Here is a 111,280-nt window from a genome sequence, read left to right on the forward strand (position 1 = left end):
GGGGGGGGGGGGGGGGGGGGGGGGGGGGGGGGGGGGGGGGGGGGCCGCCCCGGGGGGGGGGGGGGGGGCGGGGGGCCCCGGGGCCCCCCCCCCCCCGGGGGGGGGGGGCCCCCACGGGCCAGGGGTCAGGAGGGGGCCGGCAGCGTCACAGGGCGCTGCACTGACCGCCCTTCGGACCGCTCACGGTGTTGCCCTGGCCGCCGTTGCCGGGGGCCGGGGTGTTGCCGGCGCAGTCCAGCGGACCGCGCACCGTGCTGCCGGCGACCGCGGTGCCGCCGGTGTTGAGCGCCAGGTGGGCCGGGCCCTCGACGGTCGACCAGAGCAGGGCGACCTGCCCGGTGGAGCCGCTCACCGAGACCGGGCCGGACACCTGGCTGTCGGTCAGCACGAAGGCCGCCGCGCCGCGGGCCGAGACCGGGCCCTTGAAGGTCGTGCCGTGGGCGACCAGCGCCGCGCCCGGCTGGACCAGCACCGGGCCGGTGACCGTGGCGCCGTCCAGGCAGGTGACGCCGGAGGTGACGGCGAGCTTCTTCTGCGGGCCGCGCAGCGTGGTGGTGCACGCCGGGACGGAGCCGACGGTGAGCGCCCGCTCCGCCGTCACGCCGCCGACGGTGACGGTGAGCGTCGCGCTGCCCGGGCGCAGGCCGGTGAGGGTGCGGGTGGCCGGGTCGTACGCGGCGACGGCGCCGCGCGGAGCCTTGGCCGCCGGTCCGATGTGCACGCCCTGCCCGCCCCACCGGGCGGTGACCGGCCAGGCGACCGGCACGGTGCGCTCGCCGTCCTGGGTGAAGGTGGCGTCGACCGGCGCGGAGTCCAGCAGCCCGAGCGTCGCGGGCGCGGTCAGCTGCACCGCGTCGGCGCGGGCCCGCACCTCGGCGCGCAGCCAGGCCGAGGCGTCGTCCGGCACCGCGTACGGGTCGGTGACCTTGCCGGCCGCCGGGTTGATGCCGAGCATCGTCCAGCCGGTGAAGCCGCCGCGGTCCGGCTCGGCGGCCGGGCCCTTGCCGGAGTTGCCGTTGATCAGGTACGGGACGCCGTCGACGCTGCTCGCGTGGAAGGCCCCGACGTGGCCGCTGACCATGGCGGCGGACTTGCCGCCCGCGCGGAAGCCGGCCAGCCACTGCTCGACCAGGGCGGCCTCCTTGCGGTCGCCGAGCCGGCTGCCCTGGTCGGGCAGCGGGTCGCGGGTCGGGTGGTGGTCGAACAGCAGCAGGCCGGTGACGGACGGGTCCGCGGCGGCCTCGTCCAGGGTGGTGCGCAGCTTGGCGATCTGGTCGAAGCCACTGGCCCGGAAGGAGCCGAGCGCGCTGTTCAGGGTGATGAAGCGGGTGCCCTTGACGTCGAACACCTCGCTGGTCGCGCCGAACGCGGCCGTGAAGTTGTCGATGGTGCCGGGGCCCATCACCTCGTGGTTGCCGGGCACGTAGTGCCAGGGGATGCTGCGCCCGGTGAGCTGGTCGAACTCGTCCAGCACCGTGCGGGCGAGGGCGAAGTCGGCCGGGCTCGCCTCGTCGACCAGGTCGCCGGCGATGACCAGCAGGTCGGGCTTGGCGGCGGCGATGTCGCGCAGCGTGCGGCGGGCGGCCTGCACGATGTCGCTCTCCGGGGCGCGGGCGATGAACTGGGCGTCCGACATCACCGCGACCCGCAGCGGCCTGCCGTCGACGGTGCCGTGGGTGAGCACCACCGGGTCGGTGACCTTCGGGCGCACCGGCAGTTCGACGTCCGGTGCCACCTTGGCCCGCAGGTCGGCCAGGGTGAGCGCACCGGTGTAGGAGCGGGCGGCGCTGGTCTCCATCAGCCGGAAGCGCTGGAAGGTCAGCGGGTACTGCACACCGGCCGGGATCGGGAACTCGACCTTCTGCCAGCCGGTCCAGGTGACCATCGGCGCGTCCAGGTTGGCGGTGACGCCCGCGGCGGTCCGGTACTGGATGCGCGGCCAGGCGCCGTGGCCGTCGCCCTCGATCCACATCGTGAGCGAGCGCGGCTGGCCGGGCAGCACGATGCCTTCGGGGGCGATGGCGTACTGCCCGCGGGTGCCGGTCGACTGGGTGAAGTCGTAGCTCAGGCGCAGGCCCTTGCCGCCGTCGTGGCCGGGGGCCGGGGCGACGCCGCCGCCGGGCGCGCGGTCGTTGCCGGACTTCCAGGCGGCCGCGTCGGAGAAGTCGGCGAACGGCTTCTCGGCCAGGCCGACGGTGACGGCGACGGCGCTCTCCAGACCGCCCACGGTCAGCTTGAGGGTGGCGGAGGTGCCGTCGGCGAGCGCCTTGAGGGCGATCGAGCCGTCGTCGGCGGCGGAGGTCTCGACCACCCCCGCGCCGCCGGTGACGGTGATGTCCGCGGCCTCGACCGGGGCGGCGTGGCCCTGGGCGTCGTAGCCGGTGACGGCGATCTTCGCGGTGGCGCCGGCGCTCTCCAGGCCGATCGGGTCGGTGCCGGCGGTGATCCGCACCGGCGCGCCGAGCACGGTCAGCGGCAGGGTGGCGGTCTCGGCGCCGTCGGCCGCGGCGGTGACGGCGGCCGCTCCGGAGGTGCGGCCGGTGACGACGGCCCCGGTGCCCCGGCCGGACACCTCGACGGCGCCGGAGCCGCCGTTCCCGGCGGCCGCCCAGCGGACCGCCGGGGTGCTGCCGGTCACCGGGCCGAAGGTCTCGTCGTGCGGCAGCGCGCGGACCGTGCGGTGCAGGCCGGGGAAGACCCGGCTCGCGGTGTCCACACCCTCCGCCGGGCGCACCCGGAAGCCCTTGACCCGGCCGGACCCCGGTGCGGAGAACAGGCCGAGCCCGTTGGCGACGGCGCGCTCCCCGCCGTTGTCGGACGGGCTGCTGACGGTGCCGGCCCGGGCGGCGCCGGGCAGCCGGGCGGCCATCGCGGCCGAGCCGCCGCCGTCCATGTTGAGCGCGTTGCGCGCCCCCAGGTCGCGCATCAGCATCGCGAGGTCGGGCAGGCTGATGCCGGGGCTGTCGGCCTGCCGGCCGTCGATCGTGACCAGGTACATCCGCTTGTTGTCGGCGGAGAAGCCGACGGCGGTGCGGGCGTTGAGCTCGTTGCCGTCGTTCTCGCCGGGCCGCATGGCGACGCCGTCGCGGACCAGCACCTGGTAGCCGCCGACCGCCACCGCGACCTCGCCGAAGGAGGCGCGCGGCCGGTAGCCGGTGGACACCTGGTCGCCGGGCTTGAGGTCGCGCAGCGCGCGGGCGCCGGCCTCCCGGCCGACCAGCACGGTGACGCCCTCGGGCACCGCTGCGCCCAGGTGGTCGCGGACGGCGGTGACCCGGCCGTCGCGCAGTTCGACCTCGGTGACCTCGGCCGAGCCGCCGGCCACCTTGGCGCGCGAGGCGGGGCCCCAGGCGGGGGTGAACAGGCCGACGCCGTCGGCGGGCAGGCCGTAGGTGTTGACGCCGTTGAGGGTCAGCTCGCGGCCGCCGGGCAGGGCGGCGTGGCCCTCCAGGAACACCTCGGCCATCCGGGCCAGGCCGTCGGCGCCGACGGTCACGGCCTGGTTCCAGCCCTCGATGGGAGCGTGGACCAGACCGCCCTCGCGCGAGACGCCGACGCCGAGCGGCGCCTCCGAGGCGTTCATGTCGAAGTAGTCGCCGTTGATGGCGGCGACCGCGCCGGCGCCCCGGGCCATGTCGGTGACGGTCTGGCGGGTCGTCACCTGGCCGGAGGAGAGGTAGTCGACGCTCAGGCCTTCGGTGGCGAGGTCGGCGACCAGGACCTTGCCGCGGATCCAGCCGGTCTTCCCGAGCCGGTCGAAGTCGGTCATGGTCAGCCCCGGGGCGATCGGGGTGACCTCGCGCCGGGTGACGACGGACTCGCCGGGGCGGTCGAGCACGAGACCGGGGTCGGCGGCGGTGCCGCCGGCGCCGGGTGCGCCGGGTGCGCCGGGCGCGGCCCAGGCGGTGGCGGGGGCGAGGGCGGGCAGTCCGGCGGCGACGAGCGCGCAGAGCGCGACCGCCGCGGCGGAGCGCCGGCGGCGGCGCGGGGCGGGCGGGGTGACGGGGGCGGTCGTCGTGGGGGTGACGGGCGGTGACATCGGTGGTTCAGCTCCTCGTACTGCGACGGGACGTGCGTGCCGCCGGTGCGAGCGCAGGACGCGGTCGGCGGCATGGGGCGCCGCGGAACGGCGCGGCCCGGGTGCATGATCACCAGGCCGACGGCAGTCAATCGTCCACGAAAGACCGTCACACCACGTGATGGTGAACCGTCCTGTGCGGCCGTGCGAACAAAAGCCCCATCTGTCGCGGGAACATGACACAACGACCGGTCCCGGCAAGGGCGATGGGGATCGCGATTTCCCGTCCTGCTGCGGAACGCGGAATGCGGAATGCGGAATGCGGAACGCGGGACGCTCCGGGGGCGCACAGTGGAGCCCGCACGACCCGGTCCACCTCAACGCGCCCCATCGGAGGGGAACGCCATGAGCATCCGCACCGCGGCCGCGGCCTCGCCGCCACCGCCGCCACCACTGTCCTCGCCGTCCCGGTCCTCGCCGCCGTCCCGGCCCCGGCCGCGTCCGCGTCGTCAACCAGGTGGTCCACGGACCCACCCGCTCAGGCGGGGTCCGGTCCTACGCCTACGCCTACGGCAGCGACGTCGGCTCGGCCTTCCGCGGCGGCTGCTCGCTGATCCGACCGCCGGGGGCGCCGTCCGCGTTCAGGGCGCGCTCCATCCGCTCGGCGAGCGTCGGCCACGGGCGGCAGTCGACCACCGGCAGGGCGTGCCGGCGGGCCCCGGCGGCGAGCCAGTGCGAGTACCGGGCGCTGACCTCGGCGCGGTCCGTCTGCAGGCCGTCCTCCGGCTCGCGGGCCGCGTAGTTGGCGGCGATCCGGTCGGCGTCGCCCTCGTGCAGGAAGACCGCCCGGACCTCCCGCCCCGCCGCCCGCCCCAGTGCGACCGCCCGGGCGCAGGCGGCCGGGGTGAGGTAGTCGCCCTCGACGACGGCGGGGACCGGAACGGTCAGCCGGTTGCGCACCACACCGATCAGCGCCGGCTCCAGTGCCTCGGCGGTGGCGATCTGGAGCTCCAGCACGCGCCCGGGCGTCCGCTCCCGCGCCGGGGCGGCGCCGTCGGTGAAGTGGTGCAGCCCCGGGTGCTGCGCGGGGGTGGTCAGCTCCTGGACGGCGGCGACCACGTCGTCGAACTCGACGACGAAGGCGCCGGTCCCGGCCGCGAGGCGGGCGGCGGCCAGGCTCTTGCCGACGCCGGAGGCGCCGCCGATGAGGAGGAGGTCCCAGGTCCGATTCGTCATCCGGCGACGCTATCGCGGGGGATCCGGTCGGATCATCCGGATTTCGCCGAGGGACCCTGCGCGTGGTCCAGGCGCTGCTGCCAGGTCGTCAGCAGGCCCTCCAGCACGGCCGCCTCCTCGGGGCTGAGCAGGCCCAGCAACCGGTGCTCGTTGCGCATGTGGGCGGTGAAGGCCTCGTCGAACAGCCGGCGGCCCGCCTCGGTGAGGGCGACCACCCGGCCGCGCCCGTCCGCCTCGCTGCGCCGGCGGGTGACCAGGCCCGCCCGCTCCAGCCGGTCGATCCGCTTGGTCATCGCCCCGGTGGTGACCATGGTGCGGGCCGCCAGCTCGCCGGGGGCCCGCTCGAAGGGCGCGCCCGCCCGGCGCAGCGCGGCCAGCACGTCGAACTCGCCCTCGCCCAGCCCGTAGCGCCCGTAGACCAGGCAGAGCTCCTCGGTGAGCCGGCCGGCCAGCCGGTGCAGCCGGCCGATCACCGCCTGGGGCGAGACGTCGAGGTCGGGCCGCTCGCGGCGCCACTCGGCCTGGATGAGGGCGACGTGGTCGGGGGGCGGATCCGTCGGGTTCCGGCCGCCGCGGTCGTGGTCCGTGCTGCTGTGCTCCGGGCCGCCGCCGTGCACCGTGTCGCTGCGTTCCATGCCGCCATCGTAGCCCGGTAGCTTCCTGGGAAGTTATATTGTCTTCCATGGAAGCCAGTTTTCGGTGGATCCTGCTGACCGCCGTGGCACCCGTGGCCTGGGGCGCCAACTACTACGTCACCCGCGAGTTCCTCCCGGCCGGCCGGCCGCTCTGGGGCGCCGCCCTGCGGGCCCTGCCCGCCGGCCTGCTCCTGCTGGCACTGCGTCCGCGCCGGCCGCGCGGAGCCTGGTGGTGGCGCTCGGCGCTGCTCGGGCTGCTCAACACCGCGGGATTCTTCGTCCTGCTCTACATCGCCTCGCAGTCGCTGGCCACCAGCGTGGCCGCCACGGTGATGGCGGCCTCGCCGCTCGCCATGCTGCTGCTCGCCTGGATGCTGACCGCCACCCGCCCCGCCCGGGCCCACCTGCTCGGCGCACTGGTGGGCCTGGGCGGGGTCGGGCTGATGCTGCTGACCCGGGCCGAACCGGTCAGCCCGCCCGGCCTGGCCGCCTCGGCGGCGGCGATGCTCGTCTCCTCGCTCGGCTACGTGCTCGCCGGCCGCTGGCGGGACGGCGCGGACGTGCTCGCCACCACCGCCTGGCAGCTGGTGGCCGGCGGCCTGGTGCTGCTGCCCCTGGCCGCCGCCGTCGAGGGCCCGCCCGCGGCGCCCACCGGGCGGGAGCTGCTCGCCTTCGGCTATGTCGCGGTGGTGGCGACCGCGCTGGCCTTCACGGCCTGGTTCGCCGGTCTGCGGCGCCTGCCGCCCGGGACGGTCGGCCTGGTCGGGCTGCTCAATCCGCTGACCGGCGTCCTGCTGGGCACCGCGCTGGCAGGCGAGGGCCTCGGCCCGCCGCAGGTCGCGGGCCTGCTGCTGGTCCTGGCCGGTGTCGCCCTCGGCCGGCCCGCCCGGCCCGGCCGGGGCGCCGCCGGGGAGGGGGCGGCGGGGGCGGCGGGGGATGCGGGGGCGGTGGGGGCCCGGGTGCGGAGGGCCGTTGCGATGCCGTCCCGGCGGAGGTGAGGCCGGCCGTTCACGCCCGGCCGCCGCGGACCAGCCGGGCGACGGTGTCGGCCACCTCGTCGACCTCGTCCTCGGTGTTGTAGTAGTGCGGCGACAGCCGCAGGCACCAGGCGACGTCCTTGTCCTCGAAGTCGAACTGCGCGTACTCGCGGAAGTTCAGCGAGGAGTTGACGCCCCGGGCGTCCAGGGCCGCCTTGAACGGCTCCGCCTGCCACCCCGCCACCGTCAGGGTCACCAGCGCGGCGGGCGCCGGGCCGCCGTCGAGCAGGCGCACCCCGGGCAGCCCGTCGAGCCGCTCGCGCAGCCGGGCGGCGAGCGCCGGGGTCCGCCGCGCGACCGCGGCCGGGCCGACCCGCAGCGCGTAGCGCACGGCGGCCGCGCAGCCGAGCAGCGTGGCGTACGAGAACTCCCACTCCTCGAAGCGGGCCGCCGTGCCGACCGGCCGGTACTCCCCGGGAGCCGTCCAGCGTGCGCCGTGCAGGTCGATGAACAGCGGCTCGTAGCCGGCCCGCAGCGCCCGCTCGGACACGTACAGGAAGCCCGAACCCCGGGGCCCGCGCAGGAACTTGCGGCCCGTCGCGGTGAGCAGGTCGCAGCCGATCTCCTCGACGTCGACCTCCAGCTGGCCCACCGACTGGCAGGCGTCGACCAGGTAGAGCAGGTCGAGTTCGCGGCAGTGCCGGCCGATCTCGGCGACCGGCTGCACCAGGCCCGAGCTGGTGGGGACGTGGGTGGCGGCCACCAGTCGGGGCCGTTCGGAGCGCATCAGGGCCGCCATCGCCGCGACGTCGACGCCGCTGCCGTCGGGGTGGTCCGGGGCGTGCACCACCCGCACGCCGAAGCGCCGGCGCAGCGAGAGGAAGGCGATCTGGTTGGAGGCGTAGTCGTTGCGGGTGGTGAGGACGGTGTCGCCGGGCCGGAAGTCGATCGCGGAGAGCGCCTTGGCGTAGGCGTGGGTGGCGCTGCCGGCGAAGGCGATGGTGCCCGGGGCGGCGTTGAGCAGCCGGGCCACGGCGGTGTGGAAGCCGGCGACCTCGGCGGCGCGGGCGTCGGCGGCCTCGTACCCGCCGGTGGTGGCCTCCAGGTGCAGGTGGTCGGTCATCGCCTGGAGCACCGGACGGGTCATCAGGCCGGCGCCCGCGTTGTTGAAGTGGATGACGGACTCGCAGCCCGGAGTGTCGGCGCGCAGTGCGGCGATGTCCAACGGGCTTGAGGGCGTGGCGGGTTCGGGCAGCAGTGGTTCGGCGTTCGCGGCGGGGCCGCTGGTGTCGTTTCCCATGTCTGACGGTAACAGTGCGGGCGGTTCGCCGACGATCCTCCGCCGTGGACCGGCCGGGGCGGAAGGGGGCGGCCGGCGCGGGGCGGCCGGGGCGGATGGCCGGGGCGGATGGCCGGGTGGGCCGGGTGGGGAAAACCGGATGACCCGGGCACGGGCGGGTTCCTACACTCGGCACCCAGAGGCGCGCCGCCCGGTTCCGGTGGCGGCGCGCGCCGTGACGAGCCGAGGGAGGACCGGTCGTGCGCCACCGCACCGCTGCCGTCGTCCCCTCGTCCCGGTTCGAGGTGATCCTGGTGTCCTCGCCCCTCCGGTGCCCGCTGCGCGGCCGGCACCGGGTGCGTGCGACGACCTGACGACCGGCCGGAGAGCAGAGCTCTCCGGCGGACGCGCCCTCGTCGCCGCGATCGCGCTGCCCTCTTCTTCCCGAGAGCTTCGAAAGGCACCGGGCCATGCGCAGCACCGACCTCCGTACCACCATCGCCGCCGTCCGCAACCTGGGCATCCTTGCCCACGTGGACGCGGGCAAGACCACCGTCACCGAGCGGATCCTCTACCTGACCGGCGAGACCCACCGGCGCGGCGAGGTCCACGAGGGCACCACCGTCACCGACTGTCACCCGCAGGAGCGCGAACGGGGCATCACCATCTCCGCGGCGGCGGTCAGCTGCGCCTGGGGCGGTTACCGGATCAACCTCGTCGACACCCCGGGCCACGTCGACTTCGCCGACGAGGTCGAGCGCTCGCTGCGGGTGCTGGACGGGGCCGTCGCGGTGTTCGACGCCGTCGCGGGCGTGGAGCCGCAGAGCGAGAGCGTCTGGCGCCAGGCCGACCGGCACGGCGTGCCGCGGATCGCGTTCGTCAACAAGCTGGACCGGGCCGGCGCCGACCTGGACGCCACCGTCGCCTCCATCCGCGAGCGGCTGCACCCGGCCCCGCTGGCCGTCCAGCTGCCCATCGGCCGGGAGTCCGGCTTCACCGGCGTGGTCGACCTGCTGACGATGCGTGCCCTGACCTGGGACGACGGCCCCGGCGGCGACGACCTCCGGCAGGGGCCGGTGCCGGACGGCCTCCGGGCGGAGGCCGGGCGGCGGCGCGCGCTGCTGGAGGAGACGGTGGCCGGGCTCCACCCGGCCGCCCTGGAGGAGTTCGTCGAACACTCGGCGCTCTCCACCGCGACCCTGGCCGCCGCCCTGCGGGACCTCACCCGCAGCGGCGAGGCCGTGGTGGTGCTGTGCGGCTCGGCCTACCGCAACCGCGGGATCGAGCCGCTGCTGGACGCCGTCACCGCCTACCTGCCGTCGCCGCTGGACGTTCCGGCGGTGCGCGGCGCCGGGCGGGCCGGGGAGGAGGAGCGGGCCGCCGACCCCGACGGGCCGCTCGCCGCACTGGTGTTCCGCGTCAACGTCACCGCCTCCGGCCGGCTGACCTGTCTGCGCCTGTACGCGGGCACGCTGCGCAAGGGGGACACCGTGCTGGACGCCGGTACCGGCCGCACCGAGAGGATCGCCCGGATCATGCGGGTGCAGGCCGACCACGTCGAGATGGAGACGGCCGTCGCCGGCGACATCGTCGCGGTGGCGGGCGTCAAGGCCGCCCGCACCGGCGCGACGCTCTGCGCGCCCGGCGCGCCGCTGGTCCTGGAGCCGGCCGTGACGGCGGCGCCGGTGGTGACGGTGGCGGTCGAGGCACGCCGGTCGGCCGACACCGAGCGGCTGGCCCTGGCGCTCGCCCGGCTCGCCGAGGAGGATCCGTCGCTGGTCGTCCGCACCGACCCGGAGACCGGACAGCGGGTGCTGTCCGGGCTGGGCGAACTGCACCTGGAGGTGGCGGTGGAGCGGATCCGCCGCTCCCTCGGCTGCGAGGTGACCGTCGGGCGTCCGCAGGTCGCCCACCGGGAGACCGTGCGGGGCGGGGTCACCGGCCACGTCCACCGGCACGTCAAACAGGACGGCGGCGCCGGCCAGTTCGCCCACGTGGTGCTCGACGTGGCGCCGCTGGACGGTCCGGCCGGGCAGGAGGAGGGGGAGGGTTTCGCGTTCGCGTCCACCGTCACCGGCGGGCGGGTGCCGAAGGAGTACGTCCAGGCGGTCGAGGCGGGCTGCCGGGACGCGCTCGCCGAGGGCCCGCTGGGCGGCCACCCGGTCACCGGCCTGCGGGTCGTCCTGACCGACGGCGCCACCCACCCGAAGGACTCCTCGGAGCTCGCGTTCCGCACCGCCGGGCGGCTGGCGCTGCGCGAGGCCCTGCGGGCCTGCCGGATGGTGCTGCTGGAGCCCGTCGCCGAGGTGACGGTGACCGTGCCGCAGGAGGCGGTGGGCGGCGTGCTCGGTGACCTCGCCGCGCGCCGGGGCCGGGTCCAGGGCTCGGCCCCGCGCGGCGGGACGGCGGTGGTGACGGCGGTCGTGCCGGTCGCCGAGCTGTTCGGCTACGCGACGGCCCTGCGCAGCCGCACCCGGGGCCGGGGCACGTTCACCACCCGCCCGGCCGGGTACGCCCCGGCACCGGCCGGCGCCGCCCACTAGCGAGCGGCGGGCCAGGCCGGCGGGTCCACCCCGAGGTGGCCCGCCGGCCGACGGCTCAGCCGTGCCGGCGGGCCAGGCCGGGGTAGTCGAGCACCAGGCCGTGCCGGTCGAGGAGCAGATCGCTGAGGAAGCCGCCGGACTCGTACCGGACCCTCGCGGCCGCACCGGCGCCCTCGTCCTCCCCGGCCGGCCCCAGATGGGTGTACCTCTGGCGCGACGGGTGCACCGTCAGGTCGGGCACCCGGACCCACGCCATCAGGAAGTCGTGCCGTCCCGGCTCCCGGTGGAGCCGGTGACGGAGCACCGGCATGGCGTTGGTCAGCGGGGAGAGCCCGAGGTCGCAGTCGAGGGCCCCGTCGAGCTCCGGCCGGTGGCGGCCGTCGACGGTCCAGCGCCCGTCGTCGTTCAGCAGCTCCAGCTCCCGGGTGCCCTCCGCCGAGCAGGCCCGGACTGCGAGCCGCCGGGTGGTCCAGGCCGGGCCGGTGTCGAGCTCGTAGTCGAGCCAGTACGGCGCGGGCACCAGGCCGGCCACGCGCCCGCGGGCGCTCAGGCTGCCGTCGCCGAGTTCGATCCAGGCGGTCTCGACGCCCCGGCTCTCCGAGACCTCCCAGGTGGGGACCAGATGCGTGATCATGGCCGCCACCGTAGCCGCCGGCCCGCCGGTGACCCCGGAGCAGGCCCGCCTCGCGCGCCGTCCGGGGCGACGGGTGGATCGGCCGCCGCCCCGGCCCACGGCGGCCCGCGACGGCGGACACCCGAGCCCCCGTCACCGGCGCGGTCCCGTCCGCCATGCTGTCGCTGCGCCCTTCCACCCCGGGCCGCCGCCCCGCGGTGCGGTGCCGGCGCCGCTGCGGATGGGCGCTCGCGGGTGCTTCCGTTCGCGGTGATCCCTCTCGCCGGCGGGGCGGTGGCAGGGCCCCGGTCGTTCGGTCCAGCACTCGGGGTGCCGGGCTGGGTCCTGTTGTCGGTCGGCGCGCCGGGGTGGCGGCTGTGGCGGGGGTCGCCGGGGGCGCTGTGTTCGTGGTGGGCGGGCCGTCGGTCGGGCGCTCGTGGGTGCTTCGGTTCGCGGCGTTCCGCCCCGCCGCGCGGGGCGGTGGCAGGGGCCGGGTTCGACGTGGGGTGACAGGGTCGCCACGGCCGGTCACGGGGTCGGCCGGCTCGCCGGAAGACGCCCGCTGACCTGCGCGTCCCTGGTCGGCGCCGGCGTGTGGAGCGGCTACCGTGGCCGGGCGGCCGGGACCGGCCGCCCGGGGCCGCGGGCGCCGGTGGCACACGACGGACGGACCGGCATGCAGTTCGACGACCAGGGCGACCTCGACACCTCGCAGGTGGACGACCGGCGCGGCATCCCCGGGGGGAAGGTCGCCATCGGCGGTGGGGCGGCCGGTCTGGTCGCCGTGCTGATCGCGGTGCTCTTCGGCGTCGACCCGAGCATCCTCGGGCTCTCCGACGGCGGCGGGTCGAACGCCGGGGCCGACCGCTCGACCAGCGCGGGGGAGGTCGAGCAGGCCTGCAAGAAGGGCGCCGACGCCAACCGCCGCCAGGACTGCCGGATCGTCGCCGTCACCAACAGCCTCCAGGACTACTGGCGCGGCCAGCTGCCGCGCTCCGGCGTCGCCTACCGGCCCGCCGAGACGGTCCTGTTCACCGGCCGGGTCTCCACCGCCTGCGGCGCGGCGAGCTCCGCCGTCGGCCCGTTCTACTGCTCCGGCGACCGGCGTGCCTACTTCGACCTCGGCTTCTTCGACGAGCTGTCCACCCGTTTCGGCGCGCGCGGCGGTCCGTTCGCCGAGGCGTACGTCGTCGCCCACGAGTACGGCCACCACATCCAGAACCTGACCGGCGCGATGCAGAAGGTCGGGCAGGACCGACAGGGCCGGGACAGCGCCTCGGTGAAGCTGGAGCTCCAGGCCGACTGCTACGCCGGGGTCTGGGCCCACCACGCCACCACCACCCCGCAGGCCTCCACCGGCCGGCCCCTGATCAGCACCCTCACCGACCAGGACATCGCCCAGGGCCTGGACGCCGCGGCGGCCGTCGGCGACGACCGGATCCAGAAGCAGGCCACCGGCCGGATCGACCCGGACACCTGGACCCACGGCTCCTCCGAGCAGCGCAGGACGTGGTTCACCACCGGCTACCGCACCGGCGATCCGGCCCGCTGCGACACCTTCGCCGCACAGCGCTGACCCCCGGGGCCGGGCCCGCCCCGGCCCCCTGTCATCCGTCAGGGACCGCCGCGGGCGGCGCCTTCCTACGCTGCTGAGCACCGGCCGGACGCAGGCCGGACCAGCACCTGAAGGAGCACCACCATGCGCAAGATCCTGCACGCCGCCGCCGCGCTCGCCCTCGCGGCCGCCGCGGCCACCACGATGGGGACCTCCGGCGCCCGGGCCGCCGACGGCTCCTGGGACGGCTGCCCGTACGGGGCGGTCTGCATCTACCCCCGGGATGCCGACACCAGCCGGCCGCCGACCGATGTCTTCTGGAGCTACGGCGCCCACAACCTCCGCAACCAGTACGGCTCGCACTGGGTGCTCAACAACCAGTCCGGCGGCGCGCACGCCCACCTGTGCACCGGCTCCAACGGCACCGGCTGCGGCGAGGACCTCGCCCCCCAGACGGGTGTCTACGCCGACCTGACGCCGATCAACTCCATCACCCTCGACCGCCCCTGACCGGCTGATCCACCGATCCGCCGAGGGCCCGCCGGTCCTCGGCCCGGGCCGTCCGCCGCGGGGTCCTCCGGGGGGAGGACTCCGCAGCGGACGGCCGCGTCCGCAGCGCGGGGGACACGCCGCGCCGTGCCCGGTGACCGTCACCGGGCGCGAGCCGCGCAGGGCGCGGAAGCGGGGGAGCGGGTCGGGCCCCGGCCCGGCCGGCGCCCCTCGGGCGAGGACGGCGAACAGGGCGCCGAGGGGGACGGCGAACAGGGCGCCGAGCGGGTCGGCGAACAGGGTGGCGAGGCGCCGGCGGAGGACGAGGCGCCGGCGGAGCGCAGGCGGCCGGGGGCCGATCGGGGCGGTGGTGATGATGCGTACGGTCATGCCGTCGATCCTGGCCCGTGGACCGGTCGTGGTCGATCCAGTGGACACCCGTCTTTCCCTGGGCGCCGGAGCTACCCCTGACCGGGCGTCAGCTGCAGGAACGTCCCCCGTCCGGGTGACACCGGAGCGGGGCCGACCTTCCGCCCCGGGGGGTGTCAGTAGCCCACGGTGAAGCGGGTGCGGCGGTGGGCGGGCCGTTCCGCCTCGTCGAGGAGGGCGACGGCGAAGTCCTCCATGGAGATCGCCGAGGTGCCGTCCGGACCGGTGACGAGCTCGTCGAGGCCCAGCCGGTAGCGGCCGGTCCGCTCGCCCGGTTCGAGCAGGGCGGCCGGGCTGAGGTAGGTCCAGTCGACCTCGGCGTCCGCGCGGCAGAGGGCGAGCTGCTCGCCGCAGGCGTCGGCGATCGGGCGCAGGGCGGCGGGGAAGCCGGGGGAGTCCGCGAGGGTCACACCGTTCCCGCCGGGCAGGACGAGGCTGCCGGCGCCGCCGACGACCAGCAGCCGCACGCCGGTTCCGGCCAGGCCCGCCAGCACGCCCTTGGTTGCGGTGGCCAGTTCGTCCTCGCGGCCGGGGGCCGGCCGGGTGGCGGTGACCAGCAGGTCCTGCCCGGCGGCGAGGCGGCGGACGTCGGCGGGGTCGCGGGCGTCACCGGTGGCGGTTCCGACCGTCGCCGGGAACCGGTGCGGGCGGGAGGGGGCGCGCAGGACGGCGGTGACCCGGTGGCCGCGGGCGGCGGCCTCGGCCACGACCCGGCTGCCGACGTTGCCGCTCGCGCCGAACACGGTGATGCGCATGGGGGTTCTCCTGACGGTGGATCGGAAGGGGGAGTGGACTGCCGGGGGCCGGGCGGCCGGACCGGTCAGGCGTTCTGGCGGGTGCGGGCGTCGGCGGGGCCGGCGGCGGGTGACGCGGTGACCACCTTCGACGGGGTGCGCGCCCGCTGGGTCTGCGCGGCGACCAGCGAGCCGAGCACGATCAGCGCACCGAGCGCCTGGACGGGCGCGAGGTCCTGGCCGAGGACGAGCCAGCCGAGGGCGGTGGCGACCACCGGGCTGAGCAGGCCGAGGAAGGTGACCGAGGTGGGCGGCAGGGCGCGGATGCCGCGGAACCAGAGCGCGTACGCGACGGCCGCGCCGATCAGGCTCAGATAGCCGTAGCCGAGCAGGTTGGCGCCGGTGAGGTGGGACGGCGGCGGCCCCTCGACCAGCAGGGCGACCGGCAGGAGCAGCAGTCCGCCCGCGGTGAGCTGCCAGCCGGTGGTGGCGAGCAGCGGGGCCGGCGAGGTCCAGCGCTTGGAGAGGACGACACCGGTCGCCATCACCACCGCGCCGCCGAGCGCGGCGGCGATGCCGAGGGCGTCCAGCTGGGCGTCGGCGCGCAGGACGAGCAGGCTGACGCCGGCCACGCCGGCGATGCCGGAGAGGAGGGTGCGCAGGGAGAGGCGGTCGCCGAGCAGGGCGGCCGAGAGGCCGGCGGCGATCAGCGGCTGGACGGCGCCGACGGTGGCGGCGACCCCGCCCGGCAGGCGGTAGGCGGCGACGAACAGCAGGGCGAAGAAGACGCCGATGTTGAGCGCGCCGAGGACGAGCGAGCGCCACCACCAGCTTCCCTTCGGCAGGCGGCGGGTGAACGCGATGAGGAGCAGTCCGGCGGGCAGGGCGCGCAGGACCCCGGCGAGCAGCGGGCGCCCGGGCGGCAGCAGCTCGGTGGTGACCAGGTAGGTCGAGCCCCAGAGGGCGGGGGCGAGGGCGGTGATCAGCACGAGGGCGAGTCGATTCCTTAGCACTAAGCCAATGTATCTCAGTGCTAAGGAATCTGGACAGGGGGTGGGGCGGTGGATGCTGTGAGGTACCTCACCGCTAAGGAATCGTTTAGGGTGGAGTCATGGCAGAACGCGAAGATCATGTGGACCGGGTGGTCCGGCAGTGGGGCGCGGAGCGTCCGGACCTCGACGTCTCCCCCATGGAGGTGCTCGGCCGCCTCAAGCGGCTGACCCGGCTGGTCGACGCCGAGCTGAAGGAGACCTTCGCCCGGCACGACCTCGACTTCGCCTCCTTCGACGTCCTCGCCACCCTGCGCCGCAGCGGACCGCCCTACCGCCTCACCCCGACCGGCCTGATGCGCTCCGCGATGGTCACCTCCGGGGCGATCAGCCAGCGCCTCGACCGGCTGGAGGCGCGCGGCCTGGTCACCCGCACCCCCAGCGGCTCCGACGGCCGCAGCCGCGACGTCGCCCTCACCGACGAGGGGTACGCCCTGATGGACCGCGCCCTGCCCGACCACCTCGCCACCGAGGAGCGCATCCTGGCCGGGCTGGACGAAGCCCGGACCGCTGCGTTCATCGACGCCCTGCGCGTGGTGCTCCGCACCCTCGGGGACGACTCGGAGTAGCGCGGGCGGCCGGGGGGCGGGCCGCTCAGGGGTTGACCGCGACGGCCTTGAAGAAGGTGTAGTGGAAGGTCCCGCCCGGCTCCGCCGTGCGGCGAAGCTCGGCGACACCGCGGTCGAACTCCTCGGCCGTGGTGAGTCCGGCCGCGACCGCGTCCGCCCGCACCGCCTCGACCATCGCGATGAAGGTGCGCCGGGTGAAGCTCTCGACCAGCGCCGGGCGGGCGCCGTCCGCCGACACCGTGCGCAGGCCCACCGCGACGTCCCGGAAGCCGGCGTCGCCGAGCAGCGGGTACAGCCGCCGGCCGATCAGGGCGTCGCCGCCGCCGTCCGCCTGGAGCCGGACCAGGTGGTCGACGACCCGCTGCGCGGCCCGGCCGAGCGGATGGAAACAGGCCGTGCCGTGGTCGCCCTCGATCACCGTCAGGGTGCCGCCGGGGCGCAGCACCCGGCGCAGCGCGGCCAGCGCCGCCGCCGGATCGGCGAGGTGCTCCAGGACGAAGCAGACGAACACGTGGTCGAAGGAGTCGTCGGGGAAGGGCAGCCGGTGCAGATCGCCGTGGTGCCAGCGGACGTCAGCGCCGGGCGCGTGCGCGGCGACCCGGGCGCGCGCCTTCGCGAGCGAGTCCGCCGAGATGTCGGCGGCCGTCAGCAGCACGCCCGGGCTGGAGTCCAGCAGGTGCACCGTCTGCGCGCCGACGCCGCACCCGGCCTCCAGGACCCGGCTGCCGGGCGGGTAGGCGGTGCCGGTGTGGACGAGGCCGGCCAGCGTGTCGGCCTGGTCGCCGAGGCGCCGGGCCTCGGTGGGGGAGTAGCCGTGGACATAGCCGTGGCCGAGGCCGGTCCCGGCGCGGACTGCGGTGGGCTGCGGGGTGCTCGTGGTCATGACGCCCACCCTCCCGGCACAATGGACCGGTGCACAGGTCCAATGGGCGGCCGATCGGCAGGTCCACAACCGGAGGCGCCGACTTCCTCCAGCTCGACCCGGGCGAGGCCCCCGTCGGCGGACTCGCCGACTGGCTGGCCCGGCGGCTCCGGCAGGCGATCACCGACGGACGGCTGCCGGCCGGCAGCCGGCTGCCCGCGACCCGGCTGCTCGCCGCCGACCTGCGGGTCTCGCGCGGCGTGATCACCGACGCCTACCGCCGCCTCGCCGAGGAGGGCCGGGTCGCCGGCCGGGGGAGGGGCGGCACCGTCGTGGTCGACCCGCTCGCGCCGCCCCCCGTCCCCGCCCGGGCGCGACCGGCCGCCCCCGTGCGCCCGCCGGTGTCCCCGTCCGCGCGCCCGTCCGCCCGCCCGCCCGCGCCCCCGGCCGGGACACCGCCCCGGTCGCCCTTCGCCGGCACACCCGTCCCGGCCACCTTCGACGCCCTGCGCGCCGCCCCCGCCGCGATCGACCTCTCGCCCGGCGTCCCGGACCTCGCCGCCTTCCCCCGCGCCGCCTGGCTGCGCGCCGAACGCGCCGTCCTCCACGACCTCGCCGCCCGGGACTTCGGCTACGGCGACCCGCGCGGAACCCCCGCGCTGCGCCGCGCCGTCGCCGACTGGCTCGGCCGCAACCGGGGCATCCGCGCCGACCCCGGGGACGTCCTCGTGGTGGCCGGAGCCGCCCAGGCACTCGCCCTGGCCGGCGAGGTGCTCCGCGCGGACGGCCTGGACGTCGTCGCCGTCGAGGACCCGGGCTCGCTCGGCACCCGCCAGCACCTCGGCCACCGGATCACCGCCACCCCGCCGGTCCCCGTGGACGCCGAGGGCATCCGGGTCGACGCGCTGCGCGCCACCGGCGCCCGCGCCGTCCTGCTCACCCCCGCCCACCAGTTCCCCACCGGCGTCGTCCTCGGCGGCGCCCGGCGGCGCGAACTGCTCCAGTGGGCGGCCGAGGGCGGGCTCGTCATCGAGGACGACTACGACGCCGAGCACCGCTACGACCGCCCGCCGGTGCCCGCGCTGCGCGGCGTCCTGCCCGAACAGGTCCTCTACCTCGGCAGCGTCTCCAAGCTCCTCGCCCCCGCCCTGCGCACCGGCTGGATGCTCGCCCCCGCCCGCTACCGGGAGTTCCTGGCCGACGCCAAACGGCTCGACGACCTCGGCAACGCCGCGCTGCCGCAGCTCGTCCTCGCCCGGCTGATGGACTCCGGCGCACTGGAGCGCCACCTGCGGCTGCTGCGCCCGCGCCACCGGCGCCGCCGCGACGCGATGACCGCCGCCGTCGCCGCCCACCTGCCCGGTGCCGTCGTGCACGGCGCGGCCGCCGGGCTGCACCTCATGGTCACCTTCCCGGCCGGTCTGACCTGCACGGACACCGAGCTCGCCGAGGCGGCGCTCGCCCATGGGGTGAAGGTCCAGCCGTTGTCCTGGCACGCCCGGCTGCCGCACCCGCCCGGGCTCGTCCTCGGCTACGCGGCCGGCGCGCCCGGTGAGATCGAGGAGGGCGTCGCCGTCCTCGGACGGCTGCTCCGGGAGGCGGGGGGAGCGCTTCCGGGGTGAGGCTGCTGGTGTCACCCGCGCGCCACCCGCGTGATCCGGGAGGGGCCCTTCGCCCCGGCCGGGTGACCGCCGGCCCGACGGCCGGACCCGTCGACCCCACCGCACCCGCCCCGCCGTCGCGGGCGGGCGCCCCGGGGCTCCCCGGGCGCCGCTTCCCGGACCGCCCGGACCCCGACCGACCGAGGGAGGCCGGATGCCGATGTCCCGCCGAACGATCCGTGTCGCGCTCCTCGCCCTGCTGCTCTCCGCCCTGGCCCCGGCCGCTCCGTCCGGTCAGCCGGCCCCGTCCGGCCAGTCCGGTCCTCCCGGGCCGGCCGGTCCGTCCGGCCCGCAGGGCCCGGGAGGCGCCACCGGACAGCACACCGGGCCCGCGACGACGGACCCGGTCCACCCCACCCCCACGGAGAGGACGACGCCCGTGCCCACCACCGATGCGCTCCAGCTCGCCGGCCGCCGGGTCATCTACTCCTACCGCGGCTCCACCCCGCCGCCGGAACTGCTCGCCACCATCCGCGCGGGCCGCGCCGCCGGTGTCATCTTCTTCAAGGAGAACGTCCCCTCGCTGCCCCAGCTCCAGGCGGCCGTCGCCCAGCTGCGGCAGGCGGCGGCCGAGTCGCCGACCGGCGCGCCGCTGCTGCTGATGACCGACCAGGAGGGCGGCAAGGTCCGCCGGCTGCCCGGCGCTCCGGACCTCTCGGCCAAGCAGATCGGCCTGGCCGCCGATCCGGCCGGCGCGGCCGCCGAGGCCGGCGCCGGAGCGGCCCGCACCCTGGGCGGGGCGGGTCTCAACGTCAACCTGGCGCCGGTGCTCGACGTCTTCGACACGCCCGACAACTTCATCGACCACTTCGAACGCTCCTTCGGCCGGGATCCGGACACGGTGGCCGAACTGGGCTCGGCCTACCTCGCCGCCCAGCAGCAGCTGGGCGTCGCCGCGACGGCCAAGCACTTCCCCGGGCTCGGCGCCGCCGCCCGGGAGGAGAACACCGACGCGAGCTCCGTCGTCCTCCCGGTCCCGCTCGCCGACCTGCGGGCGCGCGGCGAGGAGCCGTACCGGGCCGCCATCGCCGCCGGGGTCCGGCTGGTGATGGCCTCCTGGGCGGTCTACCCGGCCCTCGACGCCTACCGCCCCGCCGGGCTCTCGCGCGCCGTCGTCCAGGGCGAACTGCGCGAGCGGCTCGGCTTCCGCGGCGTGACCATCACCGACGCCCTCGAAGCCGTCGCCCTGGCGGCCTTCGGCGACGCCGGGGACCGGGCCGTCGCCGCCGCCGAGGCGGGCATGGACCTGGTGCTCTGCTCCGGCCGGGACCTCCAGCAGGGCGACGCCGCCGTGGAGGCCCTGGCCACCGCCCTCGACAGCGGCCGCCTCGACACCGCCGGATTCACCGAGGCCGTCCACCGCGTCGACGCGCTGCGCAGCTCCCTGCCGGCCTCCTGAGGACGGCCCGGCCGCCCGTCCCGTCGCGCCGAGGCGGTCCTCCGGCCGGCGGGGCGGTGGTCTCCGGCCGGGGCCGGCGCGGACCGGCGAGGGTGGCGCAGGGGTGGCGCGAAAGGGGGCGAGGGTGGCGCGAAGAGGGTGCACGGGCCATCAACACGCGCCGCTTCGTCGGGGAAACGAGCGGACACGGAGGGTCATCCTGGTGGCAGGCTTGCCGCCGTGACTGTGCACCCTCTCGTACACGAGATCGCCGACGCCTACCTGGCCCTGGTCGATGCCGCCGCGCCCGGACTGGTCGAGGGCCTGTACGTGGTCGGTTCCATGGCCCTGGGCGACTTCCACCCGGAACGGAGCGACCTCGACTTCGTCGCCGTGACCGCGGACCCGGTGACGGCCGGGCAACTCGGCGCACTGGAACGCGCGCACGCCCGGCTCGCGCTCCGCCATCCGCGCCCCGTGTTCGACGGTCCCTACCTCACCTGGCACGAACTGGCGGGCCCGCCGGCGCAGGCGGCCCCGGGGCCGCACGTGCGCGGGGGGACGGTGCGCCACCGGGTGGGATCCGGCCGCACACCGGTGCTCTGGCACACGCTGGCGCGCCACGGCGTCACGCTCTGCGGGCCGCGCGCCCAGGAGCTGATGATCCACACGGACCCGGAGGAACTGGCCGTCTGGAGCCTCGGCCGGCTGGAGGAGCACTGGCGCCCGTGGTGGCGCAGCTCCTCGCGGCTGGCGTCGCGGCCGGGGCTGGCCTGCCTGAACGAACGGGCGCCGGTCCGGGCGGTGCTCGGGGTGAGCCGGCTGCACTACACGCTGGCCACCGGGCGGATCGCCTCCAAGCGCGGAGCCGGCGAGTACGCCCGGGCGGTGTTCGACGAGCGCTGGCACCGGATCCTGGACGAGTGCCTGCGGATCCGCGAGGGCCGGCGGCGCCGCTCGTTCTACCCCAACCCGTTCGTCCGGCGGGCCGATGCGCTGGCGTTCACGGACATGGCGATCGAGAGCGCCCGGCTGCTGGGGGCGGGCCGGCTGCCGCTGGGGGAGTAGCCCGGGGCGGGACGCGGTCGGGGGCCTTGATCGCGTCGGCGAAGGCCAGTTTCCGGTCTGATCACCAGCTGTTCGGATCCTTGCGCCATCCCCGGACCCCTCCGTTCCTCCCGGGCGGCAGCGGCCCGGGAGGCCGTTCCGTCCGTGACGACTTGAAGAAATCTTCATCTGCAAGGATGATGCTTCCCGCCGAACGGGCCGACCCGGAGCCCGCCCAGCGACGCACGGGGAGAGACGGACGATGCCGGTCCCGCTGTACCAGGCGAAGGCGGAGTTCTTCCGCACGCTCGGGCACCCGGTGCGCATCCGCGTCCTGGAGCTGCTCCAGGACGGGCCGCGCCCGGTGCGCGAGCTGCTCGCCTCGATCGAGATCGAGCCCTCGAACCTCTCCCAGCAGCTCGCGGTGCTGCGCCGGACCCAGCTGGTCACGGCCACCCGCGAGGGCAACACCGTCGTCTACGCCCTGAGCACGCCGGACGTCGCCGAGCTGCTGCGGGCCGCGCGGCGGATCCTGACCGAGCTGATCGCCGACCAGGGCGCGCTGCTCACCGAGCTGCGGGCACCGGGCGCCGGTGCCGCGCCCGCGGGCGACCGATGACCGGCCCGTCGACCGAAGGAGTGCCCGGCCATGAGTGAGACCACCGGCGGACGCGGCCGGGAGGCCGAGGCCACACGGGAGGAGAAGGCGCGGCGCAGGGCCATGCTGATCCGGGCGGGCATCTACATCTTCGCCACGCACCTGTTCGCGGGGTTCGTGCTGCTGCTGTTCGCCCTCGGCGGCCGGAAGTGACCGTGCGCGAGCGGTGGTGACCGCCGCCGGGCCGCGCTGCACGTCAACGGCCGGAGGGGGCCGGGGCCCGGCGGCCCGGCCCGCGGTGAGCTCGCGGCGAACGGTCCCGGCCGGGTGGCCGGGACCGCTGCGCTGCGGCCCGCCGGCCGCCGGTCCGGGTCAGCGCGGGCCGTCCTCCGTGCTGTAGCGCAGGCTGGTGCTGGTCCAGGTGTGGACGCCCTCCACCAGCTCCCGGGTGCCGTCGAGGTACCAGCGGCCCGCCGGGTGCCGGAGCTGCAGACTGCGCCGCAGCCGCTCGCTCTCCGCCGTCAGCCGGGCGATCCGGGCCACGACCGCCCGGGCCGCCCGGCTGCGGGTGCAGCCGCGGATCCGTTGCAGGGTGAGCACGGTGTTGAAGGCCGCGACGTTCTGGCGTTCCTCGCGGTCCGCCGAGTAGAGGTCGTTGATCAGCGTCGCCGCGTCGGCCGTGTTCGCGCGCAGGCGGTGCAGGGCCGGGTCGGCGTGCAGCTCGGCCGGGGCCTCGCCGCCGTGGACGTGCTCCAGTATGTCCATGAACGGGTAGAGGCAGCTGGCGTGGCGCCGCAGCCGCACGGTCTCGGCGAGGTCGGGCTGGGTGCGGGCGGCCCGGTGGGCCGTCTCGGCGAGGAAGGTCTCCAGACAGGAGTGCCATTCGGCGGCGGCGCGCCGCCGCCAGCCCGGGGGCATGGGGGCGGTCTGGCGCTGCCACAGCTCCCGCCAGGCGTCCAGCAGCTGCGGCTGGGGCGTGCCCGCCGGGACCGGCCGCCCGGCCAGCACGGCGAGCAGCGGTTCGACGATGGCGCGGGCCTCGGCGGGATCGCGGCCCGGAGGCCCGTCGAAGCGGTCGTCGAGGATGGTGAACCAGCCGAGGGTGTCGATCAGCAGGTCCAGCTCGGTGCCGCGGGCCCGGGGGTACGCGTGGCCGATCAGCTCGGGCAGCGCGTAGGTGTGGTAGCGGGCGAGGTCCTCCGGGGCGAGCAGACCGTGGGCCAGGGCCCACTCGCCGTGCCGGGCGGTGGCGGCGCGCAGCTCGCTCGGAGCGCGCGGTTCGCCCTGCGGGCGCAGTGCGTCGGGCGCGCGCCCGACGGCCGGGGCGGGCCGCGCCTCCGGGTGGACCGGCGGCGCGGGCCGGGGCAGGGCGGTGACCGGCCGGAGGGTGGTGACGGGCCGCAGGGCGGTGACCGGTCCGAGGGCGGTGACCGGGACGATCGTGCTGAGCGGCCCCAGGTGGGTGGCCGGGCGCGTGGTGCGGGTGGCACCGCTGCGGGACGCGGTGCGGGCGACCGTGCGCGGAGCGGTCCGCAGGGCGGTCGGGCGCGGCCCCTCGGTGGCGGCGGACCGGCGGGTGGCCAGTGAGGCCTGCGCGGGGAGCACGACCGAACCCGAGAAGCGGGAGCCGGTCGCGGCGCCGGACGCGCCGGACGGGCCCGGGACACCGGCCGGGGCGCCGCCGCCCGGCGGGCACCCCTCGCCCGGCCGCGGCCCGCGCGGCCCGCGGGGACCGCGCCCGGCCGCGTCCGACTGGCGCGGACGGGCGACCGGCAGGCACGGGGCGGGTGTGTCGTCGTGGCCCGCCGACGGCGTGCGGCGCGGTCCGGCGGCGTGCGGGGCGCGCCCCCCGCGCGGCGTGAGCCGCACCCGCAGGCCCTGTGCCTGGACGGTCGTCCACACCACTTCGCGGGCCCGGACGCCGGGGACGGCCGTCGGACGCCAGCGGCGCAGGATGGCGGCGGCCGCCACGGTCAGTTCGGCCCAGGCGAAGGCCTCGCCGATGCACTTGTGTTTGCCCGCGCCGAACGGCAGGAACGCCTGCCGCGCGACGCCCCCGCCGCCGGCCGGGCCCTGTGCCCCGTCGGCGCCGTACCAGCGGCCGGGGTGGAAGCGCAGCGGCTCGGGGTGGAGCGCGGGGTCGCGGTGGATCGCGGTGAGGCTGTAGAGCAGCTCGGTGCCGGCGGGGACGAGGTAGGGGCCCAGCTCCACCGGGACGCTCGCGGTGCGCATCAGGAAGGCGTTCGGTGCGTGCAGCCGGACCACCTCCTGGGTGACCGCGCGGGTGTAGCCGAGGCGGGCGAGCGCCTCCGGGGTGGGCACGGTACCGGCCGGCAGGTGCTCGTCCAGCTCGGCCAGGACGCGCGCCTCGACCCGGGGGTGGCGGACCAGCTCGTCGATCAGCCAGGTGAGCGTGGTGGAGACGGTCTCGGTGCCGGCCCCGAACATGGTGATCGCCTCGGAGCGGACGTCCGCCTCGGTGAGCGGGCGTCCGGTGGCGGGGTCGACGGCGGCGCGCAGCAGCGCGGGCAGGGTGGCGCCGCGCCGGGCGGCGCCGGTCACCGGGCACCCGCCGTCCCGGACGGTGCCGCCGACCGCCTGGTCGACGACCTCGTTGAGCACCCTGACCGCCGCGTCGAAGCGCCGGTTGACCGGCAGCGGGAGCCGGGCGAACGCCCGGTGGGGGTAGAGCGACTGGACGATCTGGCCCTTCACCATGTCGGGCAGGGCCCGGTGGAAGGCGAGCGTGGCCTCCTCGCTCAGCCGGGCGTCGAACAGGGCGCGGGTGACGATCTCCAGGGCGAGGTGGTTCATCTCCTTGGCCACGTCGAGGACCTGGCCGGGGCGCCAGCGCCCGGCCCGCTCCTCGGTGACCCGGTGCATGACGGCGAGGTACTCGGCCATCCGGTCCGCCCCGAAGGCGGGCTGGATGATCCGGCGGCGGTCGCGGTGGGCACGCCCCTCGGACATCAGCAGGCCGTCCCCGAAGGCGGCCTTGAGGGTGTCCTGGACGGCGCCGCGCGGGCAGTCGTGGGCGAGCGACACCAGCAGGGTGTGGACCAGCCCGGCGTCCGTGACCACGCAGACCGTGCGCGGCCCGAGCCGGATCCGGACCACCGCGCCGTGCCGGGCGAGCGAGCCGAGGAAGCCGAGCGGGTCGCGCAGCAGGGCGGGGGCGTGCCCGAGGCCGGGTACGGCGCCGGGGGCCAGCGGGGGGACGGCCGGGCGGCGCTCCGCGGAGGCGGTTCTGGGCGGGGCGGACGGTCTGCGGGTCTCGTTCGTCAGGATCATGACATTACCTCTCACCAGATGGACCGGGGGGACGGACCGGTGGGACGGTCCGGGGTCACCGGCCGGGTGTCGGACCGGTCGGCCGACCCGGCGCCGCGCTACCACGGGAGCCGCCGCCACGCCGGCCGGGATCCGGGGGCCTGTGGAAGCAGACCCCCGCGCGCGCCATGGACAGAGGGCGCACGCCATGGGAAACGCGCCGGTCCCGTGAGCGTTGCGCCGTACCCGGATGGATCACTCCATCGGTGGAGTGTCCTCAAGGTCCGGGCGGCGCGTCCCGATGAAGGCACGCCGCCCCGAGCGGTCCGCGCACCGGGCCGGGCCACCCCGCGGAGCGCCCGGCGCGAGGTCCGGCGCGAGGCCGGGCCGGGGCCGTCCTGCCTGGCCGGCAGGGCCTTTCGGCCCTCGGCGCCGCGGTGCGCGCGGGTCCAGCATGGTGCAGGACCAAGGAGGACCCTCTGATGACCCGTCTGCGCCACCGGCCCGCCCTCGACCTCCGGGTGGAGATCCGGGGCGAACTGCCCCGCGAGGACGCGGAGTACGCGCGGACCCGGGCGCTGGCGCTGATCGCGGACCTCGGGCCGGACGTGCACGCCGCCCGGCTGCGGCTGACCCGCCCGCGCGACCGCTCGGTCACCCGGCCCTCCGTCGCCCAGGCCTCCGTGGACCTCGCGGATGTCGGCCGGGTCCGGGTGGAACTGGCCACCGTGACGGTGCGCGAGGCGGTCGACCTGGCGCTCGGCACGCTCGCCGGGCGCGCCGGGCGGCTGCGCGAACTGGGCGGCATAGGGCTCGCCTCGGCGTTCGAGAGCTCCTACCGGCCGCAGTACGCGCCGCGTCCGCCGGCCGAACGCAGGATCGTCCGGCGGAAGTCCGTGCGGCCGGCCCTGCGCACGCCCGAGCAGGCGATCCGCGAGATGCTGGCGCTGGACTACCGGTTCCACCTCTTCACCGACGCGCTGACCGGCCAGGACGGCCTGGTCCACCGCAGGCCCGGCGACGGCGGGTTCCGGCTGGTCCGGGCGCACTCCGCGGTCCGGCTCGGTGGCACGGAGCTGCCGCTCACCGAGAGCCCGCACCCGGCGCCCCGGCTGGAGCCGGCCGAGGCCTTCCGTCAACTCGGGCTCACCTGCTGGCCGTTCGTCTTCCACACCGATCCCGGCGACGGCCGGGGCCGGGTGCTCTACCGCCGTTACGACGGCCACTATGGCTTGATCACGCCGATAGCGGGAGCCCGCTGAGGGGCAGGTAATCACCGGCACGGGCTGACCGGTACACGACCGACAACGGACGAGCACACCTCCACGCTCTGGACGGGAACTGGGACCATGGACTGCGAAGAAGTCATGCTGACCGTCAGGATCACGGCCGCCGAGCGGGCCCTGCTGCGCGAACTCGCGCGCGGCCACGGCACCGACGTGTCGGACGTGGTCGTGGACGGTCTGCTGGACGCCATCCCCGGCCTGCACGTCCTGCCCGTGCTGCCCGCCGGCGCGGTGCTGCCCGCCGGCCGGGTGCTCCCGCTGGAGGCCGGGCCGGCCGGCGCCCCCGGGCAGCCGGGGCTCTCGCAGCTGCTGCGCGTCCTGGCCCGCCCCGCCCCGTGCGCGGTCACCCTCTGGCTGCCGGCGCCGGTCGCCGACCTGCTGCCGCTGGTCGGCGAGCGGATCGCCGCCGTCAGCGGGCTGCGGGTCGGCACGGCGAGCGCGGCCCTGGCCGCCGCGCTGCGGTTCTGGCTGGCCGGCGACCCGGGGCGGCTCGCCGCGGGCCTGGCCGGCCTGCACCGGCACGGCGCTCCCCGGCTCACCGCCCAGCGGCTCGACGTCGCGGCCTGAGCGCACGGCCCTCCGGCGCGTCGCGGCCGGCCGCTCGCGGGGAGGCAGGGGCGGCAGGGGCGGGCGGGGCCGCCGGTGCGCGGCGGGCGCCGCCGCCGGCCGTCCGGATCCGGCCGTCCGTCCGGCCGGCCGGTGCGCGCCGGGCCCGGGGGGCGCGCCGGCGCCCGAGGGCGCACGGGGAGGTGTGCCGGGGGCGGCCGGCCACGCGTGACGCTTCGTCGGTCCGCCGCCCGGTGCGGGCCGGACGGACACCCGCCCGATGGTCGACGGACCGTCGGGCCGGGCGGGACCGAAGCGGTTCCTGGGGGTCAAGTGGCATGTCCTGGACGGGAAATTAGCTGGTCAGAGCTCTGGTCACGACCTGCGCGCAGGTCTAGCATTCCGGTCACGGCAACCGGTGTCCGGACCTCCGGACGACCGGTGCGGTGGCCGCCACCACCCCCTGCCGGGGAGCGTACACCCCCCGAGTACGCTCCCCGGCGCCGCTCTGTGCGCGGTGCCCGCCTTCCCACGCCCGTTCCCGGCGCTGCCGCGGATTGTCCGCCCCGCGCTCGGTAGCTGCATCGCCCGGCGCGCACCCCCGCCCCCGTCGGCGCGCGCCCCCATCGCGGCGCGCGCGCCCGCTGCGCGCCACCGGGAACCGTCGGGTGCGAACCGGCGTCCCCCCTCTCCGACGGGCGCCACGGGGCGCCCGCACGAGGAAGGGAGCGTCCGGTGGTGCGAAAGGTCCTGATCACCGGCGGAGCGGGCTACATCGGCAGTACCGTGGCCTCGGCCCTGCTGGACGCGGGCATCGTCCCGGTCGTGCTGGACGACCTCTCCAGCGGGCGGGCCGAGTTCGTCGAGGGCCGGGTGTTCTACCGGGGCGACATCGCGGATCCGGAGCTGGTCGACCGGATCTTCGCCGAGCACCCCGACCTTGACGCGACCGTGCACTGCGCCGCGCGGATCGTCGTCCCCGAGTCGGTCTCCCGGCCGCTGTTCTACTACCGCGAGAACGTCGGCAAGACCGTCGGCCTGCTGGAGTCGCTCCAGCGCAACGGCTGCACCCGGGTGGTCTTCAGCAGCTCCGCCTCGATCTACCGGCCCACCCCGACCGGCCGCGTCGACGAGTCCTGCCCGGTCGAGGCGAGCAGCCCGTACGCGCGCACCAAGCAGATGATGGAGCAGGTGCTCCAGGACTGGACGCGGGGCGACGGCGCCGAGCAGACGCGGGTCATCGCGCTGCGGTACTTCAATCCGATCGGCGCCGACCCGCAGCTGCGCACCGGGCTGCAGAACCTCCACCCGACCCACGCGCTGGGCAAGTTGATCGAGGCGCACGCCAACGGCACGCCGTTCACCATCACCGGGGTCGCCTGGGAGACCCGGGACGGCTCGGGCATCCGCGACTACATCCACGTGCAGGACGTCGCCGAGGCCCACGTCGCCGCGCTGGTCCGGTTCGACGAGGTGACCGGCCCCGGGGCCGGGGAGCGCTACCGGGTCGTCAACATCGGTACCGGCAACGGCACCACCGTCCGCGAGTTGGTCACCGCCTTCGAGCAGGCGGTCGGTGCGACCCTGGACGTCCGGGAGGCCGAGCCCCGGCCCGGTGACGTCCTCGGCTGCTACAGCGACGTGACGGCCGCGCGCGAACTGCTGGGCTGGACGCCGCGCCGCACCATCGCCCAGGGGGTCGAGGACGCGCTCGCCTGGCGGTCGCGGTGGGCGGCCCGGGCGGCGGCGGCCACCGGCTGACCCGTCCCGGGAGCGCCGCCGGCGCCCGTCCCCGGCTGGACGCGGGGCGCCGGCGGCGCCGGGTGCTACTTGGACTCGTCGAGGCGGTTGATGAAGTCCTTGGCCTTGTCGGCGGCGGTGTCGATCTGGCCGCTGTACTTGCCGTCCGTCTTGTCGTCGATGACGTCGGCGACCTTGTCCAGGCCCTGGGTGATCGCGCCGCTGTGCTCGCGGGCGAGGTCGGTGGCCTTGTCGGCGAGGTTCTTGAGGTTGTCGAACATGATGGTCCTTCTGTTCGTCCGGCGCGGTTCGCCGTCATCCTAGCCGCCGCTGACCTGGCGTTTCCCTGGGGCAGGGGTACGGCGGGATGACTTTGCGGGGGTGGGTTTGTATGCTCCTGGCTTGCTCTACAGCATTGTAGAAGTTGGCCGGGTGCGCGGAAGGGGTGTGGGGCATGGCGGGGCGGCGAGCGAGAACCCCGGAACGGGGCGCGGCCGCGCGTCCCGGCCCGGTGCCCGGGCCCGCGCCCGTGCCGGCGGCGCGGCGGGCCGCGCCGGGGCGCCGGTCTGCCGGTCAGCGGGCGGCGGAGCGCACGGCCGGGCGCCGCGCCGGGGCCGGGCGGCCGGGCGGGGTACTGGTGGTGCCGGCGGCCTCGGTCGGGCTGCCGGTGGCCGGCGCGGTGGCCGGCGAACTGGCCGGGGGCGGTGGCGGACCGCTGTTCGCGGCCGGTGCCGTCCTGGGTGCCGGCGCCGCCGCGGCGCTCTGCGGCCGCGCCGGGCGCTGGTGGGTCGTCATCGCCGCGCCGCCCGTCGTGCTCGCGGCCCGGGCGGGCGCCGCGCTCCTCGCCGACCGCGACGGCCTGCGGGGCAAGGCGCTCGCCTCGGCGGCGGTGCGCTGGGTGGTCGGCGCGTTCCCGGTGATGGCGGCGGCGGTGGTGGCCGCGCTGCTGGTCGTGGTCGTGCGGGTGGTCCTCGACCGGCGTGCCCGGCGCCGGCCGGACCGGCCCGCGAACGGCCGGCGCCGCACCCCCGGCACCGCGACCGCCGGACCGCCCCGGCCCGGACGGCCCGCCCCCGAGCCGCCCGCCCCCGAGGCGCCCACCCTCGTGACGTCGAGCCCCGGGACCCCGGTGCCCGAGACCCCGATCCCCGACCGCAGGAGCCACCGTGGCTGAGCCCCGCACCAGGCCGCTGACCGTCGCCGGCCGCGTCCTCGCCGGCACCGTCTCGGTGGCCGTGCTCGGTGCCAGCGGCTTCACCTGGTACGAGTACCGGCAGCTGGACGGCGGCATGGTCAAGTCGGGCGCGCTCGCCGAGGCCCGGAAGAACGCGCCGCCGCACCTCGACAAGTCCGTCAACCTGCTGCTCATCGGCCTCGACAGCCGCAAGGACATGGACGGCAACGACCTCCCCAAGGAGTTCGTGGAGGAGGAACTGCACGCCGGCTCCAGCGAGATCGGCGGCTACAACACCAACGCACTGATCGTCCTGCACATACCGGCCAACGGCGGCAAGGTGACGGCGCTGTCCGTCCCGCGCGACGACTACGTGCAGACCGTCGGCGCCGACGGGAAGATGCACAAGATCAAGGAGGCGTACGGGATCGCCAAGGAGGCCGCCGAGCAGAAGCTGGGCGGCAAGGGGCTGTCGAAGTCCGAACTGGAACGGCAGAGCCGCGAGGCCGGCCGGGCGGCGACCCTCCAGACCGTGCAGGCGTTCCTGGACGTCCCGATCGACCACTTCGCGGAGGTGAACCTGATCGGCTTCTACGACATCGCCAAGGCCGTCGAGCCGGTCCAGGTCTGCCTCAACAACCCGGTCGACGACCCGATCGTGGCCCGCACCGCCACCCACGAGGGCGGCGGCACCGGGCTCAGGCTCCCGGCGGGCGTCAGCTCGCTGGACGCCCGCCAGGCGATGTCGTTCGTCCGCCAGCGCCACCACCTGAAGAACGGCGACCTGGACCGGACGCACCGCCAGCAGGCCTTCATCTCCTCGGTCGTGTACAAGCTGAAGCAGCAGGGCGTGGTCAACGACCTGGGGCAGCTCCAGCGGCTGTTCGACGTGGTGAAGAAGGACGTGGTCATCGACGACCGCTGGAACGTCCTGGACTTCGCCCAGCAGGCGCCCAATCTGACCGGTGGCAACGTCGAGTTCAACACATTGCCGATCACCGGGTTCAAGACGATCGGCGGCCAGGAGGTCAACACGGTCGACCCGGACCAGATCAAGCGCATCGTCAAGCAGCTGTTCGGGCACGAGCCCCCGCCGCCGTCCGCGGCCGACGCACCCGCGCCGGCCGAGACGCCCTCTGCCGCGCCGACCGCCACCCCGACCGCGACCCCGACCGGGCCGCGGGCCGTGGTGGACGTCCACGGCGCGAGCGCGGAGGCGGCGGCCGCGGAGTCGAAGGCGCTCGCCGGACTCGGCTACCCGGCCGGAAAGGCGACCGGAACGGCCGCCGCCGCGCGGGCGAGGGTGACGACGGTCGCCTACGGCGCGGGCGCGAAGGCCGACGCGGAGCAGCTCGCCGCCCGCTACGGCGTCCCGGCCACCGCCTCCACCACGGCCCCGCCCGGCCACGTCCTCCTCACCCTCGCCCCCGGCCGCACACCCACCCCCGCCGCCCCGTCGGCCGCTGCCACCACGGCCGCGCCGGCCGACGAGCCGCCCCCCGAGCTGCCCATGCAGGGCCCGGCGGTCAAGGCGGGCGGCATCCCCTGCGTGGACTAGGCCCGCGCGTCGGGATCACGCCAGGCGGTCACCGCCGGTCCGCTCGCCGCCGGTCCGCTCGCCGCCGGCCCGCGCGCCGCCGGTCCGCCTCCGGCGGCGCCGCGTTCGGTGGCCCACCAGAAGGCGAGCGCGAGCAGGCTGACGCCGCCGCCGAGCCCGCAGACCGCCGTCCAGCCGCCGTGCTCGTACACCACGGTGGAGACGATCGCGCCCAGGCCGCTGCCGGCCGAGTAGAGCAGCATGTACCCGGCGGTCAGCCGGCTCCGGGCCTCGGGGCGGACCTGGTACAGCAGGTGCTGGTTGACCACGTGCACCGACTGCAGGCCGTAGTCGATCACCACCATGGCGAGCACCAGCCACCAGACCGAGTGCGGGAGCAGCCCGGCGAGCGGCCAGGAGACGAGCATCGCGGTGAGTCCGACCGCGAGGGTGCGCCGCGCCCGGCCCCGGTCGGCCTGCCGTCCGGCGTGCCCGGCGCCGAGCGCGCCGGCGGCTCCGGCCAGGCCGAAGAGGCCGATCGCGGTGTGGCTGAGACTGAACGGCGGGGCGGCGAGCGGCAGCACCATCGGGGTGAGCAGCACGGTGACGGCGGTGAAGACCAGCAGCGCGAGTCCGGCGCGGGCCCGGAGCACGGGCTCCTCGGCGAACAGCGTGAACACCGAGCCGACCAGCCTCGGGTAGCGGATCCGTTCCGTCCGGCGGTGCTTCTCGGCCGGGACGGCCAGGGCGAGGACGACGGCCGTCGCGCCGGTGGCGACGGCGGAGACGACGTAGACGGCGCGCCAGCCGGCGAGGTCCCCGAGGGTGCCGGCGACGGTGCGGGCGAGCAGGATGCCGACCACGATGCCACTGGTGACGGTGCCGACGACGCGCCCCTGGTCGGCGGGGTCGGCGAGGGAGGCGGCGTGGGCGACCATCACCTGGGCCACCACGGCGAGCACCCCGACCGCTGCCATGGCGAGCAGCATCAGCGTCGCCGAGGGGGCGACGGCCACGGCGGCGAGCGCCGCGACCGAGAGGCCGAGCTGGGCCGTGATCAGCCTCCGGCGGTCGAGGTGGTCGCCGAGCGGGACGAGCAGCACCAGGCCGACGGCGTAGCCGGCCTGGGTGAGGGTGCCGACCAGGCCGACCGTGGCGCGGCCGATGCCGAGGTCGTCGGCGATGAGGTCCAGCAGGGGCTGGGCGTAGTAGACGTTGGCCACGGCCAGGCCGCTCGCGACGGAGAACAGCCGGGCGACGGCGGGGGAGAGCCGGCGGGCGGCGGCGGGCTCGGCGCCGCCGCTGCGGGCGGGCGGGACCACGGGGGTGGACACGGCGGGAGGCTCCTTCACGTTCTCGGCGGCTTCCCGGGGCCTGCTCGACGCCCCGGGATCGCGGTTGCAAAGTGCTACCGCGATACCCTCGCACGTCGAGGTTTCATTAAGCAACCACGAGCCGCCGGGAGCCCGGGCGGTAGGGTCGCAAGGTGAAACCCTCCCGCCGGAGCGCGGGACCGCAGGTGAGAGGAGAGGGGCGCGTGCCGAAACGCACCTCGCACGAGGAGTCGGCCTGCCCGGTGGCCCGGCCGCTGGACGTCCTCGGCGACGGCTGGACGCTGCTGATCGTCCGTGACGCCTTCGACGGGCTGCGCCGCTTCGGGCAGTTCCAGAAGAACCTCGGCCTGGCGAAGAACATCCTCTCCGCCCGCCTCGCCACCCTGGTGGCCCACGGCGTCTTCGAACTGGCCCCGGCCGCCGACGGCAGCCCGTACCAGGAGTACGTGCTCACCGAGAAGGGGCGGGCGCTGTTCCCCGTCGTCACCGCCCTGCGCCAGTGGGGCGAACGGTACTTCTTCACGGACGACGAGCCGCGCGCCCGCCTGGTCGACCGCGCCGCCGGAGCGCCGGTCGCCCCGGTGGAGGTCCGGGCGGCCGACGGCCGGGTGATCGGGCCGGAGGACACCGAGGTGCTGCTGCCCTGACCGCGCGCGGCGCCCCGCCCACCGGTGCGGCGGACGGGGCGCTCGGGAGGTGCGGTGGCGTCAGCAGTTCCGGATGGACCAGACGGGCGTCCAGTCCTGGGTGTGGTTGGCGCCCCCGTCGGGGGTGAAGGACTTCAGCACGCCGCCGTTCGCGTTGTAGAAGTACGACCGCACGCCGCCGGTCTGGTTGTCGGCGTAGAACCCCTGGCCGTTCCAGCCGTTGAGGCTGTACCGGGCGCAGTCGTAGAGGTAGAAGATCTTGTAGTCGCCGGCGGTCGGGTCCCAGACCAGGGCACAGAGGTAGCCGGGGTCGCAGTTGTAGTCGCTGTTGGCCGGGATGTGCCCGAAGGGCGCCGCCGGCGAGACGGTCGGCGACCCGGCGGCGATCGCGGCGGCCTGCGCCCGGGCCTGGAGCGGCGGCGCCGGCGGCGCGACCAGGACCCGCCCGGCCGGGGCGGCGGTCGTGGTCGCGGCCCCGGCCGGGGCGGAGCCGGCGAACGCCGTCAGCAGGGCGGTGAGGGCGCCGGCCGCACCGAGGGCCGAACGCTTGAGGTGAGAACGGAGCACGGGTCCTCCCGCTGGTCGATCGGCTCAGCCGGGGGCTCCGGGAGCCTGGGTGGGTGTTTCGACGGAGGTGTTCGTTGCGGGGGTGGCGCTGTTCGTACCGGCCGCGGTGGTCGTGCCGGGGGCCGACTTCGCGGTCGTCGTGGTGACGGCCGGGGTGCTCGTCGCGGTCACCGTCGGCTTCGCCGTGGTGGTCTGGGCGGGGGCCGTCTGGGCGGGGGTGGTCTGGACGGGCGTGGTCGGAGCGGGCGTCGTCGGAGCGGGCGTGGCCGGTCCGCTGGGGGTGCTCGTCGTGGGCGGCTGCGTGGTCGTCCCCGGCGTGGTCGTGCCCGGGGTGGCGGGCGTCGTCGACTCAGTGTAAGGGCTCGTGGACCCCGTGTACGGGCTCGTCGACATCGTACTCGGACCGTTCGGGTACCCCGAGGTCGACGTGCTGGTCCAGGCGGACGGCGAGGACCACGAGGCCGACCCCGGCATCGAGGCCATCGAGGCCGGCTTCCAGATCGAGGGCGGCGGGACACCGGGCGCCAGCGGGCCGTGCGGTGCCGGGGCCGGCTGGTCGACGACCGCGGCCTTCCCCGTCTCCCGGGTGAACCAGCCGCCAGTGGTGACGTTCACCAGCACGATCGCGCTGACCGGCTTCGGCGCGGGCGTCAGCACGACCAGCGCGCTCGGCTGGAAGCCCGTCCACGCCTTGCCGGTGTACTTGGCGTCGGAGACCAGCGTCGGCGGCTTCAGCGGGTTGCCGCAGCCGCAGCGCACCCGCGGCACGCCCTGCGCGTCCACCAGCACCGCGGTCCCGGCCTGCAGCACGGCCTGGTAGGCGACGGCGGTGCCGCCCTTGTAGCCGTGGCTGGTCACCCGGGTGTCCACCCGCAGGTACGCCGAGGTCAGCGAGCGTAGGTAGGCGGGCAGGTCGGACTGCGCGATGCCCTCCGCGGACGCCCAGGCCCGGCCGGTGTCACCGGTCGAGGTCATCGAGACCAGCCGTTCCACGTCGCAGCTGGGCTTGCTCATCGTGCCGCCGTACACGCCCGCCGACGTGCCCTCGACGGTGCGGAGGGCGGCGGTCGCGGTGGCGGCGGTCGCGGTGCCGCCCGTTCGGGTGGCGGTGGCGGCGGGCCCGGTGGGGGCCGGGGTGTGCGCCGGGCTCTGGGCCGTGACCTGGGCCGTCGTCGGCGCCGGGGTGGCGGCCGTGGCCTGCATGGCCTGGGTCTCCACCGAAGGGGTGAACGGTGCCGGGCCCGGGTCCTGCGGCGTCTGCAGCGCGACCTCGTTGGCCGTGGGCACGGTCTCCTCGTGCCCGCCGCCCCCGCCGCCGGCGCTGTTGACGATCACCACCGTCGCCCCTGCCGCCAGCAGGGCCAGCAGCGCCAGCAGCGCGGCCTTCCGGCGGTCGCGCCACCACGGCTTCGGCGGCCTGCCGGGCCCGCCCGCGCCCGGTGGCCCGCCCGGGCCGGACCTCCCGCGGCCACCGCCGGAGGGCGGGCCGAACGGCGGCCCGGGCGGCCCGGGGCGGCCCGGGCCCGACGGCGGGCCCGAGAGGGGCCCGGACGGCGGTCCGGAGGGCGGGCCGAGCGGGGGCCCGGAGGGAGGCGGTTGGGAACTCATCGAGGGCTCCGATTCGCAGACGGCCGGTCCAGGTCCACCCGGCCGGCGCAGGAGTCTCCTGCCACTGGCATCCATTTCTGCCTCCGCTCCCCGTCGGCCGCAACAGCAGCACGCGCCGCCGCCGCCTCCCGGGGCGCTCCCGGCCGCGCGGTCCACCCCGGCGGTCCCGGCGGTCCCGGCCGTTCCCGGCCGTTCCCGGCCGGGCGGTCCGGGCCGTCCTGGGCCACCCTGGTGCCAGGCGCGGGGGCGGGGGCCGGAACCGGGCGCGCGGGGGACGTCGACCCGAGCAGGGAGGCCCGCATGGAGCAGCAGGCCCGTCCGGGCCGCCCGCCCGGCAGCACGGCGCCCGGACCGCCCGGCCCGCTGCGCGGCTGGCTGGACGCCGTGGCGGTCGTCCTGGCCGGCCTCGTCGCGATGGCGGTCGTGGCCGCGCTCGGCCTCTGGGCGGCCGGCGCCGACGCGCTGCCCGGCGGGGGCTTCCCGTCGGTGCTCGCCGCCACGCTCGCACTCGCCGTCGGCGGATCGGTCGACCTCGACGGCGGCGCCGGCTTCTTCGCCTCGGCCGACGCCCGGATCACCGCCATGCCGCTCTCCGTCGGCCTGGCCGGCGCGCTGACGGTCGCCGAGGTGTTCCTGCGTCAACTGCGCCACCGCGCGGTGGCCGGCGGCCGCGAGCTGCTCGGCCGCACCGTCCGGACGGCGGCGGTCTGGCTGGTCGCGCTCGCCCTGCTCTGCGCCGCCGCCCGGCACACCTTCACGGTGCCGCTCGGCGACGGCCTCGCCGAACAGCTCGGCGGCGTCCTCGGGCTGCACCCGGACGTGGGCTTCCGGGCGGATCCCGTCACCACCCTCGGGCTCGGCCTGCTCTGGCTGCTGGTCGTCCTCGCCGCCACCTTCGCCGTCTCCCGCCGGGCACCGCTGCCGCGCTCCCTGGTGCCCTTCCAGCACGCCGTCCGCCCGGCCGCGTTCGCGATGCTGCTGGTGCTGCTCGGCTACGTGGTGCTGGGCGTCGTGGCCGCGGTCGGCACGGCCGCCGTGAACGGCGACGCCCGGCAGGTCGCCGCCGTCGTGCTGCTCGCGCTGCCCAACCTGGTCTGGCTGGCCTTCGGCGTCGGCCTCGGCGGCGAGTGGCACGGCCACCTGGTCGGGGCGATCGGCCTGCCGGTGCCCAAGCCGCTGGCCGCCGTGCTGCGCACCGGCGAGGGGCAGGACGGCACGGTGAGCCTCGGCACGCTCGCCGACCAGGACGCCCGGGCCTGGTGGCTGCTCCCGCTCGCCGCCGTCCTGATGCTCGCCGCCGGAGTGCTGGCCGCCCACCGCTCACCGCCCGGGGTCCGCCCCCGGCAGCACGCGGTGCGGCTGGCGGCGGCCGCCGCCGTCACCGTGCTGCTGGTCGGCGTCTGGACCAGGGTCTTCGCCGACTACGGCCTCTCCGTGCTCGGCGTCGGCCTCGGCGAGGGCGGCCTGGGCGACCTGCTGTCCGCCGTCCTCGGCCCGGCCGCGGGTCCGGCCGGCCCGGCCGCCGCCCTCGCCGGCGGCACCCTCACCCTGGATCCCGTCCTGTGGATCCTCGTCCCCCTCGCCGCCGGCTGGGGGCTCCTGGCCGGGGCCCTGGGCGCCCTCGCCGCCGCCCGCCGGCCCCGCCGCGGCGGGGCCGGGTGACCGCGTCCCCCGCCGGGTGACCGCGTCCGCCGCCGGACGGCGGGATCGGTGACGACCGGCCGGGCCCCGCGACCACGGTGCCCGCAACGGCAGGACCGGACCGGCCCGACCGTGAACACCGCCCAGGGCCGTCACCCGCCCGCGCGGCGGCGCCGGGCACCTCGCCGCCCTCGTCCCCGAGCGCCCCGGCGGCAGCGACGTCTCGTGGATTCCGCGCAGGACCGCCCCGAGGGGCCCGGCGACGTCGCGGGGCGCATCCCGGACCGACGGGCGGGCACCCGGGCCGCCCGGCCCGGCAAGGTGCGCCTCCTGCCCGCGTGCCGAAGAATGGTCTCCGTCCGGCTCTTGATGGATCCGCCCTGCCCTGTGGACTTCGCGTCGCGGCGGCGGAGCGAAGGACGAAGGGACGCGCCATGACCGTTGCCACGACCCCGGTGAACCTCACCCGGGCGGCGCACGTCGGGATTTCGGTCTCGGACCTGGACGCCTCGATCGCGTTCTACACGGCCCTCACCGGGCGGGAGCCCGTCGCGCAGGGAACCATGCACAGCGAGCCGTTCGGCAGGTCCCAGGGACTGCCCACGGCGAAGCTGCGGTACGCCACGATCAACCTGGACAACAGCCTGGGCATCGACCTCATCCAGTTCCAGGATCCGGTCGGCGAGCGCACGAACGGCAAGGCGAACCGCCCCGGTTCCATGCACCTGTGCCTGTGGACCGACGACTTCGACGCCGTGTACCGGCGGATGAAGGACGCCGGCTACGACTTCCTCGGCGAGGACTACACGTTCATCGCGGGCGAGGTCACCCCGGAGGCGGCACTCGGCACCAGGGTCGCCTACTTCAACGACCCGGACGGCACGAACCTGGAGATCATCGAGCCCAAGGGCGGCTTCGCCAGTTAGGGCGGGCCCGCACCCCCGCCGACGCCTGGCCCGGCGTCCTCGGACCGGCCCCGCGGAAGAACCTGCGGGAGCGGCGGTCAGCTCACGGCGTCGGACAGGAGGACGACGGCCGGGGGGAGGGCCTGGCCGAGGGCGCCGGGCCAGAGGCGGGGCTCGGAGGCGAGCAGGGTCGCGCCGGCGGCGACCATGAAGGCGCTGAGGTAGCTGATCAGGGTCCGCCCGACGACCGGTTCGTCGACGTGCAGGGCGACCAGGCCGGCCACCATTCCCAGGGCCAGGAAGAGGTTGTAGAAGCCGACGTTGATCCGCCAGAGGCGGACCTGCGGTGCGTCGGAGGTGGAGGCGGTGAGCAGCCGGCGCACCCGCGGGTGGCCGTAGAGGAAGCTCTCCAGCGGCCACACCACCAGGTGGATCGCGGCGGCGACCAGCGCGAAGACCTGGCTGACGGCGTTCATCCGAAGCTCCTGCGCGTGGGCGGGCGGACGGCGGGCAGGGCCCAGCCGGGCGGGTCGGGGACGGGGACGGGGCCGCCGGGCGGGGGCGTGCCGGGGACGGGCACCACCTCGGTGGGCGGGCCGCCCGAGGCCCACGGGCCGCCGGCCGGGGGAGCGGTGCCGGGTGGGGCGGTGGCGGCGGCGCGCAGCTCGGCGACGAACAGCAGGCAGCTCGCGAAGCGTTCCCCGGGCGTCTTGGCGAGGGCGCGGGAGACCACCGCGTCGACGGCGGGCGGCAGGTCGGGCCGGTGCTCGCGCAGGGTGGGCGGCGGGTCGTTGACGTGGGCCCAGAGCACGGCGAGGTCGCTCTCCCGGCGGAACGGGGGCGCGCCGGTGAGCATCTCGAAGACCACGCAGCCGAGGCCGTACTGGTCGCAGCGGCCGTCCAGCGGGCGGCCGGAGATCTGCTCGGGCGCGGCGTAGTCGAGGGTGCCGACGATCTGGCCGACGCCGGTCAGGCCGCTGAGCGAGAGGGACTTCTTGGTGAGGCCGAAGTCGGCGAGGTAGAGGTGCTCGGGGTGCTCGCTGTCGGTGCCGGCGGCGACCAGCACGTTGCCGGGCTTGACGTCCCGGTGGACCAGTTCGTGGTCGTGCGCGGCGTCCAGCGCGGAGGCGATCTGCAGGGCGAGCCCGGCCGCCCGGCCGACCGGGAGGGCGCCGCTGCGGGTGATCAGCGAGCGCAGGTCGCCGCCCTCGACGTAGCGCATCGCGATGAACAGGAGGCCGTCGGACTCGCCCGCCTCGAAGACCGGGATGATGTGCGGGTGGTCGATCGCGGCGGCGACGTGCGACTCGTGGATGAAGCGCTGCCGGAACACCTCGTTGCGGGACAGCTCGGGGGCGAGCAGCTTGACGGCGACGGTGCGGCCGAGCCGCAGGTCCTTGGCCCGGTAGACGACGGCCATGCCGCCGTGTCCGATCTCCGACTCCATGCGGTAGCCGGCGACCCGCCGCCCGACCAGCCCGGCGGGCAGGCTGGGCGGTTCGACGGCGTCGCCCTGGTCGGCCGGGTGCACCGCGTCGTCGGAGCTGTCGGGCGGCGGGATCACGGCTCCGCCACCCGGGTGGGCTCCTCGGTGCCCGGGATCCGGCCGGCCGGCGGGCCCGGACGGTTGCCGACGGCGTAGGTGTGCAGCTGCAGGCCGTCGCAGTAGCACCAGCGGTCGTGCACCGGGTCGAACACCCAGAGCCGCTCGCCGTCGACGACCAGCCCGACCCGCAGGCCGTGCGCCCGTTCCCGGAACATCTCCAGGTCGGCGCCGCCGGCCGCGAGGTCCTCCAGCAGCGAGCGGTAGCGGGCCAGCACGCCCTCCGTCTCGGCGAGCGCGGGGCGCGGGTCGGCGGTGCGGGCCGGCGGGCCGGTCGCGGTGGGCGGCACGCCGGGCAGCGAGATCAGCAGCCGGCCGTCCACCCAGGTCGTCCAGCCGTTGGAGCAGAGCACCTGCGCCCAGTCGCCGGCCCGGCCGATCAGCTGGAGCGGCAGCAGGGCGTCCAGCGGCGCGGTGGGCTGCGCCGGGTCGGGGGCGGACCAGCTGGCCAGGCCGTCCGGCGGGGCGACATGGGTGGGGCGGAACGCGGGCTCCTCCATCGGCCGGGTCACTTCTCACTTCCGCATGATCGACGGCTCCTGCCGGCGCAGCAGGGCCAGGACGAGCACGGCCAGCGCCACCGACAGCGCGACCAGCACGGCCAGGGCGAGCAGCCACCCGGCCCGTTCCTGCCGGAACATCGGGTCGTCGGTGATGTCGTTCGGCAGCACGGTGTGCAGGTCGACGGTGCGGGCCATCGCGGACAGGCCCCAGCGGGAGGGCACCAGCCGGGCGAACTGCTCCAGACCGGGTACCCCGTGCAGCTTCAGCATGGCGCCGCTGAACACGATCTGCACCACGGAGAGCAGCACCAGCAGCGGCATGGTGGCCTCCTCCTTGCGCACCAGGGCGGAGACCAGCAGCCCGAGCATCATCGCGGAGAAGGAGAGCAGCGCGACCGCGACGATCAGTTCGGCCAGCGGCGGCATCAGCACGCCGCTGTGCACGGTGACGCCGCCCGGCAGGGTGGGGTCCAGGCCGACGCCGGCCAGCCCGACCACCGTCAGGACGGCCGCCTGGGCGACCGTGATGGTGCCGAGCACCACCACCTTGGAGACCAGATAGGCCGAGCGGGACAGCCCGACCACGCGTTCGCGCCGGTAGATCGGCCGTTCCTTGACGATCTCGCGCACCGCGTTGGCGGAGCCTGTGAGCAGGCCGCCGATGCAGAGCGTGAGCAGGATGTTGAGCGCGTTCTCGGAGGAGAGCCGGCTGCCCGCCATCGCCCGGCACATCACGCCGATCAGGAACGGCAGCGCGATCATCACGGTCAGGAACAGCCGGTCGGCGGCGAGCACCGCGGTGTAGCGGCGGATCAGCGTGCCGAGCTGGGAGAACCAGCCCTGAGGCTGCTCCGGGCCGATCGGGCCGCCGGACGCGGCGGACGCGCCGGGCACCGCGGCCGGCACCGGACGGACCGGCGGCAGCGCCTCCGCGGCGACGTACCGCTCGTACTGCGGGGACTCCCGGAACCGGCGCTGCCAGGCCCGGTGGTCCTCGTTCTCGAACGCCTCGAAGGCCTGCGGCCACTCGGTGAACCCGAAGAACGGCAGCGCCTCGGCCGGCGGCCCGTAGTAGGCGGTGCGCCCGCCCGGGGCGAGCACCAGCAGCCGGTCGCAGACGTCCAGGCTGAGCACGCTGTGGGTGACCACGACGACGGTGCGCCCGTCGTCGGCCAGCTCGCGCAGCATCTGCATCACCGAGCGTTCCATGCCCGGGTCCAGCCCCGAGGTGGGTTCGTCGAGGAAGAGCAGCGAGGGTTTGGTGAGCAGTTCCAGGGCGACGCTGACGCGCTTGCGCTGGCCGCCGGAGAGACTGGAGATGACCAGGCCGGCCCGGCTGTCCAGGCCGAGCTCGTGGATCACCTCGCCGACCCGGGCCTCCCGTTCCTCCGGGGCGGTGTCGCCGGGGAAGCGTAATTCGGCGGCGTAGGACAGGGCGCGGCGGACGGTCAGCTGGGTGTGCAGGATGTCGTCCTGCGGGACGAGGCCGATCCGGCGGCGCAGCTCGGCGTAGTCGCGGTAGAGGTCGCGGCCGTCGTAGAGCACGGTGCCCTCGTCGGCGGGGCGCAGCCCGGTGAGCGCGTTGAGCAGGGTGGACTTTCCGGCGCCGCTGGGACCGGCGACGGCGAGCAGGGCCTTCTCGGCGAGCGGGAAGGAGACGTCGTCGAGCAGCACCCGCCGCTCGGCGCCGACCCGGACCACCAGGGACTGCACGGCGAGCGAGATCTCGCCGGTGTCGGTGTACTCGACGAGGTCGTCGCCGGAGAGGCAGAGCGCGAAGTGGCCGATGCCGACGATGTCGGCAGGGCCGAGCGGCGCCCGCTCGACGGGGGCCCCGTTGAGGTAGGTGCCGTTGTGGCTGCCGAGGTCGGCGATCTCGTGGCCGCCGTCCGGCAGGGTGCGCAGCTCGGCGTGGTGGCGGGAGACCAGCAGGTCGTCGAGGACGTGGTCGTTGTCGGGGGCGCGGCCGATCCGCACCGTCCGGCCGGGCAGCCGCAGCACCGCGCTGGGCCGGCGGAAGGTGCCGGAGACACCCGGGGCGACCAGCGAGGGGCGCTCCGCGGCTGCCCCGCGTGCCCCGCGTGCCCCGCCTGCCCCGCGTTCCGCGGGGGCGTCGCGGGCGGCGGGCGCGGGGCGCTCGTCGGGAGCGGGGCCGGGCAGCCCGGCGAAGGCGGCGGCCGGGCCGTCGGCCGGGTCGCCGAACCGCAGGCGGGTGCCGGGGCCGACGTCCTCGGAGCGGATCCGGCGGCCGTCGGCGAAGGTGCCGTTGGTGCTGCCCACGTCGTCCAGGCGCCAGCGGCCGGCGGCGGCGTGCAGCACGGCGTGGTGCCAGGAGACCCGGGGGTCGTCGAGGACGATCTCGCTGGTCGGGTCGCGGCCGACGTGGTACTCCCGGCGCGGGTCGATCAGCAGCGAGTCCGTGCCGGTGACGAGGACCAGGGGCGGCGCGGCGGGCGCGCCGGGGCGCTCTCCCATGGTTCGGATTCTAGTCCGGGTGCCGCTCCGGGGGCGTGCGGGCGCCGTTCCGTACCGTCCGTCCGGTCCGATACCACAGAATTGGACTGGACCACTGGATCATCGAAGGCGGACTGCCCTATCGTTCGGGGAGATCTGCACGGTCGTCCGGGGCACTCCGCACGACTCACTCGACGAGCGCCCCGGGGTGGATGATGAGCGTCTGGCCGCAGTTGCGTGACACCCGGACGGTCAGGGCGGGCACCGCCCCCGGGACGGTGCTGCGCTGCGGCCTGGCCGACACCATGCTCGCCGACCTCGCCGTCTCGGTCGTGCTCTTCTTCGACCGCACGCTGGACGAGGACCGCCTCGCCGCGGGCCTGGCCCGGGCACTGGAGCGCGTCCCGGTCTTCGCCGGCCGGCTGCGCACCGTCGACGGCGTGCTGGAGGCGGTCTGCGACGACTCCGGTGTCCCGATGGTGAGTTACCGCGTCGACGGCACGCTCGCCGAGTCCATGGGGCGGGTCACCGCGCCCGGCGCGCAGCACGTCGACCCGCTGGACGCCCCGGCCGCCCGCACCGGCGGCGGACCGCTGCTCGCCGTCCGGGTGACCCGCACCGGCGACGGCGGTACCGTGCTCGGCTGCTCCTGGCATCACGCGATCGGCGACCTGCACAGCTTCGCGCTGCTGCTGCGCACCTGGTCGGCGGCGGTCGAGGGGGAGGAGCTCCCCGAGGCCGAACTCGTCGAGGACCAGGACGCGTTGCTCGACCGGGTGCTGCCCGCCCAGGACTGCGGCCGGCCCGGCTTCCGGGTGCCCGGACCGGACGAGCGCGCCGTGCTGGACCGTGAGGTGGCGTCCGGTCCGCGCGCCAACCGGACCGTCCAGCTGTACTTCGGGGACGCCGAGATCGCCCGGATGCGCGAGGAGTTCGCCGCCGCGGCCGGCCGCTGGGTCTCCTCCGGCGACGCCGTCTGCGCCCATGTCGCGCACACCCTGCGGGAGTTGGACGGCGACCGGGAGACCCGCTGGCTCACCGTCCCGGTCAACGCCCGCCGCCCGCTCGGCCTGCCGGACGCCCTGGTCGGCAATCTGCTCGGCGACATCCACCTGCCGTACGCGCCCGAGGACGGCCCGGGCGCCCTCGCCGGGGCGCTGCGCACCGCCGTGCTCGGCTACGCCGAGGAGCACCTCAACCTGCGCGCCAATCTGCGCTTCCTGGCCGAGCTCGGCCGCCCGGGGCTGAGCGCCTGCGTGCCGATCGGCTTCGACCCGCAGCAGCGCCGGATCAGCTTCTCCAACTGGAGCCGCTTCGGCCTCTACGACGTGACCTTCCAGGGGCAGCGGCCGGTCTTCTTCAGCCCCGCCGCCAACTACCCGCTGCCGTGGGTCTGCTGGGCCGTCGAGGGCTTCGGCGGCACCGGGCTGCTCACCACGGCGGTGCTCCCGGCGCGGCTGGCCGCGCGGCTGCGCGGGACGGAGGGACGGGCCGCGCTGCACCGCTTCCGGGACGCGTCGGACGAGCTGCCGGCCCTGCTGGCGGCCGTGCCCAAGGTGCTCTGAGCGGCGCCCGCCGAGGCGGAAGCGGCGCCCGCCGACGCGGAACCGGCGCCCGCCGACGCGGAACCGGGGGCGGCCCGCAGCGGGCCGCCCCCGGTTCCGCCTCGGCCGGCCGTCACTTCATGACGGCGCGCAGCGCGTGCCGCAGCTGCTCCCGGTCCGGCTGCAGGGCCCGGTCGAGCGCCGGGGCGAACGGCAGCACCGTGCCGTCCGGCCGGGTGACCCGGCGCGGCGGGGCGGTGAGCCGGAACTCCTCGGCGGCGGTGGCGAGCACCTCCGCGCCGATCCCGCAGCTGCGGTTGGAGTCGTCGATCACCACCAGCCGTCCGGTGCGCTCCAGCGAGGCGCCGAGCGCGTCCCAGTCGAACGGGTGGAGCGTGCGCGGGTCGAACACCTCGACCGAGATCTCCCCGGCGAGTTCCCCGGCCACCGCCAGCGCGTCGTGCACCAGGTGCCCGACGGCGACCAGGGTGACGTCCGTGCCGCTGCGGTGCACCCGGGCGCTGCCGAGCGGCACCGGCACCAGCTCCCAGGTGACGGTCTCGCGGACCGGCAGCGCGGCGGCCGGGGCGAAGACCACCACCGGGTCCGGGTCCCGGATCGCCGAGCGCAGCAGCCCGTAGGCGTCGGTCGGCGTGGCCGGCACGACGGTCTTCATCCCGGCGTGCGCGAAGAGGCTGTAGGGGTGGTCGGAGTGCTGGCCCGCCCAGCCGTCCCGGGAGCCCGAGCCGGGCACCAGGCAGGTGAGCGGAACGCCCGCCTGGCCGCCGGACATCAGGGAGAACTTGTGCGCCTGGTTGACGAGTTGCTCGAAGACCAGGAACAGCAGCGAGGGGATCTGGAACTCCAGCACCGGCCGCCGCCCCGCCAGGGCCGCGCCGAGCGCCATCGCGGTGAACGCCTGCTCGGAGAGCGGGGTGTCCACGATCCGGTCCGGCCCGAACCGGTCCAGCAGCCCCAGGGTGGGCCCGGCCATCCCGGCGCCGATGTCCTCGCCGAACACGCAGACCGCGGGGTCGCCGTCCAGCTCGTCGGCCAGCGCCCGGTTGAGCGCCTTGGTGTAGGACAGCCTCATGCCACCACCCCCGCCCGGGGCCGCAGCCCGGAGGCGTACAGGTGGTCGGCAGCGCCGGCCGGGTCCGGGTGCGGCGAGGCGAGCGCGAACTCCTCGGCCGCCGCGAGTCCGGCGGCCACCTCGGCGTCGAGGGCGGCGGCGCGGTCGGCGCCGATCGCGGCGGCGGCCCGGGGCAGCGGGTCGCGCTCGCGCCAGGCGGCCACCTCCTCGGGGGTGCGGTAGTGCAGTTTCATCCGCCGTTCCATGGTGTGGTGGCCCTCGAACCGGTAGGTGCGGCACTCCAGGAAGCCGGGACCGCCGCCGGACCTGGCCCGGGCGACGGCCTGCTCGGCGGCGGCCCGGACCGCCTCGGTGTCCATGCCGTCGACCTCGGCGGCCGGGATGCCGAAGGCGGCCGCCCGCCCGGTCGCGCTGCCCGCGACCGCGGTGCCGGCCGGCAGGGTGGTGGCGTAGCCGTTGTTCTCGCAGACGAAGAGCACCGGCAGCCGCCACATCGCGGCCAGGTTGAGCGACTCCAGCAGCACGCCCTGGTTGAGCGCGCCGTCGCCGAAGAAGGCGACCGCCACCGCGTCCGAGCCGGCCTGCCGGTCGGCCCAGGCGGCGCCGACCGCGATCGGCGCGCCGGCGCCGACGATGCCGTTGGCGCCGAGGATGCCCAGCCGCAGGTCGGCGGCGTGCATCGAGCCGCCCCGGCCGCGGTTGGCGCCGCCGGTCCGTCCGGCCAGTTCCGCGAGCAGCCGGGCCGGTTCCAGGCCGCGGGCCAGCACGTGGCCGTGCCCGCGGTGGGTGGAGGCGAGCCGGTCGTGCGCCGCCAGCGCGGCGCAGACGCCGACCGCGACGGCCTCCTGCCCGATGTACGGGTGGATGCCGCCGGTGATCACCCCGGACTTCACCAGGTCCAGGGCCCGCTCCTCGAAGGAGCGGATCAGCCGCAGCATCCGGTAGCGCCGCTCGGGCGTGTCCAGTGCGGCGACGGCGGGCGCGGTGGCGGCCGGTGCGTCGGCGGCGGGTGCGGCGGCCGGCGCACCGGCGGGTGCCGTGGACGTCACCGGGTGCCCCGCCAGGTGGTCGGGCAGAACTCCGGGTCGGCGTAGTCGGGGCGGCCGTCGGCGGTGCGGCGCACCAGCACGTCGTGGTTGTAGACGACCGTCCCGCCGTCCGGCCGGGTGGCGCGCCGGTAGGTGTTGGCGCCGTCCTGGAGGTGCAGCGAGACCGCCCGGCGCGGGTAGGACGCCAGGTTGGGGCCGCTGCCGTGGTAGGTGCGGCAGTGGTGGAAGCTGACGTGGCCGCGCGGGATGATCATCGGGACCTTGCGGACCTCGGTCCCGTTGTACGCGGCGTTGGCGTCCAGGATCGCGTCCAGCTCGGAGTTGTCGCGGTCGGCGAAGTGCCGGGTGGAGTCCTCCTGGGAGGGCAGCTCCTTCCAGCGGTGGCTGCCGTCCACCATGGTGATGGTGCCGTTCTCCTCGCCGCAGTCGTGGAACGGCAGGAAGGCGGTGAGCATCCGCTCCGAGGTGGAGGTCTGCCAGTAGTGCTTGTCGAAGTGCCAGGGCACCTGGTTGCTGGGCTCGCCCGGCACCGGGGGCTTGTAGATGAGGGTGGCCTGGAAGATCCGGACCTCCTCGGCCTCGGCGAGCAGCGCGGCGACGGCACCGAGCAGCGGCTTGCGCAGGATCGCGCCGATCGCCTCGCTCTCGTAGTGCACGTAGTCGTTGTGGCGCTGGACCGGGCCGTGCGCGGGCTCCCAGGAGGCCAGCCGCGGCGGGCGGACCGGCAGGGTGCGGTCGCGGTGGCCCGCGTAGTACTGCTCGGTGGCGGCCTGGAGGGTGTCCAGCTCCTCGTCGCTGAACAGCTTGCGCGAGAGGTACCAGCCGTGCTCCAGGTAGCCCGCCACCTCCTCGGGGGTGGGCAGCAGGGCGCGTTCGGCCTCGGTGAGGTGGAACTCGGGTGCGACGGGCGCGGTGGTCATGGGGGTCGGGCCTCCTGTGGTGGTGAGGGCTCGGGTGGGCGTGGGACGCGGCGGGCTCAGACGGCCGCGGCGGCGCGCTGCCGCTCGACGGCCTCGTACAGGGCCTTGATGTTGGCGGTGCCGAAGGTGCCGGCGCCCTGGCGCTCGATCAGCTCCACGAAGTACGTCCGGCGGGGGTGGGTGGAGCGGGCGAAGATCTGGAACAGCTGCCCGCCGTGGTCCTGGTCGACCAGCACGTCCAGCTCGCGCAGCGTCCCCACCGGGATGGCGGTGCCGCCGAGCCGCTCGGCGAGCGCGTCGTAGTAGGTGCCGGGGGTGGACAGGAACGCCACCCCGCGCTCGCGGATGGTGCGCACGGCGGTGGCGATGTCGTCCGTGCGGAAGGCCAGGTGCTGGACGCCGGCACCCCCGTGGTCGGTGAGGAAGGTGTCGATCTGGCCCGGGCGGCGGGTGGTGTCGGGCTCGATGAGGGTGAAGGTGACCTCGCCGGAGGCGCTCTGCACCACGCTGGAGTCCATCGCCTGCTCGCCGACCTCGATGTACTCGCCGAAGATGCGGTGCATGCCGAGCGCGGCCTCGCAGAACTTCACCGCGTCGGCCAGCTCGCCGGCCGGCAGGCAGATCGCCGCGTGGTCCAGGGCGTCCAGCAGCCGCGGGGCGCCGTCCTCGGCGGGCTCGGGCGCGACCGGAGCCTCGGGGACGAACCGCAGGGCGGTGTCGCCGAACCCGGCCACCAGCCCGCCGGCCCGGTCCAGGACCCGGGCGCCGTGCCGCTCGGCGCGGTCCAGGGCGGCCTGCGGGTCGGGGCAGGACAGGGCGAGGACCGCGACGCCCTCGCCGTGCCGGGCGGCGTAGCGGGCCACCGGGTGCGCGGGGTCGGCGGCCGAGCGCAGCAGGAAGCGGATGCTGCCCTGGCGCAGCAGGAGGGTACGTGCGTTCGCGGACTCGGCCGCGGCGAGCTGCTCCGGCTCGGGCGCGGCGGCGGTGAAGCCGTAGTCGGCGCAGAGCTCCGCCGCGGTGGCGTCGGCGTCGGCGCAGTGGTACTCGACGTGGGCGATGGACTGGATGGACAACGGGATCTCCCCCGGGGGTGGCGAGTTGACGAGTGGCCTGGCACGGGTGTGCGCGCGGCGGCGCCGGGTGGCGTCAGCGGGCGGACGGGGTGGAGGCGGGCTCGAAGACCAGGCTGAGGTTGTGCCCGCCGAAGGCGAAGGCGTTGCTCAGGGCGGCGGTGAGCGGGACTGCGCGGGCCGTGCCCCGGACGTGGTCCAGGTCGCAGGCCGGGTCGGGCTCGACCAGGTTGACGGTCGGTGGCAGCGTCCCCCGGGCCACCGCGAGTGCGGTGACCGCCGCCTCCAACGCACCTGCGGCGCCCAGCAGATGGCCGGTCGCGCCCTTGGTGGAGCTGACCGCGGGCCGGTGCTCGCCGAAGACCGCGTTGAGCGCGGCGCTCTCGGCGACGTCGCCGAGCTTGGTTCCGGTGCCGTGGGCGTTGACGTAGCCGATGTCGGCCGGGGCGAGGCCCGCGTTGGCGATCGCGGCGCGCATCGCGTCGGCGGCGCCCGCGCCGTCGGGCCGCGGCATGGTCGGGTGGTGGGCGTCGGTGGAGGCGCCCCAGCCGGTGAGGTCGGCGTACCCGGCGGCGCCGCGGGCGGCGGCGTGCTCGGGGCTCTCCAGGACCAGGACGGTGCTGCCCTCGCCCAGCACGAAGCCGTTGCGCCGGCTGTCGAAGGGCCGGCTGGCCTCCGCGGGATCGTCCCAACCCGAGGACAGGGCGCGGGCGTTGGTGAACGCGGCGGCAATGGTCGGGTGCAGTGAGGACTCGGTGCCGCCGCACACCACCACGTCCGCGTCGCCGGAGCGGATCAGCCGCAGCCCCTCGGCGACGGCCTGGGCGCCGGCGGCGCAGGCCGTCACGATGGCGGTGCTGAAGCCGCGGATCCCGTGCTTGATGGCGATCCGGGCGGTGGCCATGTTGGAGAGCATGCCGGGCAGCAGGTACGGGCTGACGCCGGGCCGGCCGCGTTCGACGCGCCGGTGGGACTGCTGCTCGAAGGTCTCCAGGCCGCCGCCCCCGGTGGCCAGCACCACGGCGGTGCGGTGCGGGTCGGCGTCCCGGCCGACCACCAGGCCGGCGTCGGCGAGCGCGTCGTCGGCGGCGGCCAGGGCGAGCAGGACGAAGCGGTCGACGCAGCGCGTCTCGGTGGGCGGCAGCACCTCGCGGCCGTCCACCGCCGGGGCGATGCCGGCCGCGGTCAGCCAGCCGTGGGCGGCGTGGCCCTCGGGCAGCGCGCGGATGCCGGAGCGGCCGGCGGTGAGGGCGTCGAAGACCTCGTCGGGCTTGCGGCCGAGCGGGGTGACCAGGCCGATGCCGGTGACCACGGCGCCCGGGCGGCGGGGGGCGTTCATGCGCCCACCCCGGCGACCGTGTCCAGGTAGCGCTGGCGCAGCAGGACCTTGCGCACCTTGCCGGTGGGGCCGAGCGGGATGTCCTCCCCGGCGACCACGACGACCTGGCGGACGGTGGCCGCGGCGGCCTCGTCCAGGGCGGCGACGACGGCCTTGCTGCGGTCGGCGGCCGGGTCGGCGTCGGCGGCCAGGACCAGCAGGACGTCGGTGACCACCCGTGCGCCGTCGCGCACCGCGACCACCGTGCAGTCCAGCACGCCGGGGCAGGCGGCCAGCACCCGCTCCTCCGACATCGCGGTGAACAGCCGTTTGCCGTCGCCGAGTTCGACGGAGTCGACGGCTCGGTCGACGTGGTAGTAGTAGCCCTCCTCGTCCCGGTACATGAGGTCCCCGGTGAGGAAGCGCCCGCGCAGCCGGGTGCGGTAGGTGGTGGCGGAGTCGTTCCAGTAGCCGAGCGCCAGCGTCGGCGAGTCGGTGGCGAGTTCGCCGACCTCGCCGGGGCCGAGCGGTTCGCCGTCGGGGCCGACCAGCTCGCAGTCGACGAAGGTGTGCGGGCGTCCGACGCAGCGGCCGTAGCGCTCGGTGCCGGGGCCGTGGGTGATGAAGAAGTGGGAGTGGCCCATCTCGGTGGAGCCGAGGCCGTCCACGAACAGCGAGCCGGGCACCCGGACCCGTCCCTCGCGGGTCACCGACTCGCGGCTGCCGGCGGCGACCAGACGGCGGATGTGCACCTCGTGGGCGCAGTCGCCGGTGTTCCACCAGAGCGCGACCGAGTCCAGCTCCCGGGCGGCCAGGTCGTGGTGGGCGAGGTCGGCCCAGGTGGCGGCGAAGCCGATGACGCCGCTGGGGCGCCACTGCTCGATCGCGTCCAGGACGCCGGCGCCGGACTGGCTGGAGAGCACCGCGAGCTCGGAGTGCGAGGAGAGCGCGAGGTTGACGGCGATCAGGGTGGCCGCGTGCGGGGCGGGCAGGGCGCTGAGCATCCGCTCCTGGCCCTGCGGGCGGGGCAGCCGGGCGCGGTGGCGGATCGCCGCGTACAGGCTCGCGTGCGAGTGCACCACGGCCTTGGGCATCCCGGTGGTGCCGGAGGAGTGGGTGATCGCGACCGGGTCGCCGGACCAGTGCCGGTAGGGCGCCGGGGCGGCCTCGGGGTCGCCGGAGCCGAGGGTGGCGATGTCCGGCAGCGCGGGGGCGCCGGTCTCCTGGCCGGCCAGCGCGGCCAGGTGCGGCGCGTCGGCGAGGACGCCGACCGGGCCGAGCTTGGCGATGTAGCGGGCGGCCCGCTCGCCGTCCAGGTTGGGGTTGAGCAGCGCGGGAACGGCACCGAGCCGGGCCAGCGCGAGGAAGGCGAGCACGTGGTCGGCGGCGTCGCTCGCGTAGACCACCACCGGGTCGCGGCGGCCGATGCCGAGCGCGTGCAGGGCGGCGGCCCGGGCGCGCACGGCGCGGTCCAGCTCGGCGAGGGTGAACGGCTGCCAGGCGGCGTGGTCGTCCACCGGGGTGTCGAAGGTCAGCAGCGGCTCGTCGAGGCCGAGGCCGAGCGCGAGGCGGCTGGTGAGGACGTTTCCGGCGCCGACGGCCGGATCGTCCGCCAGCAGGGTGCGGATACTGCGGATGCTCACGGGGTGGATCCCTCCCGGGGTACGGGCGTGCGGGGCGTGCTGCGGCGGGACGCGGCGGGTGGGGGACCGTTCGCGCCGGCGGTGCGCAGGGGTGGGGCGGGGGACGGGTGTGCGGTGGATCGGCTCGGTCGGGTGGGCGGGGTCGGGTCAGGCGGTGGTGACCAGCAGGGCGACGGCCCGGTCGGTGCCGCCCGGGCCTGCGTTGCCGTCGCCCGTGTCGCCGCCGTCCTCGGCCGGGTCGGCCTGTTCGGCGGCGATGACGAGGACCTGCTCGGCGTCGCCGTCCGCGAGCAGCAGTTCCGCCAGGTCGAGCGCGTCCTGCGGGACCCGTCCGGGCGGCGGGGCCTGGGCCGGGCTGATCGCCACCACCGGGCCGGTCAGGCCCCAGCGGGCGGCGATGTGGCCGAGCACGGCGTTCGGGTTGGACTGGAAGAACAGCAGCGGCGGCATCCGCCGGCCGGTGTCGGCGGCGGCCGTCTCGATGGCGCGGGCGGTGGCGCGGTCGCCGCCCGCGCTGGCCAGCAGCAGCGCGGTCCGGCCGGGGGCCGGGGCCGCGCCGTGGCGGGCGCGCAGACAGCGTTCGGCGGTCTCCGCCACCAGGGGGTTGAAGGACGAGGCGGCGAAGCCGGGCAGCGGGGGGAGCGGCTCGGGCTCGCGGGCGTCGGGGTCGGGCCAGGCGGCCTCGGCGAGGATGCGCAGTGCGGTCATCGGGCGGCCACCAGGAGTGCGGTGTTGGCGCCGCCGAAGGCGGAGTTGAGGGTGAGCGCGTAGCGCGGCCGGGCGGCGCGCGGGCCGTCCAGCACGAGGTCCAGGCCGATGTCCGGGTCCGGGCCCAGCCAGCCGGCGTTGACCGGCAGCAGGCCGTCGGTCAACGCCCCGATGGTGACGACGAGTTCGAGCAACGCCGAGGCCTCCAGGGCGTGGCCGTGGACGGCCTTGCTGGAGCTGACGGGCAGCCGGGGGGTGTGCGCGCCGAAGACCCGGTGCAGTGCCCTGGCCTCCGCGAGGTCGGACAGCGGCGAGCCGGTGCCGTTGGCGTTGACGTAGCCGACCTCCTCCGGGGCGATCCCGGCCCGTCGCAGTGCGGCCCCGACGGCCCGCGCCACGCCGTCGCCCCCGGGTTCGGGGCGGCAGACGTGGTGGGCGTCGCCGGAGCGTCCCCAGCCGGCCAGCCGGGCCAGCACGGGCGCGCCGCGCCGCTCGGCCTCCGGCTCGGCCTCCACCAGGACGGCGGCGGCCGCGTCGCCGAGCAGGGTGCCGCTGCGGCCGGCGCTGAACGGGCGCAGCTCGCCGTCGCGGGCCAGCGCCCGGCCGGCGTCGAAGGCGGCGAACACCCCCGGTTCGACCAGGTGCCCGGCGGCGACCAGCACCCGGGGGTGCAGGCCGGCGGCGACCAGCGCGGCGGCGTCGGCGACGGCGGTGGCGGCCGCGACGCAGGCGCCGGTGTAGACCCGGGTGACCCCGGGGGTGCCCCAGGCGGCCGACGCCCCGGCGGCGACCGCGGTGACGGTGTCCCGGGTGCGCAGGTCGCTGTGCAGGGCGAGCAGCACCGGCGGGCCGGTGTCGGGCGCGGCCGGGGGCAGGCCGGCCCGGCGGCAGGCCTGGCCGACGGCGTCGAGCACGGCGTCGGCCGCCGGGCGCGGCTCGGGCAGCAGCGCGGCGCGGACGGTGCGGCGCGCCGAGACGTCGAACCGGGTGACCGCGGCGAACGCGGCCTTGCCGTGGACGACGGCCTCGGCGAGCGCGGCCGGTCCGTCGCCGGCCGCGCTGAGCACGCCGACGCCGGTCACCACGGGCCGGACGGCGGGCGGGGCGTGGCGGTTCATGGCCGCGCGGCCCCCGCGGTGGCGTCGGGGGCGGCGGTGGCAGCCGGGCCGCCGGCGGCCCGGACGGCCGCGCGGAACACCGCGACGGCGTCGTCCACCGTCCGGACGGCCTCGAAGGCGTCGTCGTCGAGGTCCGGCTCGATGCCGTAGCGCTGCTCGAACTCGGCTATCAGCCACGTGAGTTCGAGCGAGCCGAGTTCCTCGGGGACGTCCTCGGCGGCACGCTGCCCGAACGCCGCGAGCATGGTCAGGACCTCGGCCCGGCCGGGGCGGTCGAGGTCGGTCACGCCGGGCTGCCCGAGGCGGCGGTGGCGGTGGTGGCGGCGATCCGCGCGGCGACGTCGGCGGTGAACTGGTCGAGCGTCATCAGCGCGGTGGTCTCCATCTCGTCGAGGTCGAACTTGACCCCGTACTCGTCCTCGACCTGGACCGAGAGGTCGGCGAGGGCGAGCGACTCCAGGTCCAGGCCGGCCGGGCCGAGGTCGGTGTCGCCGGTGACCTCGGAGACGTCGTACTGCATCTCGGCCAGTGCGTTGAGGACGAACGCGCGGATGCTGTCCTGCATGGTGGGCTCCTTGGGTCCGGGCACGGGGGGTGCCCGGGTCGTCGGGGGAGAGGTGTCCTCCGGGGTGCCGGCGGTGGTCCCGGCGGGCAGGCGGTGCTGCCCGCCGGGGCATCTCCGGGCGGTCCCCGTCGGGGGTGGTTCCGGCGCGTTCGGGCAGCGGGTGGCCGAGGTGCCGGGACGGGTGGTGGTGTGCGGCCGGGTGCGCCGGGTCGCGGCGCGCGGGTCAGCCGGCGGCGGCGCGCAGGGCGGCCGGGTCGCGCAGCAGCTTCCCGGTGGCGGTGCGGGGGAGCTGGGGGAGGAAGGCCAGCCGGCGCGGCCGCTTGTAGGCGGCGAGCTGCCGGGCGAGGCCCTCCTGGACGCGTGCCCGGTCGGCGCCGTCCTCGGCCGAGAGGTAGGCCTCGATGGCGCCGTCGTCGAAGACCACCACGGCCTCCCGGACCTCCGGGAGCGCGGCGAGGGTCTGCTCGACCTCGGTGAGGTCGACCTTGAGCCCGCCGATCGAGACCTGCGAGTCCCGTCGGCCGAGCACGGTGACCCGGCCGGTGTCCGGGTCGAGGACGGCGGCGTCGCGGGTGTGCAGCCAGCCGTCCGACCAGCGGGTCGGGTCGTCCAGCCCGGGGTAGGGCGAGGCGGGGGTGCGCAGTTGGAGCTCGCCGGCGACGAGCCGCAGCTCCATGCCGTGCACGGGCTGCTTGGCCGGGTGCAGGGTGCCGTCCAGGTCGGTGGCGATCACCCCGGTCTCGGTCATCCCGTACATGGTGCCGAGCGGGACGCCGTAGCACGCGGTGAACGCGGCGGGCAGGCCCGGGCGGACGAGCTCGCCCGCCACCACCATCCGCCGCAGCTGCGGCAGTTCGGGCGGGTCGGCGGCTCCGGCGAGGAGTTCGGCGTGGAACGGCACCCCGATCACGGTGGTCGGGCGGCCGTCGGCGGCGATCGCGCCGAGGATGCCCGCCGCCGTCATCCGGTCCGGGACGGTGAGCGGGGCGCGCGCGTGCAGGCTGTTGAGCAGGCCGCCGACCAGGCCGAGCACGTGCACCACCGAGGAGAGCAGCACCACCCGCTCGCCCTCGCCGGGGAACGCCGCCAGCCTGCGGTAGCAGTCGAGTTCGCGGATCAGGTCGCCCGCGGTGCGGGCGATCACCTTGGCCGGCCCGGTCGAGCCCGAGCTGAGCTGGACCAGCGCGTGGCCGCTCCCGGCGGGCCGGCCGGCGGGCAGCCGGACGGCGACCGGGTCGACCAGGGAGTAGCCGCGCAGCGCCGCCGCGGCCGGCCGCGAGGCCGGGCCGACCAGCACCTGCGGGGCCAGCCGGTCGACCGCCAGCTCGACCTCGTGGTCGGTCAGACGGTGGTCCAACAGCGCCACCTGCGCCCGCAGTTGCCAGGCGGCCAGGAGCACCGCGACGAAGCCCAGGGAGGGCGGCAGCCGCAGGGCCGCGGTGCCGCCGGGGCCGAGGCCGGCCGCGGCCAGCCGTTCGGCCTGCTCGGCGACCAGCGCGCGCAGGGCGTCGCGGTCGACGGGCGTGCCGAAGCGGAGGCACTCCTCACCCCCGGGGCCGGCCAGCAGCACCCGGTCGACCCAGTCGGCGGGAGCGTCGGCGTGCGGGGGTGAGGCGGGCGGCGGTGGAGAAAGGGAAAAGCCGGTCAACGCCACTCCACACGTGAGGAGGTTTGTCATGGACACTTGGACGCTGTTCACATGACATCAACAAGCAATACGTCCAATTCCGTTGCCAGACCATTGCACAGACGATTGGTCAAATCAAGGTCTATACCAATGTGGTGCAGACCTCCTACGCTGCCGACCCGTGGACCGGTCCGAAGGCGGCCGGTCCGGGAACGAGGATGCCCGTGGCACCAATCGCACTGGCCGGGATCGAGCACGCGGCGCGCGATCAACTCCCCCCGGAAATCTGGGACTTCATCGAGGGTGGCAGCGGTGCGGAACGCACCGCCGAGGCCAACCGGGAAATGTTCGGACGCTATGCGTTCCGCCCCCGTGCCCTCGTCGACGTCTCCGTCTGCGCACCGGCCGTCGATCTGCTCGGCGCCACGCTCCAACTGCCGCTCGGAATTGCCCCGATGGCCTACCACCGGTTGGTCCATCCGGACGGCGAAACGGCGACCGCCCGGGCGGCCGGAAAGGCAGGCGCCCTGCTGATCGCCGGAATCTTCGCCAGCCGCACCCTGGAGGAGATCGCCGCCGCCGCGACCGGACCGCTCTGGCTCCAGCTCTACTGGCTGCGCCGGCGCGACGTCCTCGCCGGCCTGGTGGAACGCGCCGAGGCGGCCGGCTACGGCGCCCTGCTGCTCACCGTCGACGCCCCCCGCATCGGCCGCCGGCTGCGCGACCTGCGCAACGGCTTCGCCGTCCCCCCGGAGGTCCGCGCGGTCAACCTCGACCCCGCCGTGATGGCCGCCAGCCACCGCTCCGGCCGGGGCAGTTCGGGCATCGCCGAGCACGCCCGCGAACAGTTCGACCCCACCCTGAGCTGGGCCGACCTCGCCTGGCTGCGCGAACGCAGCCCGCTGCCGCTGGTCCTCAAGGGCGTACTGACCGCCGAGGACGCCCGGCGCGCCGCCGACCACGGCGTCGACGCGGTCGTCGTCTCCAACCACGGCGGGCGCCAGCTCGACGGCGCCCTGCCCGCCCTGGCCGCCCTGCCCGAGGTCGTCGACGCCCTGCCGCCGCACCTCCCGGCGCTGCTCGACGGCGGCGTGCGCGGCGGCGCGGACATCGCCCTCGCCCTCGCCCTCGGCGCCCGCGCCGTCCTGGTCGGCCGCCCCGCCCTCTGGGGCCTGGCCACCGGCGGCGAGGCCGGCGTCACCCGTGTCCTCGACCTGCTGCGCGACGAACTGGAGCACACCATGGCCCTGCTGGGCCGCCCCACCGTCGCCGACCTGGACCGCACCGCCCTCGCGCCCTGGCCGCTCTGACCGCGTCGCGCGCGAACCACCCCCGACGGAACGACCGGAAGACCGACACCATGAACAGACAGGACGCTTTCCCCAGCTGGGACTGGGACGACCCCGACGGCCTCGCCGGGCACCTCGACCGGTTCAGCGCCGACGTCGCCACCTGCCGCACGCTCGAACCCGCCGCCGGCGGACTCCCCTACGACCACGGCGACTTCACCGACCTCGGCGTCACCGGCCTGGAGTTCGCCGCCTTCCGCACCGCCCACCCGGCGGGCCTCGGCACCGACCTCACCGCCCTGCGCAGCCCCGACACCACCACCGAACCCGGCACCCTCTACCGGGTCGACGGCGACCGCTGGTTCACCCAGCTCGACATCTCCGAACCGCTGCCCTTCGCCGACGCCAGCGTCGACTGGGTCTACGCCGAGCACCTCATCGAGCACGTCACCATGCCCGTCGCGGTCGGCTGGCTGCGCGAGGCCCGGCGGGTGCTGCGCCCCGGCGGCGTCCTGCGGATCACCACCCCCGACCTCGCCCGCTACCTGGTCGGCTACGCCACCGGGGACGGCTTCCTGACCAGGCACCGCCGGCGCCTGACCACGATGGGCTTCGGCCCGCCGATGCCGCAGCGCCCCGCCTTCCTGGTCAACCAGATCTTCCGCCACTACGGCCACCAGTGGATCTACGACCTCGACGAGCTGCGGCACGTCCTCACCCTGGCCGGCTTCGAGGACGGGCGGATCCGCCACTGCGCCTACCGCGAGGGAGCCCGCAGCGACGTCGCCGACCTCGACACCGCCTTCCGCACCGACGAGACCATCTACGTCGAGGCCGACCGCTGACCCCCTCCCGTCCCGAGGAACCCCCGATGCCCCTGCACCCCCAGGCCCAGGCGCTGCGCGACCGCCGCGCGAGCGCCGGCACCGCCCCGCTCTACAGCCTCACCGTCGCCGAGGCCCGCGCCGCCGACCTCGCCGACATCCGCGCCGCCGCGGGCACCCCCGAGCCGGTCGCCGCCGTCGAGGAGCACCGCCTCCCCGGCCCCGGCGGCGAGCTCACGCTGCGCCTCTACCGCCCCGGGCCGCCCGCCGACGGCCGCCCGCTGCCCGTCCTGCTCTACCTGTTCGGCGGCGGCTGGACCCTCGGCTCGCCCGACACCAGCGACGCCGTCTGCCGCGCGCTGACCAACGCGGTCGGCTGCGCCACCGCCGCCGTCGGCTACCGCCTCGCCCCCGAGCACCCGTTCCCCGCCGCCGTCCAGGACTGCGCGGCCGCCGCCCGCTGGCTCGCCGCGCACGCCGACGCACTCGGCCTGGACGCCGGGCGCCTCGCCGTCGCGGGCGACAGCGCGGGCGGCAACCTCGCCACCGTGCTCACCCTGCTCGCCCGCGACGAGGGCGGCCCGGCCCTGCGCCACCAGCTGCTCGTCTACCCCAACACCGACGCCCGCGCCGACACCCCCTCGCTGCGCGAGCACGACGACCCGGCGCTGTTCAACCGCCGCTCGGTCGCCTGGTACTGGAGCCACTACCTGGCCGACCCGGCCGACGGCGCCCACCCGTACGCCTCGCCGCTGCGCGCCCCGGACCTCACCGGCCTGCCGCCCGCCACCGTCATCACCGCCGAGTACGACCCGCTGCGCGACGAGGGCGAGCAGTACGCCGAGGCGCTGCGCGCGGCGGGCGTGCCGGTGGAGCTGCGCCGCTGGGAGGGCATGCCGCACGGGTTCTTCGCGATGACCGGCACCCTGGACGGCGCCGCCGAGGCGCAGGCCTACGCCGCCGCGCGGCTGCGCGAGGCCCTCGGATGAGCGCCCCCGCCGGCGTGCGGGCCCGGGCCGCCGGGGCCGCGCCGCCCGCCGGGGCCGTCACGCTCCCGCTCGCCGAGCTGCACGCCTCCCTCTCCGACCCGCTGCTGGACGCGATGACCTTCCTCAACGAGGTCACCACCCGCTACCCGCAGGCGGTCTCCTTCGCCCCCGGCCGCCCCTACGAGGGCTTCTTCGAGCCCGAGGACGTCCCGGTCTACCTGGACGCCTACCTCGACCACCTGGCCGCCACCGGCCTGGACCGCGACGCGATCCGCACCACCCTGTTCCAGTACGGGCCGACCAAGGGCGTCATCAACGACCTGGTCGCCCGCACCCTGGCCCACGACGAGGGCCTCGCGGTGGCCCCCGAGGCGCTGGTGCTGACCGTCGGTGCCCAGGAGGGCATGCTGCTGGCGCTGCGCGCGCTCTGCGCCGGCCCGGACGACGTGCTGCTCGTCAGCTCGCCCTGCTACGTCGGCGTCACCGGCGCCGCCCGGCTGCTCGACCTGACCACCGTGCCCGTCCCCGAGGGCCCGGACGGCGGGCCGGACCCGGCGGCGGTGCGCGCCGCCGCCCGGGAGGTCCGCGCCGTCGGCCGGCGCCCGCGCGCCCTCTACGTGGTGCCGGACTTCGCCAACCCCTCCGGCACCTCGATGCCGGTCCCGGCCCGCGCCCGGCTGCTGGAGACCGCCGCCGAGGAGGACCTGCTGGTCATCGAGGACAACCCGTACGGCTTCTTCGCCCGGGAGGGCGGCGAGCGGCCCACCCTCAAGGCGCTGGACCGCCACCGCCGGGTGGTCTACCTCGGCTCCTTCGCCAAGACCTGCTTCCCCGGCGCCCGGCTCGGCTACGTGGTCGCCGACCAGGAGGTGACCGGCCCCGGCGGCCGGCGCGGTCTGCTCGCCGACGAGCTGGCCAGGCTGAAGAGCATGACGACGGTCAACACCCCGGCCCTCAGCCAGGCCGTGATCGGCGGCATGCTGCTGACCCACGACTGCCGGCTGCGGGCCGCCAACGCCCCCGCCACGGCCCACTACGCGGCCACCATGGGGGTCCTGCTGGCGGAGCTGGAGCGGTGCTTCCCGGCCGCCGAGCGGGCGCGCCTGGGCCTGTCCTGGAACGTGCCGGAGGGCGGCTTCTTCGCGGTGCTCACGGTGGCCTTCGCGGCCGACGACGCGGCGATGGAGCGCTGCGCGCGGGAGGCCGGCGTGCTCTGGACGCCGATGGCGCCGTTCTACCCGGCCGGCGGCGGGGAGCACCGGCTGCGGCTGTCCATCAGCTCCCTGACGCCGGAGCGGATCGTGGCCGGTGTCGCCCGGCTCGCGGACTTCGTGCGCGCCGAGACCGCCCGGGCGGCGGCGGGGTAGCCCGCGGGCGTGCGACGCGACGACGGCGGTGCCCCCCTTCGCCGGGGGCACCGCCGTCGTGGCGTCGCGGGACGCCGTCCGGGATCAGGTCCGGTCCGCCCCGGGGGACTTGACGGCCGGCTCTGCGGCGATCGCCTTGACCGGGGGCTTGGCCGTGACCGCCTTGGCCACCGGCTTCGCGGCGACGGCCTTGGCGGGCGGCTTGGCGGTCACCGCTTTGATCGGGGGCTTGGCCGCGACGGCCTTGACCGGCGGCTTGGCCGCGACGGCCTTGGCCGCCGGCTTCGCGGCGACGGCCTTGGCCACCGGCTTGGCCTCGATGGCCTTGATCGGGGGCTTGGCGGCGATGGCGGCGGCCGGCCGGGCCTCGGCGGCCTTGATGGGCGGCTTGGCGGCCGCCGGGGTGGCGGCGAGCAGGCCCATCGCGGGCAGTGCGGCGATGGCCCCGCCCGCGATGGCCAGGCGGGTGGCCCGGCGCCGTGCGGGCCGGTCGGCGGCCGGGGTGGTCTCGGACCGGGGGTTCATGCGGTTCCTCTCGACGAAGGGACGACCGGTCGGTCCGACGATAGGGCGGCCGCCCGTGCCGGGACAACCAACCGCGCCCCGCCGTGGCGACGGTGACGGCCCCGCAGCGGGACGGCTCCCCGCCCCGCCCGGACCGCCACCGTCGTCCCGTCCCGTCCCCTCCCGTCCCCTCCCGTCCCGGCACCAAGCCGGGCCGGGCCGGGACGGGACGGATTCAGCGCACCCGGGTCGAGAACAGCCGGGCCGACCAGAACACCGCCGCCACCGTCATCAGCGCGACCACCAGCAGCCCCTGCCAGACCACGTTGTCCCCGACGTGGCCCGAGAACAGCGAGCGCATGCCCTCCACGGCCCAGTAGAAGGGGTTCCACTTGGCCATCGTCTGGAGCCACATCGGCGCCAGCGCCAGCGGCAGCAGCGTGCCCGAGAGCAGCGCGATCGGCTGGGCGACGGTGTTCACCACCGGCGCCATCGCCTCGTCGGCCGGCAGCACCAGGGCGATCCCGTAGGAGATCGTCGAGGTCATCAGCGCCAGCAGGCCCATCAGCAGGAAGGCCAGCAGCAGGTCCACCGGGCCGACCCGCAGGCCGAACGGCAGCGCGATGAGGGTGATGATCACCGCCTGGACGAGCAGCGCCACCGTCTCGCGCAGCGCCCGGCCGAGCAGCAGGGCGAGCCGGCTGACCGGGGTGACCCGGGCCCGCTCGATGATCCCGGCCCGCAGCTCGCCGAGCAGGCTGAAGCCGGTGTACAGGCCGCCGAAGATGCACAGCACCGCCAGCAGGCCCGGCACGTAGATCTGATAGGCCTCGGCGTAGGTCTTCGCCCCCATCGGCTCCAGCACCCGCTTCAGCAGCGGCGCGAAGAGCAGCAGGTAGAAGATCGGCTGGATCACCCCGACGGCGATCCAGATCGGTGTCCGCCACATCAGCAGCAACTGGCGCTGGAAGACCAGCCAGGTGTCGCGGGCGAGCTTCATGGGCCCCTCCTCGGGGATCCGGAGGCGGTCAGGACTGCTCGATGGAGCGGCCGGTGCGGGCCAGGAACACGTCGTCCAGGCTCGGCCGTTGCAGCTGCACGGTGCCGGTGGCGACCCCGGCCCCGTCCAGGGCGCGCAGCAGGTGCGGGACGGCGGCGGCGCCGTCGTCCAGGTAGAGCCGCACACCGTCCTCGCCGTTCAGCTCCAGCCGGTGCAGCACCGGCAGGCCGGGCTGCTCGCGCAGGGCCTTGGCGGCCCGTTCGGCCTCGCCGGCGCCGAGGCCGATGAGCACGACGTCGCCGGATATCCCGCGCTTGAGCGTCTCCGGGGTGCCCTCGGCGACGATGCCGCCGTGGTCGACGATGGAGACGCGGTCGCAGAGCGCGTCGGCCTCGTCGAGGTAGTGGGTGGTGACGACGACGGTCATGCCCTCGTCGCGCAGCCGCCGGATCTCGGTCCAGACGTGGCCGCGGCTGGCCGGGTCGAGGCCGACCGTGGGCTCGTCGAGGAACAGCACCTTCGGCGAGTGGATGACGCCGAGCGCGATGTCGACCCGGCGGCGCTGGCCGCCGGAGTAGGTGCGGCACGGCCGGTCGCCGAACTCGTCGAGCTCGAAGGCCTTGAGCGCGGCCGTGGCGCGGCTCAGCGCCTCGGCCTTGCTCTTGCCGTGCATCCGCGCCTGCATCACCAGTTCCTCGCGGGCGGTGACGGCGTCGGTGGTGCCGCCGCCCTGGGCGACGTACCCGATCCGGTGGCGCACCTCCGCGGGGTCGGCGAACAGGTCGGCGCCGGCGATCCGGGCCTCGCCGCCGTCGGGGCGGATCAGGGTCGCGAGCATCCGCAGGGTGGTCGTCTTGCCGGCGCCGTTGGGGCCGAGGAAGCCGTGGATCTCACCCGCCTCGACGTCCAGGTCGATGCCTCGGACGGCGTCCACGGGGGGCTGGCCGCGTTTCTTGGAAGGGTAGGACTTTCTCAGCCCCTTGGTCTCGATCAACCAGAACTCCCGTGCGGGGATGGGTTGCCGGGGCGCCGGGAAGGCGGCGCGCGGGGCACCTGGGAAGCGGTGCTGCGGGCCACCCTAGAGTCTGCGGCGCCCCGGAAACAATGGCCTAGACCATTGGATTCACCCGGCGGGCACCGGTCGCGACCAGTGCCTCCACCCGGTCGGCGGCCGCCACGGCCCCGCCGCCGGCCAGCAGTTCGGACCCGACCCGGGCCGCCGCCGCCCGGTAGCCGGGATCTTCCAGCACGCCGTGCAGCGCCGCGGCGAGGTGACCGGGCGTCACCCGGGCGAAGGGCACCCGCACGCCGGCCCCGGCGGCCGCCACCTGTGCGGCCACGAACGGCTGGTCGTGCCGGATCGGTGCCGTCACCAGCGGAATCCCGTGCACCAGCGCCTCGCCGACGGTGTTCATCCCGCCGTGGCACAGCACCGCGTCCAGCGCCCCGCGCCGCATCAGCTCCAGCACCGGCGCCCGGTCCACCGCCACCGCGCCGTCCGGCAGCGCGGGCAGCAGGTCGCCCGGCGCCGCGAACACCGCCTGCACGCCCGGCCCGCACAGCTCCAGCGCGCGCGCCGCCCGGGCCAGGAAGCCGGCGCCCAGCTCGCCGGAGAGCGTGCCCATGGTGACCAGCACCCGCCGGCGCCCCGGCAGCAGCCGCTCCCAGGGGAAGGCCGGATCGGCCGGCCGGTCCGCCAGCACCGGCCCCACCAGGGCGTACTGGGCCGGCAGCGCCTCGGCGCCGGTCGGCTCCGCCCCGGTCAGCGACGGGCCGGTGAGCGCGGGCCCGGTGAAGGCCAGCACCAGCGCGGGGGAGAAGCGCGGGTCGGTGTACTCCTCCTCGGGCAGTGCGGCCCGCCGCCACAGCCCCCGGAGCTGGCCGGTCATCCACTCCTCCACCAGCGGCAGCGCGCGCAGCGGCCGTCCCAGTTCCATCGCGCCCGGCGCCAGGGTGCCCCAGGGCAGCCGGTGCCGGTGCGCCACCAGGGCGCCGGCCGGGGTGTGCTGGTCCACCAGCAGCGCGTCCGGCCGGTACTCGCCCACCGCCGCGTCCAGCGCCTTCACGGTGAACCGCGCGTAGGGAACGATGAAGCCCTCCCACAGCGAGCGGACGGCGGCCAGCCCGTGCCCGCCCTGCCCCCGGAACGCCCGGGTGCCGGTGCCGAACACCTTCGCGTCGGGCCCGAGCAGCGGGCGCAGCGCCGACTCGGTGCCGCTCCAGGCCACCTCGTGGCCGCGCGCGACCAGCTCCCGGGCCAGGCCCACGGTCGGATGGACGTGCCCGGTCAGCGGGGGCACCACCAGCAGGAAGCGGCTCACCGGGCGTCCTCCGCGGGCAGCAGCCGCTCGACGTCGGCGACGGTCAGCGCCTCCAGTCCGGCCAGGTCGAGACCCGCCCGCAGCGCGGCGAGGTCCACCGAGGGGCCGAAGTCCCGGCGCAGGCCCGCGTGCAGCGCCGCGAGCTCGGTCTCGTCGAGCAGCAGGTCCCCGTCCAGCCGGGCCTGCGGGGTCACCCGCGCGGCCCAGCCGGGCGGCGCCTGCGCGACCTCGGCCAGCAGGGACACCAGCGCCGGGCGGACCGGCGGCACGGCGACAGAAGGTTCACGATCGGTCATCAGGGACTCCACCGGCTCGACGAAGCGGGGGGGCGGGGGACGGCGGCACGGGGCGTGCGCGATCCGTGGCGGGGATGTGCGGCGGCCGTGGGGCGGTCGTGCGGACCGCGGGCCGCAACCGCCCGAGATCACTTGTGCGGAGCCGCCGGGCGTGGGAATACTAGCCCGCGTGACCGCACTGGAGGCAGTGGCCGTTCACCTCCCCCACCACACCGTGCCCATTGAGGCAGTGGGCGAGCGCATCGGCCTGACCCCACGTCAACTTCGACTCTTCCGCCGCTTCCACGGCCTGGACCAGCTGCGACTGGACCCGGACGGGAAGCTGCCCGACCTGCTCGGCGCCGCCGTCGACGCCCTTCCGGAGCTGCGCGGACGCGAACGGCACGTCCGTTTCGTGATCCACGCGCGCAGCATGCCGGTGGCGGTGCCCTATCCGCTCAACCCGCTGCACGACCTGCTCCACCGTTACGGCCTCGGCCACGCCCAGGCCTTCACCGTCACCCACCACGCCTGCGCCGTCGGCCTGCTGGCCGTCGACCTGGCCGGCCGCCTGCTCGCCGGAGAACCCGACCGGGAGGCGCTGGCCCTGGTGATCGCCGGGGAGAAGACCTTCACCAAGGACGCCCAGGTGGTGCCCGAGACCGGCATCTTCGCCGAGGGCGCGGCCGCCTGCCTGGTCAGCGCCGGGGGCGAGCGCGACCGCGTGCTGTCCTACGCGGTGCGCCAGCGCCCCGAGTTCGACGGCCGGCTGGCCGAGGACCCGGAGCTGCTCGCCCGCTACCAGCGCGAGTACCCGGCGGTGATGGTCGAGGCGATCGAGGCCGCCCTCGACCAGGCAGGTCTGGACCTCTCCGACCTCGCGCTGCTGCTCCCGCACAACGTCAACCAGGCCTCCTGGCGGATGATCGCCCGCCGGATCGGCTTCCCGATCGGGAAGGTGGTGCTGGACAACGTGCCCGCGGTCGGGCACAGTTTCGCTGCGGACAGCCTGATCAACCTGCACACCGCCACCACGCGGGGGCTGCTCGGCCGCGGCGAGCGCTACCTCATCGCCGCCGCAGGCATCGGAGCGACCTTCTCCGCCATGGTCGTCGAGCACTGACGCACCGTCAGACGCTCCACCCGGGCGCCGGTTCCCCGGCCGCCCCCGCCCCCACTCCACCACGCACGACGGGACGGTCCCACCCATGTCCGACCAAGTGGTCCAGACCACCGACACCGAGCTGCGCGACCGGATCCTCCACAGCCTCGGCGAACTGCTGCCGCGCGTCCTCAAGCGCGAGCTGCCCGAGATCCCCGAGAACGCCTGCCTCTTCGACGACCTCGGCCTCACCTCGGCGGGCACCATCGAACTGATCCTGGAGGTCGAGGAGGCGCTCGACATCCAGGTCGACGTCGAGCAGATCACCGAGGACGACCTTCGCTCGGTCACCAAGCTGGCCGACTATGTGGCCTCGCACGTCATCGCCGAGGACTGACCGGTGCCCGCCGCACCGGGTCTCCAGCGGGTGCTGACGCGGTACGCCGACGGCCGCTCCGAACTCTCCCTCGACCCCGACCTGCGGGTCTTCGTCTCCGACCTGGTCCGTCCCTACGGCCTGCCGCTGCGCGAGGACCTGCTGGCCGAGGGCGTCGGACACGCCTACGAGGAACTGGCCGCCGGCCTGCTCGCCGAGGCGCTCGGCCCGGACGAACCGGCCGACGTGCTCGTCCAGGCCTTCGACTCGCCCGACATCCGGCCCGGTGCGCCCACCTCGCTCGCGCTCAGCCGCGCCTGCGCGGGAACCCCCACCGCGCTCGCCCTCTGCGACCAGGGCACCGCCGGCGCGTTCGCCGCGCTGCGCGCCGCCACCGCGTACCAGCGCACCGGTGTCGCCCGGCGCGCGGTCGTCGTCCTCGCCGAGCAGACCGCCCTGCACTACGAGCCGGCCGCGCCCGTCACCCTGCCCGAACGGCACTGCGCGGTCGTCCTGGTCTGCGAGACGGCGCCGGGCGAGGAACTGGCCGTCCACCAGGACGGCGGGGCCGACGCCGCCACCGCCGCCGAGGAGGTGCGCCGCCGGGCGGAGGCGCTGGGGGAGGGGGCGGCCGTGCTGCTCTCCGCCGCCCTGGAGGTCCCCGGCCTGGACGCCGTGCGCGCCCCCGCGGGCCAGCCGTTCACCGGGCTGTGGTCCGCGCTCGCCGAGCGGCTGCCGGCCTGGCGGGCCGAGCGGCGGCCGGTGCTGCTCGCCGACCACGACCCGCGGCTCGGCGTGCTCTCCACCCTGGCCCTGCGCGCCGGCCCGCACCCGTGAGCCCCGGCGCCGCTGCCGCTCCCGGGGGCGGCGCCGACCCCGTCGACGTCTGGCTGATCCCCACCGACCAGCCCGAGCCGGTGGTGCGCGCCCTGCGCGCGCTGCTCGACCCGGCCGAACGCGCCCGGGCCGACGGTCCGGACCCGCACGCCGGGCGGCGGTACACCGTCGCCCACGGCGCGCTCCGCCTGCTCGCCGGGGCCCGGCTCGGCCGCGACCCCGCCCGTCTCGTCCGGCGGCGCGGGCCGCACGGCAAACCCGGGATCGACGGGATCGCCGTCAACCTGTCCGGCTCCGGCGCCCTCGCGGCCGTCGCCCTCGCCGAGGAGCGGGCCGTCGGCGTCGACGTCGAGGAGGTCCGCGACGCCCGCTCGGCCGTGCGGCTGGCCCGGCGCTACTTCCCTGCGGCCGAGGCCGCCCTGGTCGCGGCCGACCCCGCGCCCGCCGGACTCTTCACCGCGCTGTGGTGCCGCCGCGAGGCCTGCGTCAAGGCGTACGGCGGCCGGCTCGTCCAGGGCTTCGGCCTGCCGCTGGCCGGCCCCGCGCCCCTGCTGCTCGCCGACCCGGGCGCGCTCGGACCCGGCCCCTGCCGGATCGACGACGTACCCGCGCCCGGCCCGTTCCGCGCCGCCCTCGCCGTCGTCGGCGCCCGCCCGGTCCTGGTCCGTGTGCACACCTGGACGGCGGCCGGTGCCGCCGACATGTCAAGTAGTTGACGAAGCGTCAAATCCCTTGCGGCATCCCATATTTCTGGTCTGGACCAGTGGATCGGCGCGCTGATAGCGTCCGACCGCATCCCCGCCGAGACAGCCGAGCCGAAGGGCCCGTACGACGTGACGTGCGACGTGGAAGAGACCAGCGGGCGGATCACGGTCCGGTACGGCGGCGCGAGCGGTGGATCGGGACCGCTCACCCTCGGCCAGGACAACATGATCCGCTGCATCCGGCGCGACCGCCCCGAACAGATCAACCAGGCCTCGGCCTGGCCGGTCCCCGACGGCACCACCGTGACCGCCGCCCTCGACGCGCTGCGCGCCCTGGTCGAGCGCCACGAGGCGGTGCGCACCGGCTTCCCGCCCGGCTCCGCCGCCGACGCCTTCCCCGACCGCCAGGAGGTCGCCGCCGAGGGCGCGTTCACCGTCGCCGTGGTCCCCGCCGGAGGCCGGACGGACGCCGAACTCGACGCGCTCGCCGACGAGTTGGGCGGCGCGGACGTGGTCAGGCCGTTCGACCTCGCGGCGGTCCCGCGATTGCGCTTCACCCTCGTCGCCGACGGCGAGCTGGTGCGCCGACTGGTCGTGACGGTCTGCCACGCGGGCGCCGACGGCGCGGCCGTGACCCTGCTCATCCGCGACTGGCTCGACCTCGCCGCCGGCAAGGAGCTGCCGCCCGTCACCTCCCGCACCCCGCTCCAGGTGGCCGGACAGGAACAGAGCACCCAGGGCCGGCGCAAGAGCGCCGCCGCGCTCAAGCACTGGGAGTCGATCCTCGCCACCGGCCCGTCGGCCGTCTTCGCCACCGACGGCATCACCGGCCCGCCCGGCCCGCTCACCACCGTGCTGCTGCGCTCGCGCACCGCCGCCGCCGACCTCGCAACGACCTGCCGCCGCACCGCCGCCAGCCCGTCGGTCGTCCTGCTCGCCGTCTTCGCCGCGCTCATCGCGCACCGCGCCGACCGCACCGACCTGGTGCTCTCGGCCCTGTCCGCCAACCGCCGGCGCGCCGCCCTCGCCGACCACATCGGCACCCTCGCCCAGGACGCGCTGATCGCCCTCGACACCGCCGCGGAGGACCTCGACACGCTCATCGGACGGACCAAGTCCGCCTCCTTCAGCGGCTACTGGCACAGCACCCTGAACGCCGACAAGGTCTGGCGGCTGATCGGGGACATCGCCGAGCGGCGCGGCGCCCGCTTCGCCCGCCAGGTCGTCGTCAACGACCTCAGCCTCTCCATCCCGGAGACCCTCTCCGCCGCCCGCCCCGCGCCCGCCGCCGACCCCGACCTGCAGACCCTGCCCGACCAGCCGCTGCCGGTCCGGCTGATGATGAACATCCTGCGCACCACCGGGAGCCTGGAGTTCGTCCTGCTCGCCTGCCCCCAGGTGCTCACCCGGGAGGACACCGAGCGCTTCGCCCGCGCCGTGCCCGCCGTCCTCGCGGCCGCCGCCGACCGGCCCGTCCCGCTCACCGAGCTGGCGGAGCTCAGCGGCGTGCGCCCCGCCACCAGGACGGGCGAGTGGCACCGCGTCGGCGCCGACTGGATCGACCTCGGCGCCGTTCGCGCCCTGCTCGCCGACGCCCTCGGCCCCGCCGCGGCGGCCGTCGACCTCACCCGCACCGAGGACGGCCTCGCCGCCCGCATCGCCACCGACGACCCGGACCTCACCCCCGCCGCCGTCCACCGGGCCGTGACCGCCGCCCTCCCGGGCCGCGAGACGGCGATGGCCCCGCACCACTACACCCTCCACCCCCGCCCCGACGCCCTGCCGCCCGTCTGGTCCGCCCTCCCCGTCCTCGCCGAGGGCACCGGCCGGGCCGGCTGACGGCGCCCGGCGGTACCCTCCTCGCAGAACGAGCCGAGGGGGAGTGGGCCATGCACGTCCGGGGCTTGGTGGCGGCGACGGTCCTGGCCGAGCTGGCCGGAGCGGTGCTGGCCGGACTCCTCTACCTGGCGGCGTCACTGCTGCCGGGTGACTGGACGGCCGGAGTCGCCTGGACGGGCTTGCCGGTGATGGCCGCCGTGACGCCCCTGGCCGACCACGTCGGCAGGCGTCCGCCGCACCGCCTGCGCGGAGTGCTGGCCGGGCTGCTGACGCTCGCCGTGACGGGCATCGCCCTCCTGTCGGTCACGGACCTGTGGTTCGGGTGGGACGGGGGCCTCGGCGGTGCGCTCGCCCTGGCGATCGCGTTCCCGGTGGCGGCCGGGGTCTTCGCCGCCGTGTCGGGACCGGCCTCGGGCGCCGCGCCGAGGGGAGGGCGCCGCTGCGGCGGTGACGGGGCGTGACCGCAGTTGCCGGGCGCGTGCACCAGCGGAAGCCTGGAGGTACGGGGGCGTTCCCGAGTGCGAGGTGATCGGCCATGGCCACGTTCACGCCGAAGTACCAGGAGGAGGAGCACCAGCTCGAATTCTGGGACGTCGAGTTCACCGAGGAGGAGTGGGCCGAGTTCCGCAAGGGGCCGCACGCGTTCCTCAAGCGCATCACCGAGGCCCAGGGGCGGGACGTCAACCGCCTCCTCGTCGATGCCCAGCTGCTGGAGGTGGCCCCCGACGGCGGCATCTGCCACGGACACATCACCAGCGTCCACATCAAGTTCGGACCGGAGAAGTCGACCACCGGCTACAGCTGCTCGGGGCCCTGGGAGTAGCACCGGCTCCCCGCTCGGGCGGCGCGGGGCCGCCCGGTCTTCCGCTGCGGCGCGGGGCCGCCCGGTCTTCCGCTGCGGCCCGCGCACGCCCGGCGGACACTGGGGGTGACCCCCGTTCCCCGGGGGCGCCCCCGACGCCGGGAGGGCCATGCTGCTCGGACTCACCACCGCCCTGGTCGCCACCGTCTGCTTCGGCTTCGGCTCGGTGTTCCAGGCGGGCGGCGCGCGCGAGGCCCCGCGCGCCGACCGGGTGCGGGTCGGCCTGCTGGCCGGACTGCTCCGCTCCTGGCGCTTCCTGCTCGGCACCGGCCTGGACATCGCCGGCTTCGCACTGAGCATCGTCGCCCTGCGCACCCTGCCGCTCTTCCTGGTCCAGGCCGTCACCAACGCCAGCCTGGCCGTCACCGCGCTCGCCGCCGCCCGCCTGCTCGGCGCCCGGCTGCACCGCGCCGACCTGCTCGGCATCGCCGCCGTGGTGGTCGGGCTCACCCTGCTGGCGGTCGGCTCCGGCGAGGCCGGCCACGACCACGCGCCGCCCGCGTTCCACTGGGCGCTGCTGGCCACGACCGTGCTGATGCTGCTGCTCACCCTGCTCCTCGCCCGCCGCCACGACACCGCGTCGGCCGTCGGCCTCGGCCTGCTGGCGGGCGTCGGCTTCGGCGTCACCAGCCTCGCCGTCCGGGTCTTCGACTTCTCCGGCCCGCTCGACGTGTTCACCGATCCGGCGGCCTACGGGCTCGCCCTCGGCGGCCTCGGCGGTTACCTCGCCTACGCGCTCGCCCTGCAGCGCGGCACGGTGACGGCCGCGACCGCCGCCGGCACCGTCTCGGAGACCTTCGGCCCGGCCCTGGTCGGGGTCGCGGTGCTCGGCGACGCCGCCCGCCCCGGCTACGCCTGGTGCGCGCTGACCGGCTTCGCGGTGGCGGTCGGCGGCACCTTCGTGCTCTCCCGCTTCGGCGAGGTCGAGGCGGAGCTGGGCCCCACCCCGGTCGCCCGGACGACGCCGCCGTGCGAAGGTGATTTGCCGGACAAATCGGACGGCGAGATGCGCACAGAGCGGCAGGTGCCATGACCACGGACGACGACCATCCGCCCTCCCGCCGGTCCCGGCAGCGCCCCGGCGGCCCGCCGGTCGCCCTGCTGACCGGCGCCTCCTCCGGCATCGGCGCGGCCACCGCCGACCGCCTCGCCGCCGCCGGCTGGCGGCTGCTGCTCTCCGGCACCGACCAGCCCCGGCTCGACGCGGTCGCCGCCCGCACCGGCGGCCGCCCGCTGCCCGCCGACCTCGCCAAGCCCGACGGCGCCCAGCGCCTCGCCGAGGCCGCCCTCGCCGCCGCCGGACGGGTCGACGCGCTCATCGCCAGCGCCGGCATCGGCTGGCGCGGCCCCTTCGCGCAGACCCCCACCGACACCCTGGACCGGATGCTGGAGGTCAACCTCGCCGCCCCGCTGCGGCTCACCCGCCTGCTCCTGCCCGGCATGCTGGAACGCGACCGGGGCCGGATCGTCCTGCTCGGCTCGATGGCCGGCCAGGTCGGCGTCCGCGACGAGGCCGCCTACGCGGCCACCAAGGCCGGGCTCACGATGTTCGCCGAGAGCCTCTGGTACGAGCTGCGCGGCACCGGCGTCGGGGTGCGGCTGATCCTGCCGGGCGCCGTCGAGACCCCCTTCTTCGCCACCCGCGGCACCGGCTACCAGCGCGAACGCCCCCGGCCCGTCCCCCCGGAGGCCGTCGCCGCCCTCGTCCACGAGGCGCTCACCACCTCCCGCGACCGGGTCTTCGTGCCGCGCTGGCTCGACGGTCCGGCCCGCCTCCACGGCGCCGCCCCCGGCCTGTTCCGCCGGATGGCGTCCCGCTTCGGGTGAGAGCCGGTGCGCTCCTCGGCGCCGCTGCCGCCGTGGAGCTGCTGCACCTCGCCCCGGCCGCCGTCCGCCTGCCCCCCGTCCGCCGCCACCTCGCCCGCCGCACCGCCGGCCACGGCGCCCGGGGCCACCTCGCCCTCACCTTCGACGACGGCCCCGACCCGCGCGGCACCCCGCCGATCCTGGACGCCCTGGACGCCCTCGGCATCCACGCGACCTTCTTCCTGCTCGGCGACATGCTCGAACGCGCCCCGGACCTCGGCCGCGAGCTGGTCGTTCGCGGCCACGAGGTCGCCGTCCACGGCTGGCACCACCGCCGCCCGTACCGCCCGGCCCCCGCCCGCGACCTCCGCGAACTGCGCCGCACCACCGAAGCCGTCACCGCCCTCACCGGGTCGCGCCCCCTCTGGTACCGCCCCCCGTACGGCGTCCTCACCACCGGCCTCGCCCTGGCCGCCCGCCACCTCGACCTGCGCCCCGTCCTGTGGACCACCTGGGGCCGCGACTGGGAGCCCGGCGCCACCGGCCCCACCGTCTACGCCACCGCCCGCCCCGGCCTGACCGGCGGCGCCACCCTCCTCCTCCACGACTCCGACTGCACCTCGGCCCCGGACTCCTGGCACGCCACCCTCGCCGCCCTCCCCCTGATAGCCGCCCACTGCCACCACCACGGCCTCACCCTCGGCCCCCTCCGCGACCACGCCATCCCTACCACCGGCAACCCCGCCCAAGCGGGGCCGAGGCGTCCGAGCCGAAGATGACACCGCGGGCCGCAGGACCATCCCCGCGCGTGCGGGGCCGAGCCGAGCGAGGCCATGTGCGTGGCGTCGAGGCTGGGACCATCCCCGCGCGTGCGGGGCCGAGGCTTGCTGAGCTGCGATGTTATCCGGCGGAGGTGGCTTGGCGCATCGGTTGGTTCCATCCGGGCGCCCGCACCCCCGGCCGCCGACCACCCACATCCGCGGCCCAGAGAACCGGGGCCGGCCCCCGAGCCGTGCGCGGGCGGTTTCCCGGGTGCGCCCCGTCCGTGGGCCCCGGGAGTACGGTCCCGGGGTCGGTCCCGACCCGGAGCACGTTCCCGGGTGCGGTTTCGTCCCCTGCGCGGACGGATTGACGGTCCGTCGGATGGTCCTCTTGGGGGGCGCCGAGAAGAGCTCCGGCGCCCTACTCAGAAGGGCTTTCCCGTGAACGAGCACGCACCGCATCACGCACCGCAGCACCACCTTCCGCACCGCCTCCGCCGTGGCCGGCGCAAGGCCGTGGCGGCCGTGACCGCGGTGGCGGCCGCCGCCGTGGTGGCCGGCGTCCTGGCACCTTCCGCCGCCTCCGCCGCCCCGCGGCCGGATGCCGTGCAGCAGCGCCTCGACGCGCTGGTACAGAAGGACGGGGTGCCCGCCGCCCTCGCCACCGTCAAGGGCCGCGACGGCCGCGCCCGCACCTACACCGCCGGCGTCGGCGACGCGGCCAGCAGGGCCAAGGTGCCGGTGGACGGGCAGGTGCGGATCGGCAGCAACACCAAGGCGTTCACCGCCGTCGTGATCCTCCAGCTGGTCGCCGAGGGCAAGGTCGGCCTGGACACGAGCGTGGACACCTACCTGCCCGGCCTGGTGCGAGGCGAGGGCATCGACGGCCGGGCCATCACGGTCCGTCAGCTGCTCCAGCACACCAGCGGCCTGCCCGAGTACGTGGACACCGCGGGCGTGCTCAACGCCCCCGGGCGCTACTACGAGCCGCGCGAACTCCTCGATGCCGCACTGGCCCAGAAGGCCCACTTCGCGCCCGGCACCAAGTGGGAGTACAACAACACCAACTACCTGCTGGCGGGCCTGATCATCCAGAAGATCACCGGCCGCCCGGTCGGCGAGGAGATCACCAAGCGCGTCATCGACCGGATAGGCCTGCGCCACACCTACTTCCCCGCACCCGGGGACACGACGATCCACGAGGCCCACCCCAAGGGCTACCAGCGCACGGCGGACGGGTCGTTGCGCGACTACACGGAGCTGGACCCGTCCTGGGGCTGGGCGGCCGGGGCGGCCGTCTCGACCAACACGGACGTCACCCGGTTCTACGGCGCGCTGCTCGGCGGCCGACTGCTGCCCGCGGCCCAGCTCGCCCAGATGCGCACCACCGTTCCCGCCGAGGAGCTCGGCGCCGGAGTCGGCTACGGACTCGGCCTGGTGAGCCGCCCGCTCTCCTGCGGCGGCGTCGCCTGGGGCCACGGCGGGGCGATCCCGGGCTACGAGACCGCCGGCGGCACCACCGAGGACGGCCGCGCCGTGAACATCACCGTCACCACGATCCCGGACGCCGACACCACGAAGCACGTGGACCAGGCGGTGGACGAGGCGCTCTGCCGCTGATCCCCGGGCGTCGGCCACCCGGCCGCCCCGTCCCGCGCCTCCATCCCCGTCTCCCAGTGGAGTCCCGATGAACGAACACGCCCCGCAGCGCAGGGCGCACCGCATCCGCCTCGTGCGGCACGCCCTGACGGCCACGGCCACGGCCGGGCTCGCCCTGACCGCTCTCGCCCCGGCTTCCTCCCCGGCCTTCGCCGCACCGCGCCCGGACGCCGTGCAGCAGCGCCTCGACGCGCTGGTGAAGGAGGACGGGATGCCCGCCGCCCTCGCCACCGTCAAGGGCCGCGACGGCCGCAGCCGCACCTACACCGCCGGTGTCGGCGACCTGGCCACCGGGGCCCGCGTCCCGGTCGACGGGCAGATCCGGGCCGGCAGCAACACCAAGGCCTTCGTCGCCGTCGTCGTCCTGCAACTGGTCGCCGAGGGCAGGATCGGCCTCGACACGGCCGTCGACGCCTACCTGCCGGGCCTGCTGCGCGGTGACGGCATCGACGGCCGGACCATCACGGTCCGTCAGCTGCTCCAGCACACCAGCGGCCTGCCCGACTACATGGAAGCACCCGCGCTGGCCGACTTCACCACCATCCAGTACCGCTACTTCGAGCCGCGCGAACTCCTCGACGGCGCACTGGCCCAGAAGGCACGGTTCCCCGCCGGGACCGGCTGGGAGTACAGCAACACCAACTACCTGGTGGCCGGCCTGCTGGTCCAGAAGGTCACCGGCCGCCCCTTCGGAGAGGAGGTCACCAGGCGCGTCATCGACCGGATCGGCCTGCGCCACACCTACGTCCCGGCGGCCGGGGAGACCGCCCTTCGCGAGCCCCACCCGCACGGCTACCACCGCGCCGCCCCGGACGCGCCGCTGGTCGACTTCACCGACATGGACGCCTCGATGGCCTGGGCCGCGGGGGCGGTGGTGTCCACCAACACCGACCTGAACACCTTCTACGGCGCGCTCCTGACGGGCCGCCTGCTGCCCGCCGCCCAGCTCGCCGAGATGCGCACCACCGTGTCGGCCGAGTTCCTGGGCCCCGGGGTCCGCTACGGCCTCGGCATCCAGAGCAGGCCGCTGACCTGCGGCGGCCTCGCCTGGGGCCACGGCGGCACCTCCCCGGGCTACCGGACCAGGGGAGGCGTCACGGAGGACGGGCGCGCCGTGAACATCACCCTCACCACCGTCCCGGACGGGCCCACCGCCACCCGCCTGACCGACGCGGTCGACGCGGCCCTCTGCCGCTGACACCACCCGGCCCGGCAGCGGGGGTTGCGGTGGTTCCGCAGCCGCCGAGCCCCGCCGACCCGCCCGGGCCGATCGCCAACCGGCGATCGGCCCGGGCGCGGTGTGAGCGGTCGACCGTCAGACCATCCCCGCGAGTGCGGGGCCGAGTAGTAGCGGTCGGTGGCGGTCGGAGGGAACTGGGGACCATCCCCGCGCGTGCGGGGCCGAGACCAGGTGCACCGTCGCCCGGAGGGAACCGGTCGGACCATCCCCGCGCGTGCGGGGCCGAGGCGCACCGCCGCCGTCTTCGTCACGCACGCGGGGGGACCATCCCCGCGCGTGCGGGGCCGAGGTCCGGACGAGCGGGACAACCCGTGACGGCCGGGGACCATCCCCGCGCGTGCGGGGCCGAGGCTTGCTGAGCTGCGATGCTATCGGCCGCAGGCGGGCGTGCGCATTGGTCCCCCGCAGGCCGGCCCGTCAGGCCAGGCCCACCCGTTCCAGGGCGGCCGTGAACCCCGTGCGCCATCCGTCAGGGGTGGCACCGGGGGAGGGCGGCGGCTCGGGGCGGGTGAGTGCTGCTAGGGCGGAGCGGACGACCTCGGGCGGGCGGGCGGAGACAACGTCGGCGTGGCCGAGTTCCAGCTCGTGCTGCAGGTTGTCGCGGCCGTGGCCCTGGACGACGTCGAGCAGCAGCAGCCTGCGGCCCAGGGCGCGGGCCTCGCTGCAGGTGTCGCCGGAGCTGGTCACCACCAGGTCGGCGGCGGCCATCAGTGCCGGTACCTCGTCGGTCCAGCCGAAGGGGTGCAGCCTCGGCCGGCCCTCGGCGGCGCGGCGCAGCCGGCGTTCCAGCTCGCCGTTGCTCCCCGCCACCGCGAGCACGTGCGGACCCGCGTCGGCCAGCGCCGCCGCCGTCCGGGCCAGCGGCCCGAGGCCCCACGCACCCGACATCAGCAGCACGCACCGCGCCTCCGCCGGCACGCCCCACCGCGCCCGCGCCCGCGCGCGCGAGGGCGGCCGGTAGAACGGCGCCCGCAGCGGTGCGGGCAGAACGGCCACCGGCGCGTCGGGCCGGTACCGCCGCACCCCGCACGCGGCGACCTCCGAGGTGACCAGGAACAGGTCGCTCTCCTCCTGCACCCACAGCCGGTGCGGCGTGACGTCCGTGCACAGCACCAGGTGCCGGAAGCGGAAGCCGCCCGCGCCCCGCAGCCGGTTGACGGCCGACGTGGCCGTGGCGAACACCGACACCACCAGCTCCGGCCGCTGCTCCCCGAGCAGCGCCCGCAGCGCCGGCGTCAGCCGCCGCCGCGCCGCCGCGTCCGCGAGCAGCGCGATCCGGGCGCCGGGGCGCAGCGCCGAGAAGTGGAACGCGTCGTAGAGGCCCGGCAGCCCGAGCAGCCGCCGGAACACCGCCTCCCCGGCGGTGCCGGCGCGCTGCCCGAGCAGGGCCATCGCGTCGACCGTGGCGGTCGTCCAGCCGCGGGCCTCCAGGGAGTCCGCGCAGGCCCGGGCCATCACGTCGTGGCCCTGGCCGAGCGAGCCGGAGACCAGCAACGCGTGCGGCACCGCCCGGCCCCCGTCTCAGGCGCCCGGCCGCGGTGCGGCCTCCGCCCGGTACCAGTCCACGTACCGCCGCACGCCTTCCGCGAAGGTGGTCCGCGGTGACCAGCCCAGCAGCCGCTTCGCCTGGGCGGCGGAGATCCGGCGCCCGGCGTAGTCGGCGGTCCGGGCCTCGATGTGCTCGATGGTGACGGGACCGAGCAGGCCGTCGACGGTGTCGGCGATGTCCCGCACGGAGACGGCGGTGGAGCCCTCCAGGGCGAAGGTCTGGTCCTCGGCGGCGGGGGAGAGGGCCCGCACGTGGGCGTCGGCGAGGTCCTCGACGTAGACGAAGTTGCGGCTCTGCCGCCCGTCGCCCGCGATGGTGATCGGCCGGCCGGTGAGCGCGGCCTGCACGAAGCGGGCGACCACCAGCTCGTCGCGCATCCGCGGCCCGTAGGGGATGCCGTACCGCAGGATGGTGAAGTGGCGGCCGTACAGCTGGCGGTAGCTGTGCACCAGCATCTCGGCGGCGAGCTTGGTGGCGACGTACAGGTGCCCGCTGTGCTCCAGGTCGATCGGGACGTGTTCGTCCAGCTCCTGTTCCTCGCCGTCGAGCGCGGCCTCGGTGAGCGCGGCGCCGTACACCCACACGGTGCTGGCGAGGACGGTGCGGCTGAGGTCGTTGCGGCGGGCCGCCTCCAGCACGGTCTCGGTGCCGTCGATGTTGGCCCGCACGGCGCCGACCGGATCGGCGGCGACGCGTTCGACGTCGGCCTGCGCGGCGAGGTGGAAGACCACCTCGCAGCCGTCCAGGGCGGTGGTGAGCGCGGGCAGGTCGAGGACGTCGATCCGGGCGTGGTCGGCGCCGGGGTTGAGGTACGTGTCGGTGGTGTCCACCGCGAGCACCTCGTGCCCGGCGGCCAGCAGCCGGTCGACGACGTGTGAGCCGATGAATCCGCATCCCCCGGTGACCGCTATCCGCACGGTGTTCTCCCTTTCTCGCTCTTCCGACGGCGTCCGCCCCGGCGGTGTGCCGGCCCCGACGGGGGCCGGCCCGCCGCCCGACGGGGGTCAGCCGGGTCAGCCCGCCGTCCGGCGGTGGACGGCGCTCACGGCCTCGATCACCAGATCGGTCTCGTCCTCGGTCATGTCGGAGTGGACCGGCAGGCAGATCTGCCGGGCGCAGACGTCCTCGGCGACCGGCAGGGCGCCGCGCCGGTAGGGGGCGAGCACCGGCTGCAGGTGCAGCGGCAGGTCGTAGACCTCGCCGGAGAGCCGTACGTCGTACTCCTCGGCGACCGCCCGTTTGAAGGCGGCCCGGTCCACGCCGCGCGGCAGCAGGGCGACGTACTTGTAGTAGTTGCTGCGGCAGCCGGGCGGCTCGGTGACCGGCTCCAGCCCGTCGAGGGCGCCGAGCGCGGCGTCGTAGCGCTGGGCGACCCGGCGTCTGGTCTCCACGAACTCCTTGAGCCGGCGCAGGTGGACGGCGCCGATGGCGGCGTTCGGCTCGCTCATCCGCCAGGAGGCGCCGAGGCGGACGTGGTGGTTGGTGGTGAACGAGCCCTTGCCCTGGTCGCGGTGGATCCGGGCCTCGTCGCGCAGTGCGGCGGAGCCGGTGAGGATCATGCCGCCCTCGCCGCTGGTGGTGACCTTGGTCGGGTAGAAGGAGAACGCGCCGGCCACGCCGAAGCCGCCGGCCGGCCGCCCCTGATAGGTGCTGCCGTGCGCGTGCGCGGCGTCCTCGACCAGCGGAATGCCGCGGGCCTCGCAGATCGCGCGCAGGGCGTCCACCTCGGGGGTGATCAGCCCGCCGATGTGGACCAGGACGACGGCGGCGGTGTCCGGGGTGAGCGCGGCCTCCAGGGTGTCGGGGCCGAGCGCGAGGGTGGCCGGGTCGACGTCGGCGATCACCGGCCGTGCGCCGGCGTGCAGGACGGCGCCGGCGGTGGCGTAGAAGGTGACGGCGGGGACGACGACGTCGCGGCCGCGGACGTCCAGGGCGCGCAGGACGATCTCCAGCGCGGCGGTGCCGCTGGCGACGGCGACCGCGTGCTCGGCGCCGTGCTCGGCGGCGAAGGACTGCTCGAACCGCTCGGTCCAGGGACCGAGGGTGAGCGCACCGGTGGCGAGCATCTCGCTCACCGCCTCCGCGACGGCCGCGCGGTCGTTCTCGTCGAACACGATGCGGGCGGCGGGAACGCCCATGGGCCACCTCCGGCTGAGGGACGTGCGGTGGACGTACGGTGGACGGCTGCGGCCCCTGGGGCCGTCGTAGCCCTCGGGGACACATCTGGACGGACCAGGACGAATCGCCCGGGCCAGGCACATCACGCTACTTCGCCCGCCGGTCCGCGGCCCGTCCGCACCTCCGCCCGGGTGACCCGGTGAGGGCTCCGGCCGCGCCGGGACCGGACCGGCCGCCCCGGGGCGGCCCCTCGGCCGCAGGTCGGAGCCCGGCTGCGGGCCTCCGCCCCGAGGACTAGTCCGTCCGGGTCCGGGCTGCTGCGTCCGCATTACCCCGGAATGCCTGCACAGAGCCGACGCGGAGGAGACCCCCGCCACCGCAGGATGGTCATGCTCCGGGCGACCCGGCCCTGCGGCCGACTGCGCCGCCCGGCCACCCCAACCCGCCCCGCCATCCGAAGGAGTCCGCTCTCCCGTGGCCACTTTCCTCTACCGCCTGGGCCGATGGTCCTTCCTCAGGCGCCGGCTGGTGACCCTGCTCTGGGTCGCCGTGCTGGCCGCCGTCGGGGTGCTGGCCGCCAAGGCGCCGGCCGCCCCCGACGACGGCTTCGCGATGCCCGGCACCGAGGCGCAGAAGGCCTTCGACCTCATGGACGAGCGCTTCCCCGGCGCGATGTCCGACGGTGCGTCGGCCCGGCTGGTCTTCGTCGCCCCGTCCGGCCAGAAGATCACCGCCGCCGAGAACCAGCAGACGGTCGAGAAGGCGGTCGCCGAGCTCGCCCACGGCGAGCAGGTGGTCGGCGCGACCAGCCCGTTCAAGGCCGGCGCGGTCTCCCAGGACGGCACCACCGCGTACGCGACGGTCAACTACAGCGTCAAGCCGGGCAAGGTCAGCGAGACCGCCACCGAGACCCTGAAGGACTCCGCGCAGCACGCCCGTGACGCCGGTCTGACCGTGGACATCGGCGGCACCGCCCTGATGGAGATGGGCGAGCAGGGCGGCTCCGCCGAGGCGATCGGCATGGCGATATCCGCCGTCGTGCTGGTGATCACCTTCGGCTCGCTGCTGGCCGCCGGACTCCCGCTGCTCACCGCCCTGATCGGCGTCGGCCTCGGCATCGGCCTGATCACCGCGCTCGGCAGCACCCTGGGCCTGTCCACCACCACCAGCACCCTCGCGATGATGCTCGGCCTCGCCGTCGGCATCGACTACGCGCTCTTCATCGTCTCCCGCTACCGCGCCGAGCTCCTCGACGGCCACGAGCCGAAGGAGGCCGCCGGGCGTGCCGTGGGCACCGCCGGCTCGGCCGTGGTGTTCGCCGGACTCACCGTGATCATCGCGCTGGCCGGCCTCTCCGTGGTGGGCATCCCGATCCTCGCCAAGATGGGCATGGCCGCGGCCGGCACCGTCGTGATCGCCGTCCTGGTCGCGCTCTCCCTCGTCCCCGCGCTGCTCGGCTTCCTCGGCCGCAGGGCGCTGTCCCGCAAGGACCGCAAGGCCGCCAAGGGCGGGCACGCCGCGACCGGCGCCGACCGCCCCAACGGCGGCACCCGCTGGGCCCGCTTCGTGCTGCGCCGCCCGGTCGCCGTGCTGGTCCTCGGCGTGGTCGGCCTCGGCGTCCTCGCCCTGCCGGCCCTGGACCTGCGGCTCGGCCTGCCCGGCGACGAGGCCAAGCCCACCTCCACCACCCAGCGCCGCGCCTACGACCACCTCTCCGAGGGCTTCGGTCCCGGCTTCAACGGCCCGCTGACGGTGCTGGTCGACGCCAAGGGCGCGGCCGACCCCAAGGCCGCGGCCGCCAAGGTCGGCGAGACCGTGAAGGCCCTGCCCGGCGTCGTCGCCGTCACGCCCGCGGTCTTCAACCAGGCCGGGGACACCGCGATGGTCACCGCGATGCCGGCCACCGGCCCGAGCGACGCCGCGACCACCGACCTGGTCCACGCCATCCGCGACAAGGCCCCCGGCCTGAAGTCCGAGACCGGCGCGACGGTCCTGGTCAGCGGTGCGACGGCGATGAACATCGACGTCTCGCAGAAGCTCAACGACGCCCTGCTGCCCTACCTCGCGGTCGTCGTCGGCCTCGCGGTGCTGCTGCTCCTGGTGGTCTTCCGCTCGATCCTCGTGCCGCTCAAGGCCGCCCTCGGCTTCCTGCTCTCGGTGGTCGCCGCGCTCGGCGCCGTCGTCGCGGTCTTCCAGTGGGGCTGGCTCGCCGAGCTGATCGGCGTCGAGCAGACCGGCCCGGTGATGAGCATGATGCCGATCTTCATGATCGGTGTGGTCTTCGGCCTGGCCATGGACTACGAGGTGTTCCTGGTCACCCGCATCCGGGAGGCCTTCGTGCACGGCGAGGAGCCCGGCGAGGCCGTGGTCACCGGCTTCCGGTACAACGCCCGGGTGGTCACCGCCGCCGCGCTCATCATGATCAGCGTCTTCGCCGGCTTTATCGGCATGAGCGAGCCGATGATCAAGATGATGGGCCTCGGCCTGGCCGCCGCCGTCGCCTTCGACGCCTTCGTGGTCCGGATGGCGATCGTTCCCGCCGTGCTCGTCCTGCTGGGCCGCCGTGCCTGGTGGCTGCCGGCCAAGCTGGAGCGGATCATCCCCGACGTCGACGTCGAGGGCGCCAAGCTCCAGACCGCCGTCCCGGCCCAGGTCACCGGGGCCGACGGCCCCGAGGCCGAGACGCCCCGCCACTCGGTCGGCGTCTGACCCACCCGCCTCTGCCGCGGTCCCGCCCCCACGGGACCGCGGCAGGGGCACGCCGGGTCCTTCGGCGTACCGAGCGGGTCAATACGGTACGAACCGGATCCGTATTACGGTTCAAGCGGATGGTACGTACTGCATGTGCAGTACGTCCCCCCACGCGCAGTACGCCCCCACCCCTTCAGCCGGATCGCCCGGGCCCGGCCGAGAAGGCCGCCAGGCCGCCCCCGGACCAGGAGAAGCGAGCATGATCGACAGCTGGCTGCACCGCGCGCGCCGCCACCCCCACCTGGCCGACGCGCTGCTCGTGCTCGCCGCGGTCGTCATCACCGCCGGAACGACCACCCTCGACCGCCTCGGCAACCGCATCGAGCCCAACCCGGCCGCCTTGGCCCTGGCCGTCGTCTCCAGCCTGGCGCTGCCGGCCCACCGCCGTCGGCCCGACATCACCTTCGCGGTCACCCTCGGCTGCGGCTTGGCCCTCTGCTTCGTCGCCACCCAGCTCAACGCCGGCCTGGTCTTCCCGCTGCTCGCCGCCCTCTACTTCCTCGCGGTGCGCACCGACCGCAGGACCGCGCGCGTCGCCACCGCCGTCGCGGCCGTGCTGGTGACCGCCGCCACGGTCATCAACGAGCCCCACACCTCCTTCAGCGTCAAGGTCGGCGTCATCGCCTGGATCCTGCTGCCCGGCGCCCTCGGCGACTCCGTGCGCAGCCGCCGGGCCCACCTCGCCGCCATCGAGGAACGCGCCGAACGGGCGGAGCGCACCCGCGAGGAGGAGGCCCGCCGCCGCGTCGCCGACGAACGCATCCGGATCGCCCGCGACCTGCACGACGTCGTCGCCCACCACATCGCCCTCGCCAACGCCCAGGCCGGCATCGCCGTCCACCTCCTCGACCGCCACCCCGCCCAGGCCCGCGAGATGCTCAGCCACCTCACCGACGCCACCGGCTCCGCGCTGCGCGAGCTCAAGGCCACCGTCGGCCTGCTGCGCCGCGCCGACGACCCGCAGGCCCCGCTCGAACCGGCGCCCGGCCTGGACCGGCTGCCCGACCTCGTCGGCGCCTTCGAACGGGCCGGCCTGCCCGTGCACCTCAGCGTCGAGGGCGAGCCGCAGCCGCTCTCCCCGGGCGTCGACCTCACCGCCTACCGGATCCTCCAGGAATCCCTGACCAACGTCGCCAAGCACGCCCCCGGCACCGCCGCCGACGTCACCCTCGCATACTCCGGCAGCCGCGTGCTGCTCACCGTCGCCAACGACCGCCCGGTGGCCGCCGCCAGGTCCGCCGTCGCCCCCACCGGCGGAGGCTTCGGCCTGATCGGCATGCGCGAGCGGGCCTCCGCCGTCGGCGGGTGCCTCACCGCCGACCGCCGCTCCGGCGGCGGCTTCCTGGTCTCCGCCGAACTGCCCCTGCGCACCGCCGCCCGAGAGGAACACCCGTGACCATCCGAGTACTGCTCGCCGACGACCAGACGCTGCTGCGCGGGGCCTTCCGCGTCCTGATCGACGCCGAGGACGACATGGAGGTGGTCGGCGAGGCCGCCGACGGCCGCGAAGCCGTCGAACTGGCGAAGGCCACCCGCCCGGACGTCGTGCTCATGGACATCCGGATGCCCGGCGTCGACGGCCTCTCCGCCACCGCCGCCATCTGCGGGGACCCCGACCTCTCCGGCACCCGGGTGCTCATCCTCACCACCTTCGAGATCGACGAGTACGTCGCTCAGGCGCTGCGCGCCGGCGCCGGCGGCTTCCTCGGCAAGGACGCCGAACCGACCGAACTGCTCGCCGCCCTGCGCCGCGTCGCCGCCGGTGACCCCCTGCTGTCGGCCGCCGCCACCCGCGCCGTCATCGAGCAGCTCCTCGCCCACCCCGCACCCGACCAGGCCCCCGCCGCGACCCCCGAACGCCTCGCCGCCCTCACCGCCCGCGAACGCGAGGTGATGGCGATGGCCGCCACCGGGCTCAGCAACGAGGAGATCGCCGCCCGGATGTTCGTCAGCCCCTTCACCATCCGCACCCACATCCACCGCGCCATGGCCAAACTCGACGCCCGCGACCGCGCCCAACTGGTCGCCCTCGCCTACCAGACCGGCCTCGTCCCCGCCCCCCGCCCCACGAAGTAGCGGGGGAGCGGCCCCACCGGAACCGATGCGCCGGACGCCCCTCGCCGGGTAGCATCCCAGGTCAACAAGCCTCGGCCCCGCACGCGCGGGGATGCTCCTGCGGGAGGTCGGCTCCTGGGCCCGGACGGCGGCTCGGCCCCGCACGCGCGGGGATGCTCCCTCGGTGTCGTCGGTGATCTCCACGAGGTCGCCCTCGGCCCCGCACGCGCGGGGATGCTCCCCTGCGCCAGACCGACAGCGTGGCCCTGGTCGGCTCGGCCCCGCACGCGCGGGGATTGCTCCTCCAGCAGGGCGGCGGCGGTGGCCAGCACCTCGCTCGGCCCCGCACGCGCGGGGATACTCCGGCCGTGTGGCGGCACATGATCGGGGAGCTGTACTCGGCCCCGCACGCGCGGGCGCGGGGATACTCCCAGCCCGAAGGCGGTTCAGGAGGCGCTGCGGCGCTCGGCCCCGCACGCGCGGGGATACTCCCAGCGGGCTGCGCCCCGACTCCCGCAACCGATCTCGGCCCCGCACGCGCGGGGATACTCCCGCTGTTCGGGCCGTGGGGCATCGCGATCGGTGCTCGGCCCCGCACGTGCGGGGATGCAAGAACCCCCCTTGGGACCCCCACATCGGGATGCCCCCCCAGCGCCGCCGCCCACCGGCGCAGCGACGTGCGCACGTGTTCCCCATCCCCCGCCGGCCGAAGGCCCGGCGGGGCGGAGGGGCTGGAAATTCGCCTGCGGGTGGTCGCGGCGGCGGGGCAGGATGGCTGCATGGCCGACCGAGTCCCGACCCCGGTGCAGCGATGACGGGCGAACAGCCCTGGACCCTGACAGCCGCCCGCCTCCCCGACGGCCAGGTGGCCGTCACCATCGGCGTGCGCGGCGGGCGGGCGCGGGCCGGTGGGAGCTTCCGGCCCGGCGGCGCCCCCGCGGCCCTCATCGGGCGCGGGAAGGGCGAGCCCGTGGTCGTGGCGTTCGCGGGCGGGCCGTTGGAGCGGTGGGTGGTCACCGACCGCTCCGGCCGGCGCCACCCCGTGGAGACCGTGGCCGCCGCCGGAGTACCCCTCGGCATCGTCGTGCTCCCCGCCCGCGCCCGCCGGGTGGCCGTCCACCGGCTCGACGCCACCGGCAGACCCGACTTCGAACTGCGCGAAGTCCGGAGCCGGCCCCGATGACCGACGGCCAACTCCACCGGACCGTCCGCCTCCTCCGCGACGTCCTCGCGCCGGGACTCCTCGGCACCTACCTCCACGGCTCCGCCGTGCTCGGCGGCCTCAGGCCGGCCAGCGATCTGGACGTCCTGGCCGTCACCCGGCGCACCATGGACGACCGGGAGCGCCGAGCCCTCACCGAGGGCCTGCTGGAGATCTCCGGCCTCTCGGCCGCCGTCCGGCCGGTGGAACTCACCGTCGTCGTGCACTCCGAGGTCCGCCCCTGGCGGTTCCCGCCGACCGGGGACTTCCTGTTCGGCGAGTGGCTGCGCGACGAACTCCGGGCGGGCCGGCCGCCTCAGCCCGGCCCGATGCCGGATCTCGCCCTCGCGCTCACCATGGTCCTGGCCGGCGGCCGCTCCCTCACCGGACCGCCGCCCGGCCGGCTGCTCGACCCGGTCCCGCACGCCGACCTCGTCCGGGCGAGCGTCATGGGCATCCCCGAACTCCTCGGGGACCTGGACGGCGACACCCGCAACGTCCTGCTGACCCTCGCCCGCATCCGGACCACCCTCGACACGGGGGAGATCCTCCCCAAGGACGTCGCCGCGGACCGGGCCCTCGTCCACCTCCCCCCGGAGCACCGCCCCGTCCTGGAGCACGCCCGGGACCTGTACCGCACCAGCCACTACGACGACGAGACCTGGAGCCGCGACCTGAGGGCCCGGGTGCGTCCGCACGTGGCCGAGGTGCTCGCCCGCATCGACGGCCCGGGCCGCCACCCGCGGTGAACCGGGTCCGGCCCGGTTCACCGCACGCGGGGCAGGCCGAAGGCCGACATCTCCTTCTCCTCGTACGACAGGAACCCGAGCGAGCGGTAGAACGCGTGGTTGCGCCTGCCCTCCTCGGTGGACTCGTGGTCGGTGGAGAGCAGGAAGAACCGGCAGTGCGCGTAGCGCTCCTTGAGGTGCTCCACCAGCGCCCGCCCGACACCCCGCCGATGGTGCCGGGGATGGACCAGCACGTCCTGCACGTAGCAGACGGCGGCGTCGTCCGAGATCGTCCGCGCCATTCCGAGCAGTTCACCGGACTCGTCCCGGGCGGTGATCACCAGGTGGGAGTTGGCGAGGCCGCGCATCATCCGGTCGACGTCGCTCGTGTACCCGTCCCAGTCGACGGAGTCGTAGAGCGCGAACATCTCGTCGCGGTCGAAGACGGTCTCGCGGGCGATGAGCACGGGGCCTCCCTGGTCGACGGCCCGGACACCGGGGGTGCGCCGGGCCTTGATGATCCACCCGGACATCCTCCGCCGGACGGGAGGTCCGGGCAAGAAGCGCCCGCGGCGGCAGCGCCGCCGACCGGGGCCCCGAAAGCTGACGAACCGTCAACCATGCTCCGGCAACTGCCCGGACGCGTGCGCCGGGAGCGCGTTCGACCTCGGGCGGGGCGCGCGCGGAACGCCGCGCATCAACGCTTCGGCGGCCCGCAGGGTTCCCCCGGAGGCGCAAACGCCAAGGCGGAAGGCCCTGCGCCGCTCAAGGCAACAGGATGTTAACCAGATCGGCACATTCTGCGCCCTGGACGCGCTTTTGCCGACCCGATACCCGTGTTTTACTTCCCCTTGACGCGTCGTCAGGTCGCCGGGGGGACACCGAGAGTCATCGACGCGGCCGTGCGGCGGAGCCATGCGCCCGCCGCGGCCGCACCCGCCCGCACCGCCCGCCGGGACCACCCGGTGACGACGTGCCTGCCCGTCCACCGCCCCTCCCGGCCGGCGCCGCGAGGGTCACCGAAGGAGGCATCCACTCCATGGAACCGCTCATCGACCGGGCCCGGGCGTTCCCGCAGCGCGCGGGCGACACCGGCCGGGAACTCACCGCCCTCGCCGCCGGCCAGACCCCGCAGGCCCTGTTCATCACCTGCTCCGACTCCCGCGTGGTGCCCGCCCTGATCACCGGCGCGGACCCCGGCGACCTCTTCGAGCTGCGCACCGCCGGCAACATCGTCCCCGCCTACCGGGCCGACGGCACCTCGGGCGAAACCGCCACCATCGAGTACGCCGTCGAGGTGCTCGGCGTCCGCGACCTCGTGGTCTGCGGGCACTCGCACTGCGGGGCCGTCGGCGCCGTGGTGCGCGGTGAGGACCTCAGCGTGGTGCCAGCCGTCCGCGCCTGGCTGCGCCACGCCGACCGGGCGGTGCTCCGCGCGGACGAGGCCGACGTCTTCGACCCGACGGTCGCCGGACCGGTGCAGCGCCACGTCCTCACCCAGCTCGACCGGCTGCGCGGCTACCCCGCCGTCGCCCGCCGGCTGAGCGAGGGGCGGATCAGGCTGCACGGCTGGTTCTACGAGATCCACACCGGACTCGTGCTCGCCCACCAGGCCGACGCCGGCCTCTTCCTCCCGCTGTGACCCCGTCCCACGGCCCGCCGCCGCACCGCCGCGCCACTGCCCACCGCGTCGCTCTGCCGCCCCGCCCCGCCGTCCACCGCACCGCCGTTCAGCCCCGCCCCGCCGTCCACCGCACCGTCCACACTCTCCCGAGGACCCGATGACTCGTCGTCCCGCCCTTCGGCTGAGCAGTACTCTGCGCTCCGACCTCCCCGCCTCCCTCGTCGTCTTCCTGGTCGCCCTCCCGCTCTGCGTGGGCGTCGCCGTCGCCTCCGGCGTCCCGGCCGAACTCGGCCTGGTCACCGGCATCGTCGGCGGCCTGGTGACCGGGCTGATGCCCGGCAGCAGCCTCCAGGTCTCCGGCCCCGCCGCCGGCCTGACCGTGCTGGTCTTCGCCGCCGTCCAGGAACACGGCCTCGCCGCCCTCGGCGTCATCACCGCCGTCGCGGGCCTGCTCCAGCTCGCCATGGGAGCCGCCCGCCTCGGCCGGCTGTTCCGGGCGATCTCCGTCTCGGTCGTGCAGGGCATGCTCGCCGGGATCGGCCTGGTGCTGATCGCCGGTCAGCTCTACGCGCTCGCCGACGCCAAGGGCCCGGCCGGCGGACCCGCCAAGCTCGCCGGGCTCCCGGGCCTGGCCGTCGACGTGGCCGGGGACGGGCAGGCGCTCGCCGCCGCCGCCGTCGGGGCCGGGACCGTGGCGGTACTGCTGCTCTGGCCGCGCCTGCCCGCCCGGATCCGGGTGGTCCCCGCACCGCTCGCGGCCGTCGCCGGCGCGACGGCCGTCACCGCGCTGTTCGACCTGCCCGTCGCCCGGATCGAGGTGGCCGGACTCGCCGGCGTCGTCGACCTGCCGGGCGCCTCCGACCTCGCCGCGCTCGGCAGCATCGGCGTCCTCGGCACGGCCGTCGCCTTCGCGCTGATCGCCTCCGCCGAGAGCCTGTTCAGCGCGGCCGCCGTCGACCGCCTGCACGAGGGCCCGCGCACCGACTACGACCGCGAACTGCTCGCCCAGGGTGTCGGCAACACCGTCTGCGGTCTGCTCGGCGCCCTGCCGATGACCGCCGTCATCGTCCGCAGCGCCGCCAACGTCCAGGCCGGTGCCCGCACCAAGGCCTCGCGGGTCCTGCACGGCCTCTGGCTGCTGCTCTTCGCGGCCCTGCTCCCCGCCGCCCTCTCCGCCATCCCGCTCGCCGCGCTGGCCGGCGTCCTGGTCCACGCCGGGGCCAAGCTGGTCCCGCTGCGCACCCTGCGCCCGCTCTGGCGGGCCGACCGCGGGGAGGCGGCGATCCTGGCCGCCACGGCGATCGCCATCGTGGTGACCAACCTCCTCGAAGGAGTACTGCTCGGCCTGCTCCTCGCGGTGCTCAAGAGCGCCTGGGACACCTCCCACCTCCAGGTCGCGGTCGACGAACTCCCCGACGGCGCCGTCCGGGTGACGCTGCACGGCAACGCCACCTTCCTGCGGCTGCCCCGGCTCCTGGAGACCCTCGAATCCCTGGAGGGCCTGCCCGCCGACCGTCCGGTGCGCCTCGACCTCGCCGGTGTGCGCCACCTCGACCACGCCTGCCGCAGCGCCCTCGAACTCTGGCAGGAACGCCACAACCGCAACGGCTCCGCCGAACTCCTCGGCCTTCCCACCGCCGCCGCCTGACCCGCCGCCGTCCGACCAGGCGCGTCCCGATCCGATCCGGCCAGACGCGTCCCGATCCGGCCCGACCCGACCCGGCCCGACCTGACCCGGTCGGGCCGGTCACACCCGCCTGCCCGACCCGAGCACCCCGCCCCGCCCGGCACCCCGGCCCCTCTCCTCCATCCTCACCGCGCCGACGACCACGAACAAGACTGCAATTTCCGGGCCGAACCCCCGACCATGGGGCCATGACGTCCCCACGCGCGGACCACCGCCCCACCCACCCCCGCCTCGCCGACCGGCTGGCCCATGTGCGCTGGATCGCCGGCGGCACGGCGGCCGGCAAGAGCACCCTCACCCGGCTGCTCGCCGAGCGCCACGACGTCACCGTCCTCGACGGCGACCGCGCCGAGCACCGCTGGCTCGACCGGTGCAGCCCCGCGCAGCACCCGCACCTCGCCGCCCTGCGGGGCCGCCCGCCCGGGCTCCCGTGGCGCGACCGGACGGCGGAGCAGGTGTTCCGGGCCATGCCCGGCCTGTACGGCGAGACGACCGGGTTCCTCGTCGAGGACCTGCTCGCCCTCCCCGCCGACCGTCCCGTCCTGGTCGACTACTTCGGCATCCTTCCGCGCGACCTCGCGCCGCTGCTGCGCCGCCCCGGGCAGGCCCTCTTCCTGCTGCCCACCCCGGCCTTCCGGAAGGCGGCCCTCACCGCCCGGTACGCCGACCCCGCCCGGGCCAGGGCCACCTGGGGCGAGGAGGACCCGCGGACCGCCCTGGCCAAGCGCCTCGCCCGCGACGACCTCTGGGACGACGAGGTCCGGCGCCAGGCCCCGCTCCACGCTGCCGCCGCCCTCACCGTCGACGGCACGACACCCGCCGCCGGCCTGGCGGAGCTGCTCGCCACGCGCTTCGCCCTGCCCCGGCGGTAGCCGACCCATGACATCCCGGAGGGACGACGTGCACCGGACGGCGGGGGAGTGCTGGATCGCCGGGGTCGACGTGGGCGGCTCCGGGATCCGGCTCGCCCTGGCGCCCGCCGGGTGGCCGGACGGCATCGCCCGGGCCCGGACGGCCGGACTCGCCGTGCCCGCGCGGGTGTCGGCCCGGGCCGGCGGACTGGACGCCGGCGCCCTGCTCGACCGGCTGCTCCCCGCCCTCCGGGGCCTCGCCGCCGCGCTGCCGGACGGCGCGCGGATCGGGGCCGTCGCGGTCGGCGCCGCCGGGACGGCCCTGCTCGGCCGGGACCTCGCGGCCCGGCTGCCCGGCCCGCTGGCCCGCGCCACCGGGGCCCGGCACCTGGTGCTCGCGGGGGACGCGATCACCGCCCACGTCGGCGCGCTGGGCACCGGCGCCGGGGTGACCGTGGCCGGCGGCACGGGCCTGGTCGCGATCGGCTACCGCCCCGGCGCCGGCTGGCGGCGCGCCGACGGCTGGGGCCAGCTGCTCGGCGACTGCGGCAGCGGCGGCTGGCTCGGCCGCGCCGGCCTGGAGGCGGCCCTGCGGGCGTACGACGGCCGCCCCGGCGGCTCGCCCCTGCTGCTGGCCGCCGCCGAACGCCGCTACGGCCCGGTGACCGGCCTCCCGGCGGCCCTCCAGCCGCGCCCCGACCGGGCCGCCCTGCTCGCCGCCTTCTCCCCGGACGTCGCCGAGGCGGCCGAGCAGGGCTGCCCGGCCGCGGCCGGCCTGCTCCGCCGCGCGGGCGAGGAGATCGCCGCCACCGCGGCCGCCGCCGCCCGAGCGGCCGCCCTCCCCGCCCCCGACCTCGCCCTGACCGGCGGCCCGTTCCGCCTCGCCCCGCTGCACCGCGCCACCCTCGACGCCCTGGCCGCCGCCCTCCCCGCCGCCCGCCTCCGCACCCCCGACGGCCCGCCCCTCCTCGGCGCCCTCCGCCTCGCCGCCACCGCCCCCGACCTCCCCTGGCCCCTCCACCCGCCCCTCCTCACCCTGCTCACCACCCCGCCCGGCGGGGCGCCGGAAAACGGCTTGAGCGGGGCGCCGGAGCCCGCCTAGCGTGGGGCCATGACGAAGATCCCGGCCCCCGCCGACTGGCTCGCGGCCAACCGCGCCAACTGGGACGGCCGCGTCCCGGTGCACGTGGCCAGCGACTTCTACGACGTGCCCGGCTTCGTCGCGGGGCGGGAGCCCCTGCAGGACTTCGAGCTCGCCGAGGTCGGCGACGTGCGCGGGAAGTCCCTGCTCCACCTGCAGTGCCACTTCGGCCAGGACACCCTGTCCTGGGCCCGGCACGGGGCCGCCGTCACCGGGCTCGACTTCTCCCGTCCGGCCGTGGAGGCCGCCACCGACCTCGCCGCACGGATCGGCACGGACACCGCCCGCTTCGTCGTCTCCGACGTGTACGACGCGGTGGACGCCCTCGGCGGGCAGCGCTTCGACATCGTCTACACCGGCCGGGGCGCGCTGTGCTGGCTGCCGGACATCACGCGCTGGGCGCGGACGGTGGAGAGCCTGCTCGCCCCCGGGGGCTTCCTCTACCTCACGGAGTTCCACCCCTTCGCCGACACCCTGGCCGAGGACGGCCGGACGGTGGAGTACGACTACTTCCACTCCGAGGGGACGGTCTGGGACGAGGCGGGCACCTACACCGACGGAGCGATGGCTCCCACCGCCGCCACCGTCACCGTGGAGTGGCAGCACGGGATCGGCGAGGTCGTGAGCGCCCTGGTGGCGGCGGGCCTGCGGGTCGAGTTCCTCCACGAGCACGACTTCACGCTGTTCGCCCGCTTCCCGGTGCTGGAGCACGACGGGGTGTTCCGCTTCCCCGCGGGGCAGCCGCGCGTCCCGCTGATGTACTCCGTGCGCGCGAGCAAGCCCGCCTGAGTGCGCCCGCACCGGGCCTACGGCTTGCGGGCCACCGCGCCGTACATGCTCACGCGCTCGGCGCCGGCGCCCGGCGCGGCCTCGGGGCGCCAGAGGGGAACGGTGACCACCCCGGGGTCGAGGACCTCCAGGCCGTCCAGGAAGGCCCGCACCTGCTCCCGGCTGCGGCCGACCAGGGGAGCGGTGGCCTGGCTGTAGACGCCCGTGACGCGGTCGCGGACCTCGGCGGGCAGGAAGTCCGCGGTGCCGTGCGACAGGATCAGGTGGCTGCCGGGGGCGAGGGTGTCCAGCAGGGTGCGCACCACGTCGTAGGGCCCCTCCTCGTCCCGCACGAAGTGCAGGACGGCGGCGAGCACCAGGGCCATCGGGCGGTCGAAGTCGAGCAGCTTCTCGGCCTCGGCGTCGGCGAGGAGCCCGGCGGGACGGCGCAGGTCGGACTGGATGACGGTGGTCCGGCCGACGGCGGTGCCGCCCATCAGGGCGCGGGCGTGGGCGAGCACGATCGGGTCGTTGTCCACGTAGAGGACCCGGGCGCCGGGGTCGACCGCCTGGGCGATCTCATGGGTGTTGCCGGCCGTGGGGATGCCGGTGCCGATGTCGAGGAACTGGTCGATGCCGAGACCGGCCACGCACCGCACCGCCCGGGTGAGGAAGCCCCGGTTGGCGCGGGCGGTGGAACGGAACTCGGGGTTGGCGGCCAGGGCCCGTTCGGCGGCCTCGCGGTCGGCCGGGAAGTTGTCCTTGCCTCCGAGGTAGTAGTCGTACATCCGGGCGGGGTGCGGAACCTCCGGGCGGAGGTCGGCGGCGATGCCCGGCTCGCCCGGCTCCCACATGCCTTCGTAGCTCACCACTGCTGCCGCGCCTCCGCCCAGCCGATCTGACGAACCGTCGGCGGACAGCGTAGGTGCTCGGGCGGCCTCCCGCGGGGGGTTGGCCGGTTCACCCCCGGATGTCCGGATCGCGCCGTTCGCCGCCGTGCACGGGAGGGGAGCCCGCGGGTTCACCCGGACGGGCGAACCGGCCCGGCGGGCGGTCCTCGCGCCCGCGGCGCAGGATGGGAGGGTCCGGGGCACCGCCCGACCGTCCGGGCCGCTGCCCAACCGAGGTGCCGCCACCGTTCGGCGGCTACGGGAGGTCGCCATGGCCGTCGCCGAGATCGTTCCGGCCGACATCAGGGAGTGGCGGGGTCAGGCCGTCGTGGACCAGAAGGGCCACAAGATCGGCAAACTGGAGTCCGTCTACGTCGAGACCGCGAGCGACGAGCCGTACTTCGCGACCGTCACGATCGGTCCGGCCGTGTCCGTCGGGCTGAACGTCAACAGCAAGCTGGTCTTCGTCCCCCTCGACGGCGCGGTCCTGGGCCCGGGGTACCTCAAGGTCGCGTTCCCGAGGGCGCTGGTCAAGTCGGCGCCGTCGATCGGCGTCGACGACGTGCTGCCCGCCGAGGCCGAGCCGGAGGTGTTCGCGCACTACGGCCTGGACTACGTCACCGGCACGGGCGGCGAACGGCGGCTGGCCCGCCGCTGACCGCCGCACCCGCCCGCGCCCCGCGCCCCCCGCGCCCCCGCGCTGCCCGTGCGCCGCCCGTCCCTCCGTCGCCCACCGGGGCAGCGATACCCCACGGGGTACACTGGGCAGTCGGTAGTCGACAGCGGAAAGCGGTGCTGAGATGCAGGTGGACGAGGAGGCCGTCGGCGCGGTCCTGAACCGGCTCCGGCGTGCCCAGGGGCAGCTGGCGGGCGTGATCGCCATGATCGAGGCCGGCCGGGACTGCAAGGACGTGGTGACCCAGCTGGCCGCCGTCTCCCGGGCCCTCGACCGGGCCGGCTTCAAGATCGTGGCGAGCGGCATGCGCCAGTGCATGGCGGGCGCCGACGCCGACGCGCCGCCGATGAGCGAGGCCGAGCTGGAGAAGCTCTTCCTGGCCCTGGCCTGAACCCCGGCTCCCACCCGTCCCACGGCGGGGGCGTGCGCCACAACGGCGCACGCCCCCGCCGGCGGCGTGCCGGGCGCCGTTCCGCCCCCGGGCCGTGCCAGGCTCGTCCTTCCATGAGTCTCGCCATCGCCCTGCTCACCCAGGACCTCCGCCTGCACGACAACCCCGTCCTGCGGGCCGCCTGCGCCGCCGCCGACGAAGTCGTCCCGCTCTTCGTCCTGGACCCCGGCATCGCCGCCGCCGGCTTCGCCGCGCCCAACCGCGCCGCCTTCCTCGCCGACTGCCTCACCGACCTGGACGCCTCCCTGCGCCCGCTCGGCGGCCGCCTGGTGCTGCGCCGCGGACCCGCCGCCCCCGCCACCGCCCGGCTCGCCGCAGAGCTGCACGCCGCCTCGGTGCACGTGGCCGCCGGCGTGAGCGCCTTCGCCCAGCGCCGCGAACAGGCGCTGCGCGCCGAGTTCGGCGAGCGCCTGCACGTCCACGACGGCTCGCTCACCGCCGTCGTCCCCGGCGCCGTGACGCCCGCCGGCAAGGACCACTACGCCGTCTTCACCCCGTACTTCCGCGCCTGGTCGCAGGCGCCCCGCCGGACCGTCCACCGCCCGCCCAAGGCCCTGCGCACCCCGGACGGCATCGCGAGCGAGCCGGTGCCCGCCGCGGAGCCGCAGTCGCCCGCGCTCCCGCCGGGCGGCGAGCGGGCCGGCCGGCGGCTCTGGCGCCGCTACCCGCTGGACCGCTACGCCGACCTGCACGACGACCTCGCCGCCGACGCCACCTCGCGCCTGTCGCCGTACCTGCACTTCGGCTGCCTGTCCGCGGCCGCCCTGGTGGCCGAGGCGCTGCGGCACGGCGGCGAGGGCGCCGAGGCGTTCGTCCGGCAGCTGGCCTGGCGCGACTTCCACCACCAGGTGCTCGCCGCCCGCCCGGGGGCCGCGCACCACGCCTACCGCGACCGGGGCGACCACTGGCTGCCGGAGGACGACGAGGAGTGCGCGGCCTGGCGCGCCGGGCGCACCGGCTTCCCGCTGGTCGACGCGGGCATGCGCCAGCTCGCCCACGAGGGCTGGATGCACAACCGGGCCCGGCTGGTCACCGCCTCCTTCCTCACCAAGACCCTCTACCGGGACTGGCGGATCGGCGCACGCCACTTCCTGCGGCTGCTGGTGGACGGGGACCTCGCCAACAACCAGCTCAACTGGCAGTGGGTGGCGGGCACTGGCACGGACACCCGGCCGAACCGGGTGCTCAACCCGCTGGCGCAGGCCGACCGCCTCGACCCGGACGGCGCCTACGTCCGGCGCTGGGTCCCGGAGCTGGCCCACGTCCCCGGCCGGGCGGTGCACCGGCCGTGGCTGCTCGACGAGCACCCGGCCGGCTACCCGGAGCCGCTCGTCGACCCGGCCGCGCTCTCCGCCCGCCTGCGGGCCGCCCGGGCACTGGACTGACCGGCCCGCCGCCGACCCCGCGCCGACCCCGCCGCCACGCGGGCCGGGGGCGCCGAACCGGTGACCCCCGGCCGTGGCGCGGCCGCCCGGCCGGGGCCCGCCGCTACCGTCGGCTCCATGCAGCAGATCACCCCATGCCTCTGGTACGACGACCAGGCCGAGGAGGCCGCCCGCTACTACACCTCGGTCCTCCCGGACTCGCGGATCACCGACATCACCCGCTACACCGAGGCGGGCCCCGGCACGCCCGGCAGCGTGGTGACCGTCGCCTTCGAACTCGACGGCCGCCCGTTCGTCGCCCTCAACGGCGGCCCGGTCTTCCCGTTCACCGAGGCCGTCTCGCTCCAGGTGCAGTGCGACGACCAGGCGGAGGTGGACCGGCTCTGGGCGGCGCTGCTGGAGGGCGGCGGCCAGGAGAGCCAGTGCGGCTGGCTCAAGGACCGCTGGGGCCTGTCCTGGCAGGTGACCCCACGGGTCCTGATCGACCTGGTCTCCGGCCCGGACCGCGAGAAGGCCGCCCGGGTGACCCGGGCCATGCTGTCCATGCGCAAGATCGACATCCGGCAGCTGCTCGACGCGGCCGAGGGGTGAGCGCATGGCCGTTCCCGCCTACCGCCACGTCTCCTACCTGCACGCCACCCCGCAGCGGGTCTGGCACGCCCTCACCAACCCCGACGAGTCCGGCCTCTACTGGGGCCACCGCAACGTCTCCACCTGGCAGCCCGGTGCCCGCTGGGAGCACCAGCGCGCGGACGGCTCCGGCGTCGCCGACGCGTTCGGCACGGTGGAGGCGGCCGAGCGGCCGAACCGCCTGGTCACCACCTGGTCCGGCCCCGGCGAGGAGCGGCCCGCCGGGCCGTCGCGGGTCACCTTCGACCTGCGCTCCCACGGGGACCTCACCCGGCTGACCGTCACCCACGACAACCTGGCCGACGAGGCCGAGCGCGCGGACGCCGAGGCGGGCTGGTCGGCCGTGCTGTCCAATCTGAAGACCTACCTGGAGACCGGTCACCCGCTCCCGCAGGACCCCTGGACCATGCCCTCCTGAGCCCCCGGGCCCCGAGCCCGGGGCCCCGACCCGCTCCACCGCTCGGGCCCGGCCCCTCAGGCCCGCTTGGCGCGCTTGCGCCGCCGCCGCCGGCGTGCCCGGCCCAGCCCCGGCCGGTCGCCGCGCACCCACCGGCGCAGCCGCCCGAGCCGGGAGAACCGCTCCCGGCTCGCCACCGAGGCCCGGTCCAGCTCCTCCATCAGCCGCCGGGAGCGGTGCTCCAGGTCCAGTTCGTCGAGGATCCGGTCGACCTCCGTCAGCAGCGAGCCCAGCAGGTGCCAGGCCTCCGGGTCCGCCCGCACCTGCTCCAGCAGCAGCCGGGCGACGTTCTCCCGGCTCGCCCAGGCGGCCGTCAGCTCCGAGGCGAGCCGCTCCTCGGCCTCCTCGGCGTTCAGGCTGACCTGGGTGGTCACCAGCACGGCGAAGCTCACCAGCGCGCCGCCGACGTGCGCGAGCAGTTCCTCCATCGCCACCGCCAGGGCCGGGGCGACCAGCGGCTCGCCGGGCCCGCGCCGTTTGGCGAGGTCGGTCAGCGAGCGCGAGATGACCCGGATCACCACCACGCAGATCTCCAGGGTGTCCAGCCCGGTGCGCAGCACCAGCCGGGAGAGCAGCCCCTCGCTGATCCGCGGGTTGAAGCGCAGGCTGTCCTCGGCCTGGCGCAGTGCCGCGTCGACGTCGGCGATCGCCTGGTCGAGCCGGCGGGCCTCGTGCAGCCGCTCGGCGGCGTCCGCGACGGGGGTGGGGCGGCCCAGCTGGTCGGAGAGGTCGAGGAGCAGGTGCCGGGCCCGGCGGGCGAGGTCCTCGATGGACTCCCCGGCGGTGTCCACCCAGACCGGCGGCGCGAAGACCAGGTTGAACACCAGGCCGACGGTCGCGCCGATCAGCGTCTCCAGGACGCGGTCCCAGGCCCGGGAGGTCACCTGGGTGACGCCGAGGATCAGCATCGCGCTGATCGCGACCTCCTGGACGAACTCGTCCACCCGGACGAAGCGGCCGATCACCAGCGAGGCCAGGATGATCAGCCCGAGGCTCCACCAGGAGAGCCCGACCACCGTGCTGAAGCCGATCGCGATCAGCACGCCGACCACCACCGAGTTCACCCGGCGGATGCTGGTGGTGAGCGTCGAGTAGACGGTGACCTGGACGACCAGCAGGGCGGTGAGCGGCGCGGTCAGCGGGGCCGGCTCGCTGCTGAGCAGCGTCGCCACCACGTAGGAGAGCGTGGCGGCGACGGTCGCCCGGGCGGTCTGCACGACGAAGGGTTCACGGGCGGCGCGCCGCACCAGTGCGGCGGCCCGGTCGGGCGCCAGGGCCACGCGCGGCTCCTTCCCTACGTCCCTACGGTTTGCCGCCGCGCCCCTCACGCAGCAGCTTCCACGGTGCGAGCGCCGACTCCACCTGCACCCCGAGGCTCATCTTCGACGCGCCCTCGACCCGCTCCTCGAAGCGGATCGGGACCTCCTTGATGGTCAGGCCGCGCCGCACCACCCGGTGGTTCAGCTCGACCTGGAAGGAGTACCCGTTGCTGTGCACCGACGGCAGGTCGATCGCGCGCAGCGTCTGCGCGCGCCAGGCCTTGTAACCGGCGGTGGCGTCCCGCACGCCCAGCCCGAGGATGGTGTTCACGTACAGGTTGGCCCAGGCGGAGAGCGCCTTGCGGTGCCACGGCCACTCGTCGGCGGTCGACCCGCCCGGCACGTAGCGGGAGCCGATCACCACCGCGGTGTCGTCGGCGAGCAGGGTCGACACCATGAGCGGCAGCACCGAGGCCGGGTGGGACAGGTCGGCGTCCATCTGGACGACCACGTCCGCGCCGTCCTCCAGGGCCCGGGTCATGCCGGCGACGTAGGCCCGGCCGAGGCCGTCCTTCTCGGTGCGGTGCAGCACGGTGACCCGGCCGCCGGACTCGGCGGCCAGCTTGTCGGCGATCTCCCCGGTGCCGTCGGGGGAGTTGTCGTCGACGACGAGCAGGTGGAGGTTCGGCAGGTCGAGACCGGCCAGCAGTCCGGCGAGGACCGGAAGGTTCTCCCGCTCGTTGTAGGTGGGCACGACCACAACGACCTTCGGGGAGGCCTCGACCATGTTCTGTTCCCTCGTGAGTCCGGCGCCCGTGGCCGGCGCGGCCCCGGCGTCCGCGCCGACGGCCGCGCCGGCCACGGCCGTTCGCAGTACGACCGTGCGAGTGTAGCCGCGTCGTCGCGGACGCCGTCGCGCCGGACCGTCATCTGGTCCGGCGGGAACTCCAGGCGGGGGCGACGACGGCGACCAGGAGGACGGCGAAGCCGAGCTGGAGCAGATGGCGGATCCAGTCGATCCCGGAGGTGTTCCGGACGCCGATCCAGCCGGAGACCGCGTTGCCGAGCCAGGCCCCGGCGGCACCGAGCAGCATGGTCAGCCACCACGGGATCGCCTGGGGGCCGCGCAGGATCAGTTTGGCCAGCAGGCCGAGCACGAAACCGATGAGCAGGATCCACAGGAGCTGGAACATCGCATTCCACCTTTCGAGGCGCGTTCCCCCATGATCGCCCGAACCGTCCGGCGCGGCACGTCCAGCGGGGGAACCGGGTCGTCCGCGCCCCCCGCCTGCCCCTTCCTCCGCGTTCCAACCGTCCTTCGTGCGGCCCGGTCCGCGGGGGACGCGTTCCCGGCAGGGATCCAGGAGACCGGCCTCAGCCGCCCGCCTCCCGCGCGCCCCCGCTGAGCGCCGCCCCGGTGGCCGGGTCGAAGACGTGCAGCCGCTCGGTGTCGATCCACAGCTCCAGCGGCGCGCCCTCGGCCGCCCGGGTGGCGGTGCCGATCCGGGCCACCACCTCGCGCCCGGGCGCCCCGGCACCCGCCTCCTCCTGCCGCGCGCCGATCTCCTCCAGACCGCCGCCGGAGACCGTGTCGCCCTCGACGGTGAAGTGCGCGAACACGTCCGAGCCGACCGACTCGATCACCTCGATCCCGACCGTGACCCGCGCACCGCCCTCCGGGTGCTCCAGCAGCGCGGCGTCCTCGAAGTGCTCCGGGCGGATGCCGACCACCACCTCGCGCGGCGCGCCGGCCGCCGTGAGCCGCCGGCGCAGCCGGTCGCCCACCGGCAGGTCGCCGAGCGCGGTGCGCAGCACGCCCTCCTCCAGCCGGCCGTGCAGCAGGTTCATCCCGGGGGAGCCGATGAACCCGGCGACGAACAGGTTGGCGGGCTCGTCGTAGAGCCACTGCGGCGGTCCGACCTGCTGGACGAGGCCCGCGCGCAGCACCACCACCCGGTCGCCCAGCGTCATCGCCTCGACCTGGTCGTGGGTGACGTAGACGGTGGTGGTCCCCAGGCGCCGCTGCAGCCGGGAGATCTGCGTGCGCATCTGCACCCGCAGCTTGGCGTCCAGGTTGGACAGCGGCTCGTCCATCAGGAACGCCTTGGGGTCGCGGACGATCGCCCGGCCCATCGCGACCCGCTGGCGCTGCCCGCCGGAGAGATGGGCGGGCCGGCGGTCCAGGTGCTCGGTGAGGTCGAGGATCCGGGCGGCCTCCTCCACCTTGGCGGTGATCACCGCCTTGTCGGCCCTGGCCAGCCGCAGCGCGAAGCCCATGTTCTGACGGACCGTCATGTGCGGGTACAGCGCGTAGCTCTGGAACACCATCGCGATGTCCCGGTCCTTGGGCGCCCGGTCGTTGACCACCTGCCCGCCGATCCGCAGGGTGCCGCCGGTGATGTCCTCCAGGCCCGCGATCATGTTGAGGGTGGTGGACTTCCCGCAGCCCGAGGGGCCGACCAGGATGACGAACTCCCCGTCGGCGACGGTCAGGTCGAGGTCGTGGACGGCCACCGAGCCGTCCGGGTAGCGCTTGGTGATGCCGTCGAGGACGATCTCCGCCATCGGTCCGCGTCATCCCTTCACTGCGCCGGCGGTCAGGCCGGCCACGATGCGGCGCTGGAAGAACAGCACGAACAGCACGATCGGCACCGTGATCACCACCGCCGCGGCGGCGATCGAACCGGTCGGCTGCTGGAACTGGGAACTGCCGGTGAAGAAGGCGATCGCGGCGGGCACGGTGCGCGCGGCGTCCGTGGAGGTCAGCGAGATCGCGAAGAGGAAGTCGTTCCAGCAGAAGATGAAGACCAGGATGGCGGTGGTGAACACGCCCGGCGCCGCCAGCGGGGCGATCACCAGCCGGAACGCCTGCGCCGGCGTGGCGCCGTCCACCTTGGCCGCCTTCTCCAGCTCCCACGGGATCTCGCGGAAGAACGCCGACAGGGTGTAGATCGCCAGCGGCAGCGAGAACGTCATGTAGGGGATGATCAGCCCCGCCCAGGTGTCGAAGATCCCGAGCGCCCGCTCGATCTCGAACAGCGGCGAGACCAGCGAGATCGGCGGGAACATCGCGATCAGCAGCGACATCCCGATCAGCAGCCGTTTGCCGGGGAAGCGCAGCCGGGCCACCGCGTACGCCGCCATGGTGGCCAGCACCACCGCGATCGTGGTCGCGATCACCGCGATGCCGATCGAGTTCACCAGCGCCCGGGTGAACTCCGAGGTGCGGAAGATCCCGCGGTAGTTCTCCAGCGTCCAGCTGCGCGGCACGAAGTTGCCGTCGGTCAGCGTGGCCGGGTCCTTGAACGACAGCGCGGCGATCCACCAGACCGGGAACAGCGCGTACAGCACCACCACCAGGTTGACCACGCCCCAGCCCGCCCCGGCCCGGGCCTGCCGGGCGGTCACCGGTGCTCCGCCGATCCGCCGGGCGCGGCCGCGCCGAAGACCTTGACGAAGACCAGGGCGATCGCCGCCACGCAGAGGAACACCAGCACCGAGATCGCCGAGCCGATGCCCAGGTTGAGCGCCGTGAACAGGTTGTCGTAGCCCAGGATCGACACCGAGCCGGTGTCGTTCGCGCCCCCGGTCAGCACGTAGATGTTGTCGAAGATCCGGAACGCGTCCAGGGTCCGGAACAGCAGAGCCACCAGGATGGCCGGCTTCATCAGCGGCAGGATCACCAGCCGCAGCCGCTGCCCGAACCCGGCCCCGTCCACCATCGCCGCCCGCACCGTCTCGGACGGCACCAGCGCCAGCCCCGCCAGCAGGAGCAGCGCCATGAACGGGGTGGTCTTCCACACCTCGGCCAGCACGATCAGCCCGATCGCCGGCCAGTGCTCGGTCAGCGGCGCACTGCCCTGCGGCAGCAGCGCCGCCAGGTACCCGGTGCCCGGCGTCCAGGCGTACTGCCAGGAGTAGGCGGCCACCACCGTGACGATGCCGTAGGGCACGAGCACCGCCGTGCGGACCACCCCCCGTCCGATCACCGCCCGGTGCATCACCAGCGCCAGCGCCAGCCCCAGCACCAGCTCCACCGCCACCGAGACGACGGTGATCAGCACCGTCACCCACAGCGCCTGCCACCAGTAGGAGGAGGACAGCACGGCCCCGTAGTTGTCGAGACCGACGAACGCCGAGCGGCCCGGGAACCGCAGGTCGTAGCGCTGGAAGGAGAGGTAGACGGCGTAGCCGACCGGATAGGCCGTCACCAGCAGCATCACCAGCACGGCCGGGGCGCACAGCAGCCAGCCGAGCCGGCGCTCCTGCCGGGAGCCCTCGGAGAGCCGGGCAGCGCGCCCCGTGCCCAGTCTGGTCGCGGTCACGGGATCAACCCCTTCGAGCCGAGCGCGTCCCTGATCTGCCCGGAGAGGCCGGCCACCGTGCGCTCCGGGTCCACCTCCGACGGCGGGGACAGGGCGTGCGCGACGGCGATCGAGACGTTCTGGTACGCGGGCGTCTGCGGCCGCACCGAGGCGGAGTCGAGGGCCTCCAGCACGTCCGCCGCGAACGGGTAGCTCGCAGTGAGCTCGGCGGCGGTGTAGAGGCTGCGCAGCGACGGCGGCAGGCCGCCCTTCAGCGCGTTGGTCAGCTGGTTCTCACGGTTGCGCAGGCACAGCACGGCCTCCTGGGCCGCCTCCGGGTGCCGGGAGTAGGCGCCGACGGCGAGGTCGATGCCCCCGATGGTCACCGTCGCCGGCCGCCCCGGGACGACCGACGGGTAGGGCGCCCAGCGGAAGTGCGGGAACAGTTCGGGCCTGTTCTCCTTCATCGACGGGTAGACGAACGGGTAGTTGAGCTCGAAGGCGGCGGTGCCGGACTCCATCGCGAGCCGGTTCTCGTCCTCCATCTGGTTGGACAGCGACGGGTCGGCGGCGGGGGAGCGGGCGACGTCCCGGATCACCCGCGCGGCGGTGACGGCCGGCTCGCCCAGTGAGGGCGCCGTCGCGTCCGGGGTGAGGATCGACCCGCCCGCACTGGTGACCAGCGTGTTGAACCAGACCGTCAGGCCCTCGTACTGGGCGCCCTGCACCTCGATGAAGTGCGGCTTGTCCTGCTCGGCCAGCCGCCGCGCCGCGTCCAGCATCTCGTCCCAGGTCGCGGGCGGCGCCTCCACCAGGTCGTCGCGGTACCAGAGCAGCTGGGTGTTGGAGTTGTAGGGGACGCCGTACAGCCGGTCCTTCCAGGTCGCCGTCCGCAGCGCCGCCGCCAGGGTGTCCTCGCTCGCCCGCTCCCGCAGCGCACCGGTCCACTCCCGCGCCCAGCCCGCCTCGGCGAACTCGGGCGTCCAGGTGACGTCCAGGCCCATGATGTCCACGCCGGTGTCGTGCGCGGCCAGCCGGCGCACCAGCTGCTGGCGCTGGCCGTCCGCGGTGCGCGGCAGCTTGTTGTAACGGATGGAGTAGCGCCCGCCGGAGTCGCGGCCGCAGGTGTCCGCCGCCTGCTGCAGCGCGCCCGAGTCGTCGGGGAAGTTGTACCAGTCGAGCACGACCGTCCCGCCGTCCCCGGCCCCGCCCCCACCGCCGCAGCCCGCCGCGCCCCAGGCCAGCACCAGCGCCAGGCCGAGGGCGCCCCACTGCTTCGTTCCGGGCATCGCGACTCCCTCCGGCGGACCGCCCCACGGCTGGCCCACGGTAGGCCGCCCGCCCGCCCCGCGGGGCCGAGCCGCCGCGCGACACCCCGGCGACCGCCCGGGCGGGCTAAGCCCCCGCGTCGTGGCCGGCGGCCGGCTCGTCACGCCGGCCCGGCCGGCGACCGGCCAGCACCGACGCGTCGTCACCGGCCCGGGCAGCGCTCGCCCCGGACAGCCGCAGCGGCCGCCCGCCGTACCGGCCGGACCGGCCGGACACCCGGATCCGCAGCTCGCAACCGGCCGCGCCGACTCCGGACCACCTGACGCAGGCTCTGGCCGGGGGAGCCGTCCCAGGCCCAGTTCGGCCAGGACCCCGGCTGCGGCCCCCACCGCACGGCGGCAGCGGGCACGGACCGACGACTTCCCCACGGACACGGGCACTCCTGGGGCCGGACGGGATCCCCCGGAACCCACCGCGCCCGCCCCCCCCGGCGGAACCGCCCTGTCGGAGCCGTCATCTACGCTCTGCTGCCATGGGACTCTCGATATCGGTGGGACTGCTCCACGACCAGGCACGCAACGACCCGGAGGGCTTCGAGCACCACCGGCGTGCCTTCGAACGGCTCGGCGCCGCGCTCGCGGCGGAGGGGATCGACTGGCAGGAGCCTCCGGCCGACCCGGCCGCCCCGCAGGACCCCGCCTTCTCCGGCGGCTTCCCCTACCACTACGTCACCCGGCTGCGCCGCGTGCTGGCGCTCACCGGCCGCGGCGAGCCGGTCACACCCGCCGAGGACGGCGCGGCCGCCCGGGAGCGCGAGCGCGAGCTGATCCAGGACGAGGCGTCGAGGTTCGCCTCGCACCTGATCTGCCACGCCGACAACGCCGGCTACTACGTGCCGGTGGACTTCGCCGACCCGCTGTTCCTGCCCGCCGAGGCGGGCGTCGCGGGCGCGGGGATGGTCGGCTCCACCCAGCGCCTGCTGCACGAACTCACCACCGTCGCACCGGCCCTGGGCATCACCGGAGCCGAGCCCGGCGGCGTGCCCGGCGGGCCGTTCGAATCCGAGCAGTACGCCTGGCACCAGCTCCACCGCGCCTGCCTGGCCAGCCTCGCCGGCGGCCACGCCATCGTCTTCCACTGACCGCGCCGGCCCGCTCCTTCAGGACAGCGGCTGCCCGGCGACACCGAGCCGCCGCACCCCGCGCGGCGCGAAGGTCATCGGTCCGCTCCAGCCCCGGTGGACGAGGGCGACCTGTGCGGGCAACGGGGTCACCGGGTCGAACTCCCGCCCGCGCGACCAGTTCCGCAACAGCCCCTCGGTGGTGGCCACCGCCGACACCACCATCGTCACCTGCTCACCGCCGCCCCAGGTGTGCCACAGGGCCCAGCCCTCCGGACGCGGCTCGACCCCGAACCGCGCGCACAGCTGCTCGTAGTCCTCGTCCACCCCGGCCGGCATCGCGCCGGGCCTCAGGACCGCGGCGGCGGCCAGCTTGAGCAGGGGGCGGTCGTCCATGCAGCCGTCGCCCTCGAAGTGGTAGGAGCGCACGGCCCGCGCCAGCGCGTTCAGGCTGCGCCCGAACGGCGTCGCGTCCTGCGGGTCCGACGCGTGGTCGATCCTGTCCTCGTCGGACGCCTCGACGCAGAGGCGATGGGCGAGGCGTTCGATCTCGCGCAGGTAGTCCAGTTCGCCGAGTCCCTCGGATGCCGTCATGGCGCGCAGCCTCCCACCCCGCGCGCCGCGTGGCATCCGGATTTCCGGCGGCTGTTAGCCCGGCCAGGCAGCATCCTTCCGCCGCCCGGGTAGCCGGGCGGCGGCCCGGGGGAGGGGCCGGGTGGTTCGGGTACGGATCGGGCCGGTGCGGGGGAACGGCCCCCGCCGGCGAACGCCGAACCACCGACCCCAGGAGGCCCCGACATGGCCCGTACGAAACCCCTCGCCCTGACCGCCCTCGCCGTCTTCGGTGTCCTGGCCGCGAGCACCGCGGCCGCCGCCGATGCCGGTCCCGCCGGCAAGCCCGCCGCCGACAAGCCGGCCGTCACCCTCCCCGGCAGCCAGGGCGTCCTCGACCCCGCGCTGCTCGCCGCGCACGACCAGGTCTTCGGCGACTGGGTCGACGTCGCCCCGGGCGCCAACGGCATCGCCTACGTGGCCTGTCCGGCCGGCGAGGTGCCCACCGGCGGTGGCGGCCAGACCAGCGCCTTCCGGATCTTCTTCACCGACTCCTACCCGAGCGGCGGCTACTGGGTCGTGCGCGGCACCAACACCGGTACCGCCACCGAGTCCATCCGGGCCACCGCCGTCTGCACCACCCCCTGACCCCACCCGGTCGAACGCCCCGGCCCCGGCCGGCTCGCACCCGCGGAGCCGCCCGGCCGGGGTGATCCGCTCCACCGACCTGCGATGATGACCCGGTGAACGACGACCCGGTGAGCGAAGCCCCCTCCACCCCGACGCCCGTCATCCTCGGCATCGACGACCTCCGGGCGCTCCCGACCGCCACCCGGATCGCCCGCACCAGCCACGAAGGCGTCCAACTCCTGCGCGAGCACCGGGACACCCGCATCGACGAGCTCTGGCTCGACCACGACCTCGGTGGCGACGACGACATCCTGCCCGTCGTGACCCTCCTGGAGGAAGCCGCCTCCAGCGGACGGCCCTTCGAGATCGGCACCGTCCTCGTGCACAGCGCCAACCCCGTCGGCGCCGCCACCGTCGTCCGGGCCCTCACCCGCTGGAACTACCGGGTCCGGCGGGCCACGGCCTCGTGACCGCTCCCCGTCACGGGAAATTCACGGACGCGGGTCTACCCGCATAGACCGCGGTGGGTCATCCTGGTGCGACTCGATCGGCCGCCCTCGCGCCGGAGCACGGCCGCGCCGGAGCGCCGCCGTCACAGCACTGCCGCGTCACAGCACTGCGCACCACCCCCTCACCCGGGCGGTTCCGTGGGCCGGTCGCCCGACCTTCCGTCCGGGCCGGGGCCGAGTCGGACGCACACCGTTCTCACCGGGAGATGCAGATGAAGCCACGCACCGCAGTCACCGCAGCCACCGTCGCCGCCGTGGCCCTGGCCGGCCTCGCCGTCTCGGCGCCCACGGCGGGCGCCAGCGGTACCAAGCTGTCCCAGTCGGCGGCCGCCGCTCAGTTCAGCAACGCCGGCATCACCTGGAGCTCCAGTGGGGGCTGCACCACCAGGTCCAACCCCACCTGCACCTCGTTCGAGCAGATCAACTCCGGCACGGTGAGCACCATCATCACCCTCAAGCAGGCCAGTGGCTGCGCCATCAACATCACGGGCGGCACCGAGGTGGGCCACGCCTCCGGCACCTACAGCCACTACAACGGCTACAAGGTCGACATCTCCCGCAACTCCTGCATCGACGGCTACATCCAGAACAGCTTCACCTACATCGGCTACCGGGGCGACGGCTACCCGCAGTGGAAGGCCGCATCGGGCAACCTGTACTGCAACGAGGGCAGCCACTGGGACATCCTCGTCTACTGACGACGTCCACGGACGAGGCCGGCCCGACCGTCGCGGGCACCGTCGGCGGGCCCCCGGCCGGGCACGATCGGCCGGGGGCCCGCCGGTCGGTCAGGAGCCGGCCGCCGCGGGGAAGAGGGCGTCGAGCCGGGGTGTCCCGGTCCGCACCGCGGCCCCGGAGGCCCCGGCGGCGCCGGCGGTCCCCTCCACGGGATCCGCCGACGCCTCCTGGAGGGCGTCCAGGGCCTCGTGGAACGCCTCCTGGGCGTCGTCCCCCCGCCCCGTCAGCTCGTCGAACGCCTCCTGGGCCACGTAGTCCAGCTCCTCCCACTCCGGCCACTCGTCGTCACGCCACTCCCGCAGGTGCCGCCCCGCCAGGGCCCGGACCTCGGCGACGTCGGCGAGGGCGTCCGGATCGGCGAGCACCGCCTCGTAGGTCCGCCGCCCCTGGGCCACCAGCCAGAGCGCGAAGTAGTCGAAGCCGTCGTCGGAGCACAGGCCGCCCTCGATCCGGCGCACCGCCCGCCACAGGGCGTCCGTGGCGACCACGGCGCACGCCGCCTCCAGACGCGCCTGGAACTCCACCGCCTCCGCGGCCGGCCCGCGCCGCAGCGTCCCGCGCAGCCACGCCAGCCGTTCGTGCCGGTCACCGGGGCGACGGCCCAGCTCGTCCATGAGCGCCCAGAAGGTCGTGTCGTCCATGCCGCACAGCATCGCAACCGGCACCGACACACGCGCGACGCCGACGCCGACGCCCTGATCGTGCAGAACGAGTGGGACCCGCGGACGACCCTGGCCATGGCGCGGGGCACGCGCCGGGCGCTGCACGGTGCGCGGATGGTCACGGTGGCCGGCGGCGAGGGCCACGGGGTGGTCGTCAACGGCCCGTCCTGCGCGCACGGGGCCGTCACCCGCTACCTGACCACGGGCCGGCCGCCCGCCGCGGACGCCACCTGCGGCGGCCGGTGACCCTCACCGCCGGAACGCCGGCCGTGTCCGGCCGCCGGCGGCCCGTCAGTAGCCGCCGAAGCCGGTGAATCCGGTGAAACCGCCGCCGTAGTCGGAACCGGACACCCCGTGGAAGCGCGGCCTGGAGTACTGCTCGGTGGTCCGGGGGAAGCTGTCGACCAGGACGCCGGTGAGCTCGCGCCAGGCCTCCTGCACCCGTCCGCTCTCGTGCCACTCCTCCAGCGCGAGCGCGGTTTCGGAGGACCACAGGACGCTCGTGTACCGGTCCCGAAGACGCTCCTCGGTGAGCGCCGCCTGCACCTGCTCCGCGGTGAGGCCGGTGCGTGTCACCGCGCCACGCGGCTCCCGCACCTCCTCCACGGTCTGCAGGTGGATCGTGAAGGAGCCGTCGCCGCGGGTGCCGGCGCGCAGCGTGTACGCCCAGACCGGCCGGCCGGCGGCCTCGGCCATGGCGGCGGCCCGGGCGGGCGCACGCTCGCGCGTCTCCCGTTCCCGCTGTTCCCGCCACTCGCGCGACTCGCGTTCGCGACGCTCCAGTTCGGCGTGGACGTACGGCGTGAGGTCGCCGGCCTGCTCGCGGAACTCCCGGTAGGCGGTGCGTACGTCGTTGCCCAGGCGTTCCATGGTGCTGTCGTACGCCCTGCGCAGCCGCCGGTTGCGCAGGGCGTAACGGGTCTTCCAGAACGGACGCGCAGCCGGGCGCACCCATCGCAGATGGCGCCGGGCCGCGCTCGCCTGCTCCTCTGTGCGGGCGATGGACCGCTGGAACGCCTCGGTCGCGGCGTTCCAGCGCTGCGCGTCGGCAGCGGGCGCGGTGACCCGGGGCAGGCTGGGGAGCCGGTGGTGGTCCGTGATGGCATCGACGGCGCAGTAGAGGTGACGGATCTCGCGGACCTCGTCGTCGATCACATTCATCGGGTAGTGGGACATCACGTCGGAGAGGCGTCTGTAGTGGACCTCGGCGTGCGTGGCCATGAGCGCCTTGCCTTCCTGCTGCGAACCATCCGCGCCAGCCTCCTTCCCCGCTCGCCATCACCCAAAACCCTTGGCACGAAGGCTGGTTGGCGTTTCGTCGGGGCATCCGAGACCCTCCCCCCACGGGGACCGCGCCCGGCGCCGACGACCGTCAGGAAGGGCGGGGGCGGGTCGCCGCCGCCGTCCGAGGGGCTCCCGCGTCAGCCGGCCGGGGGGCCGGGAAGGCCGTCGAGCCAGTCGAAGAGGTCCGCGCCCAGCAGCTCGCCGTCGTCCGCGACGTCCCCCCGGAGGCGGCCGGGTGCGAGGCGGTGGAGGGACGAGCGGTCCCGGCCGTGGCGGCGCATGAACAGGCCCGCGCCCGCGCCGTCCTCGCCGACCAGGACCCAGTGCGGCGCCGACGTCCGCACCTGCCAGGCGTCGTTGCGGGCCCGGAAGGTGTGCGGGCCGAGAAGCGTGCCGCCGTCCGGCAGGCGGACGCCGGGGGTGGCGCGCCACAGCCGGGCGACGGCCGGGTTCGGCCCCTCCCGCAGACCGCCGGCGAGCGCCGCCCACACCGTGAGGAAGCCGGCGAAGGAATCGGCGAACGGCTGCTCCTCCCCGGTGAGGCGGCTGTGCACGACGACGGGCCACTCCCCGTCGGCGGCCCGGTCGAGGGCGAACCCGTAGCGCTCGTGATCGTCGTCCTCGTGGAACCAGAGCCGGTCCCCACCGGACCGGTCCTCGGTGAGCCCGGGCTCACCGAGGCCGGCCACGGGCTCCACCGTGGCGATCGGGCGGCCGCGCAGCGAGCCCTCGCCGTACGCGGCCAGCCACCAGCGGAACGAGCGGGGCAGCGGGCCGGTGAGGGACTCCGCCGCGCGGATCGCGGCCTCCGGGCGGCCACGGCCCGGCCGGGTGACCATCCCCGGTGTGGTGGCGATCAGGTCCCGCAGCAGTTCTGGATCGGCCCGCATGACGGGCAGTGTTGCACGCGGGTCCGACAGGCCCGCGCCGGAACGGGACGGCGCGCCACCGCCCCCGCCGACCACGGTCCGATGGGCGGCCCGGGCCGACAAGCCGACAACTGTATGCTCACCCGGTGCACCACGACCTCATCGACGGCGTGCCCGTCATCTGGACCGAAACGCCCGGCCCCCTCGAAGCCACCCTCATGTTCGGCTGCGGGCTCCAGGACGAGACCTTCCGCACCCTCGGGGTGACGCACCTGGTCGAGCACCTCGCGATGAGCACGCTGCCCCGGCTGCACTTCGAGCACAACGCCTCGGTCAGCCTCACGCTCACCGACTTCACCTGCACCGGCCGCCCGGAACAGGTCGTCGACTTCCTCGCCCGCGTCTGCGCCGCCCTCACCGACCTGCCCCTGGAGCGGATCGAGAAGGAGGCCGGAGTGCTGGCCGCCGAGGGCAGCGGCGCGGCCGACCCGGTCACCGCCGAACTGCTGTCGATCCGGTACGGCACCCAGGGCCTCGGCCTGGCCTCCTTCAACGGCCCCGGCGCCGACCGCATCCCGCTGGACGCCGTCCGGGACACCGTCGCCCGCCACTTCCACACCGGCAACGCCGTCCTCGCCCTCACCGGCCCGCCGCCGCAGGACCTCCGCCTGCCGCTCGCCCCCGGCCCCCGCACCACCCGCACCCCGCACCCCGCCCCGCGCACCACCCGCTCGTCCTGGCACCGGGCCGACGTGCCCGGCCCCGGCCTGCTGCTCTCCTGCGACCTCGACGACCAGACGATGCTGCTCGCCGCCCACGTGCTCAGCCAGCGGCTGACCGACACCGTCCGCCACGAGCACGGCCTCAGCTACGACGTCGGCGGCAGCGCCGTCTTCGTCGGCCCCGGCCGCGGCGAGCGCAGCATCCAGCTCGACGTCCGCGAGGGCCAGGAGAAGCGGGTCGCCGAACTGCTCTGGCAGGAGGCCCTGCGCCTCGCCACCGAGGAGCCCACCGAGGCCGAACTCGCCGAGGAGCGCGAGGGCGCCCGGGAGTTCCTGACCGACCCGCGCACCGCCGACCTGGAGGTCGTCGAACGCGCGGCCGACCTGCTGCTCGGCGAGACCCACCTGGACGCGCAGACCAGGCTCGCCCTCCAGGCCGAGGTGACCCCGGCCCAGGTGCGGGAGGCGTTCGCGGCGGCGATGGAGACGGCGCTGCTGCTGGTGCCGTGCGAGGTCGAGCACCTGCTCCTCGGCCGGCCCGACGGATCGGCACTGCCCGCCGGCGGCTGCTCCGAGCGCAGCAGCCTGCCCGCCGGGGCGCAGTACCGGCCGCCGCTGCTCGCCCGGGCCCGGTCCGGCGCTGCGCGCAAGGTCCGGCTGGTGGTGAACGCCGACGGTGCGTGGTGGCAGGACGAGGAGGGCCGGATCCACGGCTTCCCGTACACCGAGGTGGTCGGCGTCGAGGTCCACGAGGGCGGCCGCGTCCTCCAGGGCCTCGGCAACTGCTTCGTCCCGGTCGCCCCGCAACTCTTCTCCGGCCTCGGCCCGGCCATCGCCGCCATCGACGCCGCCGTCCCGGAGACCCTGCGCTACCCGGTCTCGGCCCTGCGCGCCACGGGGTGACCGCGGTGCGTCCGGCCTGCCGGCCCGTCCGGCAGGCCGGACGGCAGCCCGTCAGGCTGCCGCGGACCGGTCACCGGCGTCCGGACGCTCGAACTGCCCGTCACCCGGCTGTCGAGGAGACCGCCGGACCGGGCCGTCCGGGCGCGCGTCGTGCGCTGTCCGAACCGCAGGGCCGGGGAGACAGGGCGGATCGAGCTCAGGAGCAGGTCCGGCGCGGCGCCCGAGGTCCGGTGGACGGCCGGGCGACCGCAGTACCTGGACCTGCGCGACGTCTTCGCGAGCTCCGAGTGGCCGGAGCGGGGGTTCGTCGTGCGGAACCGGCTGGGAAGGATCACCCACGAGCTGCCGCGACGGGCCGGTTGACGCGCGGGCGGCCTTCCGCCCGTCAGCTCGGACCGGCGGGGACCGAGGAGCCCCGGCCGTGCGGGGCCGGCTCCAGTTCCCGGAGCAGTTCGGCGCGCAGGTCGGGGTCGGGGCCGGCGGCCAGGGCGCGGGTGAAGTCCGCGGTGGCGGCGGGCTCGTCGCCGAGGCTGCGGTGGGCCAGGCCGCGGTTGTAGAGGGCCAGGGGATCGGGGTCCAGGGCGATGGCGCGGGTGAGGT

General features: G+C 75.8%; 106 protein-coding genes and 1 CRISPR repeat array (1 of these 107 only partly in view). Of the genes, 56 read left to right on the plus strand and 50 right to left on the minus strand.

All coding sequences use genetic code 11. The annotated features are described in order from the left end of the window. Positions 1-145 precede the first annotated feature (145 nt). The 3 genes from ACF1AK_RS10405 to ACF1AK_RS10415 form a co-directional block, all read right to left on the minus strand. Positions 146-4,039 carry a phosphodiester glycosidase family protein gene (locus tag ACF1AK_RS10405; RefSeq protein WP_391498339.1) on the minus strand — a complete coding sequence of 1,298 codons (3,894 nt, stop codon included), beginning with the start codon at positions 4,037-4,039 and terminating at the stop codon, positions 146-148. Between the two features lie 546 nt (positions 4,040-4,585). Then, positions 4,586-5,254: an AAA family ATPase gene (locus ACF1AK_RS10410; RefSeq protein WP_391498340.1), complete on the minus strand. Its 669-nt coding sequence runs from the start codon at positions 5,252-5,254 to the stop codon at positions 4,586-4,588. A 32-nt stretch (positions 5,255-5,286) separates the two neighbouring features. Further along, positions 5,287-5,889: a MarR family winged helix-turn-helix transcriptional regulator gene (locus tag ACF1AK_RS10415; protein WP_391498341.1), complete on the minus strand. Its 603-nt coding sequence runs from the start codon at positions 5,887-5,889 to the stop codon at positions 5,287-5,289. A 47-nt stretch (positions 5,890-5,936) separates the two neighbouring features. Between ACF1AK_RS10415 and ACF1AK_RS10420 the strand changes: the two genes are divergently transcribed. After that, complete coding sequence (locus ACF1AK_RS10420) at positions 5,937-6,887, plus strand: EamA family transporter (protein ID WP_391498342.1); 951 nt, start codon at positions 5,937-5,939, stop codon at positions 6,885-6,887. Positions 6,888-6,897: 10 nt separating this feature from the next. On the opposite strand, the gene ACF1AK_RS10425 is transcribed toward ACF1AK_RS10420, so the two are convergent. Then, positions 6,898-8,166 (minus strand): aminotransferase class V-fold PLP-dependent enzyme, encoded by a 1,269-nt coding sequence (locus ACF1AK_RS10425; RefSeq protein WP_391498343.1) that lies wholly within the window; start codon positions 8,164-8,166, stop codon positions 6,898-6,900. A gap of 449 nt (positions 8,167-8,615) precedes the next feature. On the opposite strand from ACF1AK_RS10425, the gene fusA reads away from it, so the two are divergent. Further along, a complete protein-coding gene (gene fusA / locus ACF1AK_RS10430) occupies positions 8,616-10,688 on the plus strand; it encodes an elongation factor G (protein ID WP_391498344.1) in 2,073 nt (690 codons plus the stop codon). Between the two features lie 55 nt (positions 10,689-10,743). Here fusA and ACF1AK_RS10435 read toward each other — a convergent pair whose 3' ends face one another. After that, positions 10,744-11,322, minus strand: a complete 579-nt coding sequence (locus tag ACF1AK_RS10435; protein ID WP_391498345.1) for a putative glycolipid-binding domain-containing protein — start codon at positions 11,320-11,322, stop codon at positions 10,744-10,746. 655 nt (positions 11,323-11,977) lie between these two features. Here ACF1AK_RS10435 and ACF1AK_RS10440 point away from each other — a divergent pair. Both ACF1AK_RS10440 and ACF1AK_RS10445 read left to right on the plus strand, forming a co-directional pair. After that, entirely contained in the window at positions 11,978-12,877 is a 900-nt protein-coding gene (locus tag ACF1AK_RS10440; RefSeq protein ID WP_391498346.1) for a neutral zinc metallopeptidase, read from the plus strand. Between the two features lie 123 nt (positions 12,878-13,000). Next, positions 13,001-13,366, plus strand: coding sequence for a hypothetical protein (locus ACF1AK_RS10445; protein ID WP_391498347.1), 366 nt, complete (start codon positions 13,001-13,003; stop codon positions 13,364-13,366). A 524-nt stretch (positions 13,367-13,890) separates the two neighbouring features. Here ACF1AK_RS10445 and ACF1AK_RS10450 read toward each other — a convergent pair. Further along, on the minus strand, positions 13,891-14,529 hold the full coding sequence (locus tag ACF1AK_RS10450; protein ID WP_391498348.1) for an NAD(P)-dependent oxidoreductase: 639 nt from the start codon (positions 14,527-14,529) through the stop codon (positions 13,891-13,893). A 65-nt stretch (positions 14,530-14,594) separates the two neighbouring features. Continuing rightward, the gene (locus tag ACF1AK_RS10455; RefSeq protein ID WP_391498349.1) at positions 14,595-15,521 is read right to left on the minus strand and encodes an EamA family transporter; all 927 of its coding nucleotides are present in this window, start codon (positions 15,519-15,521) and stop codon (positions 14,595-14,597) included. A gap of 98 nt (positions 15,522-15,619) precedes the next feature. Between ACF1AK_RS10455 and ACF1AK_RS10460 the strand changes: the two genes are divergently transcribed. Continuing rightward, complete coding sequence (locus ACF1AK_RS10460) at positions 15,620-16,126, plus strand: MarR family winged helix-turn-helix transcriptional regulator (protein ID WP_391498350.1); 507 nt, start codon at positions 15,620-15,622, stop codon at positions 16,124-16,126. Positions 16,127-16,151: 25 nt separating this feature from the next. Here the strand turns inward: ACF1AK_RS10460 and ACF1AK_RS10465 are convergent, their stop codons facing one another. Next, complete coding sequence (locus tag ACF1AK_RS10465; protein ID WP_391498351.1) at positions 16,152-17,009, minus strand: methyltransferase domain-containing protein; 858 nt, start codon at positions 17,007-17,009, stop codon at positions 16,152-16,154. Positions 17,010-17,038: 29 nt separating this feature from the next. On the opposite strand from ACF1AK_RS10465, the gene ACF1AK_RS10470 reads away from it, so the two are divergent. The 5 genes from ACF1AK_RS10470 to ACF1AK_RS10490 all read left to right on the plus strand — a co-directional run bounded on the left by ACF1AK_RS10470 (position 17,039) and on the right by ACF1AK_RS10490 (position 21,885). Continuing rightward, the gene (locus tag ACF1AK_RS10470) at positions 17,039-18,610 is read left to right on the plus strand and encodes a PLP-dependent aminotransferase family protein (RefSeq protein WP_391498352.1); all 1,572 of its coding nucleotides are present in this window, start codon (positions 17,039-17,041) and stop codon (positions 18,608-18,610) included. Between the two features lie 418 nt (positions 18,611-19,028). Next, positions 19,029-20,048: a glycoside hydrolase family 3 N-terminal domain-containing protein gene (locus ACF1AK_RS10475; protein ID WP_391498353.1), complete on the plus strand. Its 1,020-nt coding sequence runs from the start codon at positions 19,029-19,031 to the stop codon at positions 20,046-20,048. A gap of 219 nt (positions 20,049-20,267) precedes the next feature. Next, complete coding sequence (locus tag ACF1AK_RS10480) at positions 20,268-21,095, plus strand: aminoglycoside adenylyltransferase domain-containing protein (RefSeq protein ID WP_391498354.1); 828 nt, start codon at positions 20,268-20,270, stop codon at positions 21,093-21,095. Positions 21,096-21,336: 241 nt separating this feature from the next. Then, positions 21,337-21,693 (plus strand): ArsR/SmtB family transcription factor, encoded by a 357-nt coding sequence (locus ACF1AK_RS10485; RefSeq protein ID WP_391498355.1) that lies wholly within the window; start codon positions 21,337-21,339, stop codon positions 21,691-21,693. A 30-nt stretch (positions 21,694-21,723) separates the two neighbouring features. Further along, complete coding sequence (locus tag ACF1AK_RS10490) at positions 21,724-21,885, plus strand: DUF6126 family protein (RefSeq protein WP_391498356.1); 162 nt, start codon at positions 21,724-21,726, stop codon at positions 21,883-21,885. Between the two features lie 159 nt (positions 21,886-22,044). Here the strand turns inward: ACF1AK_RS10490 and ACF1AK_RS10495 are convergent, their stop codons facing one another. After that, positions 22,045-24,963, minus strand: a complete 2,919-nt coding sequence (locus ACF1AK_RS10495; RefSeq protein ID WP_391498357.1) for a cytochrome P450 — start codon at positions 24,961-24,963, stop codon at positions 22,045-22,047. A gap of 461 nt (positions 24,964-25,424) precedes the next feature. Between ACF1AK_RS10495 and ACF1AK_RS10500 the strand changes: the two genes are divergently transcribed. From ACF1AK_RS10500 to galE, 3 genes are all read left to right on the plus strand, one after another. Continuing rightward, positions 25,425-26,204: a sigma 54 modulation/S30EA ribosomal C-terminal domain-containing protein gene (locus ACF1AK_RS10500; protein WP_391498358.1), complete on the plus strand. Its 780-nt coding sequence runs from the start codon at positions 25,425-25,427 to the stop codon at positions 26,202-26,204. 87 nt (positions 26,205-26,291) lie between these two features. Then, a complete protein-coding gene (locus ACF1AK_RS10505; protein WP_391498359.1) occupies positions 26,292-26,795 on the plus strand; it encodes a hypothetical protein in 504 nt (167 codons plus the stop codon). A gap of 714 nt (positions 26,796-27,509) precedes the next feature. Beyond that, entirely contained in the window at positions 27,510-28,535 is a 1,026-nt protein-coding gene (galE, locus tag ACF1AK_RS10510; protein WP_391498360.1) for a UDP-glucose 4-epimerase GalE, read from the plus strand. 65 nt (positions 28,536-28,600) lie between these two features. Here galE and ACF1AK_RS10515 read toward each other — a convergent pair whose 3' ends face one another. Further along, positions 28,601-28,795, minus strand: a complete 195-nt coding sequence (locus tag ACF1AK_RS10515) for an antitoxin (protein WP_391498361.1) — start codon at positions 28,793-28,795, stop codon at positions 28,601-28,603. Between the two features lie 359 nt (positions 28,796-29,154). Here ACF1AK_RS10515 and ACF1AK_RS10520 point away from each other — a divergent pair, with 359 nt between their 5' ends. Beyond that, positions 29,155-29,688, plus strand: a complete 534-nt coding sequence (locus ACF1AK_RS10520) for a DUF6542 domain-containing protein (RefSeq protein ID WP_391498362.1) — start codon at positions 29,155-29,157, stop codon at positions 29,686-29,688. Then, entirely contained in the window at positions 29,681-31,246 is a 1,566-nt protein-coding gene (locus ACF1AK_RS10525) for an LCP family protein (RefSeq protein ID WP_391498363.1), read from the plus strand. The genes ACF1AK_RS10520 and ACF1AK_RS10525 overlap by 8 nt, the downstream gene beginning before the upstream one ends. On the opposite strand, the gene ACF1AK_RS10530 is transcribed toward ACF1AK_RS10525, so the two are convergent. Then, on the minus strand, positions 31,243-32,559 hold the full coding sequence (locus ACF1AK_RS10530; protein ID WP_391498364.1) for an MFS transporter: 1,317 nt from the start codon (positions 32,557-32,559) through the stop codon (positions 31,243-31,245). The two genes, ACF1AK_RS10525 and ACF1AK_RS10530, sit on opposite strands and share 4 nt — an antisense overlap. Positions 32,560-32,762: 203 nt before the next feature. Here ACF1AK_RS10530 and ACF1AK_RS10535 point away from each other — a divergent pair, with 203 nt between their 5' ends. Beyond that, positions 32,763-33,206 carry a winged helix-turn-helix transcriptional regulator gene (locus ACF1AK_RS10535; protein ID WP_391498365.1) on the plus strand — a complete coding sequence of 148 codons (444 nt, stop codon included), beginning with the start codon at positions 32,763-32,765 and terminating at the stop codon, positions 33,204-33,206. Positions 33,207-33,266: 60 nt separating this feature from the next. On the opposite strand, the gene ACF1AK_RS10540 is transcribed toward ACF1AK_RS10535, so the two are convergent. Then, positions 33,267-33,773, minus strand: a complete 507-nt coding sequence (locus ACF1AK_RS10540) for a hypothetical protein (RefSeq protein WP_391498366.1) — start codon at positions 33,771-33,773, stop codon at positions 33,267-33,269. Between the two features lie 24 nt (positions 33,774-33,797). Then, the gene (locus tag ACF1AK_RS10545; protein WP_391498367.1) at positions 33,798-35,381 is read right to left on the minus strand and encodes a DUF6777 domain-containing protein; all 1,584 of its coding nucleotides are present in this window, start codon (positions 35,379-35,381) and stop codon (positions 33,798-33,800) included. A 300-nt stretch (positions 35,382-35,681) separates the two neighbouring features. Here ACF1AK_RS10545 and ACF1AK_RS10550 point away from each other — a divergent pair, with 300 nt between their 5' ends. Then, complete coding sequence (locus ACF1AK_RS10550; protein ID WP_391498368.1) at positions 35,682-37,043, plus strand: streptophobe family protein; 1,362 nt, start codon at positions 35,682-35,684, stop codon at positions 37,041-37,043. Between the two features lie 413 nt (positions 37,044-37,456). After that, complete coding sequence (locus ACF1AK_RS10555; RefSeq protein WP_391498369.1) at positions 37,457-37,948, plus strand: VOC family protein; 492 nt, start codon at positions 37,457-37,459, stop codon at positions 37,946-37,948. A gap of 77 nt (positions 37,949-38,025) precedes the next feature. Here ACF1AK_RS10555 and ACF1AK_RS10560 read toward each other — a convergent pair whose 3' ends face one another. From ACF1AK_RS10560 to ACF1AK_RS10575, 4 genes are all read right to left on the minus strand, one after another. After that, a complete protein-coding gene (locus tag ACF1AK_RS10560) occupies positions 38,026-38,403 on the minus strand; it encodes a DUF1304 domain-containing protein (protein WP_391498370.1) in 378 nt (125 codons plus the stop codon). Beyond that, positions 38,400-39,374 carry a serine/threonine-protein kinase gene (locus ACF1AK_RS10565; RefSeq protein ID WP_391498621.1) on the minus strand — a complete coding sequence of 325 codons (975 nt, stop codon included), beginning with the start codon at positions 39,372-39,374 and terminating at the stop codon, positions 38,400-38,402. The genes ACF1AK_RS10560 and ACF1AK_RS10565 overlap by 4 nt, the downstream gene beginning before the upstream one ends. A 113-nt stretch (positions 39,375-39,487) precedes the next feature. Further along, positions 39,488-40,030 carry a hypothetical protein gene (locus tag ACF1AK_RS10570; protein ID WP_391498371.1) on the minus strand — a complete coding sequence of 181 codons (543 nt, stop codon included), beginning with the start codon at positions 40,028-40,030 and terminating at the stop codon, positions 39,488-39,490. A gap of 15 nt (positions 40,031-40,045) precedes the next feature. Next, the gene (locus tag ACF1AK_RS10575) at positions 40,046-42,508 is read right to left on the minus strand and encodes an FHA domain-containing protein (protein ID WP_391498372.1); all 2,463 of its coding nucleotides are present in this window, start codon (positions 42,506-42,508) and stop codon (positions 40,046-40,048) included. Between the two features lie 194 nt (positions 42,509-42,702). Between ACF1AK_RS10575 and ACF1AK_RS10580 the strand changes: the two genes are divergently transcribed. After that, complete coding sequence (locus ACF1AK_RS10580) at positions 42,703-44,052, plus strand: acyltransferase (RefSeq protein ID WP_391498373.1); 1,350 nt, start codon at positions 42,703-42,705, stop codon at positions 44,050-44,052. 112 nt (positions 44,053-44,164) lie between these two features. Here ACF1AK_RS10580 and ACF1AK_RS10585 read toward each other — a convergent pair whose 3' ends face one another. The 11 genes from ACF1AK_RS10585 to ACF1AK_RS10635 form a co-directional block, all read right to left on the minus strand. Next, positions 44,165-45,124: an alpha-ketoacid dehydrogenase subunit beta gene (locus tag ACF1AK_RS10585; RefSeq protein ID WP_391498374.1), complete on the minus strand. Its 960-nt coding sequence runs from the start codon at positions 45,122-45,124 to the stop codon at positions 44,165-44,167. Further along, positions 45,121-46,173: a thiamine pyrophosphate-dependent dehydrogenase E1 component subunit alpha gene (locus ACF1AK_RS10590; protein ID WP_391498375.1), complete on the minus strand. Its 1,053-nt coding sequence runs from the start codon at positions 46,171-46,173 to the stop codon at positions 45,121-45,123. Before ACF1AK_RS10590 ends, ACF1AK_RS10585 begins: the two co-directional genes overlap by 4 nt. Further along, entirely contained in the window at positions 46,170-47,093 is a 924-nt protein-coding gene (locus ACF1AK_RS10595) for a phytanoyl-CoA dioxygenase family protein (RefSeq protein ID WP_391498376.1), read from the minus strand. Before ACF1AK_RS10595 ends, ACF1AK_RS10590 begins: the two co-directional genes overlap by 4 nt. A 56-nt stretch (positions 47,094-47,149) precedes the next feature. Then, positions 47,150-48,166, minus strand: coding sequence for a 4-hydroxyphenylpyruvate dioxygenase (gene hppD, locus ACF1AK_RS10600; protein ID WP_391498377.1), 1,017 nt, complete (start codon positions 48,164-48,166; stop codon positions 47,150-47,152). A gap of 73 nt (positions 48,167-48,239) precedes the next feature. Beyond that, positions 48,240-49,502: a beta-ketoacyl-[acyl-carrier-protein] synthase family protein gene (locus ACF1AK_RS10605; protein ID WP_391498378.1), complete on the minus strand. Its 1,263-nt coding sequence runs from the start codon at positions 49,500-49,502 to the stop codon at positions 48,240-48,242. Then, entirely contained in the window at positions 49,499-51,124 is a 1,626-nt protein-coding gene (locus tag ACF1AK_RS10610; RefSeq protein ID WP_391498379.1) for a class I adenylate-forming enzyme family protein, read from the minus strand. Before ACF1AK_RS10610 ends, ACF1AK_RS10605 begins: the two co-directional genes overlap by 4 nt. A 147-nt stretch (positions 51,125-51,271) precedes the next feature. Then, on the minus strand, positions 51,272-51,832 hold the full coding sequence (locus tag ACF1AK_RS10615; RefSeq protein WP_391498380.1) for a hypothetical protein: 561 nt from the start codon (positions 51,830-51,832) through the stop codon (positions 51,272-51,274). Further along, positions 51,829-52,950: a beta-ketoacyl synthase N-terminal-like domain-containing protein gene (locus ACF1AK_RS10620; RefSeq protein WP_391498382.1), complete on the minus strand. Its 1,122-nt coding sequence runs from the start codon at positions 52,948-52,950 to the stop codon at positions 51,829-51,831. Before ACF1AK_RS10620 ends, ACF1AK_RS10615 begins: the two co-directional genes overlap by 4 nt. Beyond that, the gene (locus ACF1AK_RS10625; protein ID WP_391498383.1) at positions 52,947-53,237 is read right to left on the minus strand and encodes an acyl carrier protein; all 291 of its coding nucleotides are present in this window, start codon (positions 53,235-53,237) and stop codon (positions 52,947-52,949) included. Before ACF1AK_RS10625 ends, ACF1AK_RS10620 begins: the two co-directional genes overlap by 4 nt. Further along, positions 53,234-53,515 (minus strand): acyl carrier protein, encoded by a 282-nt coding sequence (locus ACF1AK_RS10630; RefSeq protein ID WP_380290880.1) that lies wholly within the window; start codon positions 53,513-53,515, stop codon positions 53,234-53,236. The genes ACF1AK_RS10625 and ACF1AK_RS10630 overlap by 4 nt, the downstream gene beginning before the upstream one ends. Before the next feature lie 223 nt (positions 53,516-53,738). After that, positions 53,739-55,163 (minus strand): class I adenylate-forming enzyme family protein, encoded by a 1,425-nt coding sequence (locus ACF1AK_RS10635; RefSeq protein WP_391498385.1) that lies wholly within the window; start codon positions 55,161-55,163, stop codon positions 53,739-53,741. Positions 55,164-55,360: 197 nt separating this feature from the next. Here ACF1AK_RS10635 and ACF1AK_RS10640 point away from each other — a divergent pair, with 197 nt between their 5' ends. The 4 genes from ACF1AK_RS10640 to ACF1AK_RS10655 are packed head-to-tail and all read left to right on the plus strand — an operon-like array spanning position 55,361 to position 59,611. Beyond that, positions 55,361-56,452: an alpha-hydroxy acid oxidase gene (locus tag ACF1AK_RS10640; protein WP_391498386.1), complete on the plus strand. Its 1,092-nt coding sequence runs from the start codon at positions 55,361-55,363 to the stop codon at positions 56,450-56,452. 50 nt (positions 56,453-56,502) lie between these two features. Continuing rightward, positions 56,503-57,276 carry a methyltransferase domain-containing protein gene (locus ACF1AK_RS10645; protein ID WP_391498387.1) on the plus strand — a complete coding sequence of 258 codons (774 nt, stop codon included), beginning with the start codon at positions 56,503-56,505 and terminating at the stop codon, positions 57,274-57,276. Between the two features lie 26 nt (positions 57,277-57,302). Continuing rightward, complete coding sequence (locus ACF1AK_RS10650) at positions 57,303-58,244, plus strand: alpha/beta hydrolase (protein ID WP_391498388.1); 942 nt, start codon at positions 57,303-57,305, stop codon at positions 58,242-58,244. Next, positions 58,241-59,611: a PLP-dependent aminotransferase family protein gene (locus ACF1AK_RS10655; protein ID WP_391498389.1), complete on the plus strand. Its 1,371-nt coding sequence runs from the start codon at positions 58,241-58,243 to the stop codon at positions 59,609-59,611. The genes ACF1AK_RS10650 and ACF1AK_RS10655 overlap by 4 nt, the downstream gene beginning before the upstream one ends. Before the next feature lie 84 nt (positions 59,612-59,695). Here the strand turns inward: ACF1AK_RS10655 and ACF1AK_RS10660 are convergent, their stop codons facing one another. The 5 genes from ACF1AK_RS10660 to ACF1AK_RS10680 all read right to left on the minus strand — a co-directional run bounded on the left by ACF1AK_RS10660 (position 59,696) and on the right by ACF1AK_RS10680 (position 63,732). Then, a complete protein-coding gene (locus tag ACF1AK_RS10660) occupies positions 59,696-60,136 on the minus strand; it encodes a hypothetical protein (protein ID WP_391498390.1) in 441 nt (146 codons plus the stop codon). Positions 60,137-60,350: 214 nt separating this feature from the next. After that, positions 60,351-61,115 carry an ABC transporter permease gene (locus tag ACF1AK_RS10665; RefSeq protein WP_391498391.1) on the minus strand — a complete coding sequence of 255 codons (765 nt, stop codon included), beginning with the start codon at positions 61,113-61,115 and terminating at the stop codon, positions 60,351-60,353. A gap of 28 nt (positions 61,116-61,143) precedes the next feature. Continuing rightward, positions 61,144-62,109, minus strand: a complete 966-nt coding sequence (locus ACF1AK_RS10670; protein WP_391498392.1) for an ATP-binding cassette domain-containing protein — start codon at positions 62,107-62,109, stop codon at positions 61,144-61,146. Between the two features lie 115 nt (positions 62,110-62,224). Beyond that, positions 62,225-63,436: a glycosyltransferase gene (locus ACF1AK_RS10675; protein WP_391498393.1), complete on the minus strand. Its 1,212-nt coding sequence runs from the start codon at positions 63,434-63,436 to the stop codon at positions 62,225-62,227. Then, the gene (locus ACF1AK_RS10680; protein WP_391498394.1) at positions 63,433-63,732 is read right to left on the minus strand and encodes a hypothetical protein; all 300 of its coding nucleotides are present in this window, start codon (positions 63,730-63,732) and stop codon (positions 63,433-63,435) included. The genes ACF1AK_RS10675 and ACF1AK_RS10680 overlap by 4 nt, the downstream gene beginning before the upstream one ends. A gap of 169 nt (positions 63,733-63,901) precedes the next feature. Between ACF1AK_RS10680 and ACF1AK_RS10685 the strand changes: the two genes are divergently transcribed. The 12 genes from ACF1AK_RS10685 (at position 63,902) to ACF1AK_RS10740 (ending at position 74,855) form a co-directional block, all read left to right on the plus strand. Beyond that, positions 63,902-64,834, plus strand: coding sequence for a 3-oxoacyl-[acyl-carrier-protein] synthase III C-terminal domain-containing protein (locus ACF1AK_RS10685; protein ID WP_391498395.1), 933 nt, complete (start codon positions 63,902-63,904; stop codon positions 64,832-64,834). A gap of 85 nt (positions 64,835-64,919) precedes the next feature. Next, positions 64,920-65,210: an acyl carrier protein gene (locus ACF1AK_RS10690; protein ID WP_391498396.1), complete on the plus strand. Its 291-nt coding sequence runs from the start codon at positions 64,920-64,922 to the stop codon at positions 65,208-65,210. A 3-nt stretch (positions 65,211-65,213) separates the two neighbouring features. Next, complete coding sequence (locus ACF1AK_RS10695) at positions 65,214-66,026, plus strand: hypothetical protein (protein WP_391498397.1); 813 nt, start codon at positions 65,214-65,216, stop codon at positions 66,024-66,026. Beyond that, a complete protein-coding gene (locus tag ACF1AK_RS10700) occupies positions 66,023-66,742 on the plus strand; it encodes a 4'-phosphopantetheinyl transferase family protein (protein ID WP_391498398.1) in 720 nt (239 codons plus the stop codon). The genes ACF1AK_RS10695 and ACF1AK_RS10700 overlap by 4 nt, the downstream gene beginning before the upstream one ends. Before the next feature lie 129 nt (positions 66,743-66,871). Beyond that, positions 66,872-68,569, plus strand: coding sequence for a condensation domain-containing protein (locus ACF1AK_RS10705; RefSeq protein ID WP_391498399.1), 1,698 nt, complete (start codon positions 66,872-66,874; stop codon positions 68,567-68,569). A gap of 50 nt (positions 68,570-68,619) precedes the next feature. Beyond that, positions 68,620-69,030: a hypothetical protein gene (locus ACF1AK_RS10710; protein WP_391498400.1), complete on the plus strand. Its 411-nt coding sequence runs from the start codon at positions 68,620-68,622 to the stop codon at positions 69,028-69,030. Between the two features lie 74 nt (positions 69,031-69,104). Then, complete coding sequence (locus tag ACF1AK_RS10715; protein ID WP_391498401.1) at positions 69,105-69,392, plus strand: hypothetical protein; 288 nt, start codon at positions 69,105-69,107, stop codon at positions 69,390-69,392. 148 nt (positions 69,393-69,540) lie between these two features. Continuing rightward, on the plus strand, positions 69,541-70,464 hold the full coding sequence (locus tag ACF1AK_RS10720) for a DMT family transporter (protein ID WP_391498403.1): 924 nt from the start codon (positions 69,541-69,543) through the stop codon (positions 70,462-70,464). Beyond that, a complete protein-coding gene (locus tag ACF1AK_RS10725) occupies positions 70,461-71,258 on the plus strand; it encodes an SDR family NAD(P)-dependent oxidoreductase (RefSeq protein WP_391498404.1) in 798 nt (265 codons plus the stop codon). Before ACF1AK_RS10720 ends, ACF1AK_RS10725 begins: the two co-directional genes overlap by 4 nt. Continuing rightward, entirely contained in the window at positions 71,255-72,016 is a 762-nt protein-coding gene (locus tag ACF1AK_RS10730; RefSeq protein WP_391498405.1) for a polysaccharide deacetylase family protein, read from the plus strand. Before ACF1AK_RS10725 ends, ACF1AK_RS10730 begins: the two co-directional genes overlap by 4 nt. 423 nt (positions 72,017-72,439) lie before the next feature. Then, positions 72,440-73,618, plus strand: coding sequence for a serine hydrolase domain-containing protein (locus ACF1AK_RS10735; protein WP_391498406.1), 1,179 nt, complete (start codon positions 72,440-72,442; stop codon positions 73,616-73,618). 67 nt (positions 73,619-73,685) lie between these two features. Continuing rightward, a complete protein-coding gene (locus tag ACF1AK_RS10740) occupies positions 73,686-74,855 on the plus strand; it encodes a serine hydrolase domain-containing protein (RefSeq protein WP_391498407.1) in 1,170 nt (389 codons plus the stop codon). A 119-nt stretch (positions 74,856-74,974) separates the two neighbouring features. Further along, positions 74,975-75,247: direct repeats of the CRISPR family, unit length 28 nt; unit sequence GGACCATCCCCGCGCGTGCGGGGCCGAG. A 67-nt stretch (positions 75,248-75,314) separates the two neighbouring features. Here the strand turns inward: ACF1AK_RS10740 and ACF1AK_RS10745 are convergent. The 3 genes from ACF1AK_RS10745 to ACF1AK_RS10755 all read right to left on the minus strand — a co-directional run bounded on the left by ACF1AK_RS10745 (position 75,315) and on the right by ACF1AK_RS10755 (position 78,584). Further along, positions 75,315-76,403 carry a hypothetical protein gene (locus tag ACF1AK_RS10745; protein WP_391498408.1) on the minus strand — a complete coding sequence of 363 codons (1,089 nt, stop codon included), beginning with the start codon at positions 76,401-76,403 and terminating at the stop codon, positions 75,315-75,317. 15 nt (positions 76,404-76,418) lie between these two features. Beyond that, the gene (locus ACF1AK_RS10750; RefSeq protein ID WP_391498409.1) at positions 76,419-77,363 is read right to left on the minus strand and encodes an NAD-dependent epimerase/dehydratase family protein; all 945 of its coding nucleotides are present in this window, start codon (positions 77,361-77,363) and stop codon (positions 76,419-76,421) included. Positions 77,364-77,459: 96 nt separating this feature from the next. Continuing rightward, a complete protein-coding gene (locus tag ACF1AK_RS10755) occupies positions 77,460-78,584 on the minus strand; it encodes a DegT/DnrJ/EryC1/StrS family aminotransferase (RefSeq protein WP_391498410.1) in 1,125 nt (374 codons plus the stop codon). Positions 78,585-79,038: 454 nt separating this feature from the next. Here ACF1AK_RS10755 and ACF1AK_RS10760 point away from each other — a divergent pair, with 454 nt between their 5' ends. The 5 genes from ACF1AK_RS10760 to ACF1AK_RS10780 all read left to right on the plus strand — a co-directional run bounded on the left by ACF1AK_RS10760 (position 79,039) and on the right by ACF1AK_RS10780 (position 85,320). After that, positions 79,039-81,273, plus strand: a complete 2,235-nt coding sequence (locus ACF1AK_RS10760; protein ID WP_391498411.1) for an MMPL family transporter — start codon at positions 79,039-79,041, stop codon at positions 81,271-81,273. A 241-nt stretch (positions 81,274-81,514) separates the two neighbouring features. Further along, positions 81,515-82,711, plus strand: coding sequence for a sensor histidine kinase (locus tag ACF1AK_RS10765; protein WP_391498412.1), 1,197 nt, complete (start codon positions 81,515-81,517; stop codon positions 82,709-82,711). Next, positions 82,708-83,391, plus strand: a complete 684-nt coding sequence (locus ACF1AK_RS10770) for a response regulator (RefSeq protein ID WP_391498413.1) — start codon at positions 82,708-82,710, stop codon at positions 83,389-83,391. Before ACF1AK_RS10765 ends, ACF1AK_RS10770 begins: the two co-directional genes overlap by 4 nt. A gap of 790 nt (positions 83,392-84,181) precedes the next feature. After that, on the plus strand, positions 84,182-84,553 hold the full coding sequence (locus ACF1AK_RS10775; RefSeq protein WP_391498414.1) for a hypothetical protein: 372 nt from the start codon (positions 84,182-84,184) through the stop codon (positions 84,551-84,553). Then, on the plus strand, positions 84,550-85,320 hold the full coding sequence (locus tag ACF1AK_RS10780; RefSeq protein WP_391498415.1) for an aminoglycoside adenylyltransferase family protein: 771 nt from the start codon (positions 84,550-84,552) through the stop codon (positions 85,318-85,320). Before ACF1AK_RS10775 ends, ACF1AK_RS10780 begins: the two co-directional genes overlap by 4 nt. Before the next feature lie 17 nt (positions 85,321-85,337). On the opposite strand, the gene ACF1AK_RS10785 is transcribed toward ACF1AK_RS10780, so the two are convergent. After that, entirely contained in the window at positions 85,338-85,832 is a 495-nt protein-coding gene (locus tag ACF1AK_RS10785; protein WP_391498416.1) for a GNAT family N-acetyltransferase, read from the minus strand. Between the two features lie 506 nt (positions 85,833-86,338). Between ACF1AK_RS10785 and ACF1AK_RS10790 the strand changes: the two genes are divergently transcribed. The 5 genes from ACF1AK_RS10790 (at position 86,339) to ACF1AK_RS10810 (ending at position 91,391) form a co-directional block, all read left to right on the plus strand. Then, complete coding sequence (locus ACF1AK_RS10790; RefSeq protein ID WP_391498417.1) at positions 86,339-86,941, plus strand: carbonic anhydrase; 603 nt, start codon at positions 86,339-86,341, stop codon at positions 86,939-86,941. Between the two features lie 139 nt (positions 86,942-87,080). Further along, the gene (locus tag ACF1AK_RS10795) at positions 87,081-88,571 is read left to right on the plus strand and encodes a SulP family inorganic anion transporter (RefSeq protein WP_391498418.1); all 1,491 of its coding nucleotides are present in this window, start codon (positions 87,081-87,083) and stop codon (positions 88,569-88,571) included. A gap of 227 nt (positions 88,572-88,798) precedes the next feature. Then, positions 88,799-89,482 (plus strand): hypothetical protein, encoded by a 684-nt coding sequence (locus ACF1AK_RS10800; RefSeq protein ID WP_391498419.1) that lies wholly within the window; start codon positions 88,799-88,801, stop codon positions 89,480-89,482. A 7-nt stretch (positions 89,483-89,489) separates the two neighbouring features. After that, a complete protein-coding gene (locus ACF1AK_RS10805; RefSeq protein ID WP_391498420.1) occupies positions 89,490-90,563 on the plus strand; it encodes a BadF/BadG/BcrA/BcrD ATPase family protein in 1,074 nt (357 codons plus the stop codon). Positions 90,564-90,572: 9 nt separating this feature from the next. Then, positions 90,573-91,391, plus strand: coding sequence for a class I SAM-dependent methyltransferase (locus ACF1AK_RS10810; RefSeq protein WP_391498421.1), 819 nt, complete (start codon positions 90,573-90,575; stop codon positions 91,389-91,391). Positions 91,392-91,408: 17 nt separating this feature from the next. On the opposite strand, the gene ACF1AK_RS10815 is transcribed toward ACF1AK_RS10810, so the two are convergent. After that, the gene (locus ACF1AK_RS10815; protein ID WP_391498422.1) at positions 91,409-92,242 is read right to left on the minus strand and encodes an SAM-dependent methyltransferase; all 834 of its coding nucleotides are present in this window, start codon (positions 92,240-92,242) and stop codon (positions 91,409-91,411) included. A 289-nt stretch (positions 92,243-92,531) separates the two neighbouring features. On the opposite strand from ACF1AK_RS10815, the gene ACF1AK_RS10820 reads away from it, so the two are divergent. The 5 genes from ACF1AK_RS10820 (at position 92,532) to ACF1AK_RS10840 (ending at position 95,820) form a co-directional block, all read left to right on the plus strand. Then, positions 92,532-92,918 carry a PRC-barrel domain-containing protein gene (locus ACF1AK_RS10820; RefSeq protein WP_391498423.1) on the plus strand — a complete coding sequence of 129 codons (387 nt, stop codon included), beginning with the start codon at positions 92,532-92,534 and terminating at the stop codon, positions 92,916-92,918. Positions 92,919-93,060: 142 nt separating this feature from the next. Continuing rightward, positions 93,061-93,327 (plus strand): metal-sensitive transcriptional regulator, encoded by a 267-nt coding sequence (locus ACF1AK_RS10825; RefSeq protein WP_355376282.1) that lies wholly within the window; start codon positions 93,061-93,063, stop codon positions 93,325-93,327. A 113-nt stretch (positions 93,328-93,440) separates the two neighbouring features. Next, on the plus strand, positions 93,441-94,772 hold the full coding sequence (locus ACF1AK_RS10830) for a cryptochrome/photolyase family protein (RefSeq protein ID WP_391498424.1): 1,332 nt from the start codon (positions 93,441-93,443) through the stop codon (positions 94,770-94,772). A gap of 117 nt (positions 94,773-94,889) precedes the next feature. Further along, positions 94,890-95,363 (plus strand): VOC family protein, encoded by a 474-nt coding sequence (locus ACF1AK_RS10835; protein WP_391498425.1) that lies wholly within the window; start codon positions 94,890-94,892, stop codon positions 95,361-95,363. A 4-nt stretch (positions 95,364-95,367) separates the two neighbouring features. Beyond that, on the plus strand, positions 95,368-95,820 hold the full coding sequence (locus ACF1AK_RS10840; protein WP_391498426.1) for an SRPBCC family protein: 453 nt from the start codon (positions 95,368-95,370) through the stop codon (positions 95,818-95,820). 56 nt (positions 95,821-95,876) lie between these two features. Here ACF1AK_RS10840 and ACF1AK_RS10845 read toward each other — a convergent pair whose 3' ends face one another. The 7 genes from ACF1AK_RS10845 to ACF1AK_RS10875 all read right to left on the minus strand — a co-directional run bounded on the left by ACF1AK_RS10845 (position 95,877) and on the right by ACF1AK_RS10875 (position 102,711). Further along, positions 95,877-97,139: an aromatic acid exporter family protein gene (locus ACF1AK_RS10845; RefSeq protein ID WP_391498427.1), complete on the minus strand. Its 1,263-nt coding sequence runs from the start codon at positions 97,137-97,139 to the stop codon at positions 95,877-95,879. Between the two features lie 22 nt (positions 97,140-97,161). Beyond that, entirely contained in the window at positions 97,162-97,905 is a 744-nt protein-coding gene (locus ACF1AK_RS10850; protein ID WP_391498428.1) for a polyprenol monophosphomannose synthase, read from the minus strand. Positions 97,906-98,044: 139 nt separating this feature from the next. Continuing rightward, positions 98,045-98,311, minus strand: a complete 267-nt coding sequence (locus ACF1AK_RS10855) for a GlsB/YeaQ/YmgE family stress response membrane protein (protein ID WP_391498430.1) — start codon at positions 98,309-98,311, stop codon at positions 98,045-98,047. 181 nt (positions 98,312-98,492) lie between these two features. Further along, positions 98,493-99,683, minus strand: coding sequence for an ABC transporter ATP-binding protein (locus tag ACF1AK_RS10860; protein ID WP_391498431.1), 1,191 nt, complete (start codon positions 99,681-99,683; stop codon positions 98,493-98,495). A gap of 9 nt (positions 99,684-99,692) precedes the next feature. After that, the gene (locus ACF1AK_RS10865) at positions 99,693-100,526 is read right to left on the minus strand and encodes a carbohydrate ABC transporter permease (RefSeq protein WP_391498432.1); all 834 of its coding nucleotides are present in this window, start codon (positions 100,524-100,526) and stop codon (positions 99,693-99,695) included. Beyond that, positions 100,523-101,443, minus strand: coding sequence for a carbohydrate ABC transporter permease (locus ACF1AK_RS10870; RefSeq protein WP_391498433.1), 921 nt, complete (start codon positions 101,441-101,443; stop codon positions 100,523-100,525). The genes ACF1AK_RS10865 and ACF1AK_RS10870 overlap by 4 nt, the downstream gene beginning before the upstream one ends. After that, positions 101,440-102,711, minus strand: coding sequence for an ABC transporter substrate-binding protein (locus tag ACF1AK_RS10875; protein ID WP_391498434.1), 1,272 nt, complete (start codon positions 102,709-102,711; stop codon positions 101,440-101,442). The genes ACF1AK_RS10870 and ACF1AK_RS10875 overlap by 4 nt, the downstream gene beginning before the upstream one ends. A gap of 512 nt (positions 102,712-103,223) precedes the next feature. Between ACF1AK_RS10875 and ACF1AK_RS10880 the strand changes: the two genes are divergently transcribed. Then, positions 103,224-103,832 carry a hypothetical protein gene (locus ACF1AK_RS10880; RefSeq protein ID WP_391498435.1) on the plus strand — a complete coding sequence of 203 codons (609 nt, stop codon included), beginning with the start codon at positions 103,224-103,226 and terminating at the stop codon, positions 103,830-103,832. An 18-nt stretch (positions 103,833-103,850) separates the two neighbouring features. Here ACF1AK_RS10880 and ACF1AK_RS10885 read toward each other — a convergent pair whose 3' ends face one another. Beyond that, positions 103,851-104,405 carry a hypothetical protein gene (locus ACF1AK_RS10885; RefSeq protein WP_391498436.1) on the minus strand — a complete coding sequence of 185 codons (555 nt, stop codon included), beginning with the start codon at positions 104,403-104,405 and terminating at the stop codon, positions 103,851-103,853. Positions 104,406-104,609: 204 nt separating this feature from the next. On the opposite strand from ACF1AK_RS10885, the gene ACF1AK_RS10890 reads away from it, so the two are divergent. The 3 genes from ACF1AK_RS10890 (at position 104,610) to ACF1AK_RS10900 (ending at position 106,200) form a co-directional block, all read left to right on the plus strand. Then, positions 104,610-105,011, plus strand: a complete 402-nt coding sequence (locus ACF1AK_RS10890; RefSeq protein WP_391498438.1) for a hypothetical protein — start codon at positions 104,610-104,612, stop codon at positions 105,009-105,011. Positions 105,012-105,106: 95 nt separating this feature from the next. Then, positions 105,107-105,463 carry a cyclic-phosphate processing receiver domain-containing protein gene (locus ACF1AK_RS10895; protein WP_391498439.1) on the plus strand — a complete coding sequence of 119 codons (357 nt, stop codon included), beginning with the start codon at positions 105,107-105,109 and terminating at the stop codon, positions 105,461-105,463. Positions 105,464-105,714: 251 nt separating this feature from the next. Next, positions 105,715-106,200 (plus strand): hypothetical protein, encoded by a 486-nt coding sequence (locus ACF1AK_RS10900; RefSeq protein WP_391498440.1) that lies wholly within the window; start codon positions 105,715-105,717, stop codon positions 106,198-106,200. Positions 106,201-106,290: 90 nt separating this feature from the next. On the opposite strand, the gene ACF1AK_RS10905 is transcribed toward ACF1AK_RS10900, so the two are convergent. Next, positions 106,291-106,881 carry a DUF4240 domain-containing protein gene (locus ACF1AK_RS10905; RefSeq protein ID WP_391498441.1) on the minus strand — a complete coding sequence of 197 codons (591 nt, stop codon included), beginning with the start codon at positions 106,879-106,881 and terminating at the stop codon, positions 106,291-106,293. Positions 106,882-106,941: 60 nt separating this feature from the next. On the opposite strand from ACF1AK_RS10905, the gene ACF1AK_RS10910 reads away from it, so the two are divergent. After that, the gene (locus ACF1AK_RS10910; protein WP_391498442.1) at positions 106,942-107,148 is read left to right on the plus strand and encodes an alpha/beta hydrolase; all 207 of its coding nucleotides are present in this window, start codon (positions 106,942-106,944) and stop codon (positions 107,146-107,148) included. 45 nt (positions 107,149-107,193) lie between these two features. Here the strand turns inward: ACF1AK_RS10910 and ACF1AK_RS10915 are convergent, their stop codons facing one another. Together ACF1AK_RS10915 and ACF1AK_RS10920 are read right to left on the minus strand one after the other, a co-directional pair. Then, positions 107,194-108,123 carry a hypothetical protein gene (locus ACF1AK_RS10915; RefSeq protein ID WP_391498443.1) on the minus strand — a complete coding sequence of 310 codons (930 nt, stop codon included), beginning with the start codon at positions 108,121-108,123 and terminating at the stop codon, positions 107,194-107,196. A 200-nt stretch (positions 108,124-108,323) separates the two neighbouring features. After that, entirely contained in the window at positions 108,324-109,076 is a 753-nt protein-coding gene (locus tag ACF1AK_RS10920) for an SMI1/KNR4 family protein (RefSeq protein WP_391498444.1), read from the minus strand. A 125-nt stretch (positions 109,077-109,201) separates the two neighbouring features. On the opposite strand from ACF1AK_RS10920, the gene ACF1AK_RS10925 reads away from it, so the two are divergent. Further along, a complete protein-coding gene (locus ACF1AK_RS10925) occupies positions 109,202-110,680 on the plus strand; it encodes an insulinase family protein (protein WP_391498445.1) in 1,479 nt (492 codons plus the stop codon). 385 nt (positions 110,681-111,065) lie between these two features. Here ACF1AK_RS10925 and ACF1AK_RS10930 read toward each other — a convergent pair whose 3' ends face one another. Further along, positions 111,066-111,280, minus strand: the final stretch of a protein-coding gene (locus tag ACF1AK_RS10930; RefSeq protein ID WP_391498446.1) for a tetratricopeptide repeat protein. The gene runs 1,858 nt beyond the window's last position; 215 of the gene's 2,073 nt are visible here — the last part of the coding sequence; its start codon lies beyond the right edge, outside the window; its stop codon occupies positions 111,066-111,068.

Source organism: Kitasatospora sp. NPDC015120 (assembly GCF_043080305.1).
GTDB lineage: Bacteria > Actinomycetota > Actinomycetes > Streptomycetales > Streptomycetaceae > Kitasatospora.

Coding starts and splice junctions, on each gene's coding strand:
- ACF1AK_RS10405 (WP_391498339.1), bottom strand. CDS start 4,039: ATGTCACCGCCCGTCACCCCCACGACGACCGCCCCCGTCACCCCGCCC.
- ACF1AK_RS10410 (WP_391498340.1), bottom strand. CDS start 5,254: ATGACGAATCGGACCTGGGACCTCCTCCTCATCGGCGGCGCCTCCGGC.
- ACF1AK_RS10415 (WP_391498341.1), bottom strand. CDS start 5,889: ATGGAACGCAGCGACACGGTGCACGGCGGCGGCCCGGAGCACAGCAGC.
- ACF1AK_RS10420 (WP_391498342.1), top strand. CDS start 5,937: ATGGAAGCCAGTTTTCGGTGGATCCTGCTGACCGCCGTGGCACCCGTG.
- ACF1AK_RS10425 (WP_391498343.1), bottom strand. CDS start 8,166: ATGGGAAACGACACCAGCGGCCCCGCCGCGAACGCCGAACCACTGCTG.
- fusA (WP_391498344.1), top strand. CDS start 8,616: ATGCGCAGCACCGACCTCCGTACCACCATCGCCGCCGTCCGCAACCTG.
- ACF1AK_RS10435 (WP_391498345.1), bottom strand. CDS start 11,322: ATGATCACGCATCTGGTCCCCACCTGGGAGGTCTCGGAGAGCCGGGGC.
- ACF1AK_RS10440 (WP_391498346.1), top strand. CDS start 11,978: ATGCAGTTCGACGACCAGGGCGACCTCGACACCTCGCAGGTGGACGAC.
- ACF1AK_RS10445 (WP_391498347.1), top strand. CDS start 13,001: ATGCGCAAGATCCTGCACGCCGCCGCCGCGCTCGCCCTCGCGGCCGCC.
- ACF1AK_RS10450 (WP_391498348.1), bottom strand. CDS start 14,529: ATGCGCATCACCGTGTTCGGCGCGAGCGGCAACGTCGGCAGCCGGGTC.
- ACF1AK_RS10460 (WP_391498350.1), top strand. CDS start 15,620: ATGGCAGAACGCGAAGATCATGTGGACCGGGTGGTCCGGCAGTGGGGC.
- ACF1AK_RS10465 (WP_391498351.1), bottom strand. CDS start 17,009: ATGACCACGAGCACCCCGCAGCCCACCGCAGTCCGCGCCGGGACCGGC.
- ACF1AK_RS10485 (WP_391498355.1), top strand. CDS start 21,337: ATGCCGGTCCCGCTGTACCAGGCGAAGGCGGAGTTCTTCCGCACGCTC.
- ACF1AK_RS10490 (WP_391498356.1), top strand. CDS start 21,724: ATGAGTGAGACCACCGGCGGACGCGGCCGGGAGGCCGAGGCCACACGG.
- ACF1AK_RS10495 (WP_391498357.1), bottom strand. CDS start 24,963: ATGATCCTGACGAACGAGACCCGCAGACCGTCCGCCCCGCCCAGAACC.
- ACF1AK_RS10500 (WP_391498358.1), top strand. CDS start 25,425: ATGACCCGTCTGCGCCACCGGCCCGCCCTCGACCTCCGGGTGGAGATC.
- ACF1AK_RS10505 (WP_391498359.1), top strand. CDS start 26,292: ATGGACTGCGAAGAAGTCATGCTGACCGTCAGGATCACGGCCGCCGAG.
- ACF1AK_RS10515 (WP_391498361.1), bottom strand. CDS start 28,795: ATGTTCGACAACCTCAAGAACCTCGCCGACAAGGCCACCGACCTCGCC.
- ACF1AK_RS10545 (WP_391498367.1), bottom strand. CDS start 35,381: ATGAGTTCCCAACCGCCTCCCTCCGGGCCCCCGCTCGGCCCGCCCTCC.
- ACF1AK_RS10550 (WP_391498368.1), top strand. CDS start 35,682: ATGGAGCAGCAGGCCCGTCCGGGCCGCCCGCCCGGCAGCACGGCGCCC.
- ACF1AK_RS10555 (WP_391498369.1), top strand. CDS start 37,457: ATGACCGTTGCCACGACCCCGGTGAACCTCACCCGGGCGGCGCACGTC.
- ACF1AK_RS10560 (WP_391498370.1), bottom strand. CDS start 38,403: ATGAACGCCGTCAGCCAGGTCTTCGCGCTGGTCGCCGCCGCGATCCAC.
- ACF1AK_RS10565 (WP_391498621.1), bottom strand. CDS start 39,374: ATGGAGTCGGAGATCGGACACGGCGGCATGGCCGTCGTCTACCGGGCC.
- ACF1AK_RS10570 (WP_391498371.1), bottom strand. CDS start 40,030: ATGGAGGAGCCCGCGTTCCGCCCCACCCATGTCGCCCCGCCGGACGGC.
- ACF1AK_RS10575 (WP_391498372.1), bottom strand. CDS start 42,508: ATGGGAGAGCGCCCCGGCGCGCCCGCCGCGCCGCCCCTGGTCCTCGTC.
- ACF1AK_RS10580 (WP_391498373.1), top strand. CDS start 42,703: ATGAGCGTCTGGCCGCAGTTGCGTGACACCCGGACGGTCAGGGCGGGC.
- ACF1AK_RS10585 (WP_391498374.1), bottom strand. CDS start 45,124: ATGAGGCTGTCCTACACCAAGGCGCTCAACCGGGCGCTGGCCGACGAG.
- ACF1AK_RS10595 (WP_391498376.1), bottom strand. CDS start 47,093: ATGACCACCGCGCCCGTCGCACCCGAGTTCCACCTCACCGAGGCCGAA.
- ACF1AK_RS10605 (WP_391498378.1), bottom strand. CDS start 49,502: ATGAACGCCCCCCGCCGCCCGGGCGCCGTGGTCACCGGCATCGGCCTG.
- ACF1AK_RS10615 (WP_391498380.1), bottom strand. CDS start 51,832: ATGACCGCACTGCGCATCCTCGCCGAGGCCGCCTGGCCCGACCCCGAC.
- ACF1AK_RS10620 (WP_391498382.1), bottom strand. CDS start 52,950: ATGAACCGCCACGCCCCGCCCGCCGTCCGGCCCGTGGTGACCGGCGTC.
- ACF1AK_RS10630 (WP_380290880.1), bottom strand. CDS start 53,515: ATGCAGGACAGCATCCGCGCGTTCGTCCTCAACGCACTGGCCGAGATG.
- ACF1AK_RS10640 (WP_391498386.1), top strand. CDS start 55,361: ATGCCCGTGGCACCAATCGCACTGGCCGGGATCGAGCACGCGGCGCGC.
- ACF1AK_RS10645 (WP_391498387.1), top strand. CDS start 56,503: ATGAACAGACAGGACGCTTTCCCCAGCTGGGACTGGGACGACCCCGAC.
- ACF1AK_RS10650 (WP_391498388.1), top strand. CDS start 57,303: ATGCCCCTGCACCCCCAGGCCCAGGCGCTGCGCGACCGCCGCGCGAGC.
- ACF1AK_RS10655 (WP_391498389.1), top strand. CDS start 58,241: ATGAGCGCCCCCGCCGGCGTGCGGGCCCGGGCCGCCGGGGCCGCGCCG.
- ACF1AK_RS10660 (WP_391498390.1), bottom strand. CDS start 60,136: ATGAACCCCCGGTCCGAGACCACCCCGGCCGCCGACCGGCCCGCACGG.
- ACF1AK_RS10665 (WP_391498391.1), bottom strand. CDS start 61,115: ATGAAGCTCGCCCGCGACACCTGGCTGGTCTTCCAGCGCCAGTTGCTG.
- ACF1AK_RS10680 (WP_391498394.1), bottom strand. CDS start 63,732: ATGACCGATCGTGAACCTTCTGTCGCCGTGCCGCCGGTCCGCCCGGCG.
- ACF1AK_RS10690 (WP_391498396.1), top strand. CDS start 64,920: ATGTCCGACCAAGTGGTCCAGACCACCGACACCGAGCTGCGCGACCGG.
- ACF1AK_RS10710 (WP_391498400.1), top strand. CDS start 68,620: ATGCACGTCCGGGGCTTGGTGGCGGCGACGGTCCTGGCCGAGCTGGCC.
- ACF1AK_RS10715 (WP_391498401.1), top strand. CDS start 69,105: ATGGCCACGTTCACGCCGAAGTACCAGGAGGAGGAGCACCAGCTCGAA.
- ACF1AK_RS10720 (WP_391498403.1), top strand. CDS start 69,541: ATGCTGCTCGGACTCACCACCGCCCTGGTCGCCACCGTCTGCTTCGGC.
- ACF1AK_RS10725 (WP_391498404.1), top strand. CDS start 70,461: ATGACCACGGACGACGACCATCCGCCCTCCCGCCGGTCCCGGCAGCGC.
- ACF1AK_RS10740 (WP_391498407.1), top strand. CDS start 73,686: ATGAACGAACACGCCCCGCAGCGCAGGGCGCACCGCATCCGCCTCGTG.
- ACF1AK_RS10755 (WP_391498410.1), bottom strand. CDS start 78,584: ATGGGCGTTCCCGCCGCCCGCATCGTGTTCGACGAGAACGACCGCGCG.
- ACF1AK_RS10765 (WP_391498412.1), top strand. CDS start 81,515: ATGATCGACAGCTGGCTGCACCGCGCGCGCCGCCACCCCCACCTGGCC.
- ACF1AK_RS10775 (WP_391498414.1), top strand. CDS start 84,182: ATGACGGGCGAACAGCCCTGGACCCTGACAGCCGCCCGCCTCCCCGAC.
- ACF1AK_RS10780 (WP_391498415.1), top strand. CDS start 84,550: ATGACCGACGGCCAACTCCACCGGACCGTCCGCCTCCTCCGCGACGTC.
- ACF1AK_RS10785 (WP_391498416.1), bottom strand. CDS start 85,832: ATGTCCGGGTGGATCATCAAGGCCCGGCGCACCCCCGGTGTCCGGGCC.
- ACF1AK_RS10790 (WP_391498417.1), top strand. CDS start 86,339: ATGGAACCGCTCATCGACCGGGCCCGGGCGTTCCCGCAGCGCGCGGGC.
- ACF1AK_RS10795 (WP_391498418.1), top strand. CDS start 87,081: ATGACTCGTCGTCCCGCCCTTCGGCTGAGCAGTACTCTGCGCTCCGAC.
- ACF1AK_RS10800 (WP_391498419.1), top strand. CDS start 88,799: ATGACGTCCCCACGCGCGGACCACCGCCCCACCCACCCCCGCCTCGCC.
- ACF1AK_RS10805 (WP_391498420.1), top strand. CDS start 89,490: ATGACATCCCGGAGGGACGACGTGCACCGGACGGCGGGGGAGTGCTGG.
- ACF1AK_RS10810 (WP_391498421.1), top strand. CDS start 90,573: ATGACGAAGATCCCGGCCCCCGCCGACTGGCTCGCGGCCAACCGCGCC.
- ACF1AK_RS10820 (WP_391498423.1), top strand. CDS start 92,532: ATGGCCGTCGCCGAGATCGTTCCGGCCGACATCAGGGAGTGGCGGGGT.
- ACF1AK_RS10825 (WP_355376282.1), top strand. CDS start 93,061: ATGCAGGTGGACGAGGAGGCCGTCGGCGCGGTCCTGAACCGGCTCCGG.
- ACF1AK_RS10830 (WP_391498424.1), top strand. CDS start 93,441: ATGAGTCTCGCCATCGCCCTGCTCACCCAGGACCTCCGCCTGCACGAC.
- ACF1AK_RS10835 (WP_391498425.1), top strand. CDS start 94,890: ATGCAGCAGATCACCCCATGCCTCTGGTACGACGACCAGGCCGAGGAG.
- ACF1AK_RS10840 (WP_391498426.1), top strand. CDS start 95,368: ATGGCCGTTCCCGCCTACCGCCACGTCTCCTACCTGCACGCCACCCCG.
- ACF1AK_RS10850 (WP_391498428.1), bottom strand. CDS start 97,905: ATGGTCGAGGCCTCCCCGAAGGTCGTTGTGGTCGTGCCCACCTACAAC.
- ACF1AK_RS10855 (WP_391498430.1), bottom strand. CDS start 98,311: ATGTTCCAGCTCCTGTGGATCCTGCTCATCGGTTTCGTGCTCGGCCTG.
- ACF1AK_RS10860 (WP_391498431.1), bottom strand. CDS start 99,683: ATGGCGGAGATCGTCCTCGACGGCATCACCAAGCGCTACCCGGACGGC.
- ACF1AK_RS10875 (WP_391498434.1), bottom strand. CDS start 102,711: ATGCCCGGAACGAAGCAGTGGGGCGCCCTCGGCCTGGCGCTGGTGCTG.
- ACF1AK_RS10880 (WP_391498435.1), top strand. CDS start 103,224: ATGGGACTCTCGATATCGGTGGGACTGCTCCACGACCAGGCACGCAAC.
- ACF1AK_RS10885 (WP_391498436.1), bottom strand. CDS start 104,405: ATGACGGCATCCGAGGGACTCGGCGAACTGGACTACCTGCGCGAGATC.
- ACF1AK_RS10890 (WP_391498438.1), top strand. CDS start 104,610: ATGGCCCGTACGAAACCCCTCGCCCTGACCGCCCTCGCCGTCTTCGGT.
- ACF1AK_RS10900 (WP_391498440.1), top strand. CDS start 105,715: ATGAAGCCACGCACCGCAGTCACCGCAGCCACCGTCGCCGCCGTGGCC.
- ACF1AK_RS10905 (WP_391498441.1), bottom strand. CDS start 106,881: ATGGACGACACGACCTTCTGGGCGCTCATGGACGAGCTGGGCCGTCGC.
- ACF1AK_RS10915 (WP_391498443.1), bottom strand. CDS start 108,123: ATGGCCACGCACGCCGAGGTCCACTACAGACGCCTCTCCGACGTGATG.
- ACF1AK_RS10920 (WP_391498444.1), bottom strand. CDS start 109,076: ATGCGGGCCGATCCAGAACTGCTGCGGGACCTGATCGCCACCACACCG.